This is a genomic window from Corynebacterium kozikiae, assembly GCF_024580965.1.
In the GTDB taxonomy this organism is placed as follows: Bacteria; Actinomycetota; Actinomycetes; order Mycobacteriales; family Mycobacteriaceae; genus Corynebacterium; species Corynebacterium kozikiae.
In genome coordinates this window covers 1-114379 of the sequence record NZ_JANIKJ010000002.1, presented here as the reverse complement: position 1 = coordinate 114379, position 114379 = coordinate 1, and the positions used below count along the sequence as shown (strand labels likewise).

The following is a 114379-nucleotide window of genomic DNA, read 5'->3' as shown; positions in this document are numbered from 1 at the left end:
CCGTTTCGCGGGGTCACCGAGCGCGAGGTGATGCTGATCGAAGGCCCCGCCGGCTGGGGCGAGTTCGGGCCTTTCCTGGAGTACGGGCCGCAGGAATCGGCGGCGTGGCTGGCAAACGCGCTGGAAATGGCCTACGTTGGCCCGCCCGCTCCGGTGCGCAGCCGCATCCCGATCAACGCCACAGTCCCGGCGGTTGCCCCCGAGCAGGTTGCAGAAGTCCTCGCACAGTTCCCCGGCTGTAGCACGGTGAAGGTAAAGGTTGCGCAGCAGGGGCAAAGCCTTGCCGACGACGCCGCCCGGGTTGCAGCCGTGCGCGAAGCCAACCCGCTCGCGAAGATTCGCGTAGACGCCAACCGGGCGTGGACTGTTTCCCAAGCCCTCGAAGCGGCGCGTGCGCTCGGGCCGCTGGAGTACATGGAACAGCCCTGCGCAACGGTCTCGGAGCTTGCCGAGTTGCGCACAACGCTGCAGCGCAGCGGACTGTTTGTGCGGGTTGCCGCGGATGAGTCCATTCGCCGTGCCGAGGACCCCTATGAGGTAGCCAGGCAGCACGCGGCGGATGTAGCGGTGATCAAGGCCGCCCCGATGGGCGGGCCGCGCAAGGTGCTTGAGGTGGCGGAGTATTTCCGCGCCCGCGGGTTGGACATCACCATTTCCAGCGCGTTGGATTCAGGTGTTGGCATGAACGCGGGTATCGCGGCCGTGGCGGCCCTGCCGGCGCACACCGATGATGAGGACTTCGACGTCCCCCCGGCAGCAGCGGGCCTGGGCACCCAGGGGTTGTTCCTGGAGGATGTCACCGCAGCGCGTGAACTGGTGGACGGCCACCTCCAGGTGGAGATGCTGGCCCCGGAGCAAGCGCGTTTGGAGGCGCTGCGCGCCCCGGATCGCGTGGATTTCTGGAATGAGCGCCTGCGCCTGGCCTATGAGGTGCTAGAGAATCTCTAGCTCGGTGAGCAGCTCGCGGACCTTCTGCTCCACCTGGTCTGCGATTTCCCGCACCGTTTCCAGTGGTTGCTGCGCTGGGTCGGCGATGTCCCAGCGGACCAGGCGCTGGCCGGGAACGCCCGGGACTTCGTCCACGCCCATGAGGACTACCACGTCAGAGGCGTGCACCACGCGGGGAACGATGCCCTTTTGGTAGAGGTGCTCGTGGTCGATATTGCGCTCTCTGAGCACCTCAATCACGGTGGGGTTGATGCCGCCTTCGGGGTTCAGGCCCACGGAGCGGTACACCACTTTCTCCCCGGCGAGGTGGCGGGTGAGCGCGGCGGCGAGCTGGGAACGCCCGGCGTTGTGCTCGCACACAAAAAGGATTTCTTTGCGGGTGTCGCTTGCTTTGCCTTGCTCGTCTGCGCGCAACTGGAGGGATTCGCTGGCGTCGCGCTCCACCAACACGGGGACAAAATCAGCAATGCGGGCATCCCTGTGCTTATCAATAGCACCATCTACTTCAGCGTCGATGGTTGCCGCATCAAACAGGTGGCCGTAGCGGCGGTGGAGGTCCTCACGAACGATTGCAAATTTGTCGATCATTCCCAAAACAGTACAGCCACAGCCAGCACTTATACTAACCGAATGACAATCAACCCAGCCGATGCTCACTCCACCATCACCGTGCGCGGTGCCAGGGTGAATAACCTCAAAGACCTCGACGTCGATGTGCCCAAACGCCGCCTCACCGTGTTCACTGGTGTCTCCGGCAGCGGCAAGTCCTCCCTGGTGTTCGGCACCATCGCCGCGGAATCGCGCAGGTTGTTCGATGAAACCTACTCAGCCTTCATTCAGGGTTTCATGCCTTCGCTGCCGCGCCCAGACGTGGACGTGCTGGAAAACTTGAGCCCAGCGATCATCATTGACCAGGAGCGCATGGGCGCCTCCATTCGCTCCACGGTGGGCACGGCAACGGATGCAAACGCCCTGCTCCGCCTCATCTTCTCCAGGCTTTCCGAGCCACACGTTGGCACCTCCGGCATGTTTTCCTTCAACCTTCCGGAGGGCATGTGCCCCGGCTGCGAGGGCACCGGCGAGGCTGCAACCCTGGATGAGTCCGTGTTCCTAGACCGCACAAAATCCCTCAACGAAGGAGCGATCAGCGCGCCGGGCTTCGCGGTGGGGGAGTGGTATTGGAAAACCTATGGCGAAATCCCTCAGTTGGACCCCAACAAGGCCGTTGAGGATTTCAGCGGCGAGGAGCTGGAATTCTTCCTTTACGCGCCGAGCCAAAAAATCAAGGTAGAAGGCAAGAACCAAACCTATGAGGGGCTGGTCACCCGCATCCGCCGTCTGTGGATCGACCGCGCCGAACCACCCAAAGCCAAGCAGATCGTGGACTTTGTGCAGCGCGTGTCCACCAAAGCCACCTGCCCGGAATGTGGCGGCGCCAGGCTCAACGAGGCAGCGCGCACGGCCACAGTAGCAGGCCGCACCATCGCGCAGTGCCAGGCGATGCAGGTCAGCGAGCTCAAAGAATTCATTGAGGGTATCGACGCGCCCCAGGTCCGCCCCGCCCTGACGTCGCTCGGCGCGATTCTGGAGGCCATGGATCAGGTGGGCTTGGGTTACCTGTCCCTAGACCGCCAAGCCGGCACGCTGTCCGGCGGCGAAGCGCAGCGCGTGAAGATGGTCCGCCACCTAGGTTCCCCGCTCACGGACGTGACCTATGTGTTTGATGAACCCACGGCCGGCCTGCACCCGCATGACATCACCCGTATGAACACCCTGCTGCAGCAGATCCGCGACAAGGGCAACACCGTGCTGGTTGTGGAACACAAGCCGGAGGTCATCGCCATCGCTGACCACATCGTGGACATCGGCCCCGGTGCCGGTGAAGCCGGAGGCACCCTGCTCTACGCGGGGGACGTTGCGGGCCTGGGGGCGTCGGAAAGCATCACCGCACGCTACCTCACGCGCGACGTAGAGCTGAACACCAACCCTGCGCAGGGCAAGGGTGTGCTGCACGTGGGGCCGGTGAGCGCGAACAACCTGGAAAACGTTCAGGTAGAGGTGCCGCGCGGGGTGCTGAGCGTGGTCACGGGCGTGGCCGGCTCCGGCAAGTCCACTCTCATCGAGCTCGGTTTGGCGGGCGATCCCGACGTCCTCGTGGTGGATCAAAGCGCGATCCGCGGCTCCCGGTGCTCCAGCCCCTCCACCTACACTGGGCTGCTGGACAAGATCCGCAGCAAGTTTGCCAAGGATAACGGGGTGAAACCGGCGCTGTTTTCCGCGAACTCCGAAGGCGCGTGTGAGATTTGCGGCGGGCTTGGCGTGACGTACATGGACCTGGCCATCATGGCCGGCGTGTCCAGCCCCTGTGAGGCCTGCGGCGGCAAGCGCTTCAAGGAGGAGGTGCTGCAGTACACGGTGAGCGCGCCCAAGGGTGGCGAGAGCTACAACATCGCGGAGGTGCTGGATATGTCTGTGGCACAGGCGGCAACGGTGTTCACTACCGGCGAGGCCGCAAAGATTCTGCGCCGCCTCCAGCAGGTGGGCCTCGCGTACATCCGCCTGGGGCAGCCGCTGAACACGCTGTCCGGTGGCGAGCGCCAACGCCTCAAGCTGGCCGCGCAGATGAATGATGCCGCTTCCGTAATCGTGCTCGACGAACCCACCACCGGCCTGCACCTCGCAGACACCCAGACCATCATCACCATGCTGCGCAGCCTCGTGGACGCCGGTAAAACCGTGATCGCGATCGAGCACAATGTGGCCGTGATGGCCGCCGCGGACCACATCATCGACATGGGCCCAGGTGCCGGCGCGGCGGGCGGCAAAGTGGTGTTCCAGGGGCCTCCTGCGCAGCTCGTGCAGGCAGACACCCTCACAGGGCACGCGTTGAAGGAGGCGGTTGCGGCTGGGGCTGCTGGGGCTCGAGTGTAAAATCCCTGGCATGACTTCATCGCCGCAGCTCGCCCGCCTCGTTGTCGCCGCCCTCGCCACACACCTCGACCATGTGGTGATTTGCCCAGGCTCGCGCAACTCCGCACTCTCCCTGGAGCTGCTTGCCCGCGAGGACATCCGTGTGCACACGCGTATCGACGAGCGCAGCGCCGCCTTTTTGGCACTGGGCATCGCGCGCGCAACGGGGCAGCCGGTGGGGGTTGTCACCACCTCAGGGACGGCGGTCGTCAACTGCGCCCCGGCCATGGTGGAGGCCGCGTATTCCCACACCCCGCTGGTGGTGATTTCCGCGGACCGCCCCGCCCGCCTCCAAGGCACCGGCGCGAATCAAACCATCAACCAGCAGGATATCTTTGCCTCCGCCGGGGTTCCTACCACCACAATTGCTCATGAGGGGGAAGTGGCTTTTCTCCACCAAGCCCTGCGCCGCGGCCAAGCGCACCTCAACATTGCCCTGGACACCCCACTCGTGGCGGGCCTGCCGGCCCCTGCGGGCGGCGCGGTGAAGCAGCGTTTCCGCCCACCGTTCCACGACCACGGCACGGCCACCCTGGACCTTTCCCGCAACACCCTGGTGATTGCAGGTGATGAGGCCTGGGAGGTGCCGGGCCTGGAGGACGTGCCCACCATCGCCGAGCCCACCGCACCGGCCCCCTTCGTGCCGGTGCATCCGCTGGCAGCAGGCATTTTTGCCCACGAGCAGGTGAGCGCCGAGGGCTATGTGGTGCGCACCAAGCCGGAACAAGTGGTGGTGGTTGGCCACCCAACGCTGCACCGCGGGGTGCTCGCACTTATCCAAGATCCGGACATTGAATTGGTGGTGCTGAGCCGCACGGACACGGTCACGGACCTCGGCCGAGGGGAGCGAACGGTGGCCAGCAACCTCAAAACCACCGGCGCGCCCACCAAGGCGTGGCTGGAGATCTGCGCGGCGGCCTCAGACCTCGCGGCCCAGGCCGTGCGCAACACACTCGCCGAAGACCACGGCTTCACCGGCCTGCACGCAGCCGCCGCAGTGGCGGACACCCTGGGCACCGGCGACACCCTGCTGCTTGGTTCCTCCAACCCGGTCCGCGACGCCTCCCTGGTGGGCCTGCCGTTCCCCGGAGTGGACACCATCGCCGCGCGCGGCGCAGCGGGAATCGACGGCACCGTCTCCCAAGCCATCGGCGTGGCGCTCGCCGTGCAGGCCGCCAACCGCGAGGAGGTGCGCGCCCCCCGCACCGTTGCCCTCATGGGTGACGTCACCTTCCTCCACGACGCGCCGGGCCTGCTCATCGGCCCGGATTCGCCCCTGCCGGAAAACCTCACCATCGTGGTGGCCAATGACAACGGCGGCGGCATCTTCCACACACTCGAGGTGGGCGAATCTCAATACGCGCCTTCCTTTGAGCGAGCCTTTGGCACCCCGCACAACGTGGACGTCGAAGCCCTGGCTCAGGCCTATGACGTGGAATATATGCGCGCCGAGAACCTGCAGGAGCTCATCACCTCCCTCATGGACACCACGGAGGTGGCAGGGTTCCGCATCATTGAGGCCACCACCAGCCGCGAGGGCTTACGCGAGCTCCACAAGCAGCTCCAGGCCCAGGTGCGCATGGGAAGCATGGGTTAGGCCGTGCCCCCGCAAGCTCATGAGGGGAATGTGCGGCGCATGCACCGCAACGTGCACCGCAGGCTCCACCAGCTCATCATGGCGCTGAGTGTTGCGGTGACCATCGGCTGCATCGCCATGGTGGTGGGCCCCTGGCTCAACGACCGCACGATCGACTCCAACCCCGGCCGCGCCTTGGCCACCGTGCAGGCGGTGACGCTCACCAGAACCACCGTGGAGTTCCAGGATCAAAAGGGTTTCAGCCATAGTCCACGGTCCGGCCTGTTGTACCCCACCGGTTTGGGGGTGGGCCAGAGAGTGTGGGTGAATTACGCCCTGGACAACCCTGAATTAGTCAAGGTGGAGGGCCGTTCTTGGACCCTTTCTGTCATCCCGGCGCTGAGCGTGTGGGTGAGTTGTGCTGCGGTGTTGGCCGCTCTGTGGTGGACTACTTCTTGGCACAGGCAACGCCAAGCCGCCCAAGCCTCCCAAGCGGCTAGCGAAAGTGAGCAGGGTTCGCAGGAAAGGACATGATCCATGAGGATCGCCATCATCGCAGAGAGTTTCCTCCCGAACTTCAACGGGGTTACCAATTCTGTGGTGCAGGTGATCCCCTTCCTGCGCGCTGCAGGCCATGAGGTGATCGTGATCGCCCCCGCGGCACGGGATCACCATGAGGAAGTCTCGCAGATCCATGGGGCGTCGGTATTGCGTGTCCCCACGATCATGATGCCTCGGATCAATTCCCTGCCGCTGGGGCTGCCGCTGCCGACCCTGCGTGAGCACCTCGCCGAGTTCGCCCCGGACGTGATCCACCTGGCCAGCCCGTTTTTCCTCGGCGGCTTCGCGGCGTTCGTGGCTTCGCAGATGGGCGTGCCCACCGTCGCTGTGTTCCAGACGGACATCGCGGGTTACACCGGCCGCTACCACCTGGCCCCTCTGGAACGCGCCACCTGGGCATGGACCCGCGCCTTCCACAATCGCTGCGCGCTCACTCTCGCGCCTTCCACCGCCACCATCGAGGTCCTTGAGCGCCACGGCATTGAACGAGTGCATCGTTGGGCGAGGGGAGTGGACACCGAGCTCTTCCAGCCCAAACAAGCGTGCCGACGCAGCACCAAGATCACAGTGGGCTACGTGGGCAGGCTGGCTGCGGAAAAAGGGGTGCACCGGCTGGGGGTCCTCGCGGCTGACCCAAGGTTTCGGGTGGTCATCGTGGGCGATGGCCCCGAGCGGGAAGCCCTCCAACGGCACATGCCCAACGCCACATTCCGCGGAGCGCTATTCGGCGAGCAGCTCGCGCAGGCCTACCGGGACTTCGACGTCTTCGTCCACCCCGGCGAATTTGAAACCTTCTGCCAAACCATCCAAGAGGCCCACGCCAGCGGCGTGCCCACCATCGCCCCGAACCAGGGAGGCCCCAAAGATCTCGTGGTGCCGGGCCTCAGCGGCGAGCTGCTGCCGGTAGACAGCTTCACCCAGGAGCTTCCCGACGCCGCCCAGCGCGCCTTTGAATACGCGAACCCTCAGTGTATCGCCGCCTCAGTGGCCAACCGCCGGTGGGAAGACAAAGCCCACGAACTTTTAGGCTTTTACGAGCTGGCAACCGGAGGGGCGGCCCACGAGCAGCGCTGGTTCGATAGACTGTTACACCGTGGCTAAAGCATCCCTTGATAAGAAACCCTTTGACGTTGCGCGCATGTTCGACGCCGTGGGCAAGAACTACGACATCACCAATACGGTCCTCAGCTTTGGCCAAGACCGCATGTGGCGGCGCAAAACCCGCGAGCGCCTGAACCTCCGCCCGGGCGAGCTGGTGCTCGACCTCGCAGCGGGCACCGCGGTGAGCACTGAGGAACTGGCCACCACGGGGGCATGGTGCGTGGCCTGCGACTTCTCCCAGGGAATGCTGGCCGCTGGCGCCCACCGCCAGGTGCCCAAAGTCTGCGGCGACGGCATGCAACTGCCCTTCCCGGACAACACCTTTGACGCCGTGACCATCTCCTACGGGCTGCGTAACATCCAAGACTTCCGCCAGGGCCTCAAGGAACTCGCCAGGGTCACCAAGCCCGGCGGGCGGCTCACAGTTGCGGAGTTTTCCACCCCTGTGGTGCCGGTGTTCGCCACCGTCTACAAGGAATATCTCATGAGGGCGCTGCCAGTGATTGCGCGCGCGGTGTCCAGCAACCCAGAGGCCTACGAGTACCTCGCCGATTCCATCCGGGCCTGGCCGGACCAAGAAGACCTCGCACAGGCAATCAACGAGTGCGGCTGGCAGGACTGCGGCTGGCAAAACCTCACCTTTGGCATCGTGGCGCTGCACTCCGCCATAAAGCCAGCTTAAGCGTCCCCCTTAAGCGTCCCACAGCGGGCGGCTGCCGCGGAACCGTTGCATCGCGGCCCCCGCGCTGCGCCACGCTCGAGCCACGAGGTCCGTATCCTCCTGCGTCACCAGATTGCCCATGAGGCGGGCGGCGGCGGGCATGATCGCCTGGCCTAGGCGCCCGCGCAGCGCCAGCGGCCCCGTCAGGGGAAGGAATTGCGGGTAGGTGAGCAGCCGCGCGGCGGTACGGGCCAGAAGGAAGGCCTCGCCGTAGTGTTGGCGCAGCGTGTGCGGCCACACCAGGGTGAGGTCTTTGTGCTCGTCAAGGTGTTCCACGGCGAGCGCCGCGGTTTCCATGCCGTAATCGATGCCCTCGCCGTTGAGGGGGTTCACGCAGGCGGCGGCGTCGCCGATCATCATCCAGTTCGGGCCGGCCACATTGCTCACCGCACCTCCCATGGGAAGCAGGGCGCTGGTGACCTGTTGCGGGGTGCCAAAATCCCATCCGTCACCGCAGGTGGCGGCGTAGTGGTGGAGCAGCTTTTTGGTGTTGATGCGCGCCGGGCGGGACTCGGTGGACAGGGCGCCGCAGCCCACGTTTGCTTGGCCGTTGCCCAGGGGGAAGATCCACCCGTAGCCGGGTTGGATGCCCCCTTCGGGGTCGCGAAGTTCCAGGTGTGAGTGGATCCACGGTTCGTCGTGACGCGCCGTGTCGCAGTAGGAACGCGCGGCGATGCCATACACCTCCCCGCGGTGCCAGGTGCGCCCCAGGGTCTTGCCGAAGGTGGAGCGGACGCCGTCGGCAACCAGCACAAACTTTGCGCGTACAGTGTGGCCGTCGGCGAAGGTTACGGAGTCGAGCCTGCCGCCGCGGAAGTTTGGGGTGCGTGCCGCAACGCCGCAGCGCACGGCGACTTCCGGCAGGCGCTGGGCGGCGTCGAAAAGCAATTGATCGAACTCGCGGCGCGGCATGGCTGAGCCCACCTGCCCGAAGCTGGAGTTGGGCCAGGGCACTGTTTGGGAGCCGCCGAATCCATGCAGCTTGAGGCCCTGGTTGTGGTAGCGGGAGGTGACGTCGATGCCGAGGGCGCGCAGTTGCGTGATCGCGCGCGGGGTGAGGCCGTCGCCGCAGGTTTTGTCCCTAGGGAAGCTCGCTTGGTCGGTGAGAAGTACGGAAAATCCCCGACGAGCTGCGTGGATGGCAGCGGCCGCGCCACTGGGGCCTGCGCCGATGATGAGCACATCCACGGCATTGCTTGGGGCTTGTTCGGGAACAGTCACCCCATCATTGTGCAAGAAAAACCGCGTCATGTGTATCTGACCTCGCCAATCGACTACGGTAAAGGGGTTAGTAACCGCCGCATCAGCAACAAAGAAACCACCGGGAGTTTTTCAACGATGAGCAACGCCTCCGCCTTGCACGCTCCGCTTGAGTTCGGTGACCCACAACTAGGCGAGGCCATCGCCCGCGGAATGGAGCAGACGGAAGCCCTGCTGCTCAAGGAGCTCAGCATGGGAGAAGACTTCCTTGTGGAGAAGGTCAAGCACCTCGCGCTGGCCGGCGGGAAGCGCTTCCGCCCCATGTTCACGCTCCTGGCCTCCCAGTACGGCACCCGCCCCGGCTGCGAGGACGTGGTAAAGGCGGCGGTGGTTGTGGAAATGACCCACCTGGCCACCCTTTACCACGACGACGTGATGGATGAAGCCGAGCGCCGCCGCGGCGTGGAGTCCGCAAACTCCCGCTGGAACAACTCCGTGGCCATCCTCGCCGGCGACATCCTCCTGGCCCACGCCTCCCGCCTCATGTCCGAGCTCGGCGTGGAAACCCTGGCACACTTCGCCGAAACCTTCGGGGCACTGGTCACCGGCCAAATGCGGGAAACCGTGGGCGCGCGCGGCGGCGACCCAATCGAGCACTACCTCAAGGTCATCGAGGGAAAGACTGGCGTGCTCATCGCCTCCGCAGGCTTCCTGGGCGCCCTGCATTCCGACGCCTCCGCCGCACACACCAAGGCCCTACAGGGGTTCGGCGCTGCGGTGGGCATGGTGTTCCAGATCGTCGATGACATCATCGACATCTTCTCCAACCCCGAAGAGTCCGGCAAAACCCCAGGCACCGACCTCCGCGAAGGCGTGTTCACCCTCCCCGTCCTCTACGCCTTGGCCGAGGACACCGAGGTAGGCGAGCAGCTCCGCGGCCTGCTCACCGGCCCACTCACCAACGACGCCGACGTCGAACGCGCCCTCACCCTCCTGGGGCAATCCACCGGCCGCGAGCGCGCCCTCGCTGACGTGCGCCGCTACCTCGACGAAGCCGACCGCCACCTCGCCGACCTCCCCGACCTCCCCGTCACCCACGCCCTGCGCCAGCTCGCGCACTACACCGTGGAGCGCGTGGGCTAGCGCCGCCGGTTGCCTGCTGCTGGGGTAGGTGCTGGGATTGCTGCTGGGGTAGGTGCTGGGATTGCTGCGGTGACCTGCTGATTTGCAAACCCCCGCACTGCTCATAGTAAAGTGTTGAACGCACCACATGCTGGTGCGCGCCAGGTTGCCCGAGCGGCCAAAGGGAGCGGACTGTAAATCCGTCGGCATTGCCTACAGAAGTTCGAATCTTCTACCTGGCACAACGAACCACACCGGAAACGGTGTGGTTTTTGTTTTGTGTGCAATGGGGTCGGGTCCGTGGCTTGATGGGGGAGGGCGAGTGGGGCCGGGCGCGCGCCCTAGGAAGGACACTTCCGCACTTGTTGGTGCGCGTTTGATGAAAGGTTTCCTGGTTAGGGTTCGCTCTGGGTAGTTTGTCGGCTCCGGTTCGGAGGGTGCGCCTAAGGAGGACACTTTCGCGGTAATCGGTACAAACTTCGGCAAAGGTGTCCTGGTTCGGGTTACGCAGGCATACGCAACACCCGCAACCAAGACGCCCACAACCAAGACGCCCACATCCAAGGCTCCCGCAGCCAACGCCCACAACAAAACCTACATTTTTGCCCATCTGCCTGCTGATTTGTGTTCTTTGTGTGTGTCGGGTTAATCTTTGTGAGGCTTCAACGGAGCGGGCCGGTGTAAACCGGTGCGAATTGAAGAGGCTAGGCCCCCTTAGCTCAGTCGGCAGAGCGTTTCCATGGTAAGGAAAAGGTCGACAGTTCGATTCTGTCAGGGGGCTCTGTTCTTTTATCTGGGGTGCAGCTCCAGGTGAGAGAGATCTGGCGGTGTAGCTCAGTGGTAGAGCAAGCGACTCATAATCGCTGTGTCGCGAGTTCAATTCTCGCCATCGCTACGAGGATTGTTTCCTGCTACACTGCAGGAGCAACCCAGCCATAGGGGCGTAGTTCAATTGGTAGAGCAACGGTCTCCAAAACCGTAGGTTGCAGGTTCGAGTCCTGTCGCCCCTGCAAATCAAGGCCACCTTCCATAAGGGAGGTGGCCTTTGCAATGCGCCCAGAACGAAACCCGGAACTGCGCCCAAAGCAATACCCGCACAAATTTGGTATAGTAGTGCAGTTATGTGGCTGTTCCGTGGTCACCTGAGATTTTTTGAGGAGAGCTGTGAGCGATCAACAGCCTGAAAACGTGGAGGCACCTCGCCCTACCGGTAAGCGCCAGTTGGCGGGCGTGAGCACTACTTCTACGGCTTCCTACGAATCCAAGCGCGTCGTCCCTGCAGAGGCGGAGGAGAAGAGCGGCAATAAGGTCGTGAACTTCCTGCCTGAGGTTGTCCAGGAGATGCGCAAGGTGATTTGGCCTACTGCGAAGCAGATGGTGAATTACACCTTGATCGTGTTTGCTTTCCTCATTTTGATGACCGCCCTCGTCGCTGGCGTTGACTTCATCGTGGGCCTGGGAGTTGAGCGAGTGCTCACCTAGGCGCTATACTGGCAGCTAGTTTCTTCCCGCCGAATCCCAAGCACATCGCTTAGGCCGGCGGGATACGTTTTTCGTCTACACGCAGGAGAGACCAGCATGAGCAGCGAATCCACCACGGGCTCCTTCGCCGAGGCCTTCGAAGAGGCCGTCGATCAAGCAATCGAGGCAACCACGGTTGCCGACGCGGCCCAGGCCGAAGCCGAAGAAGCAGCAATCGCGGCAGGGGAGGCTGAGGAGCAGCCCGTTCAGGAGGCTGACTACGAAGCTGCCATCGCCAGCGAGCAGGCCGAACAACCTGAGGGTGAGGAGCCAGCGGACGAGGATGCTGAGTACAAGGCTCGCCTGCGCAAGTACACCCGCGAGCTGAAGAAGCTGCCTGGCCAGTGGTACATCGTGCAGTGCTACTCCGGCTACGAAAACAAGGTGAAGACCAACCTTGACATGCGTGTGCAGACCCTCGAAGTGGAAGACTCCATCTATGAGGTGGTGGTCCCCATCGAGCAGGCCCTGGAAATTCGCGATGGTAAGCGCAAGCTCGTGAAGCGCAAGCTGCTGCCGGGTTACGTGCTGGTTCGTATGGACATCAACGACCGTGCCTGGTCCGTGGTGCGCGACACCCCAGGTGTGACCAGCTTCGTGGGCAACGAAGGCAATGCCACCGCTGTAAAGCACCGCGACGTTGCCAAGTTCCTCATGCCACAGGAAGCCCTCGCCGCTGGTGCGGACGCAGCCGCCACCAACAACGAGGGCGAGAAGGTTGTGGCAATGCCAGGCGAGTCCACCAAGCCAAAGGTTGCCGTGGACTACCAGGTGGGCGAGGCCGTCACCATCCTCACCGGCGCATTGGCCAGCGTGTCCGCCACCATCAATGAGATCGACCATGAAAATGGCAAGATCCAGGCCCTGGTGTCCATCTTCGGCCGCGAGACCCCAGTGGAGCTCACCTTCGACCAGGTGGAGAAAATCTCTTAGCAGCCCCTCCCGACGCCGCCAGGCCGCCGCAACCACGCAGCGCCTTTGGCGGCGTCGTTTTGCTGTGCTAGGCTGGCTCCTTGCGCCTTGTGCGCACATATTCATTCATCCTCCGGTGGCTTGCGAAGGCGGGCATCCGGGCGTCACCAGGCTCAATCCATCAGGTTTGGGGGCGTGAACCTCAGGAAAGTTGGTACAACTGATGGCTCCAAAGAAGAAGAAGGTCACTGGCTTCATCAAGCTGCAGATCGAAGCAGGCCAGGCAAACCCAGCCCCACCAGTGGGCCCAGCTCTTGGTGCTCACGGCGTGAACATCATGGAGTTCTGCAAGGCTTACAACGCTGCAACTGAGTCCCAGCGTGGCAACGTGATCCCTGTTGAGATCACCGTCTACGAAGATCGCTCCTTCGACTTCAAGCTGAAGACCCCACCAGCAGCCAAGCTGCTGCTGAAGGCCGCTGGTCTGCAGAAGGGCTCCGGCGTTCCACACACCCAGAAGGTCGGCTCCGTGACCATGGATCAGGTCAAGGAAATCGCTCAGACCAAGATGGAAGACCTCAACGCCAATGACATCGAGAACGCTGCGCGCATCATCGCCGGCACCGCTCGTTCCATGGGCATCGAGGTCAAGGAATAGTTTTTCACCCGTGGGAGGGCCCGCTTCGGCCCGCACCACATAAAATCAAAGGATTTTTACAATGAGCAAAAGGTCTAAGGCGTACAACGCACAGGCTGAAAAGGTAGATCGCTCCCGCCTCTACAGCCCACTCGAGGCTGCAAACCTGGTGAAGGAGACCTCCTCCAAGAACACCGACGCCACCGTGGATGTTGCAATCCGCCTCGGCGTTGATCCCCGCAAGGCTGACCAGCTTGTTCGCGGCACCGTCTCCCTGCCAAACGGCACCGGTAAGACCGTGCGCGTGGTTGTGTTCGCTGCTGGCGAGAAGGCAACCGAGGCTGAGGCTGCAGGCGCAGACGCAGTTGGCTCCGACGATCTGATCGAGAAGATCACCGGCGGCTGGACCGACTTCGACGTTGCAATTGCAACCCCAGACCAGATGGCAAAGGTGGGCCGCGTTGCCCGCGTGCTCGGCCCTCGTGGCCTCATGCCAAACCCTAAGACCGGCACCGTGACCACCGATGTGGCCAAGGCAATCGCTGACGTCAAGGGCGGCAAGATCTCCTTCCGCGTGGATAAGGCTTCCAACCTCCACGCAATCCTCGGCAAGGCTTCCTTCGGTGCTGAGGCACTGGCTGAGAACTACGGCGCGCTCATCGACGAGCTCAACCGCATCAAGCCATCCTCCTCTAAGGGTGTCTACATCAAGAAGGTCACCATGACCTCCACCTTCGGCCCAGGCGTTCCTGTGGATCCTTCTGTTCAGAAGAACTACACCGCCTAACAAACGGCTCATGCACTGCCCTCCCCACCACGCGAATGGGGGAGGGCAGTTGCCATTTCAGGAGAGCTTATGAACGCCCAAACAAGCGGCTTCGCCGAACAATGCGCTAGGCTCTGTTTCAGTCCCAAACCCAAACTGGAGGAAGACGTATGACCTATCCCAACGATCCATTTGCAAACCAGCCAGGCGATCCGAACCAGCCTTACAACCCGCAGACCCCAGGTTCTGGAGCCGGCTTCGGTTTTGGTGGCACCCGCCCGGAGACGTACCTCGTGTGGACGATCCTGTCCACTCTGCTGTGCTGTTTGCCATTGGGCGCCGTGGGCATTTACTACTCCACCCGTGTGGACCGCTACTGGGGTGAGGGTCGTTTCGCAGAGGCGGAGGACGCATCCAAGAAAGCCAAGAATTTTGCAATCTGGAGCGCCGTTGCCGCTGTGGTTGTGATGGTGGCGTACCTTGGATTCGTGTTTTTTGTTGGCGCATCCGGGATGTTGGACGACCCAACCCTGTAGAACGCATACACGAACACAACAGTGGATCTCCAAACCCGCCTCACGCACACCCCAGTTGGCCCGGCTCTCGCAGCAGCCGCGGCTATCTGCGGGTGTGCGTTCATTTACGCCGCGGACCCCACCACCCCAGGTGGCCCCATTCCGGTGTGCCCCACAAAGGCGCTGTTCGGCTTCAACTGCCCAGGATGTGGCTCCATGCGGATGCTGTATTCCCTCATGCATTTCGACGTGCCCAGCGCCCTTCACTACAACGCCCTAGGGCTGCTTGGGGTGGTCCTGGTGGGCTGGAGTTTTGTAGCGTGGGCCCTGGCTACGGTGGGGCGCCGGATTCCGCGGTGGGAGCATGCGCCGGGCGCGTCGTACATTCTGGGAGCTGCGCTGCTGCTGTGGTTCGTGCTGCGGCTCCTGCCGTGGGAACCTTTTGTGAATTTGCAAGTGTGAATGCATTGCGCTAGGGTAATCCGGTGAAGTTTGAAAGGGCTTGAATGCCCTCGCTCAAGTTTCACCAAAGACCGTCGGTTAGCGCGAAAGCGCTCGAAGGATTCCACCCCAATGGAACGGCCCACGCAGGAGTTACTTCAGCCGGAATCTTGCAGAAGATTGTGTGCCCTGTGCTCTTGCACGGGGTTTTTTGTTTGGCCAATTTTGGTCTGATGGAAAGCCTCGGCGGATGAACATGAAAACGTACATGAGGAAGGAGGCGAAGTAATGGCAAACCCGAAGAACGAACAATCTCTTGCAGAGCTCAAGAACCGCTTTGCTGAGACCGATGCATTCGTGCTCACTGAGTACCGCGGTCTGACCGTGGCTCAGACCACCGAGCTGCGTCGCGCTCTGGGTGCTGATGTCCAGTACTCCGTCGCCAAGAACACCCTTCTCAAGATCGCCGCTAAGGAAGCTGGCGTGGAGGGCCTGGACGAGCAGTTCGTTGGCCCAACCGCTGTTGCTTTCATCAAGGGCGAAGCTGTGGATGCCGCAAAGGCTCTCAAGAAGTTCGCTTCTGAGAACAAGGCATTTGTGGTCAAGGGTGGCTACATGGACGGCAACGCACTGAGCGCTGCTCAGGTGGATGCTATCGCCGAGCTGGACAACCGCGAGACCACTCTCGCAAAGCTGGCTGGTGCCATGAAGGGCAACTTGGCAAAGGCCGCTGGCCTGTTCAACGCTCCTGCTTCCCAGGTTGCACGCCTCGCGGCTGCACTCCAGGAAAAGAAGGACGCGTAAAGGCTGCCCGCCTTAAGGGCAACACTTTTCACACATACTTCGGTGCAAGGCCAGCGAGCGGAGCACCACCCAAGAAAGGAACACCATTATGGCTAAGCTCACCAAGGACGAGCTGATTGAGGCTTTCAAGGAGATGACCCTGATCGAGCTCTCCGAGTTCGTTAAGGAATTCGAAGAGGTCTTCGAGGTTACCGCTGCTGCTCCAGTTGCAGTTGCTGCTGCAGGCGCTGCCGGTGGCGACGCTGCTGCTGCCGCTGAGGAGAAGGACGAGTTCGACGTTGTTCTTGAGGACGCTGGCGCTAAGAAGATCGGCGTGATCAAGGCTGTTCGCGAGATCATCTCCGGCCTGGGCCTGAAGGAAGCTAAGGAGCTCGTTGAGGGCGCACCTAAGGCTATCCTCGAGGGCGCATCCAAGGATGACGCTGAGGCTGCTAAGGCTAAGCTCGAAGAGGCAGGCGCAAAGGTTACCCTCAAGTAATCACTTGCTTTTTCCACTCCTCCGCCACACGGCGGGGGAGTTTTTGCATGTCCGCCCCTAACATCCGCAGGGACTTGAGCTGCACGCACCGCGGGTGCGGGCACCCATTGGGTAGAATCAGGCCTTATGCTTCCGAAGTCGCGCATTATTTCCGTGTTGGTCATGGGCCTGGGGTTGGCCCTGGTTGCCTGGGGGATTCTATGGCCGCGGATGGTCACCATGGATGCACGGCTGCCCCTGGACTTGGAGCACACCACATTCAGCTTGGTGGACCCGGCCGCCGAGGTAGCCAACGCGGAAGACCCAACTGCAACCCGCACCACCGAGCTCACCCGCCAGGTGCACTTTGATCTACAGCCGCCGGTAAACAAAGACACGGTGGCGGTGCGGGCCGGGGTGAGCGTGTTCGCCGGGCCAACAGATGCGTTGGACAACCTCCAAAGCGCCAGCGTGTGGTCCTACCAGATGGAACGCGCCAGCGGTATGCCCACCACGGAAGCAACGGTGAGCACCCAACTCGCTAGCCCCACTGAAGAGGTCCCGTTGGATGGCCTCTGGCTGAAGTTCCCTACGGACGCCCAGCAAACGGAATACCCGGTGTTCGACCCCGTGCTGCGCACCTCCGCCCCCGCCATCTTCACCGAAGAACTCGATCAAGACGGCAGGGTAGTGTACCGCTACCTGCAGGAAATCGAGCCGGTGAACCTCGCCCAAACCACCGGGGTCATAGGCTCCGCGCTCACAATCGGCGAGCAGCAAGTAGAGCTCTATTATCAGGCCACCCGCGAGTTCACTGTGGACGCCACCTCCGGGCTCGTGCTCAACATCCATGAGCAGGTGGACAGCTATTACGCACAGCAGGACGGGCAGCGCGTGGCAACGGCACTGCGTACCGACGCACAGATGTCCGAACAAGACCAGGCGGCCATGCGGGCTCAGGCCGCAGGTGTGTCGGACGGCAACATTGCCCGTATGAGTAACTACATTGTGATCGGAGTCGGCGCACTCCTGGCAATGCTCGGCCTGATAGGTGCCTACACGGGAGGCAGGCGCCAAGAAGGGAATGAAACACGCTAGGCGCGTGGGTGCCGCGGATGCCCGCGGCTGCTGTAGAGTGTGCCGCATGCCGCCTGGCGGCCTGCGGGAGCCTGAGGCCTTGGGCGCGTCGGAAATGAGCCGCAATGGGGGGTTGCGCTTTGTTGTGTTGTGCGCTAACGTAGTTCGTTGCGCTGGGGCCAAACCAGCATAGTTCGAGGACCTTGATCAGAAGGCTGAAAAAGCCGGATTTGACAAGGTCATTCCGTGCTATGTGGGTAAGAGGGCCCCTCAGCAGACCGAAATGCTTAATTACCAGCGGTTTTGGTGGCCAATATTGCGGGGCCGCCATCCGCGTGAGGTGCTGGAAGGACCCATCTTGGCAGTCTCCCGCCAGACCAAGGCCGAAATCCCTGGGGCTCCGGAACGTTATTCGTTCGCAAAGATCACGGAACCAATCGAGGTCCCAGGACTACTTGATATTCAGCTCGACTCTTTTGCTTGGTTGATTGGTACGCCTGAGTGGCGTGCACGTCAGCAGGAGGAGTTGGGTGAAGGCGTCCGCGTCACAAGCGGACTGGAGGATATCTTGGAGGAGCTTTCTCCTATCCAGGATTACTCCGGCAACATGTCTTTGTCTCTCTCGGAGCCACGCTTCGAGGACATGAAGAACACCATTGATGAGTGTAAAGACAAGGACATCAACTACTCCGCGCCACTGTATGTGACCGCCGAGTTCATTAACAACGACACCCAGGAAATTAAGTCCCAGACCGTGTTCATTGGCGACTTCCCAATGATGACGGACAAGGGCACGTTTATCGTGAACGGCACTGAGCGTGTTGTGGTGTCCCAGCTCGTGCGCTCCCCAGGTGTGTACTTTGATCAGACGATCGATAAGTCCACCGAGCGTCCACTGCATGCCGTGAAGGTGATCCCTTCCCGCGGTGCGTGGCTCGAGTTCGATGTGGACAAGCGCGACACCGTCGGCGTGCGCATCGACCGCAAGCGCCGCCAGCCCGTAACTGTGCTGCTCAAGGCCCTCGGTTGGACCACTGAGCAGATCACTGAGCGTTTCGGCTTCTCCGAAATCATGATGTCCACTCTTGAGGCAGACGGTGTGGCAAACACCGACGAAGCCCTGTTGGAGATCTACCGCAAGCAGCGTCCAGGCGAGCAGCCAACCCGCGACCTCGCACAGTCTTTGCTGGACAACTCCTTCTTCCGCGCGAAGCGCTACGACCTTGCCAAGGTGGGCCGCTACAAGGTCAACCGCAAGCTCGGCTTGGGTGGGGACAACGAGGGCTTGCTGACCCTCACCGAAGAAGACATCGCCACCACCATCGAGTACCTGGTGCGTCTGCACGCAGGTGAGACCACGATGACCAGCCCAACCGGCGAGGTCATTCCGGTGGAGACGGACGACATCGACCACTTTGGTAACCGCCGTCTGCGTACCGTCGGTGAGCTCATCCAGAACCAGGTCCGCGTGGGTCTTTCCCGTATGGAGCGCGTGGTTCGCGAGCGCATGACCACCCAGGATGCGGAGTCCATCACTCCTACCTCCCTGATCAACGTGCGCCCAGTGTCTGCTTCCATCCGTGAGTTCTTTGGTACCTCCCAGCTCTCGCAGTTCATGGACCAGAACAACTCCCTTTCCGGTCTCACCCACAAGCGCCGCCTCTCCGCACTCGGCCCAGGTGGTCTGTCCCGTGAGCGCGCTGGCATCGAGGTGCGCGACGTGCACCCATCCCACTACGGCCGCATGTGCCCAATTGAGACCCCCGAAGGTCCAAACATCGGTCTGATTGGCTCCCTGGCCTCCTACGGCCGCGTGAACGCCTTCGGCTTCATTGAGACCCCATACCGCAAGGTCGTGGACGGTGTTGTCACCGACGAGGTGCACTACCTCACCGCTGACGAGGAAGACCGCTACGTTGTGGCCCAGGCAAACACCCCAGTGGATGCCCAGGGCAAGATCACCGAGGACCGCGTGACCGTGCGCGTGAAGAACGGTGAAATCAAGGTGGTCTCCGGCGCTGAGATCGACTACATGGACGTCTCCCCACGTCAGATGGTGTCCGTAGCAACCGCAATGATTCCGTTCCTGGAGCACGACGACGCAAACCGTGCCCTCATGGGCGCGAACATGCAGCGCCAGGCTGTGCCACTGGTCCGCTCTGAGGCTCCATTCGTGGGCACCGGTATGGAAAAGCGCGCAGCCTACGATGCGGGCGACCTCATCATCTCCAAGAAGTCTGGTGCAGTGGAGAATGTCTCCGCTGACTTCATCACCATCATGGACGATGAAGGTATCCGCGATACCTACATGCTGCGCAAGTTCGAGCGCACCAACCAAGGCACCTCTTACAACCAGAAGCCGCTGGTCAACATCGGCGACCGCGTTGAAGCCGGCCAGGTTATTGCTGACGGCCCAGGCACCCATAACGGTGAAATGGCACTCGGCCGCAATCTGCTGGTGGCGTTCATGCCATGGGAAGGCCACAACTACGAGGACGCAATCATCCTCAACCAGCGCCTTGTGGAAGAGGACATCCTGACCTCCATCCACATCGAGGAGCATGAGATCGACGCCCGCGAAACCAAGCTGGGCGCCGAAGAGATCACCCGCGACATCCCGAACGTCTCCGAGGACGTGCTCAAGGACCTTGACGAGCGTGGCATCGTGCGCATTGGTGCCGACGTCCGCGACGGCGACATCCTGGTGGGCAAGGTCACCCCGAAGGGTGAAACTGAGCTCACCCCAGAAGAGCGCCTGCTGCGCGCCATCTTCGGTGAGAAGTCCCGCGAGGTGCGTGACACCTCCATGAAGGTGCCACACGGTGAGACCGGTAAGGTCATCGGCGTTCGCCGCTTCTCCCGCGAGGACGACGACGATCTGGCCCCAGGCGTCAATGAGATGATCCGCGTCTACGTTGCTCAGAAGCGCAAGATCCAGGACGGCGACAAGCTCGCCGGCCGCCACGGCAACAAGGGCGTGGTTGGCAAGATCCTGCCTCAGGAAGACATGCCGTTCATGCCAGACGGCACCCCAGTGGACATCATCCTGAACACCCACGGTGTGCCACGCCGTATGAACATTGGCCAGGTGCTTGAGGTTCACCTGGGTTGGCTCGCAGCCGCAGGCTGGGAGATTGACACCCAGGACCCAGCAAACGCCGAGCTGATGAACATGCTGCCTGAGGATCTCTACAGCGTTCCCGCTGGCTCCCTCACCGCAACCCCAGTGTTCGACGGCGCTTCCAACGAGGAACTCGCCGGCCTGCTCGCCAACTCCCGCCCGAACCGCGACGGCGACGTGATGGTGGACTCCGACGGCAAGGCCCAGCTCTTCGACGGCCGCTCCGGTGAACCTTTCCCATACCCAGTCTCGGTTGGCTACATGTACATCCTGAAGCTGCACCACCTGGTTGATGAGAAGATTCACGCACGCTCCACCGGCCCATACTCCATGATTACCCAGCAGCCACTGGGTGGTAAGGCACAGTTCGGTGGTCAGCGCTTCGGCGAAATGGAGGTGTGGGCAATGCAGGCATACGGCGCTGCCTACACGCTCCAGGAGCTGCTCACCATCAAGTCCGATGACGTGGTGGGCCGCGTGAAGGTGTACGAGGCAATCGTGAAGGGCGAGAACATCCCAGATCCGGGCATCCCCGAGTCCTTCAAGGTGCTGCTTAAGGAGCTTCAGTCCCTGTGCCTGAACGTGGAGGTCCTCTCCGCCGACGGCACCCCAATGGAACTGTCCGGCTCCGACGACGACGAATTCGACCAAGCGGGTGCGTCGTTGGGCATTAACCTCTCGCGCGACGAGCGTTCCGACGCCGACATCGCCTAACGCCAGGTCTGCCAGACTGCGGCGTTGCGGCCCCACGGGGCTGGGCAGCGCTGCACACCTGGTAGGCGGAAACAGTCCTTTTTAAGATTCATTTACGATCCCCAGAAAACCCTGGGGGAAAGGGAGTTACGTGCTAGACGTCAACTTCTTCGACGAGCTCCGCATCGGCCTGGCCACTGCCGACGACATCCGCCGTTGGTCTAAGGGCGAGGTCAAGAAGCCGGAGACCATCAACTACCGCACCCTCAAGCCAGAGAAGGACGGCCTGTTCTGCGAGCGCATCTTCGGCCCTACCCGTGACTGGGAGTGCCAGTGTGGTAAGTACAAGCGCGTGCGTTACAAGGGCATCATCTGTGAGCGCTGTGGCGTTGAGGTGACCAAGTCCAAGGTTCGCCGTGAGCGCATGGGCCACATCGAGCTCGCCGCACCAGTGACCCACATTTGGTACTTCAAGGGCGTGCCTTCCCGCCTGGGCTACCTTTTGGACCTTGCACCAAAGGACCTGGAGCGCATCATCTACTTCGCTGCGAACATCATCACCAGCGTCGATGAGGAAGCCCGCCACAATGACCTCTCCACCCTGGAAGCAGAGATGCTCCTGGAGAAGAAGGACGTTGAGGCAGACGCAGAGTCCGAGATCGCAGAGCGTGCCCAGAAGCTCGAGGAAGACCTCGCCGAGCTGGAGGCTGCCGGTGCAAAGGCCGACGCCTCCAACAAGGTGCGCAAGGCTGCTGAGAAGGAAATGCAGCACATCCGCGAGCGCGCTGAGCGTGAGATCGATCGCCTCGATGAAATCTGGAACACCTTTGTGAAGCTTGCTCCAAAGGAGATGATCATCGATGAGACCATCTACGAGGAGCTCGTTGACCGCTACGAGGATTACTTCACCGGCGGCATGGGCGCGGAGGCCATCCAGACCCTGATCCGCAACTTCGACCTCGACGCCGAGGCCGAGGTCCTGCGCGAGATCATCAACAACGGCAAGGGTCAGAAGAAGATCCGCGCCCTGAAGCGCCTCAAGGTTGTGGCAGCGTTCCAGCGCTCCGGCAACGACCCAGCAGGCATGGTGTTGGATTGCATCCCAGTGATCCCGCCTGAGCTTCGCCCAATGGTGCAGCTCGACGGTGGCCGTTTTGCAACCTCAGACCTCAACGACCTCTACCGTCGTGTGATCAACCGCAACAACCGCCTCAAGCGCATGATCGATCTCGGTGCCCCTGAGATCATCGTGAACAATGAGAAGCGCATGCTGCAGGAGTCCGTGGACGCGCTGTTCGACAACGGCCGTCGCGGCCGCCCAGTGACCGGCCCAGGCACCCGCCCACTGAAGTCCCTGAGCGACCTGCTCAAGGGCAAGCAGGGCCGCTTCCGCCAGAACCTGCTGGGTAAGCGCGTGGACTACTCCGGCCGTTCCGTGATTATCGTTGGTCCGCAGCTCAAGCTGCACGAGTGTGGTCTGCCAAAGCTCATGGCTTTGGAGCTGTTCAAGCCATTCGTGATGAAGCGCTTGGTGGAAAACTCCTACGCGCAGAACATCAAGAGCGCAAAGCGCATGGTGGAGCGCCAGCGCCCAGAGGTGTGGGACGTGCTCGAAGAGGCAATTGCCGAGCACCCAGTGATGCTCAACCGCGCACCAACCCTGCACCGCCTGGGTATCCAGGCCTTCGAGCCAAAGCTCATCGAAGGCAAGGCAATCCAGTTGCACCCGCTTGCTTGTGAGGCGTTCAACGCCGACTTCGACGGTGACCAGATGGCAGTCCACCTGCCACTCTCCGCTGAGGCACAGGCTGAGGCGCGCGTGCTCATGCTCGCCTCCAACAACATCCTCTCCCCAGCATCCGGCAAGCCGCTGGCCATGCCACGTCTGGACATGGTGACCGGCCTGTACTACCTCACCATGGACAAGGGCGAGCAGGAGTTCGGCGGCCAGGGCGCATATGCTCCGGCTAACGAGCAGGGCCCAGCAACGGGTGTGTACTCCTCCTACGCTGAGGCCATCATGGCCTACGACCGCGGCGTGCTTGGCCTGCAGGCCAAGATCAAGGTCCGCATCTCTCACCTGCGCCCACCGGCAGATGTTGAGGCAGAGCAGTTCCCAGATGGTTGGAAGCAGGGCGAAACCTGGCTTGCAGACACCACCCTGGGCCGCGTGATGTTCAACGACCTCCTCCCTTGGAACTACCCATACCTCGAAGGTGTGATGGTTCGTAAGGGTGGCGGCACGGACAAGATCATGCTCGGCGACGTGATCAACGACCTCGCCGCCAAGTACCCGATGATCACCGTGGCGCAGACCATGGACAAGATGAAGGACGCCGGCTTCTACTGGGCAACCCGTTCCGGTGTGACCATCGCGATGTCCGACGTGCTCGTGCTGCCAAACAAGAACGAGATGCTCGAGGCTTACGAGTCCGAGGCCCGCAAGATCGAGCGCAAGTTCTACGAGCAGGGTGCACTCACCGAGCGTGAGCGCTACGACCGTCTGGTGGAGCTGTGGAAGAACGCCACCGACGAGGTTGGTAAGGCAGTTGAGGAACTGTACCCAGATGACAACCCGATCCCTATGATCGTGAAGTCCGGTGCAGCAGGTAACATGCGCCAGATCTGGACCCTTGCCGGTATGAAGGGCATGGTTGTGAACTCCAAGGGTGACTACATCACCCGCCCAATTAAGACCTCCTTCCGTGAAGGTCTTTCGGTGCTGGAGTACTTCAACAACTCCCACGGTTCCCGTAAGGGCCTGGCCGATACCGCTCTGCGTACCGCAGACTCCGGCTACCTCACCCGCCGTCTCGTGGACGTGGCACAGGACGTCATCGTTCGCGAAGACGACTGCGGCACCCGCCAGGGCATCCGCGTGCCTGTTGCGGTGGCAAACAAGGACGCCGAGGGCAACGTCACCGGCTACTCCGCACACACCCTCATCGAGACTTCCGTCTCCGGGCGTGTGGTGGCCACCGACATCAAGGATTCCGACGGCAACGTGTTGGTTGCAGCCGGTGAAAACCTCACCGACCCAATGATTGATGAGCTCGTTGCGGCAGGCATCGAAGAGGTCAAGGTGCGCTCCGTGCTCACCTGCCAGACCCCAACCGGTGTGTGCGCAAAGTGCTACGGCAAGTCCATGGCCACCGGCAAGCTGGTGGACATTGGCGAGGCAGTGGGCATTGTGGCTGCACAGTCCATTGGTGAGCCTGGTACCCAGCTCACCATGCGTACCTTCCACCAAGGTGGTGTGGGTGGCGACATCACCGGTGGTCTCCCACGTGTCCAAGAGCTGTTCGAGGCCCGCGTGCCAAAGAACCGCGCCCCAATCGCCTCCGTGGCGGGCACCGTGCACTTGGAAGATGAAGGCAACTTCTACACCCTCACCATTACGCCGGACGACGGATCCGATAACGTCGTGTACGAGAAACTGTCCAAGCGCCAAGGCTTGGCATCTACTCGAGTGCCAATGGAATCCAACCCAGGCGCGTTCATTGAGCGCACCCTGGCAGAGGGCGATCACGTAGAGGTTGGCCAGCGTCTCCTGCGTGGTCCTGCTGATCCGCACGACGTGCTCGAGGTGCTCGGCCGCCGTGGCGTGGAGCAGCACCTGGTGGACGAGGTGCAGGACGTGTACCGCGCCCAGGGTGTGGCTATCCACGACAAGCACATCGAGATCATCATCCGCCAGATGCTGCGCCGCGGCACCGTGATCGAATCCGGTTCCACCGAGTTCCTCCCGGGCACCCTGGTGGATCTCTCCGAGGCTAAGGCAGCAAACGCCGAGGCAATCGCAGAGGGTGGCCAGCCAGCAGAGCTGCGTTCCGAGATCATGGGTATTACCAAGGCGTCCCTGGCAACCGAGTCCTGGCTCTCCGCGGCCTCCTTCCAGGAGACCACCCGCGTGCTCACCGACGCCGCGATCAACAAGCGTTCCGACAAGCTCATCGGCCTGAAGGAAAACGTGATCATCGGTAAGCTGATCCCAGCCGGTACCGGCATCGCCCGCTACCGCAACATCACGGTCAAGCCAACCGAGGCTGCACGCAACGCCGCATACTCGATCCCAACCCTTGGCGACTCGATCTACGGCGACGATGGCTACGGCGAATTCACTGGCGCATCAGTGCCACTCGACGAGGCCTTCGACCTCTAAAGCCGCTTCGCAGCTCGCGAGCGTAACCCGCCCCTCATGAGCAATCCTGAGAAATCAGGATTGCCCATGAGGGGCATTTTTATCCCCCTCATGAGCACGGGGTGTGGCATTGGGGAAGCGGGACAGCGCGAGGCAGGCGGTGTCCATGAGGGGAAGGGAAGCTCTTTCAAGTTGTTTCATCAGTTGTTCAAACAACTTGAAAACAACTTGGACTGTTTCTGTGAACAACTTCTGTCCAATTCTTCACCAAAGGCGCTGGTAGTGGCCGTGAAAGAAGTTGTTTCAAAGTTCTTTCAAGTTGTTTCGAAGTTGTTTCATGCAATCTTTTGCTATCTGGGTCGGCTAATCCAGCGAGTGTTCGATCCCCTTTGGGGGCCCTCAGGATCGATCATTGCAACACCTTGGGTGCGTAAACCGCGCAATAGCTTGGTCACCAATGGTGCTGGTACCTTGAGCTGATCTGCTATTTCTCGGGTTGTGAGGGCTTCTCCTTCTTGGAGTTGTTGCTGTATCCACAGTTCGGCCTCGGAAGCTGTTGGGGCGCTGTTTGAAACGTTGAAAAGCTCACGGCACCTATCCGTGAGACGCCACTCATTAAAACGCTCTCCAGTTTTCTGAATAACGCCCATGTCGAGGAGCCAGTCAATATTTTCCCATGTCTCAAGTTCATTAGTTTGTAAATTCTCAGAAATTTCATGCCATGTCATTCCTGGGTTATCAACCAGAAAGCGGACGATGATCAAGGCGGTGACGGATTTTCTGATATCTACCTCTATTGTTTCGGCCATTGCGGCGAGTCCCTGGATGAAGGAAAGATCGGGGCTTCCGGCGTCCAACGTCACGGATACTTCAAATTCACCCACCTTGACCACGGGGGCTCGCCGGCCGCTCGCCAGCATGGAAACCCACATCCTGTCGAATCCGCGGGAGGATTCCTCGGCTAGGCCGAGTCGCCTGGCAGCATCCATAAGAGCAGGGTTTCTTGGAACGGATCGGGTGGTGAGTAGATTTGCTTCTGTCACTGAGGGTGGGAGTCCGCCTGGGGAAATGACGGTGAGGGTCCGTGGGGTCTGTTTGATGACGATTGGACTAACTGCGAGCCAATCACGATGAAGCATGGCATTGGATACCACTTCATCTACTGCCCGTCGGGGAAAAGCTGGAATCGGTGTTTCCTGCCCTCCACCTAGGTCAACCCGAGCGATCTCCTGCGATGAGTGGGCGTCGATTAGCGTTTTCACGTCGCTAAATAGCTTGATCAAGGGACTGGTAAGTTCCTGAACTTGTGGTTCTGCGCCGGGGGTTAGGCTGTACAAATGCCTAATAACCACTCGGTTCGACGGGCTTGGTCCGAGGAGTATTTGTCCTGCACGCAGTAGTTTTTCATTATTGTCGAGGAGCCCAAGTTCGCGTATGAGACCATGATTTGTGGTGGGTGCTTCGGTTTCGCCAATGGTGAAGTGCTTCTCAGTGAGAAGACGTCGAGCTCGGCCAATCGCGTCCCCGTCGAGGTCAGTCTCCTCAATATCTGCTGGACTTGCGGTGTAATCTGGGTTCCGACGTTCCCAATCCAACCGGTTGCGCTTTTCTTGAGACATCACGATGCAGTCTGTCCCTTCTCGGTACCACGATTCACCCTTCTTTCGTGAGTACACCCTTAGTGGCCGGGGAATGCGGATGATGAGAAGCCGCTTTCCACGGACAATGAAGGGCTCAATGTGGACATCCAGTTCAGGAGTGGTGCCGTTAAAAATCTTTCTGCGCAACCAGTCGGGTTCGCGCTCTGTGCCCATCAGGGCTTCTTCGCCCCGTGCTTGATCTCGCACGCCGAGCACGACAAAAGAGTCCTCATCATTGCCGTTGGCCATGCAGACAACAGCTTTGAGGATTATGTCGATGAGTTTCGCGTCTGGGTTGGAACCTTTGGAGGTAGTGGTTACCGGATCTTCCTTGAAATCCAAGGTCTGGCTTTCTTGGGAATCCGGTGTCTCATTGTGCTCGACTATTGCTACAAGTGCGCGACATAACTCCTTGGGAAGGTTGGCGTTAGCCATTTCTTGAAGCAGGGGACTGGTGCTCATGGGATAAGGATACAAAGTTCTTTCATCAGTTGTTCAAACAACTTGAAAACAACTTGGACTGTTTCTGCAAACAACTTCTGCCCAATTCTTTGACAAAGGCGCTGGTAGTGGCCGTAAAAGAAGTTGTTTCAAAGTTCTTTCAAGTTCTTTCGAAGTTGTTTCTGGTGCCGTTTCACCCCCCAAGCCACCGCCAGCCGCTTGCCGAGATGGGACGCCAATCCAAGACCGTCACGGAAAGTGCTCCGGATGGGGCATGGCCATTTGGGGACGTCGTTTTGCGCTCCGTAACATGACACACATGCAAACGGTCGTGCCGAATATCTGGTGCAACAGCAACGCTCTTGAGGTGGCTGAACACTACGCAACAATCTTCCCCAACACCGAGATTACGAACGTGGTGCGCTATCCCACGGAGGGCCTGCTGGATTTTCAGCAGCCGATGGCGGGCCAGCCGCTCACGGTGGATGTGGAGATTCAGGGCTACCAGCTCACCCTCATCAATGCGGATGATACTTTCCGTCCGAACCCCTCCATCAGCTTCATGGTGACCAGCGCAAACAAGCAGCTCACCCAAGCGTTGTGGGACGGTCTCCATGAGGGGGGAAGGGTGCTGATGGACTTGGGGGAATACCCCTTCAACCCTTTCTACGGCTGGGTGGAGGATAAGTTCGGTGTGTCTTGGCAGCTCATGACCTCTCCGGACGCGGAGACCTACATTTACCCGAGCCTGATGTTCTGCGGCCGCGCCCAGAACCGTGCCCATGAGGCGATTCAGCGTTATGTGGAGGTGATCGACGGCTCCGCGATCAAGCAGGTGGTCACTTACGCCGATTTTGGCCATGCGCTCGGCGGCGTGATCACAAAGGATTCCGTAGTGTTTTCCACCTTCACCCTTGCCGGTCAGAAGTTCGGCGCGATGGATTCCGCGGTGCCCCAGGACTTCGACTTCGACTGCGGCCTCGCCCTCCTCGTCAACGCCCACGGCCAGGAGCAGCTTGACCGCTACTGGAATGCCCTCTCCGCGGTCCCCGAGGCAGAGCGCTGCGGCTGGTTGCGCGACGAGTTCGGCCTCGCCTGGGAAATCGTCCCCGATAACCTCGACGAACTCATGTCCCGCCCCGGCGCCTATGAAAAGCTCATGAGCATGGGCAAAATCATCATCGCTGACTTCTGACTCCACCCTAAGAACTCACACTTTCGCCCACCATCCGTTAGAATCCTCTAAGAAAGTTTCATCACTATTAAGGAGACCTCATGATCATTCCTATCCCCATCCTCGTTGAAGGCTTCACCTCCTCTCTTCCAGAGATCTTCAACTTCTACGCACAGTGGACCCCAATCTTCACCGGCCTCGCTGCGCTGATCAACGCTCCGCTGTTCTCCGTCTAAGAACACGCTTCCCGACGCCGCCAGCGCCCCACAATTCAGGCGCCCCGCGGCGTTGCGGTTCAAGGAAAATGCCCTGCTTCGGCAGGGCACTTTTTGTTGCGCCAAGGGAGGCTCGGTTCGGCATCTCTAGAGGGGCGCGCCCTAAGGAGGACACCTTTCGGTTTGGCTGCATCGTTTTCGCTCAAGGTGTCCTGGTTAGGGTCTTTCTGCTGGTGGCAGGGCTTCCTGTGCAATTCTTGACACCACCCCGCGCGTCCTTAGGAGGACACCTTTCTATTTCCCTGCACGAATATCACCAAAGGTGTCCTGCTTAGGGCGTGCCAGGCCGCAAACGCTCCGCCGGCCAATACCCAGCACGCAAAAACCGCTTAGCTGACAACCATCCCCACGCACCCAGCGGCTAAGACAACGGCCCAGGCAGGGGCGCCGCGCCAAAGGAAAATGCCGGCGGCGGCGGCGATGAGGGCGCTGGTGAGGTCGGTGATTCCGTGGGAGATCACGGGGTCCCAGAGCACCGCGCCAAGCAGCCCCACGACGGCTGCGTTGATGCCGCGCAGGGCGCGTCGGATCCAGGCGAGCGCAGCGAGGCGTGTCCATACGGGCATGATTGCGGCGAGCAGGAGGAATGAGGGCGCGAAGATCGCCAGGGTTGCCACGAGTGCGCCCCATGCGCCGCCGGTTGCCGCGCCGAGGTAGCTGGCCAGCGTAAACAGTGGCCCCGGCATTGCCTGCGCGAGGCCGTAGCCGGCGAGGAAGGTGGGGGCGTCGAGTTGGGTGGGTACCAGATCCGCCTCCAGCATCGGCAGCACCACGTGCCCGCCGCCGAACACCAACGCGCCCGCCCGCAGGTACGGGCCCCACCAGAAGAAGGAAGATGCGATCAGCAGTGTCACCAGCGCGATCGCCGCGACCGGAGCCCACCCGACGCGCCCTGCAGGCGGTGGGGAAGTGGGGGTGCTGGGGGCGTCGGGAAGCATAAGAGAGATCAGCGCCCCGGCCGCGATGCAGCAGAGTTGCATCCAGGCATGCGGCGCGGCGATGAGGGTGGCGGCGGTCGCGAGTGCGATCAAGGCGGAGGGCACGGTGCTCGCGAGCGTTTTTGCCATGGAGATCAGCGCGATCACCACCACGGCGACGGCAGCGGCCATGAGGCCTTTGGTGGCGTCGTCGAGGAAGGGGAGGGAGGTGGCCACCGCCATCATCACCGCCGACGGCGCCGTGAAGCCCACAAACGCTGCGAGCATCCCCAGGCCACCGGCGCGGCGCCACCCGATCGCCATGCCCACCTGGCTCGATGCGGGCCCCGGCAGAAACTGGCACAGCGCAACGATGTCGGCGTAGCTCGCATCCGAAAGCCAGCGGCGCTTGGCCACAAATTCTTGGCGAAAGTAGCCAAGGTGGGCGGTGGGGCCGCCGAAACTCGTGAGGCCAAGCAGGGTAAACGCTTTTAGGACGTCTATCGACGCGCGCAGGGTTCCAGCCATGCCCTTGATGCTAGGCGGCTCGCGGTGCAGCAGGTGAGCTACACCCTATTGCTTACCTACTTGACCAAAACGTTTCACCTCAGCGTCCCCGGGAGTTCATTTTCCGCTGAGAAAGTTCTTCTTTGTGTCCGAAGTCCAGTCCGTCAAGCCCGGTCAGTCCGGTCAGCCAGCCCAGCCCGGCCAGTCCGGCCAGCCAGCCCAGCAAAAGGCAACAAAGTCAGCGCCGAGCGAACGCACGCTCCTCACCAGGGAGTGGCTGCTGGCTGCCTTGTTCTTGCTGCCCAACCTCGTTCTGCTCGCGGTGTTTACCTACCGGCCGCTGCTGGACAACATTCGGCTGAGCTTCTTTGAGTGGAACATCTCTAGCCCCACCTCCCGATTCATCGGGTTGGCCAACTACCGTGAGTGGTTCACCAGGCCAGACACCCTGGTGGTCCTTAAGAACACCTTGTTCTTTACGTTCTTTGCCGTGGTGGGCTCGATGGTGTTGGGCCTTGTACTGGCGCTGCTGCTGGACCAGAAGCTCAAGGGGCGCAACTTTACGCGCTCGGTGATTTTCGCCCCCTTCGCCATCTCCGGGGCGGCCGTGGGCATCGCGTTCCAATTCATCTTCGACCCCAACTTCGGGCTCGTCCAAGACCTCCTCCAACGGGTCGGCGTGACGGCCCCGAACTTCTACCAAATCCCCTCATGGGCACTGGTGATGGTGACCTTCACCTTCGTGTGGAAGAACCTGGGCTACACCTTCGTGATCTACCTCGCCGCGCTGCAGGGCCTGGACAAGAATCTGGACGAAGCCGCGCTGGTAGACGGCGCCAAATGGTGGACCAAGTTCACCAGGGTCACGCTGCCGCAACTGCGCCCCACCACCTTCTTCCTCTCCATCACCGTCACCCTCAACTCGGTGCAGGTTTTCGACATCATCAACGTCATGACCCGCGGCGGCCCACAGGGAAATGGCACGCAAACCCTGGTGTTCCAGGTCTACTTTGAAACCTTCCACAACTTCCGCGCCGGATACGGGGCAACAGTGGCCACCATCTTGTTCCTTATCCTCCTGGCAATCACGTTGGTGCAAGTGCGCATCATGGATAGGAGGCAGCGATGAGCTACGCCAACACGCACGCCAGCCAAAGCGGCGAAACCCGGCATGCCAGCCGCGCGGCCCGGCTGGAACTAGTGAAGAAGACCGCTGGTTACGTCGGAATGGCCTGCGCCCTTTTGATGGTGGGCCTACCGCTGCTGTGGATCGTCCTGACCAGTCTCAAGATGCGCCAGGAGATCTACACGCAGCCGGTCACATGGTGGCCGTCGAGCTTCGAGTGGAGCAACTATCACACAGCGCTTACCGACGTCCCCTTCTGGCAGTACTTGCGCAACTCGATCATCGTCACGGTGGTGCTTTGCGTGGTGAAGGTGGTCCTCGGGGTGCTTTCGGCCTACGCGCTGGCGATCCTGCGTTTCCCGGGCCGCAATTTGGTGTTCATCGTGGTGATCTCGGCGCTCATGGTGCCCAGTGAGATCACGGTGATTTCCAACTACGCCCTGGTCAACGGCCTCGGGTGGCGCAATACCTTCCAGGGCATCATCGTGCCGCTGGCGGGCGTGGCCTTTGGCACCTTCCTCATGCGCAACCACTTCCTTTCGCTCCCTCATGAGCTCGTGGAGGCGGCGCGCATGGACGGCGCCGGGCCGATCAAGTTGCTCACCCGAGTGCTGTTACCGGTTTCTCTGCCCACGCTTTCAGCATTCGCGGTGATCACCATGGTCAATGAATGGAACCAGTACCTTTGGCCGTTCATTATGTCCGACACCGAGGCCGTAGCAACCCTGCCCATCGGCCTGACCATGTTGCAAAACAACGACGGCGTGACCAACTGGGGTCCGGTGATGGCGGCAACCATCCTCACCATCGTCCCGGTCCTCATCATCTTCCTGGCCCTGCAGAAATACATGATCAAGGGCCTGACCACGGGTGCAGTCAAGGGCTAGTGCCCCGGCTACGCATCCTGATCGCACACAACACACAACCTAGGAGCACTTTCGTGTCTGCAAACAACCTCAAGCTCTCCCGCCGCAACTTCCTGGCCATCATGGGTGTGGCCGGTGGTTCGGCAACCCTCGCGGCCTGCGCCGGCACCTCCTCCACCGCACCGGAAGCAGCTTCCGGCGATTCCTCCGCAGCTGGCGGCAGTGGGGAAGTGACCTCCCTGACCTGGTGGTCCAACCACCCCGCCAAGTCCAAGGACGTGGAGCTGGAGCTCATCTCTCGCTTCGAGCAGGAAAACCCAGGCATCACGATCAATTTGGTAGACGGCGGCAAGAATTACGAGGAGCTCGCCCAGAAGTTCAACGCGGCGCTGACCGGCACCGACCTGCCGGACATCGTGGTGCTTTCCGACGTCTGGTGGTTCAACTTTGCCCTGAACAAGCAGATCACACCGGTCAACGAGCTGGTCTCAGAGGCAGGCATCGATCCTTCCACTTACGTTGACTCCCTTTACGGTGACTACGAGTTGGATGGCAACTACTATGCCTTCCCATTCGCTCGCTCCACTCCGCTGTTCTACTACAACAAGGAGATGTGGGCTGCCGCAGGCCTGCCTGATCGTGGCCCGGAGTCCTGGGAGGAGATGGATGAGTGGGGCGCCAAGCTCAAGGAAACTCTGGACGCCAACCAAGTGGGTCACGTCTGGGGCAACGCCGCAGACTACCTGGCCTGGACCTTTGAGGGGCCAATGTGGACGCTCGGCGGCTCCTACTCTGACGGCTGGGATTTGAAGTTCAACGACCCAGCAACCATCAAATCCGTGGAGTGGTTGCGTGATACCGCCGCTGACGGCGGCTACGCCCGCGTTTCCGCAAACCATGTGCAGGATTTCTCCGCGGGGCTTGCGGCCTCGGCAATCGCTTCTACCGGCGATCTCTCCGGCATCCTGGCGGATTCCACCTTTGAGGTGGGCACCGCGGCCCTGCCAAACCCTCACGGCGATGGCGGCTGCCCCACCGGCGGCGCCGGCCTGGCGATCCCCGCTGGTATTTCCCAAGAGCGCAAGGTGGCTGCGGCGAAGTTCATTGACTTCATCACCAATCTGCAGAACACCACTTACTGGTCCCGCGAGGTGGGGTACATGCCAGTGCGCAAGGACGCCGCCAGCGACCCTGAGCAGAAGGCGTTCCTGGAGGAGAATCCGAACTACCAGACCGCGCTTGACCAGTTGCCGCATACCCGCTCCCAGGATTACGCGCGCGTGTTCATCCCTGGCGCAGACACCCGCATTGGCGGCGCGTTTGAAAAGATCCTGGTCCAGGGTGCGGACGTCACCGAAACCATGGATGAACTGCAAAAGGATGTGCAGTCCATCTACGACGTCCAGATCAAGCCCAACCTCTAAGTAGCACCAACTCCATCCGTTGAAAGGCCAACCACGTGGCAAGCGTAAGTTTTGAAAACGTCACCAGAACGTACCAAAAAGGCAATCCGCCGGCGGTGGATCAGCTCAATCTGGATATCGCCGATGGCGAATTTTTGGTACTGGTTGGCCCTTCCGGGTGTGGTAAATCCACCTCGCTGCGGATGCTCGCGGGGCTTGAGCCTACCGACGCAGGCCGCATCCTCATCAACGGCACCGACGCAACGGGGCTCAGCCCAATCGGGCGAGATATCGCCATGGTGTTTCAAAACTACGCGCTGTACCCCAACATGACGGTTGCTCAGAACATGGGTTTTGCCCTGCGCAACCTGGGCATGGCCAAGTCCGATGTGCAGGCAAAGGTGGCCGAGGCTGCGGAAATGTTGGAACTCACGCCTCTGTTGGGGCGTAAGCCCGCGCAGCTTTCCGGTGGACAGCGCCAGCGCGTGGCAATGGGCCGGGCGATCGTGCGTGATCCCGCAGTGTTCTGCATGGACGAACCACTTTCCAATCTGGACGCCAAACTGCGGGTATCTACTCGCGCGCAGGTGTCTGCGCTCCAGAAGCGCCTGGGCACCACCACCGTCTATGTCACTCATGACCAGGTGGAGGCCATGACCATGGGGGATAGGGTAGCGGTGCTGAAGTCCGGCACGCTCCAGCAGGTAGCGCCGCCAAAAGAACTCTACAATGACCCCGCGAATGCCTTCGTGGCAGGCTTTATCGGCTCGCCGGCAATGAATCTCTTTGACACAACACTCACGGAGCAGGGCGTTGCCCTCGGAAACATCACCGTACCCATCACCCCGCAGCAGCGGGCCCAGGCTAACGGGCAAGTCCTCGCGGGTGTGCGCCCGGAACACCTGCGAATCACCGAAAGCGCGCAATCAACCGGCCTGGAACTTAAGGTTTCCCACGTGGAAGAGCTCGGGCATGAGGCCTACGCCTACTGCGAACACCCCACGCTGCACAACACCAGCAACAACTTTGGCAACGTGATTGTGTTCGACCCCCACAGCAGTGTCCATGAGGGGCAAACCATTCGGGTTGAGGTAGACCCGATGCACCTCTACCTGTTCGACGCCACAACGGGCAAGCGCATCCGCTAACAGGCCATCAAGACATCAACCATCCCACCGCACCGCCACCACCGCACCGCCACCACCGCACCGCCCCTGCCGCGCTGTGACGTGCGGGCGCCGGCGGCGTCGGAAGGGCTGAAGAGCTACGGAAGGGCGTCGGAAGGGCTCTGTAAAGAAACAAGAGAAAAAGAAATACTTTGCAACCTCCGCGGCGTGTGATAGAGTTTGCGGAAGTCCCATGTGCATATGTGGGAGCCTGTCATTCTGGCTGCGTGAGCAGTCATGGATGTTCTAGGAAAGTGCGGAAGCGGCCCCGGAAAAGAGCCCCTTTTTTGGTTTGTCTGGGTTATTTTCCCGGCCGGATGTGCACGGGCGGCAACGCCCATTCGCTGCTCGCAGCTCGCCGTACGGCCTCGCTCCGCGCTTGTCTCCTAGGTAAGCACAGGAAAACGTATTAGAAGTTTCTAGAAAGACGGTTCATGCCAACTATTCAGCAGCTCGTCCGCAAGGGCCGCCACGATAAGACTGCAAAGGTGAAAACTGCAGCTCTGAAGGGTTCCCCTCAGCGTCGTGGCGTGTGCACCCGTGTGTACACCACTACTCCTAAGAAGCCTAACTCCGCTCTGCGTAAGGTTGCCCGTGTGCGCCTGACCTCCGGCATCGAGGTTTCCGCTTACATCCCAGGTGAGGGCCACAACCTCCAGGAGCACTCCATGGTGCTCGTGCGTGGCGGTCGTGTGAAGGACCTCCCAGGTGTTCGCTACAAGATCATCCGTGGCGCTCTGGATACCCAGGGTGTGAAGGACCGTAAGCAGGCTCGTTCCCGCTACGGCGCAAAGAAGGAGAAGTAATCAATGCGTAAGAATGCAGCTCCAAAGCGCCCAGTAGTCAAGGATCCAATCTACGGATCTGAGGTTGTTACCCAGCTCGTGAACAAGGTTCTCCTGGACGGCAAGAAGTCCACCGCGCAGCGCATCGTGTACGGCGCACTGGACATCTGCAAGGAGAAGACCGGAACCGATCCAGTTCTGACCCTGGAGAAGGCCCTCGGCAACATCAAGCCTGACCTCGAGGTTCGCTCCCGCCGCGTGGGTGGCGCTACCTACCAGGTGCCAGTTGAGGTTCGCCCAGCACGTGCGAACACCCTCGCCCTGCGTTGGTTGGTGACCTTCACCCGCCAGCGTCGTGAGAACACCATGATCGAGCGCCTTGCTAACGAGATCCTGGACGCAGCCAACGGCCTCGGTGCTTCCGTGAAGCGCCGCGAGGACACCCACAAGATGGCAGAGGCCAACCGCGCCTTCGCTCATTACCGCTGGTAATTCGCATGGTCCCAGCCTGTTCGCTCCGCTTGCCGACGCCCCCAAGGTCCGCCCTTGGTTGCGGCGGGCAGGGGGCTGCAAGGTTGGGACATTCGCGTATTTCCTAGAGTGTGTACCACCTTGCGCTGAGAAAAAGGCGCAGGTTTGGCACTATAGAACGCGACACAAATCCACAACGAGGCGCATTCGTGCGGCTCGCTCGTCAAGAAAAGTTAGGGAAAACCGTGGCACAAGAAGTGCTTAAGGACCTCAACAAGGTCCGCAACATCGGCATCATGGCCCACATTGATGCCGGTAAGACCACCACCACCGAGCGCATCCTCTTCTACACCGGTATCAACCGTAAGGTCGGCGAGACCCACGACGGTGCATCCACCACCGACTGGATGGAGCAGGAGAAGGAGCGCGGTATCACCATTACCTCCGCTGCCGTGACCTGTTTCTGGAAGAACAACCAGATCAACATCATCGACACCCCAGGCCACGTGGACTTCACCGTTGAGGTGGAGCGCTCCCTGCGCGTGCTCGACGGTGCTGTTGCCGTGTTCGACGGCAAGGAAGGCGTGGAGCCACAGTCCGAGCAGGTGTGGCGTCAGGCTGCAAAGTACGACGTGCCACGTATCTGCTTTGTGAACAAGATGGACAAGCTCGGTGCAGACTTCTACTTCACCGTTCAAACCATCATCGACCGCCTCGGCGCAAAGCCGCTGGTTCTGCAGCTCCCAATCGGCGCTGAGGACGACTTTGACGGCGTTGTTGACCTCGTCGAGATGAAGGCCATCACCTGGCGCGGCAAGGTTGAAACCGGTGCTGAGCCAACCATCGAGGAGATCCCAGCCGACCTCCAGGACAAGGCAGAAGAGTACCGCGAGAAGCTGCTCGAGACCGTTGCTGAGTCCGACGAAGAGCTCATGGAGAAGTACTTCGGTGGCGAGGAACTCTCCATCGAGGAGATCAAGGGCGCTATCCGCAAGCTCACCGTGAACTCCGAGGTGTACCCAGTGCTCTGTGGTACCGCATACCGCAACAAGGGTGTGCAGCCACTGCTCGACGCCGTGATCGACTACCTGCCAAACCCACTGGACATCGGCGAGGTTCACGGCCACGCTGTGGGCGACGAGTCCGTTGACGTTGTGCGTAAGCCATCCGTGGACGAGCCTTTCGCAGCTCTTGCGTTCAAGATCGCTGTGCACCCATTCTTCGGTAAGCTGACCTTCGTCCGCGTCTACTCCGGCATCGTTGAGCCAGGCGCTCAGGTGGCAAACTCCACCAAGGGCAAGAAGGAGCGCGTCGGTAAGCTCTTCCAGATGCACGCCAACAAGGAAAACCCTGTTGACGAGGCACGCGCAGGTAACATCTACGCATTCATTGGTCTGAAGGACACCACCACCGGTGACACCCTCTGTGATCCAAACAACCAGATCATCCTCGAGTCCATGGACTTCCCGGACCCAGTGATCAAGGTTTCCATTGAGCCAAAGACCAAGTCCGACCAGGAGAAGTTGGGTGTTGCTATCCAGAAGCTCGCTGAAGAGGACCCAACCTTCACCGTTGAGCTGGATGAAGAGTCCGGCCAGACCGTGATTGGCGGCATGGGCGAGCTCCACCTCGACGTGCTGGTGGACCGCATGAAGCGCGAGTTCAAGGTCGAGGCAAACGTGGGTAACCCACAGGTTGCGTACCGTGAGACCATCCGCAAGGCTGTGGAGAAGCTCGAGTACACCCACAAGAAGCAGACCGGTGGTTCCGGCCAGTTCGCAAAGGTCATCATCGCCATCGAGCCTTACGCACCTGCTGCAGAAGAGCTCGAAGAGGGCCAGTCCGCAACCTACGCATTCGAAAACGCCGTCACCGGTGGTCGTGTTCCTAAGGAATACATCCCATCCGTGGACGCCGGTATCCAGGATGCAATGCAGTACGGCTACCTCGCAGGCTTCCCACTGGTGAACATCAAAGCAACCCTGCTCGATGGCGCATACCACGAGGTTGACTCCTCCGAAATGGCCTTCAAGCTCGCAGGCTCCCAGGCCCTCAAGGAGGCCGTTGCTAAGGCAAAGCCAGTGCTGCTCGAGCCAGTGATGGCCGTTGAGGTTGTCACCCCAGAGGAGTACATGGGTACCGTCAACGGTGACATCTCCTCCCGCCGTGGCCAGGTGTACGCAATGGAAGACCGCTCCGGTGCAAAGGTTGTGCGCGCACGCGTGCCACTGTCCGAGATGTTCGGCTACATCGGTGACCTGCGTTCCTCCACTGCAGGCCGCGCAAACTTCTCCATGGTCTTTGACTCCTACGCAGAGGTCCCAACCAACGTGGCTGCAGAGATCATCGCAGAGCGCAACGGCACCGCCTAAGCTGCCCAAAGCTTTGGCGACGGTGAGTGCCTTGCAGCTGTGACCTTCAAGGGCGCCAGACCCTAAGGAGGTACAGCGCACTCACCGCAGCCCTGCCGTGTGGTAGCGGCTCGCTGAACACCCACACATGTGGATGTTGAGCCGGCCGTTACCATAAGGCCGATCCTAAACAGGTTGCGTAACTCGGCTTGAAAAATACGCCGTGTGACCCTAGGATCATGTAACTGGCACATTTGTAATATGCTCCGCTGCCATGCTGCCGAATTAGCAGCGAGAATGTGGAGCGCTTGTCAAACACGTGGCTGCGAAACTCGTAGCCACCACGAAGTCCAGGAGGACACACAGTGGCAAAGGCTAAGTTCGAGCGTACTAAGCCGCACGTTAACATCGGCACCATCGGTCACGTCGACCACGGCAAGACCACCACCACCGCAGCTATCACCAAGGTGCTGGCCGATGCTTACCCAGATCTGAACCAGGCTTTCGCTTTCGATGCCATCGACAAGGCACCGGAAGAGAAGGAGCGTGGCATCACGATCAACATCTCCCACGTGGAGTACCAGACCGAGAAGCGCCACTACGCACACGTTGACGCCCCTGGTCACGCCGACTACATCAAGAACATGATCACCGGTGCTGCTCAGATGGACGGCGCAATCCTCGTGGTTGCTGCAACCGACGGCCCAATGCCTCAGACCCGTGAGCACGTGCTGCTCGCTCGCCAGGTGGGCGTTCCTTACATCCTCGTTGCTCTGAACAAGTGCGACATGGTTGATGATGAGGAAATCATCGAGCTCGTTGAGATGGAGATCCGTGAGCTGCTCGCTGAGCAGGAGTACGACGAAGAGGCTCCAATCATCCACATCTCCGCTCTGAAGGCTCTGGAGGGTGACGCGGAGTGGACCAAGTCCATCCTCGAGCTCATGCAGGCATGTGATGACTCCATCCCTGACCCAGTTCGCGAGACCGACAAGCCATTCCTCATGCCAATCGAGGACATCTTCACCATCACCGGCCGCGGCACCGTGGTTACCGGTCGTGTGGAGCGCGGTCAGCTCAACGTGAACGAGGATGTTGAGATCATCGGCATCAAGGAAAAGGCCATCCAGACCACCGTTACCGGTATCGAGATGTTCCGCAAGCTCCTTGACTACACCGAGGCTGGCGACAACTGTGGTCTGCTCCTCCGCGGCATCAAGCGCGAGGACGTTGAGCGCGGTCAGGTTGTTGTGAAGCCAGGCGCTTACACCCCTCACACCGAGTTCGAGGGCTCCGTCTACGTTTTGTCCAAGGACGAGGGCGGCCGCCACACCCCATTCTTCGACAACTACCGCCCACAGTTCTACTTCCGCACCACCGACGTTACCGGTGTTGTGAAGCTCCCTGAGGGCACCGAGATGGTTATGCCTGGCGACAACGTCGACATGACCGTCACCCTGATCCAGCCTGTGGCAATGGACGAGGGCCTGCGCTTCGCTATCCGCGAGGGCTCCCGCACCGTTGGCGCTGGTCGTGTGACCAAGATCCTGAAGTAATACCAGGAATCACCGAAAGCCGTCCCTTTCATAAGGGGCGGCTTTTGCCGTACCGGAGCCCAAATGAACGACCCCAGCAAAATCCCCCAAGCCATCCGCGCCCTCGAAGCAGCCTGGCTCGGCAACACCGACCAACCCCTCCTCTCCCTCATGAGCATGTTGGAGGCCCGCGGCCTCACATGGCAAAGCAGTATCGACGAGACCATCTCAATCTGCACCGCCCTCGCCCAAGAATTCCCTGGGCGGCTCACCGGCACCCCTGACGGTTATGCAATCCTTTGCGAAAGTCCTGACCGCGAATTCCTCATCACCACAACTCACGTCATCGTCCGCGGCGAGGCCCCTACCGCCTGGGAATACAGCTCCCTCATGAGAGCGGAGGTGGGGTTGCCGCTGCGCATTGCCGACGCCGCCGGCGCTGAACACAAATTCGGGGTGGTACGGCGAATCACGGCGATGGGGGAGCGCAGATACCAAGTGCTGATATTCGCAGATGGCCTGGGCTTGGGCTGCCGTACCCCGGACGGGCAGACCACACTTTGGCTACCGCAACGCCGAGATACGCGAACCTGGCAGGGACGAACCGGCGAATTGCAGGACGGGATCTTGCGTAGCGAACTGGGGGAGTTGCGGGTAGCCACAGAGCTCTTGGTGGATGTGCCCTTGACTCCCCAGGAGACATCGCGGCGTGGGGCCTTGGGGGCGTCGTTAAGAAAAACTTCGCGCTAGGGGTTGCGCCGAGCCCTGCCTGCATGATTAACTATTCAAGTTGCCTTGACATGGCTTTGCTGTGGCTTGGCAATCGTGACACCTTCACGGTGGCTTTCTGGGAGGCCAGGAAGCAACAGTTAAGGATCCTCCAAGACTTCAAAAGTGCAGCGCACGTTTGAGCTTGAAGGGCCGGAGTGAAGGGGCATGGCAAATAAACAGCGGCAGTACGTAAGGGCCACGCTTATCGCGAGATGAGATCCCTTCCGGCTTGACTCCTGGGTAGCACAAGGGACCTTGTACCCCAGTTGGCGCGTGTTTATTTCCGCGCCTTGGAGCCCCAGCAGATAGTCAAGTAAGAACTGGCGTTGTGCCAAGGTCCTGAAGGTCCGGACAACGTTATAGAGATTAAGAGAAGCGATTCCCACCTCTCCCAACCTTGGGATGTGGGACTAGCGAGGAAGAGGATAAGCGTGGCGGGACAAAAGATCCGCATTCGGCTGAAGGCCTACGACCACTCCGCAATCGACGAGTCCGCTCGTAAGATCGTGGAGACCGTCACCCGCACGGGTGCACGCGTTGTCGGCCCAGTGCCACTGCCCACCGAAAAGAACGTGTACGCCGTTATTCGTTCTCCCCATAAGTACAAGGATTCTCGCGAGCACTTCGAGATGCGCACTCACAAGCGCCTGATCGACATCCTCGACCCGACGCCGAAGACGGTTGACGCCCTTATGCGCATCGACCTTCCGGCCAGCGTCGACGTGAACATTCAGTGATCGACGAAATTTTTGGCAGCGGAGAATAACTAATGAGTGAAACTGAGATCAAGGGCATTCTGGGCACCAAGCTCGGCATGACGCAGATCTTCGACGAGGACAACCGCGTAATCCCGGTGACCGTCGTTGAAGCTGGTCCATGCGTTGTGACCCAGATTCGCACCGAAGAAACCGATGGCTACAACGCCATCCAAATCGCCTACGGCGAAATCGACCCTCGCAAGGCAAACAAGCCAGCAGCCGGCCACTTCAAGAAGGCTGGCGTTACCCCCCGCCGCCACGTGGCAGAGATTCGTATGAACGACGTCTCCGCATACGAGGTTGGTCAGGACGTGACCGTTGACATCTTCGAAGGCATCACCTTCGTTGACGTCACCGGCACCACCAAGGGTAAGGGCTACGCCGGCGCCATGAAGCGCCACGGCTTCGCAGGCCAGGGTGCGTCCCACGGTAACCAGGCAGCACACCGCCGCGTTGGTGGCATCGGTGCCTGCGCTACCCCAGGCCGTATCTTCAAGGGCAAGCGTATGGCTGGCCGCATGGGTTCCGACCGCGTCACCACCCAGAACCTCAAGGTTCAAAAGATTGACGCCGATGCCAACCTCATCCTGATCAAGGGTGCAATCCCGGGCAACCGCGGTGGCATCGTGACCGTTAAGACCGCAGTGAAGGGCGGTGCACACGCATGACCAATCTGAAGTTGGACGTCCACACCGCTGAGGGTAAGACCAATGGTTCGGTCGAGCTGCCTGCAGAGATCTTCGACCGCGAAGTATCTGTGGCACTCCTCCACCAGGTTGTCAACGCGCAGCTCGCTGCACGTCGTCAGGGTACCCACTCCACCAAGACCCGCGGTGAGGTTCGCGGCGGTGGCCGTAAGCCATTCCGCCAGAAGGGCACCGGCCGCGCTCGTCAGGGCTCGATCCGCGCTCCTCACTTCACCGGTGGTGGTATCTCGCACGGCCCGAAGCCACGCGATTACTCCCAGCGCACCCCGAAGAAGATGATCAAGGCTGCTCTCTACGGCGCACTGTCTGATCGTGCACGCCACGATCGCATCCACGTTGTTGAAGAGCTGGTTCCTGGTCAGACTCCTTCCACCAAGTCCGCTCGCGCGTTCATCGAGCGCCTCACCGACCGCCGCAACGTCCTGTTCGTGGTTGGCCGCGAGGACGCAACCTCCCGTTTGAGCGCCCGCAACCTGCCAGGCGTGAACATCCTGTTCGCAGACCAGCTGAACACCTACGACGTGCTGCACTCTGACGACGTTGTGTTCTCTGTAGACGCTCTCAACGCCTTCATCGACCGCGCCACCGGTGCGGCTAAGGAGGAGAACTAATGGCTAAGATCGCAGACCCACGCGACATCATTTTCGCCCCTGTGCTCTCTGAGAAGTCGTACAGCCTGATGGAGGAGAACACCTACGCGTTCTACGTAGCTCCATCCGCAAACAAGACCGAGATCAAGATTGCTATCGAGCAGATCTTCGGCGTGAAGGTCGCCTCCGTGAACACCCTGAACCGCGAGGGCAAGCGCAAGCGCTCCCGCACCGGTTTCGGGCGCCGCAAGGCAACCAAGCGCGCCTACGTGACGCTTAAGGGCAGCGACACTATCGACCTCTTCGGCGGCTCCGCCGCGTAAGGGTCGAGGTAAGGACAAACTATGGCTATTCGTAAGTACAAGCCGACAACCCCGGGTCGCCGCCAGAGCTCCGTTTCTATGTTCGAGGAGATCACTCGCTCGACCCCAGAAAAGTCTCTGGTTCGCCCCCTTCCAAAGAAGGGCGGCCGCAACGTACACGGCCACATCACCGTGCGCCACAAGGGTGGCGGCCACAAGCGCCAGTACCGTGTGATTGACTTCCGCCGCACCGACAAAGACGGCATCCCAGCGAAGGTCGCACACATCGAGTACGACCCAAACCGCACCGCAAACATCGCGCTGCTTCACTACCGCGATGGTGAGAAGCGCTACATCATTGCACCGAAGGGCCTGCAGCAGGGCCAGATCCTTGAAGCCGGCGCCAACGCCGACATCAAGGTGGGCAACAACCTGCCACTGCGCAACATCCCAGCCGGTACCGTGATCCACAACGTGGAGCTCAAGCCAGGCGCAGGCGCAAAGCTCGCCCGCTCCGCTGGTGCTTCCATCCAGCTCCTCGGTAAGGCAGGCAAGTACGCAGTGCTGCGTATGCCTTCCTCCGAAATCCGCCGTGTGGACATCCGCTGCCGCGCAACCGTTGGTGAGGTCGGCAACGCTGACCAGATCAACATCCGTTGGGGCAAGGCTGGCCGTATGCGCTGGAAGGGCGTCCGCCCAACCGTCCGTGGTGTTGTGATGAACCCAGTTGATCACCCACACGGCGGTGGTGAGGGTAAGACCTCCGGTGGTCGTCACCCTGTGTCCCCATGGGGCAAGAAGGAAGGCCGTACCCGTAACCCCAACCGTTACAGCAACAACATGATCGTGCAGCGTCGCCGCACGAACAAGAGCAAGAAGCGCTAAGAGGAGGATAGTTAGATGCCACGCAGCCTGAAGAAGGGCCCGTTCGTCGATGAGCACCTCCTCGCAAAGGTCGATGCTCAGAACGAAAAGGGCACCAAGCAGGTCATCAAGACCTGGTCCCGCCGTTCCACCATTCTCCCAGATTTCATTGGCCACACCTTCGCCGTTCACGACGGCCGCAAGCATGTGCCAGTGTTCGTGGACGACTCCATGGTCGGCCACAAGCTGGGCGAATTCGCACCAACCAAGACCTTCAAGGGTCACATCCAGGACAAGAAGGGACGTCGATAAGCGATGAGTGAGACCATCACCTCCGCACGCGCACAGGCCCGCTTTGTCCGCGTTTCCCCTATGAAGGCACGTCGCGTAGTAGACCTCGTTCGCGGTAAGTCCGTGGAAGAGGCACTGGCAATCCTGAAGTACGCCCCACAGGCTGCTTCTGAGCCAGTTGCCAAGGTTGTTGCTTCCGCAGCGGCCAACGCCGAGAACAACTTCGGCCTGGACCGCCGCAGCCTGGTTATCTCTGAGGCATTTGCTGATGAGGGACCAACCATGCGACGTATCCGCCCGCGCGCACAGGGTCGTGCATACCAGATCCGTAAGCGCACCAGCCACATCACCGTGGTTGTTAGCCAGAAGGAAGGGGCCAAGTAGTGGGCCAGAAAATCCATCCTCACGGCCTCCGACTGGGCATTACTTCCGACTGGAAGTCCCACTGGTTCGCCGAGAAGAACTACGCTGAGTACCTCGCCGAGGACATCAAGATCCGCGAGTTCCTCACCAAGACCCTGGATCGCGCCGGCATCGCCGACATCGTGATCGAGCGCACCCGCGACCGCGTCCGCGTGGACATTCACACCGCCCGTCCGGGCATCGTGATTGGCCGCCGCGGCTCCGAGGCTGAGCGTCTCCGCAAGGAGCTGGAGAAGCTCACCGGCAAGCAGGTTGCCCTCAACATTCAAGAGGTCAAGAACATTGATGCAAACGCTCAGTTGGTGGCACAGTCCATCGCTGAGCAGCTCACCAACCGTGTGGCATTCCGCCGCGCAATGCGTAAGGCTATCCAGTCCGCAATGCGCCAGCCACAGGTCAAGGGCATCAAGGTTGCTTGCTCCGGCCGTCTGGGCGGCGCAGAAATGTCCCGCACCGAGCGCTACCACGAGGGTCGCGTTCCACTGCACACGCTTCGCGCCGAGATCGACTACGGCACCTACGAGGCTCACACCACCTTCGGCCGCATTGGCGTAAAGGTGTGGATCTACAAGGGTGACGTCGTTGGTGGCCGTCGCGAAAGCGATCTCAACGCACCAGCAGAGCGCCGCGGCCGCGGCGACCGCAACGCAGCACGTCCGCGTCGTGGTGGCCAGCGTCGTCAGCGCGCTGAGAAGAAGCAGGAGGGTTAATCCATGCTTATCCCAAAGCGCGTCAAGTACCGCCGCCAGCACCGTCCACACCGCAGCGGTGTTTCCAAGGGCGGTAACCGCATCAACTTCGGTGACTACGGCATCCAGGCTCTCGAGCCCGCCTACATCACCAACCGTCAGATCGAGTCTGCTCGTATTGCCATCAACCGCCACGTCAAGCGTGGTGGTAAGGTCTGGATCAACATCTTCCCAGACCGCCCTCTGACCCAGAAGCCACTCGGTGTGCGTATGGGTTCCGGTAAGGGCCCAGTGGAGAAGTGGGTGGCCAACGTGAAGCCTGGCCGCATCCTCTTCGAAATGTCCTACCCAAACGAGGAAATGGCACTCGAGGCTCTGCGCCGTGCAGGCCAGAAGCTCCCTTGCAAGGTTCGTATCGTTAAGAAGGAGGACCAGTTCTAATGGCTAACGGTACCCCCGCACACGAGCTTCGCGAGCTGAACGCCGAGGAGCTGAAGACCAAGCTGGCTGAGAACAAGGAAGAGCTGTTCAACCTGCGCTTCCAGGCAGCAACCGGTCAGCTGACCAACAATCGTCGCCTGCGCACCGTCAAGCGCGACATCGCCCGCATTTACACCGTTATTCGCGAGCGCGAGCTGGGCCTGTCCGTCGTTCCGGAAGCTGAGGCTTAAACATGAGTGAGGCAACTGTGAACAACGTGAACACCTCTGAAAAGAAGGCAAAGGGCGCCCGCAAGGTACGCACCGGCTACGTGGTTTCTGACAAGATGCAGAAGACCATCGTGGTTGAGCTCGAGGACCGTAAGCAGCACGGCCTCTACGGCAAGACCATCCGTAGCAACTCCAAGGTGAAGGCCCACGATGAGAACGAGATCGCCGGCATCGGTGACCTCGTGCGCATCGAGGAGACCCGCCCACTTTCCAAGGACAAGCACTTCCGTCTCGTAGAAATCATCGAGAAGGCACGCTAAACCCTTGGCGCACCAAGCCCCGCCTCGGCGGGGCTTTTTTGCGCCCAACACACACCGGAGAACACCATGACACACTACACAGGCCCCCTCGGCGCGCAGGTCACAGCCACCGGCACCGAATTCACCCTATGGGCACCAAGTGCTCATGAGGTTGCCGTCAACTTAGAATCCCGCACGGTTCCCCTCACCAAAGGCGCCCAGGGGCAGTGGTACGTGCACATCCCCGGTGTTCATGAGGGGGAAAGGTATAGCTTCACTATCGACGGCCGCCGCACCGCCGACCCCCACGCTCGCGCGGCTACGGCGAACGGTGAGCATGCGGTGGTGGTGGACGTCGGAAAGCTCCTCGGACCTGCCAGCCGCCTGCCCAGCTTCCCTGATCCCGGCGAGGCTGTGATCTATGAGGCGCACGTTCGCGACCTCACCATCTCCCCAGACAACGGCATTAGGGCGAAAGGCAAGTTCCTTGGGCTCGCGGAGGCTGGCACCCGCAGCAGCGAGGGCATGCCAACGGGCCTGGATTACATCGCCTCGCTTGGGGTCACGCACCTGCAACTGCTGCCGGTGTTCGACTTCGGCTCGGTGGATGAAACCGGTGACCTCAGCTTCGGCGCCCAATACAACTGGGGCTACGACCCCGTGCTCTACAACGTCCCCGAAGGCTCCTACGCCACCGATCCACACGACCCCTTTGCCCGGCTGCGCGAGTTCCGCGCCCTCGTGGACGCCTGCCACGCGCGCGGCCTGCGGGTGATCATGGATGTGGTCTACAACCACGTCTACGACGCCGGCACCAACCCACTCGAACTGGTGGAGCCCGGAACGTTCTTCCGCATGCGCACCGACGGCTCCTTCCACGACGCCACCGCCTGCGGCAACGAAACTGCCTCCGAACACCCCATGATGCGCCGCTTCATCGTTGACTCAGTGGTGTATTGGGCCGAAACCTTCGGCCTCGACGGCTTCCGCTTTGACCTCATGGGCATCCACGACGTGGCCACCATGAACGCCGTGCGCGAAGCCCTCGATGAGATCGACCCCGGCATCCTCATCATCGGGGAAGGCTGGACCATGGGCAACCACGAGCCCGGCGCCATCCCCGCCGACCAAGACGCAGGCCACCTCATGCCCAGGATTGGCATGTTCCAAGATACGTTCCGTGACGTGGTGAAAGGCTCCAACTTCAACCTCGCCGGGCCGGGGTTTGTCAGCGGGAATCCCTCCTACGCCCCCGACTCCTCCCTCATGGACAAAAAGCCCGCAGCGAAGCTACTCTTCGACGCCATGAACGGTGCCCCCGAGGGCCGCAACTACCTGAGCGCCGCGCAATGCGTGGTCTACAACGAGGCACACGATAACTTCACGATGTTCGACAAACTCCGCGGCACCGCGGGACTGGAACATGCTCATGAAGGGGAAATTGCGCGGCGGCATACACTCGCCACCAGCATCCAAATGCTTTCCCGAGGCATCGCCTTTGTCCACGCGGGCCAAGAGCTGCTGCGCACGAAGCAAGGAGTGGAAAACTCCTACAACGCGCCAGATTCCATCAATGCCTTCGACTACAACCGCGCCCTCACGTTCCCTCAACAACTCGAGTTCTTCCGGGAGTTGGTGGCATTCCGCCGGCGTTGGGGGTGGGTGACGGAGAGCGATTACGCCACGATCGCCGCCACAACATCCCTCGTGGAAGCAGAAGGGTTGCACCTTTGCTATCGCGTGGCGGGAGCCTTCGACGGTGAAGACGCCCTGGTCGCAATCAATGCCGACGACACCGCGTGGGACATCGGACGTCATACCCCTGCTCATGAGGGGTGGGTGGTGCATGTGGCTGACGAGCGCGTGTTCACACCAGCCCGCCCCTGGGACCACCAGCCCGTCGCGCCGCTGAGCGCGTTGGTGCTGCAGCGGCGCGGTGAGCGCGGGGAATTATAGGCCATGCCGATCTCGCCGCCGTCGGTACGCCAGACCATGGCGACTGCGGGGCGTGGGATGTTGCTGCCGCCTTCGGGCCAGTTGTCTGGGCAGGAGACTATGCGCGTGTGGTGACAATCCGGCACCGGTGAACTGAACCTCAAGTGCACTCCTGCTTCCTGGCGACCTCCAGCCGCGAGCCCGCTCGTGTACCGTGCCGTACTGGGCTCCGGTGCGCGTCGAAAAGCGCCCGAATCTAGTCGGATCTAGATTGCTTCTAGGGGAGAGGTGCGCGCGGCGACTCGTGCCGGGGTGAGCGCTGTGATCCAGCCGATGAGTACCGCGCCCGCGCCGACTGCCGCCACCTTGCAAAGCAGGGCGGTGTCCAGGGTGGCGCGCACGGTGTCTGGTGCGAGTCTGCTTAGGACGATGCCGGAAATTACCAGCCCCAAGGTGATGCCTGCGGCGGCGCCGATAGCGGCGAGGAACAGTGCTTCGCGCTGGATGAGTGCGCGGATTTGCGTGCTCAGCAGCCCGATGGCGCGCAACAGGGCGTACTCGTGGCGGCGCACCAGGACGCTGAGTACCAGCGTGTTTGCCACACCAAGCACCGCTACCACCAGCGCCAGCGCAACCAGCACATTCACTAGCAAGAGCACCTGGTTGAACAGTTGTGCCTGGCTAGAGGTGAAGTCCTGGCCCAAGCCCACGCGCAGCAGTGGGTACTCGCTGAGTTCGGCGCGCGCGGTGGCGAGGAGTTGTGCGGCGGGGACGTCCGGGATGGGGTTGAGGAAGTAGGAGGTGAGGTTGCGGGTGGGCCCGTATGGGAGGTCCTCCAGGCTCGAGGTGGAAATGACCAGGCTGCCCATGGTGTTGGAGGAGCTGTAGATGCCGATGAGGGTGAGGTTGTGGTATTGGTCGCCCAGCGCGCCGAGCAGCGGGACTTGAGCGCCGATGCTCCAGCCGTTTGCCGCGGCGGTGGCGGCGTCGGCAATAAAAGTGTTGGGTTGGGAGAGGTCGGTGGAGCCCGAAACCCCCTCAAGGGCTATGAAGTTTGCGGGGTCTTGGTTCATGACGGTGGTTACCGGCAGCGTCCCCTGCGTCTTCTGTGCTACCTGAACTGGGGCAACGCTCATGGTGAGCATCTGGGCAACCTCGGGGGAGGTTCCCAATGCCTCAATGGATTCAGCGGGTACTTCAAATGAGCCGTCGGCGGAGCTTTGGATGCTCACGGCGGCGGTGATTTCCTGGCGGACCTCGTCCGTCATCAGCCTGTTCGCGGCTGTGCTGAGCACCTGCGACGCAATCACCAAGCTCACGCCGAGCGCAAATGCGAAGGAGGTTGCTGCGCTGCGCCGCGGGGTGCGGATTATGGACTGCGCCGCCATCTGCCGCAGTGTCCTGCCCGAAGAAGCGCGTTTTTTGCGGTGCGAGGCTGTGGTTTTTGGTGGCGCGAGCAGGGTACCGATCAGCACCAGCACCGCCGGGGTGATGAGGAACACGCTCAGGATGCACAATACCGCCGCGGCGCCACCGGTGACCAGGGCGTAGGTGTGCGGCAGCGGAAACACAATCAACACTCCGGACACGGCGAGCAGCGCCAGGCCCAGGATTGTGCGCAGGTGCGTGGGGCGGGAGGTGAGCTGCTCGGATTGGCGCAGGGCTTCAAGGGGGCGCACTTTCGACGCACGCAGGCCCGCACGCAGCGCCGCGAGCACGGTGACGCACGCACCCACGACCACGGGCAGGGAGATTGCCTCCACCGGCACAGAAAACGCCGGAGGGGCTGGGGAAACCGCGGTGGTGCCAATCCATTTCACCCCGGCCCAGCCGGAAGCGATGCCCACAGCGGTGCCGAGCGCGGAGCCCAGCAAGCCCAGCGCGGAGGCCTCCAGGAGTACTAGTGAGAGCAACTGCTTACGCTGCACGCCGATGGAGCGCAGGAGGGAGAACTCCTCGATGCGTTGCGCCGCAACCACGCCGAAGGTATTGGAGATCACGAAAGCGCAGATCACCAGGGCAATGAGGGCGAATGCGGTGAGCAACATCCGCAGGAAGGTGATCGTGGTGCTGATCGTCCCTTCCAGTTGGGCCGCAAGCGTGGGTGCGTCGAGGAACTGGGCCTCGGGGAAGGTGGTGCGCAGGTAGCTCGCCAGTTCAGCGCCGTGCATGGTACGTCCGTTGAGCTTCATGGACCCCACAAACTGGCCGTCGGTGAAGGTGTGAATGAAGGTGCCCTCAGAAACCCTGATCTGGGAGGTTTCTGTTGGGGCGAGCACTTCACGAGTCCCACCGAGGAGCGTGGATTGGGTTTGCACGTCCTGGAAGATCCCGGTGATCAGGAGGTCAGCGGAAAAGTAGGGGTGGGTGACGTGAATGGTGTTTCCCACGGACAGGTTGCCCTCTTTGGCCATGGTGTCACTGATGACAGCCTCCGGGGCGTGCTGCTCGGGGGCGCGGCCCTCGATCACCTGGTACTTGTTGCCCACGATCTCTTCTGTGCCATAAAAGGTACTCAGCGTGGGTGGGCGGAATTGGAAGGGATTGGTGCCCTGGGCGTCGGTGACCGTCATGGAGTAGGCAGTATCAATATTGATTGCCGCTACCTCTGGGTTTTGGCGGATGGGTTCCAACAGGCTGATGGGGATGCGCTGATCTGAGGTGAGCAGGACGGAAAGCCCAAGGTTGCTGGACTCAAGCTGCTCGGTTGCCTCCAGGCGCTGCTCCGCAGAGGTGCCGATAATCCCGCGTTGCTGGCGCACAATGCTGTCTGTGTTTTGGTACTCGTTTGACACCAGCGTGTTGAGCGTGGACTGGATGCTTGAGGTAAGCACCACGGTTCCCGCGAGGAAGGCCGCGCCGATTGCCACGGCGAGCAGAGAAAGCAGGAAACGCGCCTTATGGGAGTGAATGTTTTTCCCTGCGATGCGCAGCAACGCGGGGATCGCGCGCACAGTGTTGCCTCCGCTGCGTGGGCGCGTGCGTAGGGCAGTGCTGTTGCCCGCGCCTGTTCCCGCGTCCAAACCGTCAGCTCCTTGTCCCGAACCGTCCCCGTTCCCAATTCCAATCACGCTGTTGCACCTAGGGCAATGGTGCTTGCAGGAAGTGCCGCAGGGGTTCCCGTATGGGAGCTTGCGGGGGCGTCGGGGTTCGGGCTGAACACGGAACTAGTGGTCCTCTTCTCCCCCTTGAGGGTGGGGTCTGGAAGGCGGGATGTGGAAAAAGGGTTTCTGTTTAATTATCGCGCACGGAATTGAATTGTTACTGATTCATGCTCGCATACGGTGGAGTTCGGAATCAAAGCCAACCAAGCCCGCCAAAAGCACCGATGGATCGCGGGAGGAAGAGGCGCGGGAACTGCGAAAACCGTGGGATCAGCGCAAAAACTGTGTGAGATAGGCCAAGGAACCGGGCAGATTGTATGCCCGATCAAAACATTTCCCACGGTGCGTGGATATGCTTGGTCAATATGAGCACAACACACCAGCCATCCAATTCTTCAGCTGGCCCCCACCGCCCGAAGTTTCACGTCTCGCCGCCGCAGGGCCGCCTGAATGACCCGAACGGCATGTTCGTGGATGGTGACACGCTCCACGTGTACTACCAGCACGACCCCGCCTTCCCCTTTGGCGCCAAGCGCACGGGGTGGGGCCACGCCTCCGCGAAGCTCGATGAACTGGTGTGGACGCACCACCCGGACGCCCTCTACCCGGACGCCCCCTATGACCTGCACGGCGTCTACTCGGGCGGCGCGGCCCGCGACGATGACGGCCAGGTATACCTCTTCTATACCGGCAACCTCAAGGTGGACGGGGAACGCATCCCCAGCCAAAACATCGTGCCAGCAGTGGGCTACGGCGACCTCATGGGCGGGATCTACCGCCGTAGCGAGCACAACCCTCTCATCGCACGCCAAGAACCGGGCTTTACTGGGCATTTCCGCGACCCAATGGTGACCAAAGACCCCACGGGGCAGTCCAAGTGGCGCATGGTGATCGGTGCGCAGCGCGAGGATGAAACTCCAGCAGTGGCCCTGTACCGCGGTGAAGACCTCTTCCACTGGGAGTTTGCAGGCGCGCTGGAGTTCAGCACTGACCATGCCCAGCCGGGGTCCGCACCCGATCTCGTGCCCGGCGGGTTCATGTGGGAGTGTCCGAACCTCATCACATTGCGCGACGAGGAAACCGGTGAGGACCTGGACGTCCTCATCATGTGCCCCCAGGGTCTCGCCCCGATCACCGACGCCCAAGGCAACACCCACTACGCATCTTCTGACCAGTGCGGTTACTTGGTTGGGCGCCTTCACGGCACCACGTTTGAGGTTCTGCGTGGTTTCAGTGAACTGGATTTTGGCCACCAGTTCTACGCGCCGCAGGTCACGGCCTACGAGCAGGGCGCGTTGCTCGTCGGTTGGATGGGGCTGCCTGCGCAAGATGACACCCCCACCGTCACCGAGGAGGGCTGGGTCCATACCCTCACCACGCCGCGCATGCTGCGTCTTCGCGGCGGGCGCTTGTTCCAGGAGTTGCTGCTTCCCAAGGAGGCCCTGGTGTACCGCGAGGAAATCGCGGGGGAGGGTGCGTGGGAGCTTTACGACGCCGCCGGCGCCGCAGGGCTCAAGGTGAGCGTTGCCGATGGCGCGCTGCGTTTGGATGTGGCGGGAGATGTGCGCCAGTGCGCGTTGCCGGAGCAGGGTGGGGAACTGGTGATCTACGCCGATGGATGTGCTGTGGAGATCACCGCGGGCGGCGGGGCGGTGGCGTTGGCCAGTGCCGTGTTTGCCGCGGATCCGCGGGGCTGGGCTGGGGTGCGCCGCGTGAGTAATTCCTGATGTTCTCGTGAGAGGACGGGTGTGATTTCCGGATTTGTCCGATACCACAATTGCGATGTTTGCTTGTGGTATCGGACATTTTCCGTTTCTGGAGTGCGGGTTTTGGGGGTAAATGAAAATCATCCCTGTTCAGTGGCAGGTTTTTGCGGGCCGTTGGTAGCACATTCGCCACCTCGGGGTGATGGGCATTACATTTGGGAAATGTTGTGATTTAGCTTGTATTCCTTCCGTTTTGTTGGTCTAATGATGTGAAGTTCTGTGAAATTTCAAGTTCCTACAACGCAAAAGGAATGCAATGCAACATAAGGAAGTAGCCAGCCGTGTGCTCACGGCTATTGGTGGCGAGGAAAACCTCGTTGCCGCTGCGCACTGCGCCACGCGTCTGCGTATGGTCCTGAAGGACTCCAAGAATGTGGACCAGGCTGCACTGGACAATGACCCCGACCTCAAGGGCACCTTTGAGACCGGCGGCATGTACCAAATCATCGTTGGCCCAGGTGACGTGAACAATGTGTTCGCTGAGCTGGACAAGATGACTTCCAAAAACATCGCCGTTTCCACTGAGGAGCTCAAGGAAGTTGCCGCAAAGTCCGGCAACTGGTTCACCCGTGCGGTGAAGGTCCTCGCGGACATCTTCGTTCCACTCATCCCGATCCTCGTGGGTGGCGGTTTGTTGATGGCAATCAACAACGTGCTCACCTCCCAGGACCTGTTCGGCCCACAGTCCCTGGTGGAGCAGTTCCCGAACATCGCCGGCATGGCGGAAATGATCAACTTGTTGGCTGCTGCACCGTTTGCCTTCCTTCCCGTGCTGGTGGGTTTCACGGCCACCAAGCGCTTCGGCGGCAACGAGTTCCTGGGCGCCGGCATGGGTATGGCCATGGTGTTCCCATCCCTGGTCAATGGCTACGGCGTGGCAGAGGCGATTGCCGACGGCTCCATGCCCTACTGGAACCTCTTCGGTCTTGATGTTGCACAGGCTGGCTACCAAGGCACCGTCCTGCCAGTGCTCGCGGTTTCATGGATCCTGGCCACCTTGGAGAAGTTCTTCCACCGCACCTTCAAGGGCACCGCTGACTTCCTGATCACCCCAGTGCTCACGCTGCTGATCACCGGCTTCATCACCTTCATCGCCGTGGGTCCTGCGCTGCGTTGGGTGGGCGACATGCTCGCGCAAGGCCTGGCAAACGGCTACGAGGCCGGCGGTATCTTCGCTGGTCTGCTGTTCGGCCTGGTCTACTCCCCAATCGTGATCACCGGCTTGCACCAGTCCTTCCCGCCGATCGAGCTCATGCTCTTCGAACAAGGCGGTTCCTTCATCTTTGCTACCGCCTCCATGGCCAACATTGCACAGGGTGCCGTGGCATTCGCGGTGTACTTCCTCAGCAAGAACGAGAAGCTCAGGGGTCTGGCGGGTGCCTCTGGTACCTCCGCAATCTTCGGTATTACCGAGCCTGCAATCTTCGGTGTGAACCTGCGCCTGCGCTGGCCGTTCTACATCGGCCTCGGCGCTGCCGGCATCGGCTCGGCACTGGTTGCCCTGTTCGACGTCAAGGCAAAGGCGCTGGGTGCAGCAGGCTTCATTGGTGCGGTGTCCATCCGCGCAGAGGATATCCCGCAGTTCCTTGTGATCGCCGTGATTACCTTCATCGTGGCCTTCGTCGCAGCCTTCGCTTACGGCCGCTACCTGGTAACCAAGAACGGCACCATCGATCCTGACGCAACTGACAGCGTGCAGGCAGATGCCGCGGCAGCCGCAGCGCTGGCAGAGGTCATCCCGCCAGCAGCGCCAAACGCCCTGGATGTTGTGGCCCCACTCACCGGTGAGGCAGAGGTGCTCTCCAACGTGTCTGACCCAATGTTTGCCCAGGGCAAGCTGGGTGCGGGTATTGCAATCGTGCCAACCGAAGGCCGCCTGGTTGCCCCAGTTGACGGCAAGATCGTGGTTGCTTTCCCATCCGGTCACGCCTTTGCAGTGCGCACCCAGGGCGCAGACGGCAAGGACGTAGACATCCTGATGCACGTGGGCTTTGACACCGTGAACCTCAAGGGCGAGCACTTCACCGCCCACAAGCAGCAAGGCGATGAGGTCAAAGCAGGCGACCTTCTCTGCGAGTTTGATATCGATGCCATCAAGGCCGCGGGTTACGAGGTCACCACTCCCGTGGTGGTTTCCAACTCCAAGCGCACCGGCCCAGTGCTCCCGGTCCCAGGTGCAATCCCTGGCCCGGTGATCGCCGGCGAGCGCGTAATGACCGTGGATCCAAAGGCCGCTCCAGCGGAAACCGCGAACGTTTAAGCGCATTCAGCTCAATGCTCAAACCACCTACCGCGGTAGGTGGTTTTTGCATTATGCGCGCAGATCCAGCCCCAGGTCCAGTACCAACGAGGAATGAGTGAGGCCGCCCACGGCCAGGAAGTCCACCCCGGTGGCGGCGTACTGCGCGGCCACCTCAAGGGTGAGCCCGCCACTGGCTTCTGCGAGCGCCCCAGCGGGGTGGATGATCTCCAACGCTTTGCTGACCTGATCTGGGCTCATGTTGTCCAACAGTATGAGCCGCACGCCGGCCTCGATGGCCTCGGCAACCTGGGCGAGGGTGTCACACTCCACCTCGATCGGCAGGTCCGGGGCGTAGGCGCGGACCTTTTCCACCGCGGCGCTTAAAGAGCCGGTGGACACAATGTGGTTGTCTTTCACCAGCGCGGCGTCGCCCAAACCCATACGGTGGTTCACGCCACCGCCGCAGCGCACCGCGTACTTCTGCAAAATCCTGATGCCGGGGATCGTCTTTCGGGTATCCCGAACCTTCGTGGTGGTGCCCGCGCAGGCTTCAACCCACGCGGCGGTGTGCGTGGACACCCCGGAGAGCTGAGAGATGAGGTTCAGCATGGTGCGCTCGAAGGTCAGCAGGTCCACCACTGGGGCAGTGACGCTCAGTACTTTCGTGCCGGGTGAGACCCTGGAGCCGTCGGCACAGTGCTGCTGCACATCCACCTGCATCTGGCGGCCCTCGTAACGTCCAGCCCAGCAGTACGCCACGGCGGCGGCTACCGGGACGCCGGCGAGTACGCCGTGGGCGCGGGCCACGATGTCGGCGGTGCCCATGAGGGAGCTGCTGATGGTGGCCAAGGTGGTGACGTCCGGGCCCCACTGGAGATCTTCGTCGAGGGTGCGTTCAATCACGTCCACAACATAGCCGGGGTCCAAGTTGGCCTCGCGCAACTGTTTGATCAGTGGTGCGGGGAGCAACCCGGTGTCAGGGTGGTGAACAGGCATTATTCGCCACCGCCTGGGGTACCAATCGCGATCATGCGTTGGACTGCCTGGGCAGCCTTGGCGGCAACGTCCGGGGCAACGTGGACTTCGTCGCGGCCCTCGCGCAGGCAGCGCAGCAGCTTCTCCGGGGTGATCATCTCCATGAACGGGCAGGAAGCATCGGGGTTGACAGGCAGGAACTCGGTGTCCGGGCGGGCCTTTTTGAGTTGGTGCAGCATGTGGACCTCGGTGGCCACCAGCACTTTCTTGGAGGAGGTGGCGCGGGCCTGATCCAGCATGCCGCCGGTAGAGAGGACGTGTGTGCGCTGCGCGGGGAACTCGCCCTGGGAAGCCAGCCACAACGCAGAGGTGGTGCAGCCACACTCGGGGTGCACAAATAGCTCGGCGTCCGGATTGTCCTTCACTGCCTGGGTGAGCCCACTGGGGGAGATGTCCGCATGCACATGACATTCACCTGCCCAAATGTGGATGTTTTCACGTCCCGTCTCGCGCTTTACGTGGGCGCCCAAGAACTGGTCTGGGCAAAACAGCACCTCTTGGTCCGCCGGGATGGCCCGCACCACGTCCACGGCGTTCGCGCTGGTGCAACAGATGTCCGTCTCCGCCTTCACCTCAGCGGTGGTGTTCACATAGCTCACCACTACCGCGCCGGGGTGCTGCATTTTCCATTCGCGCAGTGCGTCCGCAGTGATGGTGTCTGCGAGCGAGCAGCCCGCCGCCGCGTCCGGAATAAGCACGCGCTTTTCCGGGGAGAGAATCTTGGCGGTTTCCGCCATGAAGTGCACGCCGCAGAAGATCACCTCGGCTGCGTCCGTCTGTGCGGCGATCCGGGAAAGCGCCAGGGAATCACCAACGTGATCCGCTGCATCCTGGATCTCGGGGAGCTGGTAGTTGTGGGCAAGGATGACGGCATTACGCGCGGAAGCGAGTTCGCGCACTTCATCGGCCCAATTGGCAGGCAGTGTGGACATGAGGCGTTCTCCAAGGGGCTGGGGAGGATAGGGTTTTAGACCATTAGGCGAAAACTGCTTTGCACAGTAGCATGAACCCGTGACACATCCCCCCGTAGGCCCCCTGCGCGACCACGCCGGCACCGCCAAATTCCGCCATCAAGCAGTGGCAGTGGTCCTGCGCGTCACCGAGCAGCTCGAGGTCCTCACCCACACCCGCCAGCGCGAACCCTTCTCCGGCCTCCCCGAACTCCCCTCCGGTCCGGTGGAAGTAGACGAGAGCTTGGATCAGTCCGTAATCAGGCATCTCAGGAATCTCAGTGCCGACGCCGCCAAGGTCGCGCACTTCGAACAGCTCGTCACGCGCGGCGAGGTGGGCAGGGATCCTTTTGACCGCACGATTGCCACCGCCTACCTGGGATTGACGCCCCAAGCTCATGAGGGGCAGTGGCTGCCGGTGGCAGGGCTCAGGGAAATGGCATTCGACCACCTGGACCTGGTGGGGCTTGCGGTCGCCCGGCTGCGCGGCAAGCTCAGCTACACCAACATCGCGTTCGCGTTGATGCCGGAGGCGTTCTCGTTGGCGCAGCTCAGTGAGGTGTACTGCGCGGTATTGGGATACGAGGTATCCGTGACCAACCTCAAGCGGGTGCTGAGCCGCAGAGGGGTGCTTGAACCAACTGGAGACGTCGTGAAGCCTGTCGGGGGAGGGCGCCCCGCTGCGCTCTACCGCTTTGCCTCCCAGCGGCTCGTGGTCACGGATCCCTTTGCAGCGTTTCGCCCCTCATGAGCATCTTGCAAAGCAGGCGGCGGGTGTGGTTGAATAGTCGGGTTGCCTTTCACAGGTGCGTTCGTGCTGCTAGTTTCCGGGAGCGGCGGGGGCGCGAAAGGCGAGTGAGTACATAGACCGCGTGTGTCAGTTCGGAAATCTGCCACACATACAATCCAGGTCAAGGAGACCCATAGTGATTCAGCAGGAATCGCGTCTGAAGGTCGCCGACAACACCGGTGCACGTGAAATTCTGTGCATCCGCGTCCTCGGTGGCTCCACCCGACGCTTTGCTGGCATTGGCGACGTGATCGTCGCGACTGTCAAGGAAGCAACCCCAGGCGGCAACGTAAAGGCCGGCGAGGTTGTAAAGGCAGTAGTTGTTCGCGCGAAGAAGGAAACCCGTCGTCCAGACGGCTCCTACATCAAGTTCGACGAGAACGCAGCCGTCATCATCAAGAACGACTCCGAGCCTCGCGGTACCCGCATCTTCGGCCCAGTTGCTCGTGAGCTTCGCGACAAGAAGTTCATGAAGATCGTTTCTCTCGCACCGGAGGTGATCTAACCCATGAAGATCAAGAAGGGCGATAACGTCATCGTGATCTCCGGCCCAGACAAGGGCGCAACGGGCAAGGTCATCGAGGCATACCCACGCCGCGACAAGGTACTCGTGGAGGGCGTGAACCGCATCAAGAAGCACGTTGCCAACTCTGCACCAGAGCGCGGCGCTTCCTCCGGCGGCATCGTTACCCAGGAAGCTCCAATCCACGTTTCTAACGTGATGCTTCTGGACGCTGACGGCACCCCAACCCGCGTTGGCTACCGTTTCGACGAGAACGGCAAGAAGGTCCGTATCTCTCGCCGCACCGGGAAGGACATCTAAACATGAGCGAGAACTACACTCCACGTCTGAAGACCCGCTACCGCGAGGAAATCCGCACCAAGCTCAACGATGAGTTCTCCTACGAGAACGTCATGCAGATTCCAGGTGTGGTCAAGGTTGTTGTGAACATGGGTGTGGGCGACGCAGCCCGCGACTCCAAGCTCATCAACGGCGCACTCGAGGACCTCACCGCGATCACCGGCCAGAAGCCAGAGCTTCGCCGCGCAAAGAAGTCCATCGCTAACTTCAAGCTCCGTGAAGGCATGCCAATCGGCGCCCGCGTTACCCTGCGCGGCGACCGCATGTGGGAGTTCCTGGACCGCTTGCTGACCGTGGCTCTGCCACGTATCCGCGACTTCCGCGGCCTCTCCGACCAGCAGTTCGATGGCCACGGTAACTACACCTTCGGCCTCACCGAGCAGACCATGTTCTACGAAATCGACGTAGACAAGGTTGACCGCCCACGCGGTATGGACATCACCGTTGTCACCACCGCAACCAACAACGAGGAAGGTCGCGCACTGCTGCGCGAGCTCGGCTTCCCATTCAAGAAGTCTGACGCTTCCTAAGTCGTTGTCTGCTCTGCCGCCCCATTTCATGTGGGGCGGTTTTGCTGTTTCCGGGAAACGGCATGGCTCGAACGGTCATGGCGCACAATAAAGCAGCCACCCTTGGGGAGGGTGGCTGCAGGTAACGTCGGGAAGCTTACTCAGCGCCCAGGCGCTTGTCTGCTTCCTCGCGAGCCTTCGCGATGTGCTCGGCCTTGTCCTCGCCCAGCTTCTCCTTGGCGAGCTGCTCTGCCTTATCCAGGATCTGGTCAGTGGTGCCTTCCTGGTTGAGCAGTTCCTTTGCCTTGTCCATGATGCCCATGGTGGATTCCTTCCTTTTGGGGGTGCAGTGTCAAAACGCTCAACGTTTCACGCTGTCCCATGCTGTTTGGGTGCTTCAGGCGCACCATAGTTTCTTACAAAACCTTATGGGAATCTTATCTGAAAGGGCTTGGTCTCGCGCCTTGCCGCCACGATCCCAAACTGTCTATTTACAAGTCTTTGGAAATCAGGTATTGTTGCCGATTGGACTTTTGTCAGCTCTGGCGCGCTCTTATGGGCGCGGAGATTTATCCGCTTGCGCCTGCTGAAGAGTCCATGAGTACTTTTTCAACCTACTTTGTTGTAGGCCCCCCGCCCTATGCGACCGCAAGGCATAACGAGGCTGCGAGTACCCCATGCTACTGAGTGTGGGGAGCGTTTGAGTGGCCCATCATCATGCGGTGACGCCTTCAAGGTGGGAAGGAACCGCAACGAGAAAGGCATTAGGTCACATCAATGACCATGACTGATCCAATCGCCGACATGCTGTCGCGCGTGCGCAACGCATCCAATGCGCACCATGACGCAGTGTCGATGCCTTCTTCCAAGCTGAAGGTGAACATCGCTGAGATCCTGAAGCGAGAAGGCTACATCGCTGACTACAAGGTAGAGGACGCAAAGGTTGGCAAGACCCTGTCCCTCGACCTGAAGTACGGCCCAAACCGCGAGGCCTCCATCTCTGGTGTGCGCCGCGTTTCCAAGCCAGGTCTGCGCGTGTACGCAAAGTCCACCAACCTGCCACAGGTCCTCGGCGGCCTGGGCGTGGCGATCATCTCCACGTCCCAGGGTCTGCTCACCGACCGTCAGGCTACCGAGAAGGGCGTAGGCGGAGAAGTTCTCGCCTACGTCTGGTAATAGGGAGGATTTAGAGATGTCACGTGTAGGTAAGGCACCTATCGCAATCCCATCCGGTGTTGACGTCAAGATTGACGGCCAGCTCGTTGAGGTCAAGGGTCCTAAGGGCACCCTGAGCCTTGAGGTTCCAGCACCGATCACCATTGCTCAGGAAGACAACGAGATCGTTGTCACCCGTCCAGATGATCACCGCAAGAGCCGTTCGCTCCACGGTCTTTCCCGCTCCCTGGTGAACAACCTGGTGGTTGGCGTCACCGAGGGCTACACCATCAAGATGGAAATCTTCGGTGTGGGTTACCGTGTGGCACTGAAGGGCAAGGACCTGGAGTTCTCTCTCGGTTACTCCCACCCAGTGCTGATCGAGGCTCCAGAAGGTATCACCTTCGCCGTAGACGGCAACACCAAGTTGTCTGTTTCCGGTATCGACAAGCAGAAGGTCGGACAGATCGCCGCCATCATCCGTCGCCTGCGTAAGGATGATCCTTACAAGGGCAAGGGTATCCGCTACGAGGGTGAGCAGATCCGTCGCAAGGTCGGAAAGACGGGTAAGTAAAACATGAGCAACGAGAACAACAACGGCAAGCGCCTGCCAGTTGGCAAGGATATTTCCACCCGTCGCCGTCTGGCCCGCGCACGTCGCCACAACCGTATCCGCAAGCACCTGCGTGGCACCCCAGAGGCTCCACGCCTTGTGGTGCACCGCTCCTCCCGCCACATCCACGTCCAGGTGATCGACGACCTCGCAGGTCACACCCTGGCCGCTGCCTCCACCATCGAGGCAGATGTGCGCGCATTCGAGGGTGACAAGAAGGCAAAGGCCGCTAAGGTTGGCCAGCTTGTCGCTGAGCGTGCAAAGGCAGCCGGCATCGAGCAGGTCGTTTTCGACCGCGCTGGCTACAAGTACCACGGCCGTGTTGCTGCACTGGCCGACGCAGCTCGTGAAGGTGGTCTGAAGTTCTAATGGCTACCATCATCACCAACAACGGAAGGAACGCGTAATGCCGGGACGTGAACGGCGTGACGGCGGACGCTCCGCCGACGAAAACCAGAACAAGAACGAGCGCCGCGGCGGCCGCCGCGACGACCGTCGTAACCAGCAGCAGGACGAGCGCTCTCAGTACATCGAGCGCGTCGTGACCATCAACCGCGTGTCCAAGGTCGTGAAGGGTGGTCGTCGCTTCAGCTTCACCGCCCTCGTGATCGTCGGCGACGGCAAGGGCATGGTTGGCGTTGGCTACGGCAAGGCCAAGGAAGTTCCAGCAGCTATCCAGAAGGGTGCAGAAGAGGCTCGCAAGAACTTCTTCCGCGTCCCAATGGTTGGCGGCACCATCACCCACCCAGTTCAGGGTGAGGCAGCGGCAGGCATCGTGATGATGAAGCCAGCAGCCCCAGGTACCGGTGTGATCGCAGGCGGCGCAGCACGTCCAGTGCTCGAGTGCGCAGGCATCCAGGACATCCTGTCCAAGTCCCTCGGCTCTGATAACGCAATCAACGTGGTTCACGCCACCGTTGATGGCTTGAAGCAGCTCGTCCGCCCAGAAGAGGTCGCAGCCCGCCGTGGCAAGACCCTGGAGGAAGTTGCTCCAGCTCGCATGCTGCGCGCACGCGCAGGACAGGAGGCATAAATCATGGCTCTGAAGATCACCCAGAACAAAGGTCTGGTTGGTGCAAACCCAAAGCAGCGCAAGAACATGGCTGCCCTGGGCCTCAAGCGCATCAACCACTCCGTAGTCCGTAATGACACCCCCGCAGTGCGCGGCATGATCAATGTGGTGCGCCACATGGTGTCTGTCGAAGAAGTGGCAGGGGAGTAACACATGAGCGATCCAATTAAGCTTCATGACCTGCGCCCAGCAAAGGGTGCAAACAAGGCCAAGACCCGTGTTGGTCGCGGTGAAGGCTCTAAGGGTAAGACCGCAGGCCGTGGTACCAAGGGCACCAAGGCTCGTAAGCAGGTTTCCGCTGCTTTCGAGGGTGGCCAAATGCCACTGCACATGCGTCTGCCAAAGCTCAAGGGCTTCAAGAACAACAACAAGGTCTACTTCCAGGTTGTCAACGTTGCTGACCTGGAAAAGGCATTCCCGAACGGTGGCGACGTCACCGTGGCCGACATCGTTGCAGCAGGCCTCGTGCGTGCAAAGCAGCCAGTGAAGGTCCTGGGTAACGGTGAGCTCGGCGTCAAGCTGAACGTCACCGCTGACAAGTTCTCCAAGTCTGCAGTCGAGAAGATCGAGGCAGCCGGCGGCACTGTCACCGCGAAGTAACACCTCGCAAAAAACATCCACCCACGGTGCATCATGTGCACAGCGTGGGTGGATTTTTGCTATCTCATGAGGCAATCCACGCGGTGGTATTCGGCGGAATCACCCCATCAACCACCTCCTGAGTGGAAAGCAGCACAGCACCCTCCGGGGCAGGGTAGGGATGGTCAAAGGTTGTCACCACCTCCACGCCCAAATTCCGCAGGCGCAAGGTACCGTTTTCCACCCGGATGTTTTCCGCGGCTCCCTGACCCAAGCCAAGCTGCTTGCGCAGGCGAATCATCTTCCTAAAGAAGTGCAGCGCGGAATCCGGGTTGGCCTCCTGCACATCAACGGCAAAATCCCCGTATTCCTCTGGCTGCGGCAGCCAGGTCTCGCCGGTATCGCTGAAACCAAAGGCAGGGGCGTTGTGCACCCAGGGAAGCGGAATGCGGCAACCATCGCGCCCCGGCTCCGGGTGGTCTGTGGGCAGGGTGCGGAAGTACGCCGGGTCCTGGCGCACGGAGTCAGGCAGCTGCGTGTGCTCCGGCAGGTTAAGCTCCTCGCCCTGGTAGATGTAAACCGAACCAGGCAGTGCTTCCATGAGGGCGTGGGCGGCGAGAGCCCGCTTCGCACCCAGCTCTGCATCCGGCTGCGGATCCGTGGGCCTGATGCCGTTCGGCCTGTCCAGCGCAGCCAAACCCAGCCGGGAAGCGGCCCTGACGACGTCGTGATTGCTCATCACCCACGTTGGCAGCGCGCCCACCGTGGCCAATTCCTTCAGTGAGCGGGTGATCACCGGCGCGAGGACCTCGGGGGTCCATTTTGCTACCAGGAAGTCAAAGTTGAACGCCTGGTGCATCTCATCTGGCCGCACGTATTTTGCCAGGCCGCGGTCGGGATCCACCCATGCTTCGGCCACCAGGATGCGAGCGGGGGAGTATTCGTTAAGGATGGCCCGCCATTCGCGGTGAATCTCGTGGACTTCCTCGCGGTCCCACATTGGGGGATCTGGGATCACAACGTTGCTTTCCTCGGAGCGGTCGCCGCCCTCCACCATGGCGAAGTGAAATTGCCAGTCCGGCAGCTCCGGGTCCTTAGCCATGCCGTGTGCCACGTCTACGCGGAAACCGTCCACGCCGCGATCCAGCCAGAAGCGCAAGATCTGCGCGAACTCCTCATGGACATCCTCGTTGGTCCAATTTAGGTCTGGTTGGGTGCTGTCAAAGAGGTGGAGGTACCAGGAGGTGTCGTGTTCCCATGGAGATCCGGGGGCGTCGGGGCGTTGGCACACCTGGGTCCAGGCGCCCTGGCCAAAGATGGACTGCCAGTCGTTCGGGGTGTCGCGGAACCAGTAGCGCTCGCGCTCAGGGGATCCTGGGCCAGCGGCGAGTGCCGCCTGGAACCATGGGTGCTGGTCAGAGGTATGGTTGGGCACCAAGTCCACTATGATCTTCAGCCCGAGTGCATGCGCGTGTTCGATGAGTCTGTCGGCGTCGGCAAGCGTGCCATACATGGGGTCGATGTTGCGATAGTCCTGCACATCGTAGCCGCCGTCTTTTTGGGGTGAAGTGTAGAAGGGGGAGAGCCAGACTGCGTCTGCGCCAAGCTTAGCGACGTGCTCAAGGCGGGCAGTGATACCGGTCAAAGTGCCGTTCGGGCCTGTACTTCCCGCGAAGGAACGGGGGTAGATCTGATAGATCACTGCGTCGCGCCACCACTGTGTTTGTGGTTGCTTGTCTGGTTGGGGAGTGGGGTTGAAGCTGCTGAAATCGGAATCAAAACCAGAAGAGGACATGCGTTCACGCTACATGCTTTGATTTCATTCTGTTCATGTGGCAATTCCCACTACAAAGAAAAACAACTGCTCATATGCGGAAATGAATACAAGACAAACAAATGTGATTTACGGCATTGCTAAGCGTTTTTGTAACTGAACTCATGATGGGTATTGTGGCAATGTAAGCGGAAAACTCACTGAACCAAAATGTCCGATCTGCCCGATATGTTGGAAAACGCGAATCGTTGTATCTGGGTGGACGTAGCAGTTGGGATCGGACTAGGGCTGTGAGCCGTTCTTGTCACTGAACACAAAGTAGAGATAGGTGATTTATCGTGGCTTTCAACCACATTCAGAAGACCATCGCGGTCCTCGCAGCAGCCTCCCTGGGCCTCGTTGCTTGCTCCTCCGATTCCTCATCTTCTAGCTCCTCTGAGGGCGCATCCTCTGGCGACACCACCAACGTGACCCTCACCGTGTGGTCCTCTCAGGAAGATCAGACCAACGATGACGCATGGTTGCAGACCATGCAGGCTCAGTTCGCTGAGGCTCACCCTGAGTACAACATCACCTGGGAAAACGCAGTGGTTTCCGCAGCAGACGCCGGCACCACCGTGAATCAGGACCCATCCGCAGCAGCAGACGTTTACGTCTTTGCAAACGACCAGCTCGGTGCCCTGCTCGAGGCAGGCGCAATCGGCCAGCTCTCCGACTCCGGCGCAGCTCAGCTCTCCGAGCAGGCAGCAGACACCATGGCTGCTTCCGTGACCGGCCAGGATGGCGCAGCTTACGGCCTGCCAATTGAGCCAAACACCTGGTTCATGTACTACGACACCTCCGCACTCACCGCTGAGGACGTGACCAACCTGGACACCATGCTGGAGAAGGCACGCGTTTCCTTCCCACTGTCCAACTCCTGGTACTTCCCAGCCTTCTACGCTGGCGCTGGCGCAACCTTCTTCGGTGAGGACGGCCTGGATGAGGCAGCCGGCATCGATCTCGGCGACCGCGCTGCAGAGGTCACCCAGTACCTCGCAGAGCTGTCAGCGAACCCGAACTTCATCAACGATGTTGACGGCTCCGGCGTTGGTGGCCTGCAGAATGGCTCCGTGGACGTAGTGTTCTCCGGCTCCTGGGACGCAGCAAAGATCGAGGAGATCCTCGGCGAGAACTACGGCGTTGCCACCCTGCCAACCTTTACCCTCGGCGGCGAGCAGATCCAGATGAAGGCCTTCTCCGGCTCCAAGGCCGTGGCCTACAACCCGAACTCCGCTGACACCCGCGCAGCCGCAGAGTTCGCAGCCTTCCTCGCAAGCGCTGACTCCCAGAAGGTGCACTACGAGAAGAACGGTGTGATCCCATCCGATCAGACCCTCGCTACCGACGCCACCATCTCTGAGAACCCCGTTGCAACCGCCCTGCTGACCACCGTGGATTCCAACTCCATCCTGCAGCCAACCGTGAAGTCCATGTCTGACTTCTGGGATCCTGCAGAGAACTTCGGTAAGGCTATTGCGAACCGCGACGTCACCCCAGAGAACGCCGCTGCTCAGACCGAGGCTTTTGTCTCCCAGTTGCAGTAAGCTGCGCTTCGAATCCATAGCATTACGCTAATGCTTTCAACCATCGGGCCCAGCACCTTGCTGGGCCCTTTGTATGGCCTACATGGCCAGCCGCGTAGGCGGTTGGCAATAGTTGAAAGGACATCGGACTCATGACCCAAGGAGTCCTCGCAACGGCTGGGGCACAACCCAAGCCCGCGAAACCAAAGCACACCCGCAAACGAGAAGACCCACCGAGCCCCTACGCAACTGGGACTGCTTGGAAACACGGCGACGCTCTCACCAAGGCCTCCCTTCTGGTGTTCGGCCTCGGCAACCTCGCCCGCAAGCAGGTAGTAAAGGGAATCGCCTTCCTCGCCATTGAGATCGCCTTCCTGGCGTACCTGTTCACCACTGGGTTCAGCGCACTCGCTGAGCTGCCGGGTCTCGGCACCGGTGAGCAGAAGCGCGTGCAGGTAGATGGCTTCTGGGTCTATGAAAACTCCGAGCCCTCAGTAGTGCTCCTCCTGGAAGGCGTGGCAACCGTCTTCCTCATCATCGTCTTCCTGTGGTTCGCCACCATCGCTCTGCGCAGCGCCTACAAAGCACAGGTGTTCCAGCAGGAGCAGGGGCGCGCACGCACCCTCAAGGAAGATCTCCATGCGCTGACCGACGAAGACGCGCCCACCTTGCTCATGACCCTGCCCACCGTCGGCATCCTGGCGTTCACGGTGCTGCCACTGATCTTCATGATCGCCATGGCGTTCACCAGCTACGATTCCGGCCACGTGACCAAGTTCGACTGGGTCGGCCTGGACAACTTTGTCACCGTGCTCTCCAACAGCGGCGGCACCGTAAACCTCAACCTCTTCGTTGAGGTGCTGATCTGGACCCTGGTCTGGGCATTCTTTGCCACATTCCTGAACTACTTCGCCGGAATGTTCCTGGCAATGCTCATCAACCGTAACGGCACCCGCGGAAAAGGCTTCTGGCGCGCAATCTTCTCCCTGTCCGTTGCTGTGCCACAGTTCGTGACGCTCCTGGTCATGCGTTCCATGCTGCAGCCAGAAGGCATCATCAACCGCATGCTGCTGGACTGGGGCTGGATCGACTCCGGGCTGCCATTCTTTACCGACGCTACCTGGGCGCGCGTGACCGTGATCCTCATCAACCTGTGGATTGGTATTCCGTACACCATCATGCAGGTCACCGGTATTCTCCAAAACATCCCAGCGGAGCTCTACGAGGCCGCCCGCCTGGACGGTGCTTCCTGGTGGCAGATCTACAACAACATCACGCTGCCATACATGCTGTTCGTGATGACTCCGTACCTGATCACCACGTTCACCGCGAACGTGAACAACTTCAACGTTATCTACCTGCTCTCTGGCGGTGACCCAACACCTGTTGGCGCCTCCGCAGGTAAGACTGACTTGCTGATTACCTGGCTCTACAAGCTCACTGTGGACCGCGGTGACTACAACGTCGGTGCCGTGATCGGTATCTTGACGTTCATCGTGCTCGCCAGCGTGGCGCTGGTGACCTACCGCCGTTCGGGCTCGTACCGCAATGAGGAAGGATTCCAGTGATGGCTCAAAAGCAAAAGGTGCACAGCCAGCGCCGTGCCAATGCGATCACCAACGCGGTGGTCCACATCTTCTTGGCTGTCCTCGCCATCCTTTGGGTGGTGCCAATCGTGTGGGTGTTCGCGGAGAGCTTCAACAAGAACACCGCGCCATACACCTCCACGTTCTTCCCCACTGAGTGGACGTTCGACAACTACATTGCGCTATTCACCGAGCGCTCGGTGTTGAACTTCCCGAAGATGTTCCTCAACACCTTCATCATCGCCTGCTTCACTTGTGTGATCTCGGTGATCTTCGTGCTGATCGTCTCCTACTCGCTCAGCCGCCTGCGCTTCCGTTTCCGCAAGGTCTACATGAACATTGCGCTGATCCTGGGCATGTTCCCCTCGATCATGGCTGTGGTGGCAATCTACTTCATCCTCAAGGCACTGGGTCTCACCCAGGGCTGGACCACCAACCTGGCGCTGATCATCGTGTACTCGGCCGGCACCGGCATGGGCTTCTACGTGATGAAGGGCTTCATGGACACCATCCCCATCTCCCTGGATGAGGCTGCGTTGTTGGACGGCTGCACCCGTTGGCAGGTGTTCCGCCTGATCATCCTGCCGATCTGTAAGCCAATGATCGTCTACCAGGCAATCGTGGGCTTCCTGATCCCTTGGCTGGACTTCGTGCTGGCAAAGGCAATCGCCCGCACCCAGGAAAACTACACGGTGGCCCTGGGCCTGTGGAAGATGCTGGAGAAGGAATACATCTATGACTGGTTCGCACGCTTCGCCGCCGGCGCCGTGTGCGTCTCCATCCCAATCGCCCTGCTGTTCATCGTGATGCAGCGCTACTACCAGGACTCCATGTCCGGTTCCGTGAAGGGCTAAGCTCTACAAATCCCGCGCCCGCGTTTCCTTGTTCATACGGGGAGCGCGGGCGTTCTCGATTCACCCTCACTTGGGATAGCCTGGAACACACTATGACTGCGAAACACCCGAACCCGCCCCTCAAGGGACTGAGCGTGAGTACCTTGCTGGTGATCGCCGCCGTGCTCACCGCCGCGGGAATGGCCTCTACGCTGATCGCACCACCAGGGCAAGATTTCTCCACAATGGGCAACGCCCGGCTCACTGCCGCGGTGATCCTGGAGCTCGCCTCATGGGCAGCTCTGCCGGTGTTCGCCTGGGTTCTGGTGTTGGTTCTGCGCCGCGGCGTGAACCCGTGGCGTGTCACCGCAACGCTGCTCGGGTTGGCAATTCTCAGCGAGCCGTTCTATGACCAGGTGAACCAAGGGCGGTGGTTTGCCCTGGAGGCGCAGTCGCCCGTATGGGGATTCCTCCTGGCGATGCTCCTCTGGGCGATCCTGCGCAGCACCCGCAACAGTTCTCGGATGGCCCGCGCGGTGACCGTCGGCACCGTGTTCCTGGCAACGATTATCTGGGCGATCCTCATGAACGTTGGCACCCGCTTTGGCTTCCTCTCCTTAGGGGTGCTGATCCTGGTGTTCTTCCTCGTGTTCGCAACGCTGTGGACCAACGAGAACGCCGCCATGCTCACCGCCGGCGGGCTAGGCGCGATGATGCTGCTCATGCCGGGCCTTGGCGTGGTGCTGCTGCACTATCGAAAGCCCCTCGACGACGCCTCGTGGGCCCTGCCCAAACAAAGCTGGCTCTGGGCCTATCCGGTGGTGTTGGGGATCACGGCGTTGGTGTCTCCGTAAACGGTCCAGGGGGCTGGGGCGGAGGATGGGGAGGTGGCGATGCCCACCGCGTGATCCGCCGCGAGCTGCGCCGCCGCCGCGGTAGGTGGGGCGGGGGAGAGCACTACTTTAGGTGCCCCGTGCGCCACAATCCTCCTCATGAGCTCACCGTCTACTGGGGCGTTTAGCGCGATGATCGGCGCCGGGGTGAGTTCGCGTAGGCCGGCGGCCTTGTCCAGGGCATTGCTCATGCTCACGCACCCCAGAGCGGCAACCGCACGCTCAAGGTCGATTCCAGCCGCGCAGTATGGGGCCTTGGCTGAGCCTGCTGCCTTGCTGAACTGCTGCCAGGCGTCGTCAAGCTGCGACACCTCGAGCGGTGTCCATGAGGGGGAGAGGGGTTCGCCGGGCGCGCCCAGCGTGAGATCCAGGAGGTTGTAGGGATTCACTCCGGCCACGGCGCCGCTGCAATAGCAGGCCTCCAGCACCTCGGCGGTGATGCCGCTGGCCGCCAGGAAGCCCTTGGCCAGGGCGATGTCCTCGCCGGGGATGCGCCAGAGGGTGGCCACCTCGCGCTGGTCGACGCGGATGGTGAGGGGTTCTTCGCCCGTGAGCCGGCGCGGGCGCACCGACACCTCCCCCTCATGAACAATCGCGGCGGGGCAGGGGATGAATTTTCTGCTCATGAGGGGTCGGTTTCGGTTTCGGCGTCATCATCATCGAGCAACACCGCCTCATTGCGTCGCTGCGGCATGATTGTGTCAATGTAGTGGCGGGCGGCGTCCATGAGGGGGACTTCCGCGCCGGCAGCTTCGGAGAGGTACCACTGGTGCTCCACGATCTCGTGGAAGGTTTGGGCGGGGGAGAGCTTTTGGGAGGCGTCGGTGGGAAGGATGGCCAGCACGGGCTCGTAAATTTCGGCGAGCCAGTTGTGCGCAACCTGAGGGTCCACCTCCACTGAGCGCATTGCGGCGTAGGAGGCGATGAGGTTGAGGATGCGGCGGGCCTGGCGCTCCTCCAAGTCCATGCCGGTGAGTCTCATGAGGGCGCGGTTGTGGTGGCCGGCGTCCACCACGCGGGGGCGGATGCGTAGGGAGTGTTCGTCGCCGGCAATTTTGAGCTCGCCGACGTCGAACCCCAGGGAGTTGAGGCGCTCGATGCGCTGCTGAACCCGCCATGGTTCGGCGGGGTCCACGGCCTCTTCTTCGGTGAGTTCGCGCCACAGGAGTTCGTATTTTTCCACGATGTGGTTGCCTACAGCGATGGTGTCCACTTCAGGCTCCATGAGGCCGCCGGCTTGGAGGTCCATGAGTTCGCCGATGATGTTCACGCGGGCGATTTCTACGTCGTAGAGGCGGCGCTGCTCGGAGAGCTCGGGCTGGAGTTCACCGGTTTCGGCGTCCACGAGGTAGCCGGAGAAGGAGTCGGCGTCGCGGCGAAACAGTGTGTTGGAAAGGGAGACGTCGCCCCAGAAGAAGTTGAGCAGGTGCATACGCACGAGCAGCACGGCGAGGGAGTCGATCAACCTGCTTGCAGTTTCTGGGCGCATAGCCTGGGAGAACACTGCGCGGTAAGGCAATGAGTATTCCAGGTGTTCGGTGACGAGTGCCGCGGTGAGTTCCTCGCCGTGTTCATCCTCGCGGCCCGTGATCACCGCGATCGGCTTCACGCAGGGCGCACCCAGCCGGCCGAGCTGCTGGAGCATCCGGAATTCGTGGTGGGCCACCTTCTGGCCGATCTCCTTGATGGCGATCACATGCCCGTTGATCCGCACAAAACGCACCTCGTGGCGGGAAATACCGCGCGGCAGCGCCGCGATGAGGTCCTGCGGCCAGTCCACCAGGGGCAAGTGCCAAGGGAGTTGGAGCAGCGAGTACGCAAACGTGGAGTTGGCAATACTCATCGATGGGTTGCTGGCGGGCATGGAGGACCTTTCAACGGCAGGAAGTGATGAATACAGGGAAGCAGAGAAGCACACAGAGATGTGGGAGATGTGGGAGATGTGGGAGATGTGGAAAAGCGAAAGCGGCACCCCAACGAGGTGCCGCCTAGCAATCCACTGCTCTCTTTGAGGCGCAAGCCTTATTCAGGCAGGCGCGCTCCGGTGGCCTTGGAGAAGTTGTGCTGCGCACCTGGGCGGATTCGCACGTGGACTACGGAGCCAATTGGTGGCGCAGAGTGCGGCGCGGTGCGCACGATGATCTGACCAGTTGGGGTGTCGTCCGGGTTTGCGTCGGTACCGGAGCTGAGTTCCCCGCCGCCTTCCAGGGTGCCGTACATGAAGGCGTCGGAACCGAGTTCCTCCACCAAGGTGAGGCGCACTGGAATGGTGTCTGGCTCGTGTTCGGAGACGACCTCCAGGGCCTCGGGGCGGAAGCCGATGACGATCTGGCCATTGTCAGCCGGGGTGAGTGCCTCGATGGTGGCGCGGGAAAGTGGCACGGAGGCGGCCCCGAGGGTGGCGTGCTCGCCCTGGACCTGGAAGGTGCCCAGGTTCATGGCTGGGGAGCCGATGAAGCCGGCAACGAACTCGTTGGCTGGGTGATCGTAGAGCTCACGCGGGGTGCCTACCTGCTGCAGTACGCCGGCCTTGAGCACGGCGATGCGGTCGCCCATGGTGAGGGCCTCGGTTTGGTCGTGGGTCACGTACAAGGTGGTCACGCCGAGTTCGCGCTGCAGCGCGGCGATCTGGGTGCGGGTCTGCACACGGAGTTTCGCGTCCAGGTTGGAAAGTGGCTCGTCCATGAGGAAGACCTCTGGCTTGCGCACGATCGCGCGGCCCATGGCAACGCGCTGACGCTGGCCACCGGACAGTGCCTTTGGCTTGCGGTCCAGGTATTCGGTGAGGTCAAGAGTGCGTGCGGCTTCCTCCACGCGGCGGTTGATCTCGTCTTTGGGGCGGCCGTCGATCTTGAGGGCAAAGCCCATGTTTTCCCGCACGGTCATGTGTGGGTACAGGGCGTAGTTTTGGAAGACCATTGCGATGTCGCGGTCTTTGGGTGGCATGTCGGTGACGTCGCGGTCACCAATGTGGATGCTTCCGGAGTTCACTTCCTCCAGTCCCGCGAGCATGCGCAGGGTGGTGGACTTACCGCAACCGGAGGGGCCAACGAGGACGAGGAACTCGCCGTCAGCAATCTCCAGGTTGAACTGGTCTACGGAAGGCTTCTCGGCACCTGGGTAGATGCGGGTTGCGTGGTCAAAAACGACCTTGGCCATCGAAGGCCCCTTTCAGTATCTTTACCGGCAGGTACGTGCCGGACGATCCGTTGTAAAGACTGTATAAAGACGTAGCGCCGCCAATCTTAGTTGGTTCACAATCACGGGGCAAATGTGAGCTCTGTCATCTTCGCCGGCATCATGGTTGGGATCTGCAGTTCCGACGCGCCCAAGGCTCCACGGATTAAGGCGGACAGGGGGACGTCGGAAAGCTTTCCGTTCCTGAGGCGGACCTGTTCCCCGTGCGGGGTGCTGCAACTCGCGGCGAGGTGTGCGGAGGTCCGGGCGAGGTGCTAAAGTACTAGGGTCTATCCTGCATGCGGTTCCACATGGCCGCATGTGGGTAATAAAATCCTAAGAACTACACCTTTCCTCCGCGTGCTTTGGGTGGGGGAGCCAGGAGGCCCAGTGTCCGCAATCGTGCAGGCATTTAAGGACGTTGATCTGCGCAAGAAGATCCTCATTTCCCTCGCGCTGATCATTTTGTACCGAGTCGGTGCGCAGATTCCTTCCCCCGGAGTGGATTACGCATCCATCTCTGGGCGAATTCGCGAACTCACCTCGGACTCGTCCAGCGTTTACTCGCTGATCAACCTGTTCTCCGGCGGAGCGCTGCTGCAGCTTTCCATCTTCGCCATCGGCGTGATGCCGTACATTACGGCGTCCATCATTGTGCAATTGCTCACCGTGGTGATCCCCAAGTTTGACGAATTGAAGAAGGAAGGCCAGTCCGGCCAGGCCAAGATGGACCAGTACACGCGCTACCTCACCTTGGGTCTTGCGCTGCTGCAGTCCGCGGGAATCGTGGCGTTGGCTGACCGCGAGCAGCTCCTGGGCACGGGCATCCCGGTGCTGGTGGAGGACCGTTCCCTGTGGGACCTTGTGCTGCTGGTGATGGTGATGACCTCCGGCGCGATCCTGGTGATGTGGCTCGGCGAGATCATCACCGAGCGTGGCGTGGGCAACGGTATGTCTCTGCTGATCTTCGCCGGCATTGCTACCCGCCTGCCGTCCGACGGCATGAACATCCTCTCCTCCTCCGGCGGCGTGGTGTTTGCCGCCGTGCTGATCGCCGTGATCATCCTGGTGGTCGGTGTGGTGTTCGTTGAGCAGGGCCAGCGCCGCATCCCGGTGCAGTACGCAAAGCGCATGGTGGGCCGCCGCCAGTACGGTGGCTCCTCTACCTACCTGCCGCTGAAGGTGAACCAGGCTGGCGTGATCCCCGTGATCTTTGCGTCCTCCTTGATCTACATGCCAATCCTGATCACCCAGATCATCACCTCCAATTCCCTGGAGGTGCCAGACAACTGGTGGCAGCGCAACGTGATTCAGTACCTCATGGCGCCGAGCTCCTGGCAGTACATCCTGCTGTACTTCGTGCTCATTATCTTCTTCTCCTACTTCTACGTTTCCGTGCAGTACGACCCCAACGAGCAAGCGGAAAACATGAAGAAGTACGGCGGCTTCATCCCTGGCATCCGTCCGGGCCGCCCAACCGCGGAGTACTTGGGTTATGTGATGAACCGCCTCCTGTTCGTGGGTGCCCTGTACTTGGGAATCATCGCAGTTCTGCCCAACATTGCGCTTGATTTGGGGGTAGGTTCCAGTGCGGCGGGGGCAACCCCGTTCGGTGGTACGGCTATTCTGATTATGGTCTCGGTGGCACTGACCACCGTGAAACAAATTGAAAGCCAGCTTCTCCAAAGCAACTATGAAGGACTTCTGAAATGAGACTCGTACTCCTCGGCCCTCCGGGCGCAGGCAAGGGCACCCAGGCAGCTATCCTGACCGAAAAGCTCGGTGTGCCACACATCTCCACCGGTGACCTGTTCCGCGCCAACATTGGCGAAGGTACGGCGCTGGGCAAGGAGGCCAAGGAGTACATGGACGCCGGCAAGCTGGTGCCTACCGACGTCACCGCCCGGATGGTCAAGGCCCGTTTGGAAGAAGCAGACGCAAAGGACGGCTTCCTCCTGGACGGCTTCCCACGCACCGTCGAACAGGCAGAGATTCTTGAGGGTTTCCTTGAGGAGTTCGGCACCAAGCTCGACGCCGTAGTGAACTACCAGGTGTCCGAGGACGTGGTGGTGGAGCGCATGCTCGCCCGCGGCCGCGCCGACGACAACGAAGCCACCATCCGCACCCGCCTTCAGGTGTACCGCGACGAAACCGCGCCCCTGATCGAGCACTACGGTGACCAGATTGTGAGCATTACCGCAGAGGGCACCGTTGAGGAAATTAACGCCCGTACCCTTGAGGCGCTCGGCCGTTAATCAGGGCTATTGCCAGAAGCTATCGCACCGGTTTGCGCCGGTGCGATTTGCGTTGTGGGGGCCAGGCATGTGGTGGCCAAGAGATTGTGGCCCAGAATTCAACACGATGCACGTCAGGTGCACAGAAAGACAAGAAGTAGAGGAAGTTTTCTCATGGGATTCCGCAAGCCCAAGAAAATTAACGCCAAGACGGCTGGGGAACTGGATGCAATGGAGGCCGCTGGGCGCGTCGTCGGGCGCGCTTTGCTGGCCGTGCGCAACGCCGCGGCACCTGGAGTGAGCACCCTGGAGCTCAACGACGTCGCCGAGTCCGTGATTCGCGATGCCGGCGCCATCCCCACCTTCCTGGGGTACCAAGGATTCCCCGCCTCCATTTGTTCTTCTGTGAACGACGTGATCGTGCATGGGATCCCCAACAAGGAGACGGTGCTCGCGCCCGGTGACATCGTATCCATCGACTGCGGCGCCACCCTGGACGGCTGGGTGGGGGATTCCGCCTTGAGCTTCGGCGTGGGCGAACTTGCGCCCGAGGTGGAGGCGCTGAACAAAGCCACCGAGTGGGTGCTCCATGAGGGAATGAAAGCGATGGTTCCGGGCAACCGCCTCACCGACGTCTCCCACGCATTGGAGCTGGCCACTCGCAAGGCCGAAGCGAAGTTTGGCGTGAAGCTGGGGATCGTGGATGGTTATGGCGGGCACGGTATTGGCCGCAGCATGCACGAGGACCCCTACCTGGAGAACGAGGGCAAGCCAGGCCGCGGCCCCATGATCCAAGAGGGCAGTGTGCTGGCGATCGAACCCATGCTCACCCTGGGTAGCGTTGACAGTTTCGTGCTTGACGACGACTGGACGGTGGTCACCGCCGATGGCAGTATGGCTGCACACTGGGAGCACACTGTTGCGGCAACCGCCGGGGGTCCGAGGATTCTTACCCCGCGAGAGCTGTAGTTTTGGGATTTCGTTGATTTTTCGATTGTGGCAAGCTGCCAATTTGCTGTGAACAAGCTATGGTTTTCGCTATGACCGGAAAACACGCCCTCAACAAGCGCGGAGCTGGCGTTGGTGCTGGCCGCGCTCGTGCAGCTCTTACCACCTTTGCCGCAGCCGCAGCCCTCATGGTTGCCACCCCAGGCCAAGCCCAGGCACAGGACTTTGGTTCCGCAAACCTGAGCTCTTCTATCGGTTCGTCTGTGGACCAGCAGCTCGCTCAACTTGACCGTCAGACCCGCGACGGCGCATGGAATCTCCGCCAGTCCTTGCACGCGCAGATTAACGCCGTTTTGCCAGGCGACGCCGGCCTGGGCCTGCGCAATGCCGTCGATGCTGCAGTGAACGCGTTTTTCCCTGGGCTGATCGCGCAGCGTACCGTTCCAGCTCCGGCTCCGGCTCCAGCGCCGGCGCCGGCTCCGGTGGCGGCTCCCGCACCGCAAAACTTTGACCGTGGTTCCTGCCCAGTACAGGCCCGTGCCTGTGTGGACCTCGCAGGCGGCCGCGCATGGTTGCAGCGCGGCGGTCAGGTGACCTATGGTGCTGTGCCAATGTCTGCCGGCGCCCCAGGTTGGGAGACGCCAAAGGGCACTCACTGGGTGCAGCGCAAGGTCAAGGATGAGGTCTCCTACATCTTCAACATGGCACCAATGCCATACTCCACGTACTTCACCAACACCGGCGTGGCGTTCCATGAGGGTGACATCAACCTGCTTTCCCACGGCTGCATCCACCTGCGCCACCAGGATGCGGTGACCTTCTTCAACGATCTCCAAGTTGGAGACATGGTGTACGTGTACTAGAGCTATTGAGAGCTATTGAGTTCTCGCGTGCTTGAGGCTGCTGGGTTACTGGGTGTCGTCGGTAGGGACTGGAGCCCTGAGCCCTGAGCCCTGATCCCTGAGCCTTTCGCCTTGAGACTTGCGCCGCGGACCAAACTTCCCCTCATGGACGTTTGCCCGCGGCCTTGCCATTTCTGCAGGTGAGGTGTAATGTTGGCCGATGGTGTTGGTTCAATCACCGGCACCATCTGAACAGCAGTACAACAAACCAGCTTTGAGCTGGGGAAATGCAGAGGATATGGCTAAGGAAGGCGCAATCGAGGTAGAGGGCAAGATTATTGAGCCTTTGCCGAACGCAATGTTCCGCGTCGAACTCGACAATGGACACAAGGTGCTTGCACACATCAGTGGCAAGATGCGCCAGCATTACATCCGTATCCTGCCTGAGGACCGCGTGGTCGTGGAGCTTTCTCCGTATGACCTCACCCGCGGCCGCATTGTGTACCGCTACAAGTAATCACTTTCAGCCTTCATGTTCCACGGGCGCCTTTGAGTGCCCTCTACACCTTTGGCGGCGGTGGCCAAAGCCTCACGTTCCCACCCCACCGTCCGGCTCCGACCGGGCAACGTGGTGGTTTGGGTGAGGGCGAGCATGGAGAAAACCACCGTATCAACCGGAAAGGTACTGCCACATGGCACGTCTAGCTGGTGTGGACCTCCCACGCAACAAGCGTATGGAGGTTGCACTCACCTACATTTACGGCATCGGCCCAGCCCGTGCTGCACAGCTTCTCGAGGAGACCGGCATCTCCCCAGACCTGCGCACCGACAACCTCAGCGATGAGCAGCTCTCTGCTCTGCGTGACGTCATCGAAGCAACCTGGAAGGTGGAGGGTGACCTTCGCCGTCAGGTCCAGGCTGACATCCGCCGCAAGATTGAGATCGGTTGCTACCAGGGTCTGCGCCACCGTCGCGGACTGCCCGTTCGTGGCCAGCGCACCAAGACCAACGCTCGTACGCGTAAGGGTCCTAAGAAGACGATCGCCGGAAAGAAGAAGTAATTCATGCCTCCTAAAGCACGCACTGGCGCGCGCCGCACTGGCCGCCGCGTCGTAAAGAAGAATGTGGCCGCCGGCCACGCATACATCAAGTCCACCTTCAACAACACCATTGTGTCCATCACGGACCCACAGGGTGCTGTGATTGCATGGGCATCCTCCGGCCACGTTGGCTTCAAGGGTTCCCGTAAGTCCACTCCATTCGCGGCTCAGCTCGCTGCTGAGAACGCAGCCCGCAAGGCAATGGAGCACGGCATGAAGAAGGTTGACGTCTTCGTGAAGGGCCCAGGTTCCGGCCGCGAGACCGCAATCCGCTCCCTGCAGGCCGCAGGCCTGGACGTCACTTCGATTTCCGACGTCACCCCTCAGCCATTCAACGGCTGCCGCCCACCAAAGCGTCGTCGCGTTTAATAAGGAAAGGAAAGGTCACTTACTATGGCTCGTTACACCGGCCCAGCAACCCGTAAGTCCCGCCGCCTGCGCGTCGACCTCGTCGGCGGAGACATGGCGTTCGAGCGTCGTCCTTACCCACCAGGTCAGGCTGGTCGCGCTCGCATCAAGGAGTCTGAGTACCTCCTCCAGCTTCAGGAGAAGCAGAAGGCTCGTTTCACCTACGGCGTGCTGGAGAAGCAGTTCCGCCGTTACTACGCAGAGGCAAACCGCCTCCCAGGCAAGACCGGTGACAACCTGGTTATCCTCCTGGAGTCCCGCCTGGACAACGTTGTGTACCGCGCTGGTCTGGCTCGCACCCGCCGCCAGGCACGCCAGCTCGTTTCCCACGGTCACTTCACCGTGAACGGCAAGAAGGTCAACGTGCCTTCTTTCCAGGTCTCCCAGTACGACATCATCGACGTTCGTGAGAAGTCCCAGAAGATGGTGTGGTTCGAAGAGGCTCAGGAGAACCTTGTCGACGCCGTTGTGCCTGCATGGCTGCAGGTTGTACCGGCAACCCTGCGCATCCTCGTGCACCAGTTGCCCGAGCGCGCTCAGATCGACGTTCCGCTGCAGGAGCAGCTCATCGTCGAGCTTTACTCGAAGTAATCCCTTACTTCACGCACTACCTCGACGTTTGCCCAGGTGGTGTGGGAATACTTCCAACAACCAAGTGTCATTCTTTTGTAAAGGCTTTACCCACCGCCAGGTGGGGCAGGTCTTATAGACGTCAAATAGTGGTCGTCAATTGAGGAGAATCAATCCATGCTCATTTCTCAGCGCCCAACTCTTACCGAGGAAGTCATCGACTCCGCACGCTCGAAGTTCATCATCGAGCCACTGGAGCCAGGCTTTGGCTACACCCTTGGTAACTCGCTGCGTCGCACCCTGCTGTCTTCCATCCCAGGTGCAGCGGTGACCAGCGTCAAGATCGACGGTGTGCTCCACGAGTTCACCACGATCAACGGTGTCAAGGAGGACGTCTCTGACATCCTGCTGAACATCAAGGGCCTGGTGCTTTCCTCTGAGTCCGACGAGCCCGTGGTCATGTACCTGCGCAAGGAAGGCGCAGGCGTGGTGACGGCCGGCGACATCGAAGCACCTGCAGACGTAGAAATCCACAACCCGGATATGGTCATTGCAACGCTCAATGACACCGGCCGTGTGGATATCGAGCTCGTTGTTGAGCGTGGCCGCGGCTATGTGCCCGCTACTTTGAACTCCGGCACCGGTGAGATCGGCCGCATCCCCGTGGACCAGATCTACTCCCCAGTGCTCAAGGTCAGCTACAAGGTTGAGGCAACCCGTGTGGAGCAGCGCACCGACTTTGACAAGCTGATCATCGACGTGGAAACCAAGAACTCCATCGCTCCTCGCGATGCGCTTGCTTCCGCCGGCAAGACCCTCGTTGAGCTCTTCGGCCTGGCCCGTGAGCTCAACGTGGCAGCCGAAGGCATCGAAATCGGCCCCTCCCCACAGGAGACCGAGTACATCGCTGCATATGGCATGCCAATCGAGGACCTGAACTTCTCCGTTCGTTCCTACAACTGCCTGAAGCGTCAGGAAATCCACACCGTTGGTGAGCTCGCTGAGTGCACCGAATCGGACCTGCTGGATATCCGCAACTTCGGTCAGAAGTCGATCAACGAGGTGAAGATCAAGCTCGCCGGCCTTGGCCTCACCCTCAAGGATGCACCTGAAGATTTCGATCCAACCCAGCTCGAGGGCTACGACGCCGCAACCGGCGACTACATCGACATGGATCTGGAAGATTCCGAGTAAAACCCCATCAGGGTTCCCGGCCCAGCGCTGCGAACCCACGCGCTCAACACAATCCGTACACGAGGAGTAAACAATGCCTACCCCTAAGAAGGGCGCCCGCCTCGGCGGTTCCGCGAGCCACCAGAAGCACATTCTGTCCAACCTCGCAGCTTCGCTGATCCAGCACGGCGCCATCAAGACCACGGACGCAAAGGCTAAGCTGCTGCGCCCATACGTGGAAAAGATCATCACCAAGGCAAAGGCCGGCACCGTTGCCGACCGCCGCAACGTGCTCAAGCTCATCCCGAACAAGGAAGTTGTGACCTACCTGTTCAACGAGCTCGCACCAAAGTTCGAGGGCCGCGAGGGTGGCTACACCCGCATCGTGAAGCTCGAGAACCGCAAGGGTGACAATGCCCCAGTGTCCCAGATTTCCCTGGTGCTGGAGGAGACCGTTTCCACCGAAGCAACCCGCGCAACCCGCGCTGCAGCTTCCAAGAAGGCTGAAGAAGCAGAGGCTGCAAAGGCTGAAGAGACCGAGGCTCCCGAAGCTGAGGCTGAAGCTACCGAAGCTGCTGAAGCTACTGAAACTTCCGACGAGAAGTAATTGCACACATCCAGGCGCTAGGGCGAAAGCCCTGGCGCCTTTTGTGTTTTCCCCCTCATGAGCTTTCCCATTGCTCATGAGGGATATACCATAGGGGGTATAAGAATCCGTCTTTGTTCATGAGGGGAATATTATGCGCCCAAACGAATCAACCGCCGACCGCTCCATCCGTGGCATCCTCGCCGTCGTACTTGCTGGTATCGCAGCTTTTAGCGGCTTGGCAACGGTCTGGCAGGTCGTGCTTTACGTTGTCGCCGCAATTTTGGCGGTCACCGCCGTGGTGGGCTTCTGCCCGCTGTATAAGCTGGTGAATTTCTCCTCCAGGAAGTAACTGACCAGTATTGGGGGAGTTCTCGGTGGCCTCCTGCGTGGTAGTGTCGTAGCGTTCAGCATCGCGCGCGGGAGGAAAGGGTCGCAATTGGGAGATCAGCTCAACGCCGAAAGCCCCCTCATGAGAGTGCGCTTGGACTTGGCGTACGACGGCACCGACTTCCACGGTTGGGCCCGCCAGAGTGGCTCGGACCTCCGCACCGTCCAGATGGTTCTGGAAGACGCCCTCACGTTGATCCTGCGGGAGCCAATCGAGCTTACTGTGGCAGGGCGTACCGACGCTGGCGTGCATGCCGCGGGCCAGGTGGCACATTTTGACGTCTCTGAGGGGGCCCTCGCCCAGCGTAGTATCGCCGGTGACCCTGGAAACCTGGTCCGTCGGCTGGCCAGACTCTTGCCAACGGATGTCCGCGTTACCCAAGCTGCGGCTGCCCCTGAGGGTTTTGACGCCCGCTTTTCCGCCCTGCGTAGACACTATGTGTACCGCGTGAGCACGCATCCGCGGGGTGCGCTGCCCACCCGAGCACGAGACACCGCCTCATGGGCAAAACGCGTGGACCTCACTGCGATGCAATTGTTTGCAGACCAACTGGTGGGGCTCAATGATTTCGCCGCATTCTGCAAGTACCGCGAAGGTGCCACTACGATTCGCGACCTTCAGGTGTTCCAGTGGCGCGACGTGTCTACCGCCCTTGAACCACTGACATTTGAGGCCACCGTAGTGGCAGATGCCTTCTGTTGGTCCATGGTTCGCTCCCTGGTTGGGGCGTGCCTGGTGGTGGGCGAAGGTAAGCGCGACGCAGCCTTTGCAGCAAATCTGCTGCAAGAAAAGTCTAGGAGCTCCAAGGTGCCGGTGGCCCCTGCCTGCGGATTGTCTCTGGTGCAGGTGGATTACCCCAGTGATGAGCTACTCGCGGCACGCAGCCTGGAAACTCGCGCCATGCGAACCCAACAGGATCTTTCCAGCTAGGTTCGTGCACCGCCCGGGCAGATTGAAAAATAATCTAGTCCTCCATGGAACCATCGGGGCCGAATTGCAGTCTAAGTATGGTGGGCACAAAATTTTGTGTGCACGGTGTTTCGCTTGTTTACGGGCAGGATTCGGGCAGGGATTCTGACACCTTACAAGCGAATGTCATTGGTGATCGGGGGATTGGGGGTACCTATGGGCAGAGTACGGCCTACCACAAAGGCACAGGTCTCTGGGCATAAGTTTTTGATGCGCCGGGTGGAATTGGGGCTTTTGGTCGGCGATATCCGCATGATTCACGACCCCATCGCCGCCCGCATGCGCGCCACAGTGTTTGGGTTGGCTGCAACGGTGTTGCTGTGCTTGGGCGCGGGTGCCCTGGCATTGCTGCAGCCGCAGCGCGATCCAGGTGATGCTTTGGTACTAGCCTCTGAGCATGGCCAGTTGTATGTGCGCCAGGAGCAAACCCTGTTTCCGGTGCCAAACCTCACCTCCGCGCGCCTGATCGTGGGGCAGCCGGCACAGCCCGCGAAGGTATCACACAAGGTGCTGCAGCGCTATCAGGTGGCGCAGCCGGTGGGTATCGTCGATGCGCCGAACATCCTGGCCCCCAGCGATGCCGCTTTGGGTTGGGCGGTGTGTACCGACCAGCAGCCACGCCCGCGCACGGATTCGCAGGCGCCGGTGGTGCTCGCGCAGCGCCAGATCGACCGAACGGGGGAGGACTTCGCCGAGTTTCTCACGGACCTCGGCCCACACCAAGCCATTTACGCTACCGTCGCTTCCGGCGACTACCTGGTCACCGCGCATGGGCGCTTCCTCCTCCCGGCCGCCGACACCGACCACGGCCGCATGCTTCGCCGCGCCCTCCAAATCCCAATCGCGAGCCAGCACTGGAGCCCGCCAGAAGAAATCCTCGCCACGATCCCGGAGGAACCCGCGCTGCACATCCCGCAACACGGGCAACTCTGGAACACCGACGCCGGCCCCTTCTGGTTTACCGACACTGGCGCCACCCAGATCAGCACGTTTCAAGCAGACCTCCTGCGCGCGGCGGGCCTGGAACAGCGATTCGTCTCAGCCGCCGAACTCGCGGCGACCTCCGTCGGCACCGACGAGCTCCCCCTCCCCACCGAAGCCCCCTCATGGGCACCAGCAACGGGAGTGTGTGTCCTCGCCGAGCCCGAAAGCCCGCCCGCGCAGGACCTTGGAGCGCTGCCGACGCCCGGCGGCTCAAAGGTGCGGGTGAGCATTGCCGACGTCGCCAGGCGTCCCCTCGACCAAGGCGCCGTAGCGCTGCACGGTGGGCAGGTGGCCACACATTTTGCGGCCGTTGGGCAGGCCGTCGCGGTGGCCACCGGAAACGGGGTGCATGTGGTCAGCGAACATGGGCAACGTCACCGCGTGGACCTCGACATGCTCTCAGCCTTGGGCATCGAGCAAGTGCACCACATTCCGTGGCCGATGCTTGCCCTGCTGCCGGAAGGCACGGAGCTGAGCACCGCCGAAGCCCTGCGCCCCCTCATGGACAAATCTGCAGCCTAGCCACTCTTGTTCGCTAGGCTCGCTTATTCCTTGCGGTGTAGACTTGCGGCAGTTGCGCACATCGCTGCGCGCGGGTTTGGAAGCTGCAGTTGGCGCATGGAAAGGGAGGCGAGCACCGGTTGAGTTCCATGCGCGAAAAAATCGCTGGCCACATTGACAACTTCCAGCGCCGCCACCACAACGCCAAGAAACACCGCTTCGGATTTCTGGTGCGCCCGTTGGTGCTGTCCCTCGGCTGGCTCGTCTTCGCCATTGGTCTGATTACCGTGCCGCTGCCGGGCCCTGGTTGGCTCACCGTGTTTGTGGGCGTGGCCATCTTGTCGCTGGAGCTGCGCTGGGCGAGCAGGGTTTTGGCGTGGGGTGTGCGTCAATATGACCGCTTCTTCACTTGGTACCGAGTGCAACCGCGGAAAACTCGCTACTCCCTCATCGGTGCGACCTGGGTCATGGTGTGGATCGCGATGGGCGGCATCGCTTTCGGCATGTGGAAAGCGGGCGTCGCTCCGGTATTAGACCCCGTAATGGCCCAGGTCATGCAGGCCGTGCCGTAGGCATATTGATCTACTAGGTGTTCTGTTCCTGATCGAGGTTCTGAAACACTTCTTGGGCCGCAAAAGTGGCATTGAGTGCTCGGGGAAAGCCGCAGTAAACAGCCGCATGGAGAAAACTTTCGGTGATTTCTTCTCGGGTAAGACCAACGTTTAGAGCTGCGTTGATATGTACCTTCAGCTGCGGTTCGCAGCCTCCCAGGGCAGTCAAGGCCCCTAAGGTCACTAACTGCCGACTGCGGGGATCGAGGCCAGGCCGGTCATAGATGTCGCCGAACGCGAATGCAGCGATGTGGTGGCCGAGTGCGGGGCTGATGTCGGCGAGCGAGTCGATGACCGCCTCACCAAGGTGTCCGTCAATGCGGGAGAGAACGTCTTGGCCGTGCTTGCGGCGAGCGATGTTCTCAGAGGAGTTGATGTCATTCTGGGCCGTGGTCATGGGGTGGGTCCTTCGGTGTAGACGGAAATTTTGTATTCGGTGGCGGCAAGAGACAGTTGCAGCTGGGCGATTTGAAGACGCAGAGAATCGCGGTGATCCAGGAGCAAGGCGAGCCGTTCAGGTACGGTATCGGGCCCGGCGTCGGCCAGTTGGATGTAGCGCTGCAGAACTGCAATCGGCATGCCAGAGATGCGCATACGGGTGATGAACACGAGCCGGCGTACCGACGCCGCGTCGTACCTTCTATGCCCAGAACAATCCCTTTGGACGGTGAGCAGCCCGATGCGTTCGTAATAGCGCAGCGTGTGCGGGCTTACTCCAAGGTGGCGTGCAGTTGTGCTGATGTCCCATGCGGTGGTCTGGTCATCGCGGACTAAGTCTTGGAGCGCCGCAACGTCCACACCACTTGGGGGATCCACTGCGAGCCGTAACGCTTCGATCAGTGCCTTTTCTTCCATACCGACGACACTAAGACTTTGAGCGCGCTCAAAGTCAACCTTTCTCGGTCAGTCACGCGTTGGCCGCACGCTCAATGCCGCTGAAATTGTTTTGCGGCAGCCGTAATTGCCATTACCACCAAGGCCATCGCTACAGCCCACAGTCCGAGGCTGGGCAGTGGGGCAGCGGGGCCCACAGCCTCAACAACCTCCCCCTCATGAACACAGGTAGCACATTTGTCCATGAGGGGGGTTGTGATGGAGCGCGTGGGGTCAACCGCCCCAGTGGCCGGGTCTACGGAGTCGAATAGCGCCTGGCGGATTTCTGCGGCGCTGGCGTGTGGGTGGCGTTGTTTGAGGAGGGCGGCGGTGCCGCTGACGACGGGCGCCGCGAAACTCGTGCCCACGAATGGCACGATTGCGTCTTGCTGCGCGAGCCCCATGGCGTGTGATTGTCCATGAGGGTGGAGGGCGGCTGGGACTTCGCCGCGGGCGGCGAGTGTGGGGTGTGGTGAGCTGAGGGCGTAGTCGGCGATTTGGTACGGGTTTGCCAGTGCACGTACGCCCACCACGGTAGGCAGGTGCGCGGGGAAGACTTGGTTGCCGTCTTGGCAACTTGGCGAGGTGTTGCCTGCTGCGGCGATGACTACGGTGCCGCGGGCTTCGGCCTGTGCGAGTGCTTCCTCAAGTGGGCTGAGGTCAACTGCAATTCCGGCGGGAACGCAGGAGACGACGGAGATGTTGATGACGTGGGCGTCGTGGGCCAGGGCCGATTGGATCGCTTGGGCGAGGCTGCCGAGGTTGCCTTGCGGGTCTTGCTCGGCAACGGCGCTAGTGTGTTTGATGGCGATGATTTGCGCGTCCGGCGCAACACCGCGCGGCCCACCCGCAACGCCACCTCGCGCCGCGATCACCCCGGCGACGATTGTGCCGTGGGCGTCGCAATCGTCGAAGGCGCCTTGGCTCGCGGTGGGCACGAAGTTGCCCCCGTCGATGACCTCCCCGAGGTCGGGGTGGGCAGCTACACCGGTGTCGATCACTGCAACCCGCACACCAGCCCCCGTGGCAAAGCGATGGGCCGCGGCGTATTCATCCGCGATGTCGAGTTGCTGTGCGATGGCATGTTCGTTCGCCTCCACTGGTTGGGCGCAGCGGCGTTCCTGCGCCCAGGCTTCCACCGGCCAGCCAACTCCCACTCCCACTCCCACCGCTACCATCGCAGCGCACAGCACCCGGCCCGCCACCGCGGCAGCGCCCCTTACCCGAGCCACGGTTACAGTCCCCTGATGAGGTCAACAACGCCCACTACGGTGGCTGCGAGCGGGAACGTCATCGCCACGCAGAGCGCTTCGGCGCGTTCCCACCACACCACGGTGGTCGGCGCGAGGTCGTCCAGCAGGTGCTGCCACAGCGGCCCGGTCACCGCGACCAGCCCGCCAAGCACTACCACGGCACTCATCGCCCAATGCACGCCCTGCACGTTAGCGGCCGCCGCAAGCAATCCGCCGAGCCCGAGCAACCAAATGCACCAGCCACACAACGGGCTGCGATGCCTCGCCGCATGCATCACGCACGCCAGCGCGGTGGCAAGGCACAACAGCGTCACGCTCCACCCGCGCCCCTGCGCGAGCACAAAAAGTGCAGGTAAACAGGTGCACACGATTCCCAGTAGGATGCCGCCGTGCAGCTCATGAGCCTGCTTCGCCTGCGTCTCCAGCACGTCTTGGGGCGTCCCGGGGTCCGAATGTTCCAACGTATCCCCGGCGCTCGGCAGCCTGGGCACGCGCAGCCCCGAGACACGTGTAGCAACCGCCGGCGCCACACTCATCAGCACCAGCCCACAAAACAGCGCTCCCGCGGCAAGCGGCACCATCACGCCCGCAGGATCACTCTCCGCGTAGGGGTAAAGCAGGCCCACGAGCAGGCTGAATGTGAGAATTCCTAACGACGCTGCCAGCGCCGCAATCGCCAACGCGGGAACGCGGAGCAAGGCCGCAGCGATCACCGTGGCCGCCGCCGCGCCGAGCGCGGCAGCCACCGCAGCGGCCGAGCGGCCGCTGCCAAGCTGCTCCAGCAAGGCTGAGGGGAGGTCTTCAATGCGGGTGCTGGGGCCGAGCATTGCGAGGCACATCGTTGCTCCCGCGAACAATGTTGCCGCCACCGCGAGCAATGCCGTGCGCCGTGCCCACGTCATCGCCCCTGCAGTGGTCAGGGATGCTGCCGCCCAGTAGGCGTCGGCAATGGGTAGAGGTAACCCCCGTGCCGCGATGAGCATGCCCAAAAGCCCCGCCAAGCTGGCCGTATCTACAGCGAAGCGCATCATGGGTGCCTGTTCGGCTTCGTGGGCGAGGGCCTCGGCGGCGTCGCGGACCACGGGCGGGGACACCGGGCGCTGAGGGCGCAGGTAGAGGACCATGCCCTGGGAGAGGCCCAGCTCGGAAAGCGGTACGTGGTTGGGCAGGACCGTCCCGGAGGGGCTGGCGAATTGCCAGGGGCGGTCTACCTGCGGTGCTTCGAGGAGGCCGAGGAGTTCACTGATGGCTTCGTCGAAGCAAGCTGTTGCCGGGATGGATACGTCCACGCTGCGCCGCGTGCGCGCCCTTGGCAAATCAAGGCGAACATGCAGGCGATAATCCACCCCTTGATCAATCCCAGAAGCTACTGGTGCAGACATTATCCTTCCCCCAAAAATCTGTGCCCCACCAGGGAAAACTTGCCCCAATTCGAGGTTTGTTCCCCCTGAGGTTGCCCCCTTGCGCATGTGTGCGCCCTACCTTTAGCGCACATTCTGGCTTAGAATTGCCACCGTGTCCACCCTTGGGGGAGCGCCAGGGGAACAAGCGCAAGCAAGGGTGGCTAGACAAATCACAGAACCAACAGGGGAAAATTACTCGCCCGCTCACCCAAATCCACATGGTGGGGCGTGGCAGAAACGAGGGGGAAATGTCTATCCTGCCTGCAGAAATGCGCCTTGAGGGCAAGCATGTGCGCAGAGAACCGCACGAAAGGGTCGGGAGAGGGGTGCCCAGGGGGTGGCCCGTGCTCGCCTCCTACCCGCATGCCTTTGGCGAGGCGCAGGAAGTGCCACCGGTGGGGATCGGCGACCGAGAGCCAGCACCGCCGCGTCCCCAGGGGGCGTTGGAGCCGCACAAGATTCCGGAAGCACACAAACCGCAGCCGATGAGCCTGCTGCGTGCCTTTTTGCCGGTGATCATGGTTGTTGCCATCCTTGGAATGGTGGCGCTCATGGTGCTTTCCGGGGCGCAGCTCAACCCGATGATGCTGATGTTTCCGCTGATGATGGGCCTCAGTGCGATCATGATGTTTTCTCCGCCCCCGGGGGAGGATACCAACGAGACCCGCCGCACCTACCTGCGCCACCTTGCTGCGCTGCGGGAGCAGGCGCTCGCCAACGCAAGGGCGCAGCGTGAGCACGAGCTGCACTATCACCCCGCGCCGCAGGACCTGCGCGCCAGGGTGGGGACAAGGCGCATGTGGGAGCGCGGTGGGGAGGACCCGGACATGCTCGCGGTGCGCGTCGGCTTGGGCAACACCGCCCTTGAGCCGGGAATCCAGGTGGGGGACCCCGGCGCGCCAGAAGACCTTGATCCCGTGTGTGCGGTGGCGTTGCGCCAACTTGTACGCGCGGTGAACACGGTGGGTGATATGCCGATTGTGGTACAGCTTTCCGCGTTTCCGGTGGTGCAGTTTTTGGGTGAGCATGCCCGGGATGCGGCGAGGGCGGTGATCGCTCAGATCGCGGTGCACCATGGGCCGGAGGCGGTGGGTTTGCACGCTGTTGGCCTCACCGGCGCTGGGGCGCAATGGGGGTGGACCAAGTGGCTGCCGCACACCCGAAACATTGAGCACGTGCAGGCAAAGATCCTGCTCATTGATGGTGAGGTGGACGTGGACCCGGCGCTACTGAATCAGGGGTGGGCGTGCATTGTGGTGGCCGGCGCGGTGCAAAATGCGGATTTGGCCAAGCGTGCGGAGCTGGAGGGGTTGGTGTTGCGTTGCGGGCCCAAGTTGGAGGTGGAAACGGAAGATGGGGTAGAAGAGCTTGGAGTGCCGGACCGGCTTTCGGAGGTGCAGGCGGAGCTGTTGGCTCGCTCGATGACCGGGTTCAAACGCCCCTCGAGCCACGGCCGCAGTACCAATGACCTGCGCAAACTGTTGGGTATTGGGGAGATTACGGCCAAGGAACTCGCGCGGCAGTGGGTGCCGCGAGGGAAGCGGCGGCTCAGCGTGCCCATTGGGTTGAGTAACCACGGTGCCCCGCTGGTGGTGGACATCAAGGAATCCGCTCATGGTGGGCAGGGGCCACATGGATTGTGCGTGGGTGCAACTGGTAGTGGCAAGAGTGAGCTGCTGCGCAGCCTGGTGGTGGCGATGGCGGCTACGCACAGCCCTGACGACCTCAATTTTGTGCTGGTGGATTTCAAAGGTGGCGCCACATTTCTTGGGTTGGAGCATTTGCCGCACACGTCGGCGGTGATCACCAACCTTTCCGAGGAGGCGGTGCTGGTGGAGCGTATGCATGATGCCCTCGCTGGAGAGATGCACCGCAGGCAGGAAGTGTTGCGCCAGGCGGGCAATTTTGCCAACGCCACCGAATACAATCAGGCGCGCTCACGCGGTGAGGATCTGGAGCCAATGCCGGCGCTGTTCGTAGTGGTAGACGAGTTCTCCGAGCTGCTTGGCCAGCACCCAGATTTCGCGGACCTTTTCGTGGCCATCGGCAGGCTTGGGCGCTCGCTGCACATCCATCTGCTGCTCGCTAGCCAGCGTTTGGAGGAAGGCAGGCTTCGTGGCTTGGAGTCGCACCTCAGTTATCGCATCGGGTTGAAAACATTTTCGGCGGCGGAATCGCGCCAGGTGCTGGGTATTCCCGACGCCTACCAGTTGCCCAGCAAGCCGGGTACTGGATTTTACAAAACGAGTGCTGAGGCGCCCGTGGGTTTCCGTGCCGCCTACGTTTCCGGACCGTTGATGTTGGAGGCGCACAACCCCCAAGGTGTTGGCAAAGTACGCCGTTTCGATGGCTGGGACAGTTACACCCTTGGCGGGCCAAGCGCAGAGGCGGAGGCGGCCTCAGCGGAAGCTTCAGCGGAAACGGCCTCCCCAACCTCTCTTGTCCCGGACCCGCGTGGAGTGAGTATGCTCGGCGCTTTTGTGCAAGCAGCGGCTGAACTCGGGGAGCAAATGGGCAGTGCCGCGCGCAAGATTTGGCTGCCGCCGCTGCCCAAGGAGTTGCCCACCGCGCATGTGGTGCAGGGGTATCAGCGGGATCCGCAGGGCCTGCTGCGGGTCCCGTTGGGCATTTTGGATCGCCCGTTTGAACAGCGTCAAGACACCCTTGTTGCAGACCTGCGTGGCGCCGGCGGCCATGTGGTGGTCTGCGGCGGGCCGCAGACCGGCAAGTCTACGGTGTTGCGTGGGCTCATGTTGGGTGCTGCGGTGATGCACACGACTGCGCAGATGCGGATGTATGTCCTCGACCTCGCGGGCACCGCGCTAGCCTCTACCGCCAGGTTGCCGCACGTTGCGGGCGTGGCGCACCGGGGCGAGGAGGAAAAAGTCCACCGCGTGATCGATGAGGTCATGGGCATCCTGCGGGCAGCGGACTCTGGTTCCGGCACCGGAACCGGAACGGGCACCGGAACCGGCGGCAATGGGCAGCACACCTTGCTTGTGATCGACGGCTGGCACGCACTCGCCCAAGATTTTGAAGAACGCATGGATGATCTGGCAACCATCGCCGCGGACGGCCTCGCGGTGGGAGTGCATTTGGTGGTGAGCATGCCGCGTTGGAGTGCGATGCGTCCCACGGTCCGGGACCTCATGAACACCCGCTACGAACTCAAACTGGGTGAGGCTCTGGACTCACTGATTTGTAGGAAAACGCAAGAAAAGCTCCCCGCACTGCCGGGGCGTGGGATTACCACGGATAAGGAAATGGTGCTCTTCGGCTTGTGCTCAACCCAAGATGTGGTGCATGTGGCCCAAATGTGCGCGCAGCAACCCAGGGTGGAAGCACTCAAAATGTTGCCGCAAACGGTGGACTTGGCCTCGCTGCTTCGCGGGCAGAGCGCCGAGGCTGCAACACAGCAGATCACCTTGGGGATGGGTGGCCCGGACCTCGCGGCGTTGGGTTGGGATTATCAGGCTACGGGCCACCTGGTGTGCGTCGGTGGGCAGGGCAGCGGCAAGTCCACACTCCTTGCCACTGTGCTCACCCAAGTGTGCAACCATGGGAAAGAGCAGGCGCGCGTGGTGTTGGTGGATCACCGCCGCACCCACCTTGGGGCGTTTCCTCAGGAAATGCTCGCGGCGTACAGCGCCACCACGAGCGCAACGGAGGAGGCACTCGCGGCGGCGGCGGTGACATTGCGCGGGCGTTTGCCCAGCCCAGAGATCACCGCGCAGCAACTGAAAGAGCGAAGTTGGTGGCAAGGCCCAGAAATCTTCCTGGCAATCGATGACCTCGACCTCGTCCCCGAACACCTTCTTCACGAATTCGTGGAACTCATCCCGCACGCCCGTGACATTGGCCTGCACATCATCATCGCCCGCAAAATCGGCGGCGCCACCCGTGCCCTCTACCAGCCGTTTCTTCAGGCGCTGCGCGACCAATCACCCACGGCAGTGGTCTTGTCCGGGGAGCGTGACGACGGGCCCATCTTCGGCGTCCGCCCAAGCGCCCAGGGGCCCGGTCGCGGCAGCCTGGCGGTGCGGGGCAAAGTGCTGGGCGCCATCCAAGTAGCGCGCCCCGAAGCCCACCCAACCCAAGCATTGGAGGTGACACCATGAGCACGGCAAGCACGCAGCCCGCACACCTTCTGGAGGGGGTCACCGTCACCGTGCTGGAAGCCGCAACGGTGGTGGAAGGGATCGACACCTTCTACCGCTACGACCTGCCCGGAACCGGCATCGTAGAAGGCTGGGCGGTGCAGGCCACGGTGGAACAAATTGAACAAGCTGCAGGCGAGGCATGGCCCCACGTGGAGGTTGAACTGCTCGGCATGGAGCAAGCTGTTGCCGCGCTTGCAGTGGCACTCAAAGGCACAGGGGCAGTGGTGCCTGGCATCGCCGCTCCACCCAAACACGAACTCAACGAGCCACCACCAGCACCAACCCGGGCGAGCACCCCACCACGCAATTCCCAAGGTGCCGCCGCTTCTGGCTGGCGCGCCGGGCTGAAACCCGTGCACGGTGTCATCGCCTGTGTGCTCATCGGCGCCGCAGTGATCTCCTCAGTTGCCCTGCGTGGGATGAGCGCTCCAGCGGCTGAATCAGTGAGTTCTGCCGCCGTGCCGACGTCGACAAGCGCCGCACCCATCACCGCTGCTCCCGCGCGCAGCCAGGCAGTGGTCTACGAGCGGGCTGCGTTACGAGTGGAGCTGCCAGGCGGCTACGAGCTCAGCGAACCTGAGCACCTGCCGGGAACCGTGATGGCCACCGGACCTGACCCCAACCTGCGCGTCTTGCTGCACGCCGACCTCACCGCCGGCGCCGGGGTGGATGAGGTGCTCGCCGAGGTCAAGCTGCTCATCGAACAAGACGAAACGCTGGAACTGCGCACCCCAGGGCACCCGCTGGTATACCTGGAACGCCCCGGCGATGGCAGCGAGGTGGAATGGCACATCCGGGTGGATGCCACACACATGTACTCGGTGGGCTGCCACAGCAAACAGGCCCCCACATTGCCGCAAAAAGCAGCCTGCCGCATGGCCGCAAATAGCCTCCAAGCTCGATAAATGATTGCCTAGAAATTTTTTCAAATTGCAGGGAACCGTTTGGGTGGCCAGACAGTCTAAGTAAGTGGGCCTTGAGCTCAACCGCAGCCCGCAGCCACACAACGTGGCACGGGGCGCCACCATCTCGGGGCGCTACACCAACTAGGGGGAAGCTGCGGGAAACCACAACATTTTCAGGGAGGGAACTCATGTCTGAGCAATTCAGGACAGAAGCCGATGTCATGGTGGCCACCGCTGGCCGCGTAGATGACACCAACGAACAAGTACAAGGCGAACTCAACCGCCTGCGCGGCGTGGTAGATGGCCTGCGTGGCTCCTGGGCGGGCTCCGCACAAACCAGCTTTGACGGCCTGATGGAGCGCTGGAACACCTCCGCCCACGATCTGCGCCAGGCACTCACCGCGATCTCTGACAACATCCGTAGCAACGCCACGAACTTCTCCAATGTGGAAGCGGAAAACGCCGACGCCTTCGCCCAAGTGGGTGGCCAGGGCCTCGCACTCTAAACCACGGGCATTCACAACGCACTGAAATTACAGAAGGGGATAACTTCCATCATGTCCATGATCAAGTATGGCTTTGGCTCCATCGAAGCTGCGGCAACAGACATTCAAAGCACCTCCGGGCGTATCAACTCCCTCCTTGAGGGGCTCAAGGGGCAGATCCGCCCAATGGTGAACACCTGGGAAGGTGAGTCCGCAACCGCGTACCAAGCTGCACAGCAGCAGTGGGATAAGGCGGCAGCGGAACTCAACACCATCCTGGCCACCATCGCCCAGACCGTGCGCGCAGGCAATGACCGCATGAGCGACATCAATCGCCGCGCCGCAGCCTCCTGGGGCTAACCCCCAAGGAGGAGCACAGCAATCCATGCGAAAGATAAGGAGCGCACTATAACGAGAACGAATCCACTGCAGTAGTCACACCCATTACGAAACCCCACTTCAGCTCGGCGGAGCAACCCCATGAACGCACATGGGGAAACCCAAGACAAGCCGTGGCAGGCGAGCCGCCGAAGCGAAGTGGGGTTTCCCATGCCCGAAGTTCGCATTGGTTGGAGCGAGTTTGCTTGGGGTGCGCTGAGTGCAGTAGTATTGCACTTCTGTGTGTTCAAAGCGCCTCGGCGCAGCAGCACTGCGCGGGTCTCCACCGGCCGCCGCGCAGGATGAGCTTTTGTTCAACACCTTGGCTGGCAGTTCTAGACAGACTTGAGTAGGAGTCATTGCATGTCTACTTACCACCCGAAGAGCGGTGACATCACCCGTAAGTGGTACGTCATCGACGCTACCGACGTGGTGCTGGGTCGCCTTGCAACTCACGCAGCGGACCTGCTGCGCGGCAAGGGCAAGCCACTGTTCGCACCGAACGTTGATTGCGGCGATCACGTGATCATCATCAACGCTGACAAGGTTCACGTTTCCTCCAACAAGCGCGATCGCGAGATGCGCTACCGCCACTCCGGTTACCCGGGTGGTCTGAAGAGCATGACCCTTGGTCGCTCCCTTGAGATGCACCCAGAGCGCGTCATCGAGGAATCCATCCGCGGCATGATGCCACACAACCGTCTTTCCCGCGCTTCTGTGAAGAAGCTGCACGTGTTTGCCGGTTCCGAGCACCCATACGCTTCCCAGAAGCCAGAGACCTACGAGATCAAGGCGGTGGCCCAGTGACCGATCAGAACGTGACCGAGAACACCGAGGCTTACGAGGCAGACGCAGCAGAGTTCGCTGCTGCAGCTACCGAAGAGTTCACCAACACCATCGGTGATTCTATTGCTGTTGAGTCCGAGGTTGAGGCTGCAGCCCCCGCATACCACGAGGGCCCAATCCAGACCGTTGGTCGCCGTAAGCGCGCTATCGTGCGCGTGCGCCTCGTTGAGGGGTCCGGCAACTTTGTTGTGAACGGCCGCACCCTGGAAGAGTACTTCCCGAACAAGCTGCACCAGCAGCTCATCAAGGCTCCTCTGGTGCTGATCGACCGCGACGGCCAGTTCGATATCCACGCCAACCTCGTTGGTGGTGGCCCAACCGGCCAGGCAGGTGCATTCCGCCTCGCAATCGCGCGTGCGCTGAACATCTACAACCCAGCAGATCGCCCAGCTTTGAAGAAGGCTGGCTTCCTGACCCGTGACGCTCGTGCAGTCGAGCGCAAGAAGGCAGGTCTGCACAAGGCACGTCGTGCCCCTCAGTACTCCAAGCGCTAAGCTGTACTGCCTCGAGCGCCGCTTCCACCGCACTGGTGGGGCGGCGCTTTTTGGTATGCACAACGCCCACTGCGCCAGGGAAACAAACGAGGGGGCGGTGGAGATGGTGGCGTCGGAACGCGCTCTTCCATGAGGGCTAGGGTGCGGTGTGTCCGCGCGCCAGCATCCGCTGCACCGATTCGCTCACATGCCCGCGCATCACGAATTTGATGTTGCCTACGAGCTCGGTGGGGTCCTCGGTCATGCCTTGGGCGATCCAGTGGAGCAGGTGGCCCACCACGGCGAGGGTGTAGTGGTCGATGAGGAACTTGCGGTCCCTGGCGTTCAACGGCGCATCGCCTGCGATGTCCTGTACCACCGCGGCCATCATCTCACGCAAGGCATGGAAGAAGAAGCGCTCGGTGCGCTCCAAGGAAAGCGTGTGGATCACCCCTGCTACCTGCTCGCGATGGCGCTGCATGTAGGCGAGGAGCTGCTCAAAACCCTCGGCCCACTGTGCGTAGCTGGCGTGGCTGAGAATGTGGTCGGCGATCTCGGTTTCAAAGACCCAAATTGCGGCGTCAAAAACATCCTCAAAGTGGTAGTAGAACGCCTGGCGAGTCACCCCGGCCTGCTTGGCAACCTGCGTGACCGTCACCTGAGCAAGGTCATGGGTGGCCAGCAGCTCCTTGACCGCCTGGCCGAGGTGGACTTTCGCGGCGGGTACAGGCGGGGGATCAGGGTGAATGCTCGGGACTTTACACATTGCAAAAAGTGTCTATATACAGGGAAAACGGGTGGGGATAGGCTGAAGTTGTCCATGAGGGCAACGCCTCGCCAACGCGGTTGCGCACTCCAGAAGTTGAGGCAACGCCCCAATGATTTTGCTCGAAGGCTGAGGTCCTGAAGGCCCTTGGCGCTGAGGCCCTGGAGGCTCTTGGAGCTGAGGTCCTACTGCCTAGCGTTCGGGCGTGTGGAAATTTGGAAGTGAGGAAACGATGTTCTTGTTTGCAACCATACCTTGGTATTCCTGGGTGGCGTGGTTTGTGGTCCTGGCCCTGCTGATCGGCCTGAACGAGGTGGGCAGGCGGTGGCGCCCTGCGGCGTGGGTGCTGTTTATCGCGCTGCCGATCGTTCTTACGATTTTCGTGTGGCCAGCCACTGCGGGAGAGGGCTCGTCCACGGGCACCTGGTTCCACTGGGTGAAGGTGTACTCCGCGCTGGCGGGTGTGCTGGGTTTCATGGCCCTGCGTTACTACCCAAAGCTGCAGCGCAACAAGTGGGCGCTGGCCTTCCCGCCGGCCATCCTGGCGCTGAACATCCTGGAGGCGTGTATCCGTGACTTCGAGGTGGGCGCGATGGGTGCCGACGGCATGGTGGACGGCGTCTACATGGTTTCCGGCTCGTGGAACTACATGAACGGCATCGCCGGGCTGATCAACCTGATCACTATCTGCGGTTGGACCGGAATTATCATTTCTCGCGACAAGTCCAAGGACATGGTGTGGCCGGACATGCTGTGGTTCTGGATCATTGCCTACGACCTGTGGAACTTCGCTTACGTCTACAACTGTGTTGGTGACCACGCCTTCTATGCCGGCGCCGCACTGCTGATTTCCTGCACCATTCCAGCATTCTTCATCAAGAAGGGCGCTTGGTTGCAGCACAGGGCCAGCACTTTGGCGCTGTGGATGATGTTCACCATGGCTGTGCCAGGGTTTGTCACCGACTCCCGCTTCGCGGTGGAAGCCTCCCACGATCCGGTGGCGCTGTTCACGGTTTCCTTCATCGCCCTGGTGTTCAACGTGGGCGTGCTGGTGTACCAGATTCGCACGATCCTTGCGAAGAAGCTGAACCCATTGCGCGACGAACTCTACCGCGACCACCCCGCCTACCAGGAAGTGTATGCCGCGAACGTGGTTGTTCCCGAGTCTTTCGAGGCTCGCGAAACCCGCAAGCCAATGGCCATGAGCTAGCGCGAGCAGACGAAGCACCGCACTCACCAAGCAAGGTGGGGCGGTGCTTTTTGCCGACGCCGCCAAGGCCGAACGCGCAGCTCACCGCACGCGGGTTACGGCCCCTTGCGAAACATTATGATAAACATTAATATCGTAAAACGTAAGTATCGTTTTTCATTATGTTTGATCTGGGTTGTGTGGAGGTTTGCAATGTTGGAACAGCAGCAAAATGGCGGGGCCAAAAGGTCCAGTGCCTGGGATGTCAACGCAATGGGGGCGATCACCACCGTGTTTTTGGCAACGTATGTGATCAACGTGCTGGTGGATCAGACATTCCATACTGAATTAAGCCCTGCGGTGCCCGGTGGGCTGACGTTTGAGGCCACCCAAGGCGGCCCTTTTGCATTCTTCCTGGCGGGTTTTCTGTTGAAAAGTGGAAGTCTTGCCGTGGCAATTGCAGCGATGTGGAAGCTGCTCAACGGGGTAAAGGCAGGCAAACTCTACAGTGAGCGCACCGCGCGCCAGGCAGTGATCGTAGCCTCGGCCGCCTTCGCCTGGATCTTTGGTGCAATGGTGGAAGGTATGGGCAACAACTTCATGGCAAATCGCCTGGGGATCGGTGACCAGTGGAGCGGCTCCATGCTCACCAATACTTCGGTGTTTGTGGTTGTCTTCTTGCTGATCTCGATCCTGTATGTGCTGCAGCAAGCAATTAAGGATGCCAGCGTGATGCAGCAGGAGGTGGACGGACTTGTCTGAAAGCCTCATCGAATGTCGCCTAGGGGAGCTCCTTGAGCAGCGGGAGATGACGCTCACCGAATTGTCAGACCGGGTGGGGGTCTCCGTGGTAAACCTCTCCAAGCTGAAAAATAATCACGCAAAAGCCGTTCGCTTTTCCACCCTGATTGCAATCTGTGACGTCCTTGAGTGCACCCCTGGGGACCTGCTCGTGCTCGCGCATTAAGCCGCGCTGCGAGGTGAGTGGGTGCCCGCCTTGGCCGCGTCGCTAAGCCAGGTGGAGGTGAATGCGGGTGATAGCATGAACAGTTATGACTCGACTCTTTGGCACCGATGGCGTGCGAGGCCTTGCGAACAAGAAACTCACTGCAACCATGGCACTTCGCCTGGGATCGGCTGCCGCAGAGGTGCTCACCAAGGAGCATCGATCCACCAAGCGGCGCCCCGTAGCCGTGGTGGGCCGTGACCCCCGCGTGTCCGGGGAAATGCTTGCCGCCGCGCTTTCCGCTGGCATGGCCGGGCGAGGCGTAGACGTGCTGCGAGTGGGGGTGCTGCCCACCCCAGCGGTGGCTTACCTTACCGACTTCTACGGTGCTGACCTGGGTGTTGTGATCTCGGCTTCCCATAACCCCATGCCAGATAACGGCATCAAGTTCTTCTCCAAGGGCGGCCACAAGCTGCCCGACCATGTGGAAGATGAGATCGAGGCCGCCATGGAAACCGTCCCGGAAGAAGGCCCCACCGGCCACGGGATTGGCCGAATCATCGAGGAAGCACCAGACGCCAAGCAGGCCTACCTAGACCACCTCGCGCGCTCAATGCCGCGCAGCCTCGAAGGCATCAAGGTGGTGGTGGACTGTGCAAACGGTGCAGCTTCTGATGTGGCACCGGCCGCCTACGCCGCGGCAGGCGCCGAGGTGGTGGCGATCCACAACCGCCCCAACGCCTACAACATCAATGACAACGCCGGCTCCACCCACATCGGCCAGGTGCGCGACGCGGTCCTGGAACATGGCGCAGACATTGGACTGTCCCACGACGGCGACGCCGATCGCTGCCTAGCCGTTGATGCCCAAGGCAACGTGGTTGACGGCGATCAAATCATGGCAATCCTCGCTCTGGCCATGAAGGAAAACGGCGAGCTGCGCAAATCCACCCTGGTAGCCACGGTAATGAGCAACCTGGGGCTGCGCTTGGCCATGGACCAGGCCGGCATCAAAATTGCCACCACCAACGTGGGGGACCGCTACGTCTTGGAGGAACTCAACAAGTTCGGTTACTCGCTGGGCGGCGAGCAGTCCGGGCACATCGTGTTGCCGGACTATGCCACCACCGGTGACGGAACGCTGACGGGCCTCGCGTTGATGTCTCGAATGGCAGAGACGGGGCTTTCGTTGCAGTCGCTAGCGAGTGCTATGAAGGTGCTCCCGCAGGTGCTGATCAACGTGCCCGTTTCCAACAAAGCCATCATTGAAACCCACCCGGAGGTGGTGGCCGCAATCGAGTTTGCGGAGCACGAGCTCGGGCAGGAAGGCCGCGTGCTGCTTCGCCCCTCCGGAACTGAGGAGCTTTTCCGCGTGATGGTGGAGGCAAAAGAGCAGGAAACGGCGCGAAGGATCGCTGGTGCGCTCGCCGCGGTAGTTTCAAAGGTGTGACGCCGCAATGCTGCTGTAATGCGGCTAGTTTCCGCCTGTTTGCCTCCACAAGCAGGCGGTTTTTCTATGTCTGGTGACCTCTTGAAGAAAATCTTTGGTTCTCAGGGAACCAAGTTGTGGCTCGGGGGAGTCTAAGCAAGTGGATGTGTTGATGAAATAAGAGATCCATTTGAACCAAGGGGGGACAAGGCTCATGACCTTGCAACTAGACCCGCGCGCGGTGCCGGAGTTATTCGAAAAGCTGCGCGCTGAGCTTGAGGAACAACTTTCCAAGCATCAACGTGTGCTGCCAAATGTACCTGCGCAGGCCGCGGGCAAAGTGTTGATGCAGCACTCACTCCGGCTTGCTGAACTGTACGTTGAGCTCCACGCGCGGCAGGTGCGGCGCATGATTGATCTGGTGGAAAGCGCTGAGGCCGCGGTGCGAGACACAAACGCGCTTATCGGCACCGAGGGCGCAAACACTCGCGCAGTAGGAGGTGTGATGCAGTGAGCCTCTATCTCCGCGCCATCCAAATGTTGCTCAGCAGTTCCCGCGGGTTCTACACCGGCCCCGCAGTTTCTGCAGCAATGCTCATCAACGCCTTCAATTCCACTGAAGGACAGGACACCGGCTCGATCCGCAAAGGCGCACGAGTCGCCGCTGGTAGCAGTAACACCTCGACGGGCCGAGGGCTGGTGTCCAATCTCAGTGACATCGCCCAAGGCATGCTCTACCAGGCAATCGGATCCTGGTTAGCCAGGCAGTTTGAGAGTTGGGACCTATCCATCTTCGGTGCCGAAGACGCGGCCGACGAGACCGACTCCGCCATGGACGCAATCGACTCCCTCGACGAGCAAACCCGCCAAAGCATCGAGCAACTCCTGCAACAGCTCAACGCTGCAATCGCACAGATCAGTGCACTGTTGCAGGTAATCAACCCGCTGCTCAACCCCGCCGGTTTCATGGCCTGCGTGCAAGCCGGTTCCCAGCTCATCGACCACGCCGGCAACAGCATTCTGGACCTCTGCAAACAACGCGACTCCCTCATGGACCAATGCTTCAGCCAATTGGTACAGCGCTGTGAGGCCGAGTGCAGCAAACCCGAGCCGGAGAAACCCAAAGCGCCTGGCTGCACGCCAAGCGCGGAAGCACCCACCACGCCCGCCAAGGCCGCCCCAACCTGCGATGCCCCCGCCGGAATGGGAACTGGAGGCGGTGGCAGCAGCAGCGGTGGTGGCGGAGGTGGGTCAGGTGCCCCGCAGGCACCACCATCAAGCGCATTGCCGACGAGCCCAGCGCAGACAGAGCCACCGAACAACTCGGCCCCGCCGAGCACGCCGAGCATACAGACCCCGCCGCCCACCGGATCGAGCACTGGACCGAACACTGGACCGAACACTGCGCAGTGTCCTCCGATGCCGGGGACACCGGCGACACCGGGAGCAGGGACGCCGGGAACACCGGGAGCGGGTGAGAAGCAGCCTACGGAGCCGTCAAAGGTGACGCCGCCACCAGTACCAACTCCAGAGCAGGGGCCGAAGGTGCAGCCCAAAGAGCAGCCGAAGCCAACACCAACAACTCCAGCGAGCACGCAGTGTCCACCGGACCCTGCTCCGGCTCCAAGCCCGAACCCGGCTCCAAGCCCAAGCCCAAGCCCAAGCCCGGACCCGGCTCCGGAGACGGGAACTGAAACCGATACTGATATTGAGAAGTGTGAGCCTCCCGTTGCAGAAGAGGCTGAGTGCCAGCCGGAGGAGAATGTAGGCTCGACGGTGTTCCAAGGGGTCCTCGGACTCGTGGGATTCGGCATCCTCGCAGTAGGTATTGGGTGTTTGGTGAACTTTATCCAGGAGCAGGTGGAGAACTGGTGGGAGCAAGTCCAACCACCTCCACCACCTCCGCCAGCTCCACCGGCTCCACCGGCGCCGGAACCCGTGAAACCAGCGGGCTATGAGCCGCCGCCGATTCCTGAGAAGATGGCTGCCAAGGTTGCTGCTATGCAAGCAGCCACCGCCCCAGCACCAGCATCTTCCCCAGCTCCAGCACCCCCTCCACCGCCTCCTCCTTCGCAACCTGGGGGCGTCGGAAGTTCTTTTGGTAGCTCAGGTGGTAGCTCAGGTGGGATTCAGATTCAGAAAGCAGGTGCATGGTGAGCAGCGACTACCAGCAGTTTGTCGAGCAATTTAAAGCCCGTGCCGAGCAACACATCCAAGCCTTTGAAGAGCAGGCGCGTAAGGCACAGAAAGTTACTGAGGAGGCCTCAAAAGCCGCGGACACGCAAACACCCCGCATGGCTGGGAAGGTTCCCAAGGGGCGCGTGCGGGGTGTGTTGAAGCCTTCTACATCTTGGTGATGTTGGCGCGCTCGGCGAGTTTCTCGCCCCAGTAGGAAGTGATCTTCTTTCCTTCGGCTTCCGGGTCGGAGAAGGCGGAGTACTTCTTTTCGGTGGCGAGCTCAGAAAGTAGGAAGCCGGTGGTGAGCCCGCGGACCTGTTCGCGCAGGCCAGGGTTCACGCGGCCGGTGCCGGTGAGCAGTTTAAACAGTGAGTCCTCGGTGACTACGCTGTGGGTGGCTTTGTCGATTTCGCGGTACACCACGTCGCCCTTCCACTGTGCGGCCAGCAGGGGAGCATTTCCGTAATCGAACACCGGCAGTTCGCTGGCGCCGAGCACCATGCCGGCGGCTTCCACGTTGGTGGCGGCATCTGTTGCGGAGGGGCTCACCTGGGAGGGGTACAGCGCCGCTATGGCTTGGATGTTTTCGCGCCCAGCAGCGGCCAACACTGCCGCTCCGGCGCCCAGGCCGTGGCCCACAATGCCGATCCTGCCTGGTGAAACGGTGATATTTCCGGTGCCGAGTTTCACGCCGGTGAGGATCTGGATGCACGACTCAATGTCTGCGGCCAAATCCAGGGCATTCGGATTAATCCCGCGCTCAGTGTCTGGCGCGGCAACGGCAAAGCCCCAGCTTGCGAGGTGTTTCATGAAGCCGTGGTACTTTTCAATGCCTTTCATCCAGTCATGCGCAAACACCACACCGGGGATGGCGTTGCCCTCAGCGGGTGCGTACACCTTGCCGGGCAGGCCAGCGTAGGCGAGGTCACCGGTCAGCACGCGGTGAGGGCCGCGCTTGGACAGCTTTGGAAGATGCTTGGAAAGTTTTTCAGCCACGCATTCCAGAATAGAGCAACAAGTGCGCGCCGGGAGCATTTGCCCGAGCGTGACCCCAGTTTCGCTACCCGACGCACCCAAGGCCGCACCCCGCACCGCGCACGCGGGTGCGTCACGGCGGCAGCGGCGCGTGGCAGAATAAGGGATCATGAATCTGCTTGAGGCCCGCATCGACCTATCCGCGATCGCCCACAACACCCGCCTGCTGGCGGAATATGTGGCACCGGCAAAGCTCATGTGCGTGGTCAAGGCAGACGCCTACAACCACGGAGCTCCCGAGGTAGCCAAAGTGATGGCCCAACATGGCGCCCATGCGTTCGGCGTGGCCACCCTGGACGAGGCCCTTGCTCTGCGCGAGGCCGGGATCACTCAGGAGATTCTGGCCTGGATTTGGGCACCTGAACAGGACGTGCGCGCGGCCTTGGAACACCGCATTGACCTTGCGGTTATCAGCCCACGGCACGCGCAGGCCCTCATTTCCCTGGGCATCCCGGTGCGGGTGTATATCAAGGTGGACACCGGCATGCACCGCTCGGGGGTGCACCTCGATGACCTCCAAGAAGTGTTCGTCCTGCTGCGCGAGCACCCACAGATTGAGGTGCTCGGCGTGATGAGCCACCTTGCTTGCGCGGATGAGCCCAACCACCCCATGAACGCCCGCCAGAAAGACCTCTTCAGCCAAGCCATTGCAATGGGTCGCGAGCTGGGCTTTGCGCTGCCCACCAACCACCTGGCCAATAGCCCCGGTGTTTTTCTTGGCCAAGAGTTCCACTACAACATGGTGCGCCCGGGCGTGGCACTCTACGGCATGGAACCAATCCCGGGCACCACACACGGGCTGCGCCCTGCGATGCAGTGGGTGGCCAGGGTGACGGTGCTCAAGCACGTTGCTGCAGGGGAGCCGGTGAGTTACGGCGGTACATGGCACGCGCCTACCGACGGCGTGCTGGCCGTCATCCCCGCGGGCTATGCCGACGGCGTGCCGCGTGCCGCGCAGGGCCGCCTCGACGTCACCATCGGTGGGCACGCCTACCCGCAGGTGGGCCGCGTGTGCATGGACCAGGTGATCGTGGATTTGGGTGATAACCCCCATGGTGTTACCCAGGGGGATGAGGCAATTATCTTTGGCCCAGGTGGCGTGAGTGCGGAGGAGCTCGCGGGGCGGTTGTCCACGATTCACTATGAGGTCATTTGCCGCCCAACCGGGCGCACCCACCGGGTCTACACAACTGATTTCAACACCGGAGCTGATGAGGGAGAGCGCAATGAGTAACGTCGATTTTTCTTTGCCTGGCGAGCGCCGCTGTGAAACACCGGAGCAGACGCAGCAGTTGGCGCAGGAGCTGGGCGCGCACCTCAAGGCGGGCGACGTCGTGATTCTGGATGGGCCTTTGGGTGCGGGCAAGACCACCTTTACTCAGGGGCTGGCGCAGGGGATGCAAGTGAAGGGGCGAGTGACCTCGCCGACGTTCGTGATCGCCCGTGAGCACCGCTCGAAAATTGGTGGCCCTTCGCTGGTGCATGTGGATGCGTACCGCTTGTTCGGGGAGGGCGAACAGACGGAAGTGGATGCGGTGGGCGCGCTGGACTCTTTGGATCTGGATACGGAGCTGGAGGACGCGGTAGTGGTTGCCGAGTGGGGTGGTGGGCTCGTGGAGCGAATCGCCGCGCGCTACCTCAAAATCACCATCGACCGCACCACCGCCAACTTGGAGGACCCGGAGTCTGAGGCGCGCATCATTTCCTGGCGCTGGGTGTAGGCGCACCCGCGCACCCTACCTACCCGCGCACTTCACCAACCCGCTGCCCCTCGGGTCTCATGAGGGGTGAGAAGTGTCGCATTGCAGCACACTTTTGCAGTTCTGTTTGCGCCTGAACCAACGCAAGAGCACAATCAAACACAGATATTCGGAACTAAATCAACACTCCGAACCGCTCAAGCTCCACCACTACATCTGTGAAGGTGCACTTCGTGCTCGATTTCCTTTCAACGCAACCACTGCTCACGCTCATCCTGGTCCTCGCGGTGGGCCTCGCCTTGGGCAAAATCAAGATTTTCGGCATCTCCCTGGGGGCCGCAGCCGTGCTGTTTGTGGCGCTCGGGCTGTCCACGCTGAACCCAGACATTGCGCTTCCGCCGCTAATTTTCCAGCTCGGTCTGGCAATGTTCGTCTACGCCATCGGCCTGAGCGCGGGCGCGGATTTCTTTGCGGAGTTCCGCCACCGCGGCTGGAAACTCTCGGTGTTCATGGTGATGTTGCTGATCGCTGTGACCGCGGCCTGCTACTTCGCCGTGCGTGCCTTCGGCCTGGACCCCAGCGTCGGTTCGGGCATGTATGCCGGCGTGCTCACGTCAACGCCGGGTATGGCGGCGATGGTCGCGGTGATGGAGGAAATTGCCCCTGACCTCGCCTCGAACCCCGTCGTCGGATATTCGCTGGCGTACCCTGGTGCGGTGCTCGGCGCTATCCTTGTGGCGGCGCTGGGCGCGAAGATCCTGAAGGTGGATCACATCGCAGACGCCACGAAGGAGGGCCTGATCGCGGACCCTCTGGAGTGGGGTGGCGTGCGCATCGGCCCTGGTATTCGGGGTGTGATTGCGGATTTGCCGCGTATTTCTGGGGTGGACATCATTGCCACTCGCGTGGTGCATAGCGCACACGATCATTCTCTGGCACGCCCCATCGATCACCTTCATGAGGGGCAGGTGTTGGTGATCAATGGAACGCCGCAGGCGCTGGAGCAGGCCGTCGCGGCGCTCGGGGAGCCGGTGGACGTGAGCATCGAGGGTACGGACCTGGAGTTCCGCCGCTTCACCATCTCAAACAAGCAGGTCGCCGGTAGGCGCATCGACGAACTCAACACCGTTGACCACGGCTTCATCATCGCGCGTTTGCGCCGCGGCGACCAAGACGTGGTCCCCGAGCCCGACGACGTCCTCCAACTCTCCGACCGCGTGCGCGTGATCGCGGCGCCGAATCGCATGGCGGAGGTGCGGCGGTTCCTGGGCGACTCGGAAAGATCGCTTGCCGACGTTGACCTGTTCCCCTTCACCCTCGGTTTGCTCGTGGGTCTCGCGCTGGGGCTCATCCCGATCCCGCTTCCGGGTGGCAACGTCATGTCCTTGGGCTTCGGTGGCGGCCCGATCGTTGCGGGTTTGATTTTTGGCGCGCTGTCTCGTTCCGGCCGCATCCAGTGGCAGTTGCCGTACCACGCGAATCGCACCATTTCCACGTTCGGCCTGGCGATCTTCCTCGCTGGCGTGGGAACCTCAGCCGGCGCGGGCTTTCGCAAGGCACTTTCTGATCCGAGCTCGCTCACCATCATCGGCGTGGGTTTTGTGCTCACCGTGGTGGCAATGATCATTTGCGGTGTGGTTGGCATGAAGGTGTTCAAGCTCACCTGGGACGAATCCATGGGCGTTGCCGCCGGCTCCACCACCAACCCGGCAATCATTTCCTACCTCAATGGCCAAACCGGCACGGACCTGGCTACCCGCGGCTACGCAACGGTGTACCCAACGGCGATGATTGGCAAGATCATCACGAGCCAGGTGCTGGTGCTCCTCCTCATGGGTTAGGCAATCGCAGGGCATTGGGCGGCAATGCTCAGGAACTTGACAGTGTTCTACTTGGGTTTTGCACAGTTTCCGTGTTTATATGCTCCAAGTAGGTTGGTGCGCACCACGACGGAAAGACAGCCAGATACGTACGCGCGCCGCAACGTTACCCCAACTTTCAAGGACCTCACCTCATGGAACAGCTCTCCACTCGCGCAAAACAGTTGCTCATACTCTGCATCGTTGCTGTGGCCGGCCTGATGGCGATCATCTTGGCGGCTTCTGCAGTGTCGCAGTCCTCCCTCAGCCAGCAGGACAAGCTGGACCAGACGTTGAGCTCGTTTAACGCCCAGGGTCTGACTGCCTCCGCGGTGTCTTTGACGGATATGTACGGCAGCGAATACATTGCCGGCGCCGTGCTCTGCCCAGGGCTGGACTCCCAGTCCGTGGCCAGCATGTACGGCGTGGAGGAAAGCCAGTTGAACTTCACCGGTGAGATCGCTGAGGATGAAAACTACATCCTGCTCGCCGCCGAGGACGGCACCGCCACCACCCGCCACTTCGAGCGCACCCAGTTGGACATGTGTTCCTCCGGCAACGCTGGGCAGCCGTTCAACGCATCCGGCCTGCTGCCCGTGGTACGCACGGAGCAAGGTGGCTGGGTGTTGATGAGTTAACGCCTCACCCCGCCACCACACGCGCCCCCTTTCTTGGATTTGTCCATGAGGGGGCGAACGCGTGCGCGGGGGACTATTCTTTCTAAGAATGCGAGTGCTTGCGATTGATACTTCAACGCCGGACATGGTGGTCGGCGTTGTTGATACCCCCACGGTTCCCACCTCCCGCGAGCAGATCACCACGTTGGCGCAGGCGATTTTGGAGGATTCCCGCCAGCATAATGAGCTGCTCATTCCCACCACACAGGAGGTGTTGGCGCAGGCGCAGCTCACGTTCGCGGACCTTCAGGCGATCGTGGTGGGCTGCGGCCCCGGGCCGTTCACCGGACTTCGCGTGGGTATGGCCACCGCGGCGGCACTCGGCGACGCACTCGGCATCCCCGTCCACGGTGTCCACTCCCATGACGCCATTGCAACATTCATTGCCGACGCGCCCACGGCCCTCGTCATCACCGACGCCAGGCGCCGCGAGGTCTATTACTCGGCATACAAGGAAGGCACGAGGGTAGCGGGGCCGGAGGTGTGTTCCCCAGCATCCCTGGACTTGGCGGCGGACGTGGGGGACGCTGCGGGCGCTGTGGGCGTCGTCAGTGCTCCGCAGGCGTTGTTTGAGCAGCTCCCGCAGCACTACCAAACCACTCGCGTGCTGCATCGCCCCGAGGCTGCGGCGCTGGTTGCCGTGGCGGATCTTGAGGCCCCAGCGCAGCCGTTGGTGCCGTTGTACTTGCGTCGGCCGGATGCGAAGGAGCCCGCGGCGAAGCCACGTTCGGCGGCGATTCCTGAGGTGGACCTGGGCTAGTGGATTTGCAGCGAATTGCTTTGACCCCGGCGCACATCCCGCGGCTCGTGGAGCTGGAAGCGGAGCTGTTTCCGGAGGATAGCCCGTGGCGGGAGCAGGATTTCGCGGCGGAGATCGCCCAGCTGCACACGGTGTATGTGGGCGTGACCGCAGGCGAGCTGCTCGTGGGCTACGGCGGCCTGGCCATCATGGGGCCCAAGGATGACCCGGAGTGCGAGGTGCATACAATTGGTGTGGACCCAGCGTTTCAGCGGCGCGGGGTGGCGCGGATGATAATGGACAACTTCATCCACGTGGCCAACACCCTGGGCGCGCCGATTTTCCTGGAGGTCCGCACGGACAACGAGCCCGCCAAGGCCCTCTACCGCGCATACAACTTTGCCGAGGTAGGCGTGCGCAAACGCTACTACCAGCCCTCCGGCGCCGACGCCCTAGTGATGCTGCGCCAGCCAGAACCGAAGCAGAAAGGACCAACCCCATGATTGTGCTTGGCATTGAATCCTCGTGCGACGAAACCGGCGTAGGCATCATCGAACTCGGCGCAGACGGCTCCATGACCATCCTGGCCAACGCGGTGGCAAGCTCCATGGAGCAGCACGCGCGCTTCGGCGGGGTGGTCCCTGAGATCGCCTCCCGGGCTCATTTGGAGGCAATCGTCCCGGTGATGCGGCAGGCGCTGACAGAGGCGGGGATTGCGCGCCCCGACGCCGTGGCCGCCACCATCGGCCCAGGTCTCGCCGGTGCGCTGCTAGTGGGTGCCTCCGCGGCCAAGGCGTATGCCGCCGCGTGGGGCGTGCCCTTCTACGGTGTGAATCACCTGGGTGGGCACGTTGCCGTTGCCAACCTGGAGGGCGAGGAGCTGCCGCACGCCATCGCACTGCTGGTCTCCGGCGGACACACCCAAATCCTGGAGGTGGATGCCGTTGGCAAGCCCATGAGGGAGCTGGGCAGCACGCTTGACGACGCCGCCGGCGAAGCATATGACAAGGTTGCACGGCTGCTCGGGCTGGGCTACCCAGGCGGACCCGTGATCGACAAACTGGCGCAGCGCGGCAACCGCAACGCCATTGCCTTTCCGCGCGGCTTGAACAAAGCCGAGGACCTGCGCGGCCCCCACCGCTTTGACTTCTCCTTCTCCGGGCTGAAAACCGCCGTGGCCCGCCACGTGGAAGCCGCCGAACGCGCCGGGGAAACCATTAGCGTGGAAGACGTGTGTGCTTCCTTCCAGGAAGCAGTGTGTGACGTCCTCACCAAGAAAGCCATCATGGCCTGCCAAGACACCGGCGCAAAAGTCTTGCTTTTGGGTGGAGGCGTGGCGGCCAATGCGCGCCTGCGCGAGCTCGCCGCGGACCGCGCCCGCTCAGCCGGCGTGGAAGTGCGCGTGCCCAGCTTCTCCCTGTGCACAGATAACGGCGTGATGATTGCAGCCCTTGCCGGCCAACTTATCGCAGAAGGCGCGCAGCCCTCGCCGCTGTCCGTGGGCACGGACACCTCCCTGGAGGTGGAAACGCCGATCGTGAGCTAAATCAGTTCACGCAAAGTTCGCCTCGGGGTAGTCAAAATGTAGGAATTGCTCCATACATTTGCGCGGGAATGTCTCTTGCCTAAAGAAAGTGAAATCCCCGTGCTCACCGGCCTGCTTGTGAACCCTGACCTCACCCACCGCGTTATTGAATTCGACCTGGAACACGCCAACCAGTTCCTGGGCGGCACCGTGGAAGATCGCGTTGCCGTCGCTTTCCAGGAGGACGGCTCCACCTACGCTGCACTGTTTAACCCCGGTGCGAAAGCTGAGGGCGCGGCGCCAAACCCCGTAGCCTCTCTGGCGCGCAACACTGCGGCGACCCAGAACCCCGCATTTCTCCAGGACCCGATGAATGCGATTTGTGGCTCGGTGATCTTCGTGGAGTCCGAGGGCAACGAGGTCTCCGAGGGGATCGTCCAGGCGGTGAAGGATTCCATCCGTGCGGTGGAGAACTACCTGGAGGACTTCCCGGAGGAGTACGCGCTGTGGCGCGCCGCGGTGCGCAACTCCGCCTAGCTGCCTTGCTTTGTGCGACGGCGGGGCGCGTCGAACATTGTGCGAGCCTGCGTGTTCGCGCTGGGCGTACACCTGTTGTTGAGGGGTTAGCACTTGCGGGGGTAGAGTGCTAGTCAGGTTGTTTGACCCACAGTTGTTCACCCGCGACGACGGCTGTGCTGGTAGTTGATACAACCGGCGCAATGGAACTACTTCATGACACGGAGGAAAATCGTGGCAAACGTCAACATCAAGCCGCTGGAAGACCGCATCCTGGTCAAGATCGCCGAAGCAGAGACCACCACCGCATCCGGCCTGGTGATCCCTGATTCCGCCAAGGAAAAGCCACAGGAAGGTGTGGTTATCGCCGCGGGCCCAGGCCGCTTTGACGGCGACGACCGCGTGCCAATGGACATCAAGGAAGGCGACACCGTGGTCTTCTCCAAGTACGGCGGCACCGAGCTGAAGTACAACGGTGAGGAATACCTGCTGCTGAACTCCCGCGACGTGCTCGCGATCATCGAGAAGTAAAAGAAGGCCGCACACAATATGGCAAAGCTGATTGCATTCGACCAGGAAGCTCGCGAGGGCATCCTCAAGGGTGTGGACACGCTGGCGAACGCGGTGAAGGTGACCCTCGGGCCACGCGGCCGCAACGTGGTGCTGGACAAGGCTTTCGGTAGCCCAACCGTCACCAACGACGGCGTGACCATTGCCCGCGACATCGACGTGGAAGACCCCTTTGAAAACCTTGGTGCGCAACTGGTGAAGTCCGTGGCCGTCAAGACCAACGACATCGCCGGCGACGGCACCACCACCGCAACCCTGCTCGCACAGGCCCTCATCGCAGAAGGCCTGCGCAACGTGGCTGCAGGCGCAAACCCAATCGAGCTCAACCGTGGCATCGCGGCTGCAGCCGAGCGCGTGGTGGAAAAGCTCGCCGAGCGCGCCACCGAGGTAGCCTCTGCGGCTGACATCGCCAACGTGGCAACCGTGTCCTCCCGCGACCCCGAGGTGGGCGACATGGTTGCCGCCGCCATGGAAAAGGTGGGCAAGGACGGCGTGGTTACCGTTGAGGAATCCCAGTCCATCGAGTCCTATCTCGACGTTACCGAGGGTGTGTCCTTTGATAAGGGTTTCCTTTCCCCATACTTCATCACGGATACCGACTCCCAGCAGGCCGTGCTGGAAAACCCACTGGTGCTGCTGGTCCGCAACAAGGTTTCCTCCCTGCCTGACCTCCTCCCACTGCTGGAGAAGGTTGTGGAGTCCAACAAGCCGCTGCTCATCATCGCAGAAGATGTGGAAGGCGAGCCGCTGCAGACTCTCGTGGTGAACTCCATCCGCAAGACCCTCAAGGCCGTTGCCGTGAAGTCCCCGTACTTCGGTGAGCGCCGCAAGGCATTCATGGATGACCTCGCAGTAGTCACTGCAGCCACTGTGATTGACCCAGAGGTTGGCGTGAACCTCAACGAGGCTGGCGCAGAGGTATTCGGCACTGCCCGCCGCATCACCGTGACCAAGGATGAGACCATCATCGTGGACGGTGCAGGCACCGCCGAGGACCTCGAACGACGCCGCGAGCAAATCCGCCGCGAGATTGCCAATACCGATAGCACCTGGGACCGCGAAAAGGCCGAGGAGCGCCTGGCAAAGCTCTCCGGTGGCGTAGCCGTGATCCGCGTGGGCGCTGCCACGGAAACTGAGGTTTCCGAGCGCAAACTGCGGGTGGAGGACGCCATCAACGCAGCCCGCGCGGCAGCGCAGGAAGGCGTGATCGCCGGTGGCGGCTCTGTGCTGGTCCAGATTGCCAAGGAGCTCAAGGACTACGCGCAGGAGTTCGAGGGCGACGCCAAGATCGGCGTCAACGCTCTCGCAGCCGCGCTGCGCAAGCCCGCCTACTGGATTGCAGACAACGCTGGCCTAGACGGCGCAGTGGTTGTTTCCCGCGTGGAGGAACTGCCAAACGGGGAAGGCTTCAACGCCGCCACCCTGGAGTACGGCAACCTCCTGGAGCAGGGCATCATCGACCCAGTGAAGGTGACCCACTCCGCAGTGGTCAACGCCACCTCCGTGGCACGCATGGTGCTCACCACGGAAGCATCCGTAGTGGAAAAGCCCGCTGCGCCCGCACCCGCGCCGCAGCACCACCATCACCACTAAACGGCTCAACACAACAAGGCCCAGGGTTTAAGACCTTGGGCCTTGTTGTATTAAGGGATGAGGGGTGTTCACACCGTTCGTATTGCCAACTCCCAGCGGACTGAGGGGGACCGCCGGAGGAGGGGGGCTATGTTGGGCGTTAGCGGCGACGGAGCATCTGCATCCGCTCGGTTTCGCTCATGCCACCCCAGATGCCGTAAGGCTCCGCCACGGCCAGGGCGTGGTCGCGGCAGGCCTCCAGCACGGGGCAATCGCGGCAGATCGCCTTTGCGCGGCGCTCGCGCTCCATGCGTGCGCGGCCTCGTTCGCCTTCGGGGTGGTAGAACACCTCAGAGTTTTCACCACGACACGAGCCGTGGAGTTGCCAGTCCCAGAAGTCAGCGTTGGGCCCAGGCAAAAGCTGTGTAATTGAGGTGGTCATGTTGTGCACATTCCCTTCACGCGAGGTTGAGAGCTGAATAAGAGCTGTTCGGTTCGGCGGACTGCGAAGAGGGGCGCGAACCTGGAGCCAAGTGTGGGCGGCAAAGGTGAACGGTTGGTGTATGAATGTTTGAATTGGCGTTTCATTGAAAAGAAAACCTGAGCAATTTTCTGCCGGGCTCGCTAACTCTTCAACGCCGTGCCTACCGGACCTCCCGCTGCAGCTTTGAGGCTTGGAGCCTTGGGCGCGTCGGAACGCTTTGCTGAGGGGTGGACTGCGGCACATGCCTGCGTCAAAGCGACTAAAGTAAATTTGTTGTGTCCGAGCACGGAGGCCGGCGCAGGCGGCGGAAGTAGAAAGGTGGTGAGAAGGTGGCTGAACTCGAAGATGAGCTTGGTGAGCTCGTCGCGCTGGCACGCGCGGGGCAGGGGCGTGCGCTGCAGCGGATCATTGAGTTGATTCACCCTCTCGTGCTGCGCTACGCCCGTGCGAGGCTCGGCGGTGGGCGTCAACCAACGCCCGAGGACGTGGCGCAGGAAGTGTGCTTGGCCGTGGCCACCTCGATTCATTCCTATTCGGACCGCGGGCGGCCCTTCATGGCCTATGTGTATGGCATTGCCAGCAACAAGGTAGCCGACGCGCACCGGGCGTACGCACGGGACATCGCAAACCCCACTGAAGCTGTCCCGGAGGTAGAGATAAATGAAGATTCGCCTGAGGAAATTGCCCTCGTAGCTGCGGGAAGTAACAGAGTGAGGGAACTTCTCGATCTCCTAAGTGATAAACCACGCGAGATCCTTACGCTGAGGATCTTCGTGGGGCTTTCCGCTGAAGAAACCGCGGAAATTGTAGGAAGTACACCAGGGGCTGTGCGGGTAGCGCAGCACCGCGCTCTTGCCACACTGCGCAAGGCGCTCGAACAGGAGAAGATGTAGATGGCCAACCTTGGCTCAGGTTCCGGCACCGGTTCCGGTTCTGGCAAGCCGTTTTCCGCGGCGCGGCACTTGGACGAGCTACATGCCGACGATGCCTTGTTGACCGCCATCGCCCGCGGTGAGGACCCCACCTTTGGCTCAGATCCCCTCGCGGCGGCACTGCTGGGGCTGCGCAAGGAGGTTGCCAAGGACATGCCCCCTGCGCCGAACCTGGCGGACTTTGGCTTCGATCTCAGTGACCGCAGTGACCACAGTGATCGCGGTGACCGCAGTGATTCCAGCGCAGTGAGCCAGAACCAAGATGCGCAGGTGGTGCCGTTGCAGGCGCGCCGACGTCGCGTGGGCAGGGTCGCCTCCGGTTTGATCGGTGCTGCGGCAGCCACCCTGGTGATCGCCGGTGGCGGTTCAATGATCTACTCGGCAACCCCCGGTTCCCCGCTTTACAGCGCCAACCAGGCAGTGTTCGGTTCCAATGACGCCGTGGTGCAGCTCGCCAGCAAGCTTGAGGCCGCAGACTCCCTCAACGCCCGCGGCGACGTAGAGGGTGCACGGCAGGTCCTTGCGGAGGCGGAGGCGCTGCTGGAGCAGATGTCGCAACGCCAACGCGAACAGGCCCAAGCAGACCTGGAGCGCGCGCAAGCAGCAATCCCGCAAACCGTGACTGAGGTGCGCGAAACCACCGTCACCCCAGAACCGGGCGCGCCGGAAACCGTGGTGGAAAAGATTACGGAGACCGTCACCGAGACCAAGACGGTGACCGTCACCCAAACCCCAAGCCCGACTGCGAGCGTCAGCTCCGGGGCGGAAACGCCAGCGAGCACGCCAGCGCAGGTGCCAGCTCCGAGCGAGCCGGAAAGCGCAGGATAGGCAGGCTAGAACAAAAAATGGTGGCCCAAAGGCCACCATTTTTTTTAGCGCTGCTGGATGCCGTCCAAATAGCCCAAACAGTAATCCCACGGCACATAGTTGTGCGGGTCCGGGTTCGGGCTCGGCTCATGGACCGCCGACTGCTCCTCAGCCAACGTGGACAACATGTTGGCTTCCATGATGTCCCAGTCGTAGAAATGCTCCTCCGTGCAATCCTCACAGTAAAAGAAGATCCCCTGCACACCCTTTGGAGCCAGCACCCGGCGGAACTCGCGCATGAGCTTCAAATCCTGCTTCATACGCGCGCGTTCCTCATCCGAGAGCGGGGGAAACGGCTCGTCATCTTCAAAAAACGAGGCCGGATCATTTGGATCATTTGCAAAAGGATCCGGGGGAAGCTGCCAATTAGAATTCACGCCCCCAACCATATTGCGGCCAGCGCATGCCGTGCAAGCCCCAAAGACAACCCTAGACAAGACAACCCTAGACTGAGGTTACCCTCGTTTAGTGGACACCCTATTTGTACGGATCTTGTGTCCGTAGGAGAGGATGTTCATTGTGAGTCAACAGCGCAAGAAGTACACGCCGGAGTACCGGCGTGAGGCCGCGAACCTGG

General features: G+C 61.3%; 115 protein-coding genes and 4 tRNA genes (1 of these 119 cut by a window edge). 99 read left to right on the top strand and 20 right to left on the bottom strand.

Annotated features, from left to right (window positions below; all coding sequences use genetic code 11):
• Positions 1–948 carry the 3' portion of an o-succinylbenzoate synthase gene (locus NQ018_RS02510; RefSeq protein WP_257058122.1) on the top strand. Its footprint begins 99 nt before the window's first position, so only the last 948 of its 1047 coding nucleotides appear in the window; its start codon lies off the left edge, out of view; the stop codon is at positions 946–948.
• Here NQ018_RS02510 and NQ018_RS02505 read toward each other — a convergent pair.
• A complete protein-coding gene (locus tag NQ018_RS02505) occupies positions 934–1536 on the bottom strand; it encodes an arsenate-mycothiol transferase ArsC (protein ID WP_257058121.1) in 603 nt (200 codons plus the stop codon). The genes NQ018_RS02510 and NQ018_RS02505 overlap by 15 nt on opposite strands.
• Positions 1537–1578: 42 nt before the next feature.
• Between NQ018_RS02505 and NQ018_RS02500 the strand changes: the two genes are divergently transcribed.
• Genes NQ018_RS02500 through NQ018_RS02480 form a run of 5 tightly spaced genes read left to right on the top strand, consistent with a single transcriptional unit; the run spans position 1579 to position 7838 of the window.
• Positions 1579–3879, top strand: a complete 2301-nt coding sequence (locus tag NQ018_RS02500) for an ATP-binding cassette domain-containing protein (protein ID WP_257058120.1) — start codon at positions 1579–1581, stop codon at positions 3877–3879.
• 10 nt (positions 3880–3889) lie between these two features.
• On the top strand, positions 3890–5515 hold the full coding sequence (gene menD / locus NQ018_RS02495) for a 2-succinyl-5-enolpyruvyl-6-hydroxy-3-cyclohexene-1-carboxylic-acid synthase (protein ID WP_257058119.1): 1626 nt from the start codon (positions 3890–3892) through the stop codon (positions 5513–5515).
• 39 nt (positions 5516–5554) lie between these two features.
• Entirely contained in the window at positions 5555–6028 is a 474-nt protein-coding gene (locus NQ018_RS02490) for a DUF3592 domain-containing protein (protein WP_257058117.1), read from the top strand.
• Between the two features lie 3 nt (positions 6029–6031).
• Positions 6032–7156 carry a glycosyltransferase family 4 protein gene (locus tag NQ018_RS02485; RefSeq protein WP_257058116.1) on the top strand — a complete coding sequence of 375 codons (1125 nt, stop codon included), beginning with the start codon at positions 6032–6034 and terminating at the stop codon, positions 7154–7156.
• On the top strand, positions 7149–7838 hold the full coding sequence (locus NQ018_RS02480) for a demethylmenaquinone methyltransferase (RefSeq protein ID WP_257058115.1): 690 nt from the start codon (positions 7149–7151) through the stop codon (positions 7836–7838). Before NQ018_RS02485 ends, NQ018_RS02480 begins: the two co-directional genes overlap by 8 nt.
• A 9-nt stretch (positions 7839–7847) precedes the next feature.
• Here the strand turns inward: NQ018_RS02480 and NQ018_RS02475 are convergent, their stop codons facing one another.
• Positions 7848–9128, bottom strand: a complete 1281-nt coding sequence (locus tag NQ018_RS02475; RefSeq protein WP_257058113.1) for a geranylgeranyl reductase family protein — start codon at positions 9126–9128, stop codon at positions 7848–7850.
• Positions 9129–9215: 87 nt separating this feature from the next.
• On the opposite strand from NQ018_RS02475, the gene NQ018_RS02470 reads away from it, so the two are divergent.
• From NQ018_RS02470 to NQ018_RS02395, 16 genes are all read left to right on the top strand, one after another.
• The gene (locus NQ018_RS02470; protein ID WP_257058111.1) at positions 9216–10220 is read left to right on the top strand and encodes a polyprenyl synthetase family protein; all 1005 of its coding nucleotides are present in this window, start codon (positions 9216–9218) and stop codon (positions 10218–10220) included.
• A gap of 139 nt (positions 10221–10359) precedes the next feature.
• Positions 10360–10441 (top strand) — tRNA-Tyr (locus NQ018_RS02465).
• 466 nt (positions 10442–10907) lie between these two features.
• A tRNA-Thr gene (locus NQ018_RS02460) sits at positions 10908–10980 on the top strand.
• A 42-nt stretch (positions 10981–11022) separates the two neighbouring features.
• Positions 11023–11094: transfer RNA gene (locus NQ018_RS02455), tRNA-Met, on the top strand.
• Positions 11095–11136: 42 nt separating this feature from the next.
• Positions 11137–11209, top strand: a tRNA-Trp gene (locus NQ018_RS02450).
• A gap of 154 nt (positions 11210–11363) precedes the next feature.
• Positions 11364–11681 (top strand): preprotein translocase subunit SecE, encoded by a 318-nt coding sequence (gene secE / locus NQ018_RS02445; RefSeq protein ID WP_257058109.1) that lies wholly within the window; start codon positions 11364–11366, stop codon positions 11679–11681.
• Positions 11682–11777: 96 nt separating this feature from the next.
• Positions 11778–12653: a transcription termination/antitermination protein NusG gene (nusG, locus tag NQ018_RS02440; RefSeq protein WP_257058108.1), complete on the top strand. Its 876-nt coding sequence runs from the start codon at positions 11778–11780 to the stop codon at positions 12651–12653.
• Positions 12654–12855: 202 nt separating this feature from the next.
• The gene (rplK, locus tag NQ018_RS02435) at positions 12856–13290 is read left to right on the top strand and encodes a 50S ribosomal protein L11 (protein ID WP_257037469.1); all 435 of its coding nucleotides are present in this window, start codon (positions 12856–12858) and stop codon (positions 13288–13290) included.
• Between the two features lie 61 nt (positions 13291–13351).
• Positions 13352–14056 (top strand): 50S ribosomal protein L1, encoded by a 705-nt coding sequence (gene rplA / locus NQ018_RS02430; RefSeq protein WP_257037470.1) that lies wholly within the window; start codon positions 13352–13354, stop codon positions 14054–14056.
• Positions 14057–14205: 149 nt separating this feature from the next.
• Positions 14206–14571 carry a CD225/dispanin family protein gene (locus tag NQ018_RS02425; RefSeq protein WP_257058107.1) on the top strand — a complete coding sequence of 122 codons (366 nt, stop codon included), beginning with the start codon at positions 14206–14208 and terminating at the stop codon, positions 14569–14571.
• A gap of 21 nt (positions 14572–14592) precedes the next feature.
• A complete protein-coding gene (locus NQ018_RS02420) occupies positions 14593–15012 on the top strand; it encodes a DUF2752 domain-containing protein (RefSeq protein ID WP_257058104.1) in 420 nt (139 codons plus the stop codon).
• Positions 15013–15279: 267 nt separating this feature from the next.
• On the top strand, positions 15280–15795 hold the full coding sequence (gene rplJ, locus NQ018_RS02415; protein ID WP_257037473.1) for a 50S ribosomal protein L10: 516 nt from the start codon (positions 15280–15282) through the stop codon (positions 15793–15795).
• Positions 15796–15883: 88 nt separating this feature from the next.
• Positions 15884–16273 (top strand): 50S ribosomal protein L7/L12, encoded by a 390-nt coding sequence (gene rplL, locus NQ018_RS02410; protein ID WP_257037474.1) that lies wholly within the window; start codon positions 15884–15886, stop codon positions 16271–16273.
• Between the two features lie 126 nt (positions 16274–16399).
• The gene (gene pgfA, locus NQ018_RS02405) at positions 16400–17350 is read left to right on the top strand and encodes a cell envelope lipid trafficking protein PgfA (RefSeq protein WP_257058100.1); all 951 of its coding nucleotides are present in this window, start codon (positions 16400–16402) and stop codon (positions 17348–17350) included.
• Positions 17351–17669: 319 nt separating this feature from the next.
• Complete coding sequence (rpoB, locus tag NQ018_RS02400) at positions 17670–21164, top strand: DNA-directed RNA polymerase subunit beta (RefSeq protein ID WP_257052335.1); 3495 nt, start codon at positions 17670–17672, stop codon at positions 21162–21164.
• A 130-nt stretch (positions 21165–21294) separates the two neighbouring features.
• Positions 21295–25305 (top strand): DNA-directed RNA polymerase subunit beta', encoded by a 4011-nt coding sequence (locus tag NQ018_RS02395; RefSeq protein WP_257058088.1) that lies wholly within the window; start codon positions 21295–21297, stop codon positions 25303–25305.
• 329 nt (positions 25306–25634) lie between these two features.
• Here NQ018_RS02395 and NQ018_RS02390 read toward each other — a convergent pair whose 3' ends face one another.
• Positions 25635–27386: an RNA-binding domain-containing protein gene (locus tag NQ018_RS02390; protein WP_257058086.1), complete on the bottom strand. Its 1752-nt coding sequence runs from the start codon at positions 27384–27386 to the stop codon at positions 25635–25637.
• A gap of 298 nt (positions 27387–27684) precedes the next feature.
• Here NQ018_RS02390 and NQ018_RS02385 point away from each other — a divergent pair, with 298 nt between their 5' ends.
• Entirely contained in the window at positions 27685–28560 is an 876-nt protein-coding gene (locus tag NQ018_RS02385; protein ID WP_257058084.1) for a VOC family protein, read from the top strand.
• Between the two features lie 80 nt (positions 28561–28640).
• Positions 28641–28775 carry a hypothetical protein gene (locus NQ018_RS02380; RefSeq protein ID WP_257058082.1) on the top strand — a complete coding sequence of 45 codons (135 nt, stop codon included), beginning with the start codon at positions 28641–28643 and terminating at the stop codon, positions 28773–28775.
• 368 nt (positions 28776–29143) lie between these two features.
• Here the strand turns inward: NQ018_RS02380 and chrA are convergent, their stop codons facing one another.
• A complete protein-coding gene (chrA, locus tag NQ018_RS02375) occupies positions 29144–30259 on the bottom strand; it encodes a chromate efflux transporter (protein WP_257058081.1) in 1116 nt (371 codons plus the stop codon).
• A gap of 256 nt (positions 30260–30515) precedes the next feature.
• On the opposite strand from chrA, the gene NQ018_RS02370 reads away from it, so the two are divergent.
• The 21 genes from NQ018_RS02370 to pulA all read left to right on the top strand — a co-directional run bounded on the left by NQ018_RS02370 (position 30516) and on the right by pulA (position 48241).
• Positions 30516–31367 (top strand): carbohydrate ABC transporter permease, encoded by an 852-nt coding sequence (locus tag NQ018_RS02370; protein WP_257037558.1) that lies wholly within the window; start codon positions 30516–30518, stop codon positions 31365–31367.
• Positions 31368–31465: 98 nt separating this feature from the next.
• The gene (locus NQ018_RS02365) at positions 31466–32251 is read left to right on the top strand and encodes a carbohydrate ABC transporter permease (protein ID WP_257052399.1); all 786 of its coding nucleotides are present in this window, start codon (positions 31466–31468) and stop codon (positions 32249–32251) included.
• Positions 32252–32352: 101 nt separating this feature from the next.
• Positions 32353–33654: an ABC transporter substrate-binding protein gene (locus NQ018_RS02360; RefSeq protein WP_257058326.1), complete on the top strand. Its 1302-nt coding sequence runs from the start codon at positions 32353–32355 to the stop codon at positions 33652–33654.
• 35 nt (positions 33655–33689) lie between these two features.
• Positions 33690–34781 carry an ABC transporter ATP-binding protein gene (locus NQ018_RS02355; RefSeq protein ID WP_257058076.1) on the top strand — a complete coding sequence of 364 codons (1092 nt, stop codon included), beginning with the start codon at positions 33690–33692 and terminating at the stop codon, positions 34779–34781.
• Between the two features lie 452 nt (positions 34782–35233).
• Positions 35234–35605, top strand: coding sequence for a 30S ribosomal protein S12 (rpsL, locus tag NQ018_RS02350; RefSeq protein WP_025251882.1), 372 nt, complete (start codon positions 35234–35236; stop codon positions 35603–35605).
• A gap of 3 nt (positions 35606–35608) precedes the next feature.
• Positions 35609–36076 (top strand): 30S ribosomal protein S7, encoded by a 468-nt coding sequence (rpsG, locus tag NQ018_RS02345; protein WP_257037487.1) that lies wholly within the window; start codon positions 35609–35611, stop codon positions 36074–36076.
• 224 nt (positions 36077–36300) lie between these two features.
• Positions 36301–38427: an elongation factor G gene (fusA, locus tag NQ018_RS02340; RefSeq protein ID WP_257058075.1), complete on the top strand. Its 2127-nt coding sequence runs from the start codon at positions 36301–36303 to the stop codon at positions 38425–38427.
• A 344-nt stretch (positions 38428–38771) separates the two neighbouring features.
• A complete protein-coding gene (tuf, locus tag NQ018_RS02335; protein WP_257037489.1) occupies positions 38772–39962 on the top strand; it encodes an elongation factor Tu in 1191 nt (396 codons plus the stop codon).
• A 63-nt stretch (positions 39963–40025) separates the two neighbouring features.
• Positions 40026–40691, top strand: a complete 666-nt coding sequence (locus tag NQ018_RS02330) for a hypothetical protein (protein ID WP_257058066.1) — start codon at positions 40026–40028, stop codon at positions 40689–40691.
• A gap of 452 nt (positions 40692–41143) precedes the next feature.
• Entirely contained in the window at positions 41144–41449 is a 306-nt protein-coding gene (rpsJ, locus tag NQ018_RS02325; RefSeq protein WP_257037491.1) for a 30S ribosomal protein S10, read from the top strand.
• 32 nt (positions 41450–41481) lie between these two features.
• On the top strand, positions 41482–42138 hold the full coding sequence (gene rplC / locus NQ018_RS02320; RefSeq protein ID WP_257058063.1) for a 50S ribosomal protein L3: 657 nt from the start codon (positions 41482–41484) through the stop codon (positions 42136–42138).
• Positions 42135–42788 carry a 50S ribosomal protein L4 gene (gene rplD / locus NQ018_RS02315; RefSeq protein WP_257037493.1) on the top strand — a complete coding sequence of 218 codons (654 nt, stop codon included), beginning with the start codon at positions 42135–42137 and terminating at the stop codon, positions 42786–42788. Before rplC ends, rplD begins: the two co-directional genes overlap by 4 nt.
• Complete coding sequence (rplW, locus tag NQ018_RS02310) at positions 42788–43090, top strand: 50S ribosomal protein L23 (protein WP_257037494.1); 303 nt, start codon at positions 42788–42790, stop codon at positions 43088–43090. The genes rplD and rplW overlap by 1 nt, the downstream gene beginning before the upstream one ends.
• 21 nt (positions 43091–43111) lie before the next feature.
• A complete protein-coding gene (rplB, locus tag NQ018_RS02305; protein ID WP_257058060.1) occupies positions 43112–43954 on the top strand; it encodes a 50S ribosomal protein L2 in 843 nt (280 codons plus the stop codon).
• Between the two features lie 15 nt (positions 43955–43969).
• A complete protein-coding gene (gene rpsS, locus NQ018_RS02300; RefSeq protein ID WP_144275457.1) occupies positions 43970–44245 on the top strand; it encodes a 30S ribosomal protein S19 in 276 nt (91 codons plus the stop codon).
• 3 nt (positions 44246–44248) lie between these two features.
• A complete protein-coding gene (gene rplV / locus NQ018_RS02295; protein ID WP_257037496.1) occupies positions 44249–44608 on the top strand; it encodes a 50S ribosomal protein L22 in 360 nt (119 codons plus the stop codon).
• Positions 44608–45357 (top strand): 30S ribosomal protein S3, encoded by a 750-nt coding sequence (gene rpsC / locus NQ018_RS02290; RefSeq protein WP_257037497.1) that lies wholly within the window; start codon positions 44608–44610, stop codon positions 45355–45357. The genes rplV and rpsC overlap by 1 nt, the downstream gene beginning before the upstream one ends.
• 3 nt (positions 45358–45360) lie before the next feature.
• The gene (rplP, locus tag NQ018_RS02285; RefSeq protein ID WP_257037498.1) at positions 45361–45777 is read left to right on the top strand and encodes a 50S ribosomal protein L16; all 417 of its coding nucleotides are present in this window, start codon (positions 45361–45363) and stop codon (positions 45775–45777) included.
• A complete protein-coding gene (gene rpmC, locus NQ018_RS02280; protein WP_257037499.1) occupies positions 45777–46007 on the top strand; it encodes a 50S ribosomal protein L29 in 231 nt (76 codons plus the stop codon). Before rplP ends, rpmC begins: the two co-directional genes overlap by 1 nt.
• 2 nt (positions 46008–46009) lie before the next feature.
• Positions 46010–46306: a 30S ribosomal protein S17 gene (gene rpsQ, locus NQ018_RS02275; protein ID WP_257058058.1), complete on the top strand. Its 297-nt coding sequence runs from the start codon at positions 46010–46012 to the stop codon at positions 46304–46306.
• 66 nt (positions 46307–46372) lie between these two features.
• Entirely contained in the window at positions 46373–48241 is a 1869-nt protein-coding gene (gene pulA / locus NQ018_RS02270) for a type I pullulanase (RefSeq protein WP_257058055.1), read from the top strand.
• 245 nt (positions 48242–48486) lie between these two features.
• On the opposite strand, the gene NQ018_RS02265 is transcribed toward pulA, so the two are convergent.
• Positions 48487–51243, bottom strand: coding sequence for an FtsX-like permease family protein (locus NQ018_RS02265; protein ID WP_257058050.1), 2757 nt, complete (start codon positions 51241–51243; stop codon positions 48487–48489).
• A 446-nt stretch (positions 51244–51689) separates the two neighbouring features.
• On the opposite strand from NQ018_RS02265, the gene NQ018_RS02260 reads away from it, so the two are divergent.
• Entirely contained in the window at positions 51690–53051 is a 1362-nt protein-coding gene (locus NQ018_RS02260; RefSeq protein ID WP_257058048.1) for a glycoside hydrolase family 32 protein, read from the top strand.
• A 295-nt stretch (positions 53052–53346) separates the two neighbouring features.
• Positions 53347–55350: a sucrose-specific PTS transporter subunit IIBC gene (locus NQ018_RS02255; RefSeq protein WP_257058046.1), complete on the top strand. Its 2004-nt coding sequence runs from the start codon at positions 53347–53349 to the stop codon at positions 55348–55350.
• A 51-nt stretch (positions 55351–55401) separates the two neighbouring features.
• Here NQ018_RS02255 and nadC read toward each other — a convergent pair whose 3' ends face one another.
• Both nadC and nadA read right to left on the bottom strand, forming a co-directional pair.
• Positions 55402–56328, bottom strand: coding sequence for a carboxylating nicotinate-nucleotide diphosphorylase (gene nadC, locus NQ018_RS02250; protein ID WP_257058043.1), 927 nt, complete (start codon positions 56326–56328; stop codon positions 55402–55404).
• Positions 56328–57299: a quinolinate synthase NadA gene (nadA, locus tag NQ018_RS02245; protein WP_257058032.1), complete on the bottom strand. Its 972-nt coding sequence runs from the start codon at positions 57297–57299 to the stop codon at positions 56328–56330. The genes nadC and nadA overlap by 1 nt, the downstream gene beginning before the upstream one ends.
• 79 nt (positions 57300–57378) lie before the next feature.
• Here nadA and NQ018_RS02240 point away from each other — a divergent pair, with 79 nt between their 5' ends.
• The 4 genes from NQ018_RS02240 (at position 57379) to rplE (ending at position 59499) form a co-directional block, all read left to right on the top strand.
• Entirely contained in the window at positions 57379–58068 is a 690-nt protein-coding gene (locus NQ018_RS02240; protein WP_257058028.1) for an NUDIX hydrolase, read from the top strand.
• Positions 58069–58243: 175 nt separating this feature from the next.
• Positions 58244–58612 carry a 50S ribosomal protein L14 gene (gene rplN, locus NQ018_RS02235; protein ID WP_257037510.1) on the top strand — a complete coding sequence of 123 codons (369 nt, stop codon included), beginning with the start codon at positions 58244–58246 and terminating at the stop codon, positions 58610–58612.
• 3 nt (positions 58613–58615) lie between these two features.
• A complete protein-coding gene (gene rplX, locus NQ018_RS02230) occupies positions 58616–58930 on the top strand; it encodes a 50S ribosomal protein L24 (RefSeq protein ID WP_257037511.1) in 315 nt (104 codons plus the stop codon).
• A gap of 2 nt (positions 58931–58932) precedes the next feature.
• On the top strand, positions 58933–59499 hold the full coding sequence (gene rplE, locus NQ018_RS02225; RefSeq protein ID WP_257037513.1) for a 50S ribosomal protein L5: 567 nt from the start codon (positions 58933–58935) through the stop codon (positions 59497–59499).
• Positions 59500–59635: 136 nt separating this feature from the next.
• Here rplE and NQ018_RS02220 read toward each other — a convergent pair whose 3' ends face one another.
• Positions 59636–59800: an antitoxin gene (locus NQ018_RS02220; protein WP_257058024.1), complete on the bottom strand. Its 165-nt coding sequence runs from the start codon at positions 59798–59800 to the stop codon at positions 59636–59638.
• Between the two features lie 455 nt (positions 59801–60255).
• Here NQ018_RS02220 and rpsH point away from each other — a divergent pair, with 455 nt between their 5' ends.
• Genes rpsH through rplO form a run of 6 tightly spaced genes read left to right on the top strand, consistent with a single transcriptional unit; the run spans position 60256 to position 62918 of the window.
• Positions 60256–60654, top strand: coding sequence for a 30S ribosomal protein S8 (rpsH, locus tag NQ018_RS02215; protein WP_257037515.1), 399 nt, complete (start codon positions 60256–60258; stop codon positions 60652–60654).
• A 16-nt stretch (positions 60655–60670) separates the two neighbouring features.
• Positions 60671–61207 carry a 50S ribosomal protein L6 gene (rplF, locus tag NQ018_RS02210; RefSeq protein ID WP_257058022.1) on the top strand — a complete coding sequence of 179 codons (537 nt, stop codon included), beginning with the start codon at positions 60671–60673 and terminating at the stop codon, positions 61205–61207.
• A gap of 3 nt (positions 61208–61210) precedes the next feature.
• Positions 61211–61615, top strand: coding sequence for a 50S ribosomal protein L18 (gene rplR, locus NQ018_RS02205; RefSeq protein WP_257037517.1), 405 nt, complete (start codon positions 61211–61213; stop codon positions 61613–61615).
• 37 nt (positions 61616–61652) lie between these two features.
• The gene (gene rpsE / locus NQ018_RS02200) at positions 61653–62279 is read left to right on the top strand and encodes a 30S ribosomal protein S5 (RefSeq protein WP_257037518.1); all 627 of its coding nucleotides are present in this window, start codon (positions 61653–61655) and stop codon (positions 62277–62279) included.
• Positions 62280–62282: 3 nt separating this feature from the next.
• A complete protein-coding gene (gene rpmD, locus NQ018_RS02195; protein ID WP_257037519.1) occupies positions 62283–62468 on the top strand; it encodes a 50S ribosomal protein L30 in 186 nt (61 codons plus the stop codon).
• Between the two features lie 3 nt (positions 62469–62471).
• Positions 62472–62918 carry a 50S ribosomal protein L15 gene (gene rplO, locus NQ018_RS02190; RefSeq protein ID WP_257058019.1) on the top strand — a complete coding sequence of 149 codons (447 nt, stop codon included), beginning with the start codon at positions 62472–62474 and terminating at the stop codon, positions 62916–62918.
• 64 nt (positions 62919–62982) lie between these two features.
• On the opposite strand, the gene NQ018_RS02185 is transcribed toward rplO, so the two are convergent.
• Positions 62983–64692 carry a glycoside hydrolase family 13 protein gene (locus tag NQ018_RS02185; protein ID WP_257058016.1) on the bottom strand — a complete coding sequence of 570 codons (1710 nt, stop codon included), beginning with the start codon at positions 64690–64692 and terminating at the stop codon, positions 62983–62985.
• A 317-nt stretch (positions 64693–65009) separates the two neighbouring features.
• Between NQ018_RS02185 and NQ018_RS02180 the strand changes: the two genes are divergently transcribed.
• The 4 genes from NQ018_RS02180 (at position 65010) to NQ018_RS02165 (ending at position 69509) form a co-directional block, all read left to right on the top strand.
• Positions 65010–66257, top strand: coding sequence for an extracellular solute-binding protein (locus NQ018_RS02180; protein ID WP_257037522.1), 1248 nt, complete (start codon positions 65010–65012; stop codon positions 66255–66257).
• Between the two features lie 131 nt (positions 66258–66388).
• The gene (locus NQ018_RS02175) at positions 66389–67804 is read left to right on the top strand and encodes a carbohydrate ABC transporter permease (RefSeq protein ID WP_257058014.1); all 1416 of its coding nucleotides are present in this window, start codon (positions 66389–66391) and stop codon (positions 67802–67804) included.
• Positions 67804–68676 carry a sugar ABC transporter permease gene (locus NQ018_RS02170; RefSeq protein ID WP_257058012.1) on the top strand — a complete coding sequence of 291 codons (873 nt, stop codon included), beginning with the start codon at positions 67804–67806 and terminating at the stop codon, positions 68674–68676. The genes NQ018_RS02175 and NQ018_RS02170 overlap by 1 nt, the downstream gene beginning before the upstream one ends.
• A 92-nt stretch (positions 68677–68768) precedes the next feature.
• Positions 68769–69509: a hypothetical protein gene (locus NQ018_RS02165; RefSeq protein ID WP_257058010.1), complete on the top strand. Its 741-nt coding sequence runs from the start codon at positions 68769–68771 to the stop codon at positions 69507–69509.
• On the opposite strand, the gene NQ018_RS02160 is transcribed toward NQ018_RS02165, so the two are convergent.
• From NQ018_RS02160 to NQ018_RS02150, 3 genes are all read right to left on the bottom strand, one after another.
• Positions 69467–70174 carry a hypothetical protein gene (locus tag NQ018_RS02160; RefSeq protein WP_257058007.1) on the bottom strand — a complete coding sequence of 236 codons (708 nt, stop codon included), beginning with the start codon at positions 70172–70174 and terminating at the stop codon, positions 69467–69469. The two genes, NQ018_RS02165 and NQ018_RS02160, sit on opposite strands and share 43 nt — an antisense overlap.
• Positions 70171–71412 carry a DUF4032 domain-containing protein gene (locus NQ018_RS02155; RefSeq protein WP_257058004.1) on the bottom strand — a complete coding sequence of 414 codons (1242 nt, stop codon included), beginning with the start codon at positions 71410–71412 and terminating at the stop codon, positions 70171–70173. The genes NQ018_RS02160 and NQ018_RS02155 overlap by 4 nt, the downstream gene beginning before the upstream one ends.
• A 158-nt stretch (positions 71413–71570) precedes the next feature.
• Positions 71571–72707 carry an ABC transporter ATP-binding protein gene (locus NQ018_RS02150; RefSeq protein ID WP_257037528.1) on the bottom strand — a complete coding sequence of 379 codons (1137 nt, stop codon included), beginning with the start codon at positions 72705–72707 and terminating at the stop codon, positions 71571–71573.
• Between the two features lie 408 nt (positions 72708–73115).
• Here NQ018_RS02150 and secY point away from each other — a divergent pair, with 408 nt between their 5' ends.
• The 14 genes from secY (at position 73116) to NQ018_RS02080 (ending at position 84003) form a co-directional block, all read left to right on the top strand.
• On the top strand, positions 73116–74438 hold the full coding sequence (gene secY, locus NQ018_RS02145) for a preprotein translocase subunit SecY (protein WP_257058002.1): 1323 nt from the start codon (positions 73116–73118) through the stop codon (positions 74436–74438).
• Complete coding sequence (locus tag NQ018_RS02140) at positions 74435–74980, top strand: adenylate kinase (RefSeq protein ID WP_257037530.1); 546 nt, start codon at positions 74435–74437, stop codon at positions 74978–74980. The genes secY and NQ018_RS02140 overlap by 4 nt, the downstream gene beginning before the upstream one ends.
• Before the next feature lie 153 nt (positions 74981–75133).
• Positions 75134–75928: a type I methionyl aminopeptidase gene (map, locus tag NQ018_RS02135; protein ID WP_257057999.1), complete on the top strand. Its 795-nt coding sequence runs from the start codon at positions 75134–75136 to the stop codon at positions 75926–75928.
• Positions 75929–75999: 71 nt separating this feature from the next.
• Positions 76000–76770 (top strand): L,D-transpeptidase, encoded by a 771-nt coding sequence (locus NQ018_RS02130; RefSeq protein WP_373566881.1) that lies wholly within the window; start codon positions 76000–76002, stop codon positions 76768–76770.
• 277 nt (positions 76771–77047) lie between these two features.
• Entirely contained in the window at positions 77048–77266 is a 219-nt protein-coding gene (gene infA / locus NQ018_RS02125) for a translation initiation factor IF-1 (protein WP_025251938.1), read from the top strand.
• A 175-nt stretch (positions 77267–77441) separates the two neighbouring features.
• A complete protein-coding gene (gene rpsM, locus NQ018_RS02120) occupies positions 77442–77810 on the top strand; it encodes a 30S ribosomal protein S13 (RefSeq protein WP_257037533.1) in 369 nt (122 codons plus the stop codon).
• Positions 77811–77813: 3 nt separating this feature from the next.
• Positions 77814–78218 carry a 30S ribosomal protein S11 gene (rpsK, locus tag NQ018_RS02115; RefSeq protein ID WP_257037535.1) on the top strand — a complete coding sequence of 135 codons (405 nt, stop codon included), beginning with the start codon at positions 77814–77816 and terminating at the stop codon, positions 78216–78218.
• Between the two features lie 24 nt (positions 78219–78242).
• On the top strand, positions 78243–78848 hold the full coding sequence (gene rpsD / locus NQ018_RS02110; RefSeq protein ID WP_257052376.1) for a 30S ribosomal protein S4: 606 nt from the start codon (positions 78243–78245) through the stop codon (positions 78846–78848).
• A 156-nt stretch (positions 78849–79004) separates the two neighbouring features.
• Positions 79005–80021, top strand: coding sequence for a DNA-directed RNA polymerase subunit alpha (locus NQ018_RS02105; protein ID WP_257057995.1), 1017 nt, complete (start codon positions 79005–79007; stop codon positions 80019–80021).
• A 73-nt stretch (positions 80022–80094) separates the two neighbouring features.
• Positions 80095–80607 carry a 50S ribosomal protein L17 gene (rplQ, locus tag NQ018_RS02100; RefSeq protein WP_257037538.1) on the top strand — a complete coding sequence of 171 codons (513 nt, stop codon included), beginning with the start codon at positions 80095–80097 and terminating at the stop codon, positions 80605–80607.
• A 133-nt stretch (positions 80608–80740) separates the two neighbouring features.
• Positions 80741–80938, top strand: coding sequence for a YgaP family membrane protein (locus NQ018_RS02095; protein WP_257057993.1), 198 nt, complete (start codon positions 80741–80743; stop codon positions 80936–80938).
• Positions 80939–81058: 120 nt separating this feature from the next.
• Positions 81059–81907: a tRNA pseudouridine(38-40) synthase TruA gene (gene truA / locus NQ018_RS02090; RefSeq protein WP_257058323.1), complete on the top strand. Its 849-nt coding sequence runs from the start codon at positions 81059–81061 to the stop codon at positions 81905–81907.
• 195 nt (positions 81908–82102) lie between these two features.
• The gene (gene eccB / locus NQ018_RS02085; RefSeq protein WP_257057991.1) at positions 82103–83452 is read left to right on the top strand and encodes a type VII secretion protein EccB; all 1350 of its coding nucleotides are present in this window, start codon (positions 82103–82105) and stop codon (positions 83450–83452) included.
• A 119-nt stretch (positions 83453–83571) separates the two neighbouring features.
• Positions 83572–84003, top strand: a complete 432-nt coding sequence (locus tag NQ018_RS02080; protein ID WP_306428872.1) for a TIGR02611 family protein — start codon at positions 83572–83574, stop codon at positions 84001–84003.
• A 13-nt stretch (positions 84004–84016) separates the two neighbouring features.
• On the opposite strand, the gene NQ018_RS02075 is transcribed toward NQ018_RS02080, so the two are convergent.
• The 4 genes from NQ018_RS02075 to eccD all read right to left on the bottom strand — a co-directional run bounded on the left by NQ018_RS02075 (position 84017) and on the right by eccD (position 87550).
• Positions 84017–84439: a carboxymuconolactone decarboxylase family protein gene (locus tag NQ018_RS02075; RefSeq protein WP_257057988.1), complete on the bottom strand. Its 423-nt coding sequence runs from the start codon at positions 84437–84439 to the stop codon at positions 84017–84019.
• On the bottom strand, positions 84436–84897 hold the full coding sequence (locus tag NQ018_RS02070; RefSeq protein ID WP_257057986.1) for a MerR family transcriptional regulator: 462 nt from the start codon (positions 84895–84897) through the stop codon (positions 84436–84438). Before NQ018_RS02070 ends, NQ018_RS02075 begins: the two co-directional genes overlap by 4 nt.
• Positions 84898–84968: 71 nt before the next feature.
• Complete coding sequence (locus NQ018_RS02065) at positions 84969–86147, bottom strand: S8 family serine peptidase (RefSeq protein WP_257057985.1); 1179 nt, start codon at positions 86145–86147, stop codon at positions 84969–84971.
• 2 nt (positions 86148–86149) lie between these two features.
• A complete protein-coding gene (gene eccD, locus NQ018_RS02060) occupies positions 86150–87550 on the bottom strand; it encodes a type VII secretion integral membrane protein EccD (RefSeq protein ID WP_257057983.1) in 1401 nt (466 codons plus the stop codon).
• A 269-nt stretch (positions 87551–87819) separates the two neighbouring features.
• Between eccD and eccCa the strand changes: the two genes are divergently transcribed.
• The 6 genes from eccCa to rpsI all read left to right on the top strand — a co-directional run bounded on the left by eccCa (position 87820) and on the right by rpsI (position 94839).
• Complete coding sequence (gene eccCa, locus NQ018_RS02055) at positions 87820–91689, top strand: type VII secretion protein EccCa (protein WP_257057982.1); 3870 nt, start codon at positions 87820–87822, stop codon at positions 91687–91689.
• Positions 91686–92636: a type VII secretion-associated protein gene (locus NQ018_RS02050; RefSeq protein ID WP_257057980.1), complete on the top strand. Its 951-nt coding sequence runs from the start codon at positions 91686–91688 to the stop codon at positions 92634–92636. Before eccCa ends, NQ018_RS02050 begins: the two co-directional genes overlap by 4 nt.
• A gap of 188 nt (positions 92637–92824) precedes the next feature.
• On the top strand, positions 92825–93142 hold the full coding sequence (locus NQ018_RS02045; RefSeq protein WP_257037891.1) for a WXG100 family type VII secretion target: 318 nt from the start codon (positions 92825–92827) through the stop codon (positions 93140–93142).
• Between the two features lie 51 nt (positions 93143–93193).
• Positions 93194–93481: a WXG100 family type VII secretion target gene (locus NQ018_RS02040; protein WP_257037890.1), complete on the top strand. Its 288-nt coding sequence runs from the start codon at positions 93194–93196 to the stop codon at positions 93479–93481.
• Between the two features lie 381 nt (positions 93482–93862).
• The gene (rplM, locus tag NQ018_RS02035) at positions 93863–94306 is read left to right on the top strand and encodes a 50S ribosomal protein L13 (RefSeq protein WP_257037888.1); all 444 of its coding nucleotides are present in this window, start codon (positions 93863–93865) and stop codon (positions 94304–94306) included.
• Positions 94303–94839 carry a 30S ribosomal protein S9 gene (gene rpsI / locus NQ018_RS02030; RefSeq protein ID WP_257037887.1) on the top strand — a complete coding sequence of 179 codons (537 nt, stop codon included), beginning with the start codon at positions 94303–94305 and terminating at the stop codon, positions 94837–94839. Before rplM ends, rpsI begins: the two co-directional genes overlap by 4 nt.
• A gap of 136 nt (positions 94840–94975) precedes the next feature.
• Here rpsI and NQ018_RS02025 read toward each other — a convergent pair whose 3' ends face one another.
• Positions 94976–95584, bottom strand: a complete 609-nt coding sequence (locus tag NQ018_RS02025; protein ID WP_257057977.1) for a TetR/AcrR family transcriptional regulator — start codon at positions 95582–95584, stop codon at positions 94976–94978.
• Positions 95585–95816: 232 nt separating this feature from the next.
• On the opposite strand from NQ018_RS02025, the gene NQ018_RS02020 reads away from it, so the two are divergent.
• The 6 genes from NQ018_RS02020 (at position 95817) to NQ018_RS01995 (ending at position 101305) form a co-directional block, all read left to right on the top strand.
• The gene (locus NQ018_RS02020) at positions 95817–96794 is read left to right on the top strand and encodes a DUF5692 family protein (RefSeq protein WP_257057973.1); all 978 of its coding nucleotides are present in this window, start codon (positions 95817–95819) and stop codon (positions 96792–96794) included.
• A 192-nt stretch (positions 96795–96986) separates the two neighbouring features.
• Positions 96987–97535: a DUF2975 domain-containing protein gene (locus tag NQ018_RS02015; RefSeq protein ID WP_257057971.1), complete on the top strand. Its 549-nt coding sequence runs from the start codon at positions 96987–96989 to the stop codon at positions 97533–97535.
• Positions 97528–97740: a helix-turn-helix domain-containing protein gene (locus tag NQ018_RS02010; protein WP_257037882.1), complete on the top strand. Its 213-nt coding sequence runs from the start codon at positions 97528–97530 to the stop codon at positions 97738–97740. Before NQ018_RS02015 ends, NQ018_RS02010 begins: the two co-directional genes overlap by 8 nt.
• 85 nt (positions 97741–97825) lie before the next feature.
• A complete protein-coding gene (gene glmM / locus NQ018_RS02005) occupies positions 97826–99169 on the top strand; it encodes a phosphoglucosamine mutase (protein WP_257057968.1) in 1344 nt (447 codons plus the stop codon).
• Between the two features lie 193 nt (positions 99170–99362).
• Positions 99363–99662, top strand: a complete 300-nt coding sequence (locus NQ018_RS02000) for a hypothetical protein (protein WP_257057965.1) — start codon at positions 99363–99365, stop codon at positions 99660–99662.
• Positions 99659–101305 (top strand): hypothetical protein, encoded by a 1647-nt coding sequence (locus NQ018_RS01995; RefSeq protein WP_257058337.1) that lies wholly within the window; start codon positions 99659–99661, stop codon positions 101303–101305. Before NQ018_RS02000 ends, NQ018_RS01995 begins: the two co-directional genes overlap by 4 nt.
• 186 nt (positions 101306–101491) lie before the next feature.
• Here NQ018_RS01995 and NQ018_RS01990 read toward each other — a convergent pair whose 3' ends face one another.
• Positions 101492–102322 (bottom strand): dienelactone hydrolase family protein, encoded by an 831-nt coding sequence (locus NQ018_RS01990; RefSeq protein WP_257053995.1) that lies wholly within the window; start codon positions 102320–102322, stop codon positions 101492–101494.
• Positions 102323–102470: 148 nt separating this feature from the next.
• On the opposite strand from NQ018_RS01990, the gene alr reads away from it, so the two are divergent.
• The 10 genes from alr (at position 102471) to groL (ending at position 111540) form a co-directional block, all read left to right on the top strand.
• Positions 102471–103595, top strand: a complete 1125-nt coding sequence (alr, locus tag NQ018_RS01985) for an alanine racemase (RefSeq protein ID WP_257057962.1) — start codon at positions 102471–102473, stop codon at positions 103593–103595.
• Positions 103588–104082 carry a tRNA (adenosine(37)-N6)-threonylcarbamoyltransferase complex ATPase subunit type 1 TsaE gene (gene tsaE / locus NQ018_RS01980; RefSeq protein WP_257057960.1) on the top strand — a complete coding sequence of 165 codons (495 nt, stop codon included), beginning with the start codon at positions 103588–103590 and terminating at the stop codon, positions 104080–104082. Before alr ends, tsaE begins: the two co-directional genes overlap by 8 nt.
• A 212-nt stretch (positions 104083–104294) precedes the next feature.
• A complete protein-coding gene (locus NQ018_RS01975) occupies positions 104295–105902 on the top strand; it encodes an aspartate:alanine exchanger family transporter (RefSeq protein ID WP_257057958.1) in 1608 nt (535 codons plus the stop codon).
• Between the two features lie 173 nt (positions 105903–106075).
• Complete coding sequence (locus NQ018_RS01970) at positions 106076–106558, top strand: hypothetical protein (RefSeq protein ID WP_257057955.1); 483 nt, start codon at positions 106076–106078, stop codon at positions 106556–106558.
• 88 nt (positions 106559–106646) lie between these two features.
• Positions 106647–107357: a tRNA (adenosine(37)-N6)-threonylcarbamoyltransferase complex dimerization subunit type 1 TsaB gene (gene tsaB, locus NQ018_RS01965; RefSeq protein ID WP_257057953.1), complete on the top strand. Its 711-nt coding sequence runs from the start codon at positions 106647–106649 to the stop codon at positions 107355–107357.
• Positions 107357–107839 carry a ribosomal protein S18-alanine N-acetyltransferase gene (gene rimI / locus NQ018_RS01960; RefSeq protein ID WP_373566880.1) on the top strand — a complete coding sequence of 161 codons (483 nt, stop codon included), beginning with the start codon at positions 107357–107359 and terminating at the stop codon, positions 107837–107839. The genes tsaB and rimI overlap by 1 nt, the downstream gene beginning before the upstream one ends.
• Positions 107836–108882: a tRNA (adenosine(37)-N6)-threonylcarbamoyltransferase complex transferase subunit TsaD gene (gene tsaD / locus NQ018_RS01955; protein WP_257054007.1), complete on the top strand. Its 1047-nt coding sequence runs from the start codon at positions 107836–107838 to the stop codon at positions 108880–108882. The genes rimI and tsaD overlap by 4 nt, the downstream gene beginning before the upstream one ends.
• A 99-nt stretch (positions 108883–108981) precedes the next feature.
• Entirely contained in the window at positions 108982–109398 is a 417-nt protein-coding gene (locus NQ018_RS01950; RefSeq protein ID WP_257058316.1) for a hypothetical protein, read from the top strand.
• A 213-nt stretch (positions 109399–109611) separates the two neighbouring features.
• Positions 109612–109908: a co-chaperone GroES gene (gene groES, locus NQ018_RS01945; protein ID WP_257037908.1), complete on the top strand. Its 297-nt coding sequence runs from the start codon at positions 109612–109614 to the stop codon at positions 109906–109908.
• Between the two features lie 18 nt (positions 109909–109926).
• Positions 109927–111540 (top strand): chaperonin GroEL, encoded by a 1614-nt coding sequence (gene groL, locus NQ018_RS01940; RefSeq protein ID WP_257057951.1) that lies wholly within the window; start codon positions 109927–109929, stop codon positions 111538–111540.
• 139 nt (positions 111541–111679) lie between these two features.
• Here the strand turns inward: groL and NQ018_RS01935 are convergent, their stop codons facing one another.
• Positions 111680–111961 (bottom strand): WhiB family transcriptional regulator, encoded by a 282-nt coding sequence (locus NQ018_RS01935; RefSeq protein ID WP_257057949.1) that lies wholly within the window; start codon positions 111959–111961, stop codon positions 111680–111682.
• Positions 111962–112332: 371 nt separating this feature from the next.
• Between NQ018_RS01935 and NQ018_RS01930 the strand changes: the two genes are divergently transcribed.
• Together NQ018_RS01930 and NQ018_RS01925 are read left to right on the top strand one after the other, a co-directional pair.
• The gene (locus NQ018_RS01930) at positions 112333–112896 is read left to right on the top strand and encodes a sigma-70 family RNA polymerase sigma factor (RefSeq protein ID WP_257057948.1); all 564 of its coding nucleotides are present in this window, start codon (positions 112333–112335) and stop codon (positions 112894–112896) included.
• On the top strand, positions 112897–113763 hold the full coding sequence (locus NQ018_RS01925) for a F0F1 ATP synthase subunit epsilon (protein ID WP_257057946.1): 867 nt from the start codon (positions 112897–112899) through the stop codon (positions 113761–113763).
• A 44-nt stretch (positions 113764–113807) separates the two neighbouring features.
• Here the strand turns inward: NQ018_RS01925 and NQ018_RS01920 are convergent, their stop codons facing one another.
• A complete protein-coding gene (locus tag NQ018_RS01920; protein ID WP_257057943.1) occupies positions 113808–114179 on the bottom strand; it encodes a DUF5319 domain-containing protein in 372 nt (123 codons plus the stop codon).
• Positions 114180–114379: the final 200 nt, after the last annotated feature.

Coding starts and splice junctions, on each gene's coding strand:
- NQ018_RS02505 (WP_257058121.1), bottom strand. CDS start 1,536: ATGATCGACAAATTTGCAATCGTTCGTGAGGACCTCCACCGCCGCTAC.
- NQ018_RS02500 (WP_257058120.1), top strand. CDS start 1,579: ATGACAATCAACCCAGCCGATGCTCACTCCACCATCACCGTGCGCGGT.
- menD (WP_257058119.1), top strand. CDS start 3,890: ATGACTTCATCGCCGCAGCTCGCCCGCCTCGTTGTCGCCGCCCTCGCC.
- NQ018_RS02490 (WP_257058117.1), top strand. CDS start 5,555: ATGCACCGCAACGTGCACCGCAGGCTCCACCAGCTCATCATGGCGCTG.
- NQ018_RS02485 (WP_257058116.1), top strand. CDS start 6,032: ATGAGGATCGCCATCATCGCAGAGAGTTTCCTCCCGAACTTCAACGGG.
- NQ018_RS02475 (WP_257058113.1), bottom strand. CDS start 9,128: ATGACGCGGTTTTTCTTGCACAATGATGGGGTGACTGTTCCCGAACAA.
- NQ018_RS02470 (WP_257058111.1), top strand. CDS start 9,216: ATGAGCAACGCCTCCGCCTTGCACGCTCCGCTTGAGTTCGGTGACCCA.
- nusG (WP_257058108.1), top strand. CDS start 11,778: ATGAGCAGCGAATCCACCACGGGCTCCTTCGCCGAGGCCTTCGAAGAG.
- rplK (WP_257037469.1), top strand. CDS start 12,856: ATGGCTCCAAAGAAGAAGAAGGTCACTGGCTTCATCAAGCTGCAGATC.
- rplA (WP_257037470.1), top strand. CDS start 13,352: ATGAGCAAAAGGTCTAAGGCGTACAACGCACAGGCTGAAAAGGTAGAT.
- NQ018_RS02425 (WP_257058107.1), top strand. CDS start 14,206: ATGACCTATCCCAACGATCCATTTGCAAACCAGCCAGGCGATCCGAAC.
- rplJ (WP_257037473.1), top strand. CDS start 15,280: ATGGCAAACCCGAAGAACGAACAATCTCTTGCAGAGCTCAAGAACCGC.
- rplL (WP_257037474.1), top strand. CDS start 15,884: ATGGCTAAGCTCACCAAGGACGAGCTGATTGAGGCTTTCAAGGAGATG.
- pgfA (WP_257058100.1), top strand. CDS start 16,400: ATGCTTCCGAAGTCGCGCATTATTTCCGTGTTGGTCATGGGCCTGGGG.
- NQ018_RS02390 (WP_257058086.1), bottom strand. CDS start 27,386: ATGAGCACCAGTCCCCTGCTTCAAGAAATGGCTAACGCCAACCTTCCC.
- NQ018_RS02385 (WP_257058084.1), top strand. CDS start 27,685: ATGCAAACGGTCGTGCCGAATATCTGGTGCAACAGCAACGCTCTTGAG.
- NQ018_RS02380 (WP_257058082.1), top strand. CDS start 28,641: ATGATCATTCCTATCCCCATCCTCGTTGAAGGCTTCACCTCCTCTCTT.
- chrA (WP_257058081.1), bottom strand. CDS start 30,259: ATGGCTGGAACCCTGCGCGCGTCGATAGACGTCCTAAAAGCGTTTACC.
- NQ018_RS02365 (WP_257052399.1), top strand. CDS start 31,466: ATGGCCTGCGCCCTTTTGATGGTGGGCCTACCGCTGCTGTGGATCGTC.
- NQ018_RS02360 (WP_257058326.1), top strand. CDS start 32,353: ATGGGTGTGGCCGGTGGTTCGGCAACCCTCGCGGCCTGCGCCGGCACC.
- rpsL (WP_025251882.1), top strand. CDS start 35,234: ATGCCAACTATTCAGCAGCTCGTCCGCAAGGGCCGCCACGATAAGACT.
- rpsG (WP_257037487.1), top strand. CDS start 35,609: ATGCGTAAGAATGCAGCTCCAAAGCGCCCAGTAGTCAAGGATCCAATC.
- NQ018_RS02330 (WP_257058066.1), top strand. CDS start 40,026: ATGAACGACCCCAGCAAAATCCCCCAAGCCATCCGCGCCCTCGAAGCA.
- rplC (WP_257058063.1), top strand. CDS start 41,482: ATGAGTGAAACTGAGATCAAGGGCATTCTGGGCACCAAGCTCGGCATG.
- rplD (WP_257037493.1), top strand. CDS start 42,135: ATGACCAATCTGAAGTTGGACGTCCACACCGCTGAGGGTAAGACCAAT.
- rplW (WP_257037494.1), top strand. CDS start 42,788: ATGGCTAAGATCGCAGACCCACGCGACATCATTTTCGCCCCTGTGCTC.
- rplB (WP_257058060.1), top strand. CDS start 43,112: ATGGCTATTCGTAAGTACAAGCCGACAACCCCGGGTCGCCGCCAGAGC.
- rpsS (WP_144275457.1), top strand. CDS start 43,970: ATGCCACGCAGCCTGAAGAAGGGCCCGTTCGTCGATGAGCACCTCCTC.
- rplV (WP_257037496.1), top strand. CDS start 44,249: ATGAGTGAGACCATCACCTCCGCACGCGCACAGGCCCGCTTTGTCCGC.
- rplP (WP_257037498.1), top strand. CDS start 45,361: ATGCTTATCCCAAAGCGCGTCAAGTACCGCCGCCAGCACCGTCCACAC.
- rpmC (WP_257037499.1), top strand. CDS start 45,777: ATGGCTAACGGTACCCCCGCACACGAGCTTCGCGAGCTGAACGCCGAG.
- rpsQ (WP_257058058.1), top strand. CDS start 46,010: ATGAGTGAGGCAACTGTGAACAACGTGAACACCTCTGAAAAGAAGGCA.
- pulA (WP_257058055.1), top strand. CDS start 46,373: ATGACACACTACACAGGCCCCCTCGGCGCGCAGGTCACAGCCACCGGC.
- NQ018_RS02260 (WP_257058048.1), top strand. CDS start 51,690: ATGAGCACAACACACCAGCCATCCAATTCTTCAGCTGGCCCCCACCGC.
- NQ018_RS02255 (WP_257058046.1), top strand. CDS start 53,347: ATGCAACATAAGGAAGTAGCCAGCCGTGTGCTCACGGCTATTGGTGGC.
- nadC (WP_257058043.1), bottom strand. CDS start 56,328: ATGCCTGTTCACCACCCTGACACCGGGTTGCTCCCCGCACCACTGATC.
- nadA (WP_257058032.1), bottom strand. CDS start 57,299: ATGTCCACACTGCCTGCCAATTGGGCCGATGAAGTGCGCGAACTCGCT.
- rplX (WP_257037511.1), top strand. CDS start 58,616: ATGAAGATCAAGAAGGGCGATAACGTCATCGTGATCTCCGGCCCAGAC.
- rplE (WP_257037513.1), top strand. CDS start 58,933: ATGAGCGAGAACTACACTCCACGTCTGAAGACCCGCTACCGCGAGGAA.
- NQ018_RS02220 (WP_257058024.1), bottom strand. CDS start 59,800: ATGGGCATCATGGACAAGGCAAAGGAACTGCTCAACCAGGAAGGCACC.
- rpsH (WP_257037515.1), top strand. CDS start 60,256: ATGACCATGACTGATCCAATCGCCGACATGCTGTCGCGCGTGCGCAAC.
- rplF (WP_257058022.1), top strand. CDS start 60,671: ATGTCACGTGTAGGTAAGGCACCTATCGCAATCCCATCCGGTGTTGAC.
- rplR (WP_257037517.1), top strand. CDS start 61,211: ATGAGCAACGAGAACAACAACGGCAAGCGCCTGCCAGTTGGCAAGGAT.
- rpsE (WP_257037518.1), top strand. CDS start 61,653: ATGCCGGGACGTGAACGGCGTGACGGCGGACGCTCCGCCGACGAAAAC.
- rpmD (WP_257037519.1), top strand. CDS start 62,283: ATGGCTCTGAAGATCACCCAGAACAAAGGTCTGGTTGGTGCAAACCCA.
- rplO (WP_257058019.1), top strand. CDS start 62,472: ATGAGCGATCCAATTAAGCTTCATGACCTGCGCCCAGCAAAGGGTGCA.
- NQ018_RS02185 (WP_257058016.1), bottom strand. CDS start 64,692: ATGTCCTCTTCTGGTTTTGATTCCGATTTCAGCAGCTTCAACCCCACT.
- NQ018_RS02175 (WP_257058014.1), top strand. CDS start 66,389: ATGACCCAAGGAGTCCTCGCAACGGCTGGGGCACAACCCAAGCCCGCG.
- NQ018_RS02170 (WP_257058012.1), top strand. CDS start 67,804: ATGGCTCAAAAGCAAAAGGTGCACAGCCAGCGCCGTGCCAATGCGATC.
- NQ018_RS02165 (WP_257058010.1), top strand. CDS start 68,769: ATGACTGCGAAACACCCGAACCCGCCCCTCAAGGGACTGAGCGTGAGT.
- NQ018_RS02160 (WP_257058007.1), bottom strand. CDS start 70,174: ATGAGCAGAAAATTCATCCCCTGCCCCGCCGCGATTGTTCATGAGGGG.
- NQ018_RS02155 (WP_257058004.1), bottom strand. CDS start 71,412: ATGCCCGCCAGCAACCCATCGATGAGTATTGCCAACTCCACGTTTGCG.
- NQ018_RS02150 (WP_257037528.1), bottom strand. CDS start 72,707: ATGGCCAAGGTCGTTTTTGACCACGCAACCCGCATCTACCCAGGTGCC.
- NQ018_RS02140 (WP_257037530.1), top strand. CDS start 74,435: ATGAGACTCGTACTCCTCGGCCCTCCGGGCGCAGGCAAGGGCACCCAG.
- map (WP_257057999.1), top strand. CDS start 75,134: ATGGGATTCCGCAAGCCCAAGAAAATTAACGCCAAGACGGCTGGGGAA.
- NQ018_RS02130 (WP_373566881.1), top strand. CDS start 76,000: ATGACCGGAAAACACGCCCTCAACAAGCGCGGAGCTGGCGTTGGTGCT.
- infA (WP_025251938.1), top strand. CDS start 77,048: ATGGCTAAGGAAGGCGCAATCGAGGTAGAGGGCAAGATTATTGAGCCT.
- rpsM (WP_257037533.1), top strand. CDS start 77,442: ATGGCACGTCTAGCTGGTGTGGACCTCCCACGCAACAAGCGTATGGAG.
- rpsK (WP_257037535.1), top strand. CDS start 77,814: ATGCCTCCTAAAGCACGCACTGGCGCGCGCCGCACTGGCCGCCGCGTC.
- rpsD (WP_257052376.1), top strand. CDS start 78,243: ATGGCTCGTTACACCGGCCCAGCAACCCGTAAGTCCCGCCGCCTGCGC.
- NQ018_RS02105 (WP_257057995.1), top strand. CDS start 79,005: ATGCTCATTTCTCAGCGCCCAACTCTTACCGAGGAAGTCATCGACTCC.
- rplQ (WP_257037538.1), top strand. CDS start 80,095: ATGCCTACCCCTAAGAAGGGCGCCCGCCTCGGCGGTTCCGCGAGCCAC.
- NQ018_RS02095 (WP_257057993.1), top strand. CDS start 80,741: ATGCGCCCAAACGAATCAACCGCCGACCGCTCCATCCGTGGCATCCTC.
- truA (WP_257058323.1), top strand. CDS start 81,059: ATGAGAGTGCGCTTGGACTTGGCGTACGACGGCACCGACTTCCACGGT.
- eccB (WP_257057991.1), top strand. CDS start 82,103: ATGGGCAGAGTACGGCCTACCACAAAGGCACAGGTCTCTGGGCATAAG.
- NQ018_RS02075 (WP_257057988.1), bottom strand. CDS start 84,439: ATGACCACGGCCCAGAATGACATCAACTCCTCTGAGAACATCGCTCGC.
- NQ018_RS02070 (WP_257057986.1), bottom strand. CDS start 84,897: ATGGAAGAAAAGGCACTGATCGAAGCGTTACGGCTCGCAGTGGATCCC.
- eccD (WP_257057983.1), bottom strand. CDS start 87,550: ATGTCTGCACCAGTAGCTTCTGGGATTGATCAAGGGGTGGATTATCGC.
- eccCa (WP_257057982.1), top strand. CDS start 87,820: ATGTCTATCCTGCCTGCAGAAATGCGCCTTGAGGGCAAGCATGTGCGC.
- NQ018_RS02050 (WP_257057980.1), top strand. CDS start 91,686: ATGAGCACGGCAAGCACGCAGCCCGCACACCTTCTGGAGGGGGTCACC.
- NQ018_RS02045 (WP_257037891.1), top strand. CDS start 92,825: ATGTCTGAGCAATTCAGGACAGAAGCCGATGTCATGGTGGCCACCGCT.
- NQ018_RS02040 (WP_257037890.1), top strand. CDS start 93,194: ATGTCCATGATCAAGTATGGCTTTGGCTCCATCGAAGCTGCGGCAACA.
- rplM (WP_257037888.1), top strand. CDS start 93,863: ATGTCTACTTACCACCCGAAGAGCGGTGACATCACCCGTAAGTGGTAC.
- NQ018_RS02025 (WP_257057977.1), bottom strand. CDS start 95,584: ATGTGTAAAGTCCCGAGCATTCACCCTGATCCCCCGCCTGTACCCGCC.
- NQ018_RS02020 (WP_257057973.1), top strand. CDS start 95,817: ATGTTCTTGTTTGCAACCATACCTTGGTATTCCTGGGTGGCGTGGTTT.
- NQ018_RS02015 (WP_257057971.1), top strand. CDS start 96,987: ATGTTGGAACAGCAGCAAAATGGCGGGGCCAAAAGGTCCAGTGCCTGG.
- glmM (WP_257057968.1), top strand. CDS start 97,826: ATGACTCGACTCTTTGGCACCGATGGCGTGCGAGGCCTTGCGAACAAG.
- NQ018_RS02000 (WP_257057965.1), top strand. CDS start 99,363: ATGACCTTGCAACTAGACCCGCGCGCGGTGCCGGAGTTATTCGAAAAG.
- alr (WP_257057962.1), top strand. CDS start 102,471: ATGAATCTGCTTGAGGCCCGCATCGACCTATCCGCGATCGCCCACAAC.
- tsaE (WP_257057960.1), top strand. CDS start 103,588: ATGAGTAACGTCGATTTTTCTTTGCCTGGCGAGCGCCGCTGTGAAACA.
- NQ018_RS01970 (WP_257057955.1), top strand. CDS start 106,076: ATGGAACAGCTCTCCACTCGCGCAAAACAGTTGCTCATACTCTGCATC.
- tsaB (WP_257057953.1), top strand. CDS start 106,647: ATGCGAGTGCTTGCGATTGATACTTCAACGCCGGACATGGTGGTCGGC.
- tsaD (WP_257054007.1), top strand. CDS start 107,836: ATGATTGTGCTTGGCATTGAATCCTCGTGCGACGAAACCGGCGTAGGC.
- groL (WP_257057951.1), top strand. CDS start 109,927: ATGGCAAAGCTGATTGCATTCGACCAGGAAGCTCGCGAGGGCATCCTC.
- NQ018_RS01935 (WP_257057949.1), bottom strand. CDS start 111,961: ATGACCACCTCAATTACACAGCTTTTGCCTGGGCCCAACGCTGACTTC.
- NQ018_RS01925 (WP_257057946.1), top strand. CDS start 112,897: ATGGCCAACCTTGGCTCAGGTTCCGGCACCGGTTCCGGTTCTGGCAAG.